This is a genomic window from Klebsiella sp. K5-306 (assembly GCF_051835185.1).
GTDB classification, from domain to species: Bacteria; Pseudomonadota; Gammaproteobacteria; order Enterobacterales; family Enterobacteriaceae; genus Klebsiella; species Klebsiella oxytoca.
This window is the reverse complement of record NZ_JAIFJY010000010.1, coordinates 1-115343: the sequence shown is the minus strand read 5'-3', so window position 1 is coordinate 115343 and position 115343 is coordinate 1. Positions and strand designations below refer to the sequence as shown.

Annotated in this window: 108 protein-coding genes, 1 pseudogene, 1 riboswitch and 1 other annotated feature (1 of these 111 running past the window's edge); of the genes and pseudogenes, 56 read left to right on the top strand and 53 right to left on the bottom strand. The window is 56.2% G+C overall.

Annotated features, from left to right (window positions below):
• Positions 1-76, bottom strand: partial view of an acid phosphatase PhoC gene (phoC, locus tag K2184_RS16480; RefSeq protein WP_004101298.1) — the beginning only. It extends 671 nt beyond the left edge of the window; only the first 76 of its 747 coding nucleotides appear in the window; the start codon lies at positions 74-76; its stop codon lies off the left edge, out of view.
• 227 nt (positions 77-303) lie between these two features.
• Between phoC and selD the strand changes: the two genes are divergently transcribed.
• Together selD and K2184_RS16470 are read left to right on the top strand one after the other, a co-directional pair.
• A complete protein-coding gene (gene selD, locus K2184_RS16475; protein WP_004101299.1) occupies positions 304-1347 on the top strand; it encodes a selenide, water dikinase SelD in 1044 nt (347 codons plus the stop codon).
• A gap of 4 nt (positions 1348-1351) precedes the next feature.
• Positions 1352-3284, top strand: a pseudogene (locus K2184_RS16470) (DNA topoisomerase III); the annotation flags it as partial.
• A 95-nt stretch (positions 3285-3379) separates the two neighbouring features.
• Here the strand turns inward: K2184_RS16470 and gdhA are convergent.
• Positions 3380-4723, bottom strand: a complete 1344-nt coding sequence (gdhA, locus tag K2184_RS16465) for an NADP-specific glutamate dehydrogenase (protein WP_004101304.1) — start codon at positions 4721-4723, stop codon at positions 3380-3382.
• A 182-nt stretch (positions 4724-4905) separates the two neighbouring features.
• Entirely contained in the window at positions 4906-5316 is a 411-nt protein-coding gene (locus tag K2184_RS16460; RefSeq protein WP_023320747.1) for a pyrimidine (deoxy)nucleoside triphosphate diphosphatase, read from the bottom strand.
• An 86-nt stretch (positions 5317-5402) separates the two neighbouring features.
• Between K2184_RS16460 and K2184_RS16455 the strand changes: the two genes are divergently transcribed.
• Positions 5403-6020: a CDP-alcohol phosphatidyltransferase family protein gene (locus K2184_RS16455; RefSeq protein ID WP_017146086.1), complete on the top strand. Its 618-nt coding sequence runs from the start codon at positions 5403-5405 to the stop codon at positions 6018-6020.
• Positions 6020-6196 carry a hypothetical protein gene (locus tag K2184_RS16450; RefSeq protein ID WP_158414350.1) on the top strand — a complete coding sequence of 59 codons (177 nt, stop codon included), beginning with the start codon at positions 6020-6022 and terminating at the stop codon, positions 6194-6196. The genes K2184_RS16455 and K2184_RS16450 overlap by 1 nt, the downstream gene beginning before the upstream one ends.
• Before the next feature lie 88 nt (positions 6197-6284).
• On the opposite strand, the gene K2184_RS16445 is transcribed toward K2184_RS16450, so the two are convergent.
• The 9 genes from K2184_RS16445 to xthA form a co-directional block, all read right to left on the bottom strand.
• The gene (locus K2184_RS16445; protein WP_017146085.1) at positions 6285-6512 is read right to left on the bottom strand and encodes a hypothetical protein; all 228 of its coding nucleotides are present in this window, start codon (positions 6510-6512) and stop codon (positions 6285-6287) included.
• 57 nt (positions 6513-6569) lie between these two features.
• Positions 6570-7865: a rhodanese-like domain-containing protein gene (locus tag K2184_RS16440; protein ID WP_004101308.1), complete on the bottom strand. Its 1296-nt coding sequence runs from the start codon at positions 7863-7865 to the stop codon at positions 6570-6572.
• A 78-nt stretch (positions 7866-7943) separates the two neighbouring features.
• Positions 7944-8576, bottom strand: a complete 633-nt coding sequence (locus tag K2184_RS16435) for an ATP-binding cassette domain-containing protein (RefSeq protein WP_163525077.1) — start codon at positions 8574-8576, stop codon at positions 7944-7946.
• Positions 8576-10111 carry a thiamine ABC transporter permease gene (locus K2184_RS16430; protein ID WP_163525075.1) on the bottom strand — a complete coding sequence of 512 codons (1536 nt, stop codon included), beginning with the start codon at positions 10109-10111 and terminating at the stop codon, positions 8576-8578. Before K2184_RS16430 ends, K2184_RS16435 begins: the two co-directional genes overlap by 1 nt.
• A complete protein-coding gene (locus K2184_RS16425) occupies positions 10084-11244 on the bottom strand; it encodes an ABC transporter substrate-binding protein (RefSeq protein ID WP_123829588.1) in 1161 nt (386 codons plus the stop codon). The genes K2184_RS16430 and K2184_RS16425 overlap by 28 nt, the downstream gene beginning before the upstream one ends.
• Positions 11245-11253: 9 nt before the next feature.
• Positions 11254-11805: a carboxymuconolactone decarboxylase family protein gene (locus K2184_RS16420; protein WP_004112333.1), complete on the bottom strand. Its 552-nt coding sequence runs from the start codon at positions 11803-11805 to the stop codon at positions 11254-11256.
• Positions 11802-12500: a TVP38/TMEM64 family protein gene (locus K2184_RS16415; RefSeq protein WP_032728110.1), complete on the bottom strand. Its 699-nt coding sequence runs from the start codon at positions 12498-12500 to the stop codon at positions 11802-11804. The genes K2184_RS16420 and K2184_RS16415 overlap by 4 nt, the downstream gene beginning before the upstream one ends.
• Positions 12490-13152 carry a TVP38/TMEM64 family protein gene (locus K2184_RS16410; protein ID WP_004101318.1) on the bottom strand — a complete coding sequence of 221 codons (663 nt, stop codon included), beginning with the start codon at positions 13150-13152 and terminating at the stop codon, positions 12490-12492. Before K2184_RS16410 ends, K2184_RS16415 begins: the two co-directional genes overlap by 11 nt.
• A 183-nt stretch (positions 13153-13335) precedes the next feature.
• Positions 13336-14142: an exodeoxyribonuclease III gene (gene xthA, locus K2184_RS16405; RefSeq protein ID WP_004101319.1), complete on the bottom strand. Its 807-nt coding sequence runs from the start codon at positions 14140-14142 to the stop codon at positions 13336-13338.
• Positions 14143-14586: 444 nt separating this feature from the next.
• On the opposite strand from xthA, the gene astC reads away from it, so the two are divergent.
• The 8 genes from astC to K2184_RS16365 all read left to right on the top strand — a co-directional run bounded on the left by astC (position 14587) and on the right by K2184_RS16365 (position 24248).
• Complete coding sequence (astC, locus tag K2184_RS16400) at positions 14587-15807, top strand: succinylornithine/acetylornithine transaminase (RefSeq protein ID WP_023320752.1); 1221 nt, start codon at positions 14587-14589, stop codon at positions 15805-15807.
• Positions 15804-16838: an arginine N-succinyltransferase gene (astA, locus tag K2184_RS16395; protein WP_004112343.1), complete on the top strand. Its 1035-nt coding sequence runs from the start codon at positions 15804-15806 to the stop codon at positions 16836-16838. The genes astC and astA overlap by 4 nt, the downstream gene beginning before the upstream one ends.
• Positions 16835-18313, top strand: coding sequence for a succinylglutamate-semialdehyde dehydrogenase (gene astD, locus K2184_RS16390; protein WP_023320753.1), 1479 nt, complete (start codon positions 16835-16837; stop codon positions 18311-18313). The genes astA and astD overlap by 4 nt, the downstream gene beginning before the upstream one ends.
• Positions 18310-19635: an N-succinylarginine dihydrolase gene (gene astB, locus K2184_RS16385; RefSeq protein ID WP_023320754.1), complete on the top strand. Its 1326-nt coding sequence runs from the start codon at positions 18310-18312 to the stop codon at positions 19633-19635. The genes astD and astB overlap by 4 nt, the downstream gene beginning before the upstream one ends.
• Positions 19636-19644: 9 nt before the next feature.
• Positions 19645-20607 (top strand): succinylglutamate desuccinylase, encoded by a 963-nt coding sequence (astE, locus tag K2184_RS16380; RefSeq protein WP_023320755.1) that lies wholly within the window; start codon positions 19645-19647, stop codon positions 20605-20607.
• Positions 20608-20959: 352 nt separating this feature from the next.
• A complete protein-coding gene (gene spy / locus K2184_RS16375) occupies positions 20960-21442 on the top strand; it encodes an ATP-independent periplasmic protein-refolding chaperone Spy (RefSeq protein WP_004101331.1) in 483 nt (160 codons plus the stop codon).
• Positions 21443-21658: 216 nt separating this feature from the next.
• Positions 21659-22201, top strand: coding sequence for a LemA family protein (locus tag K2184_RS16370; RefSeq protein ID WP_023320756.1), 543 nt, complete (start codon positions 21659-21661; stop codon positions 22199-22201).
• 4 nt (positions 22202-22205) lie between these two features.
• Positions 22206-24248, top strand: a complete 2043-nt coding sequence (locus tag K2184_RS16365; protein ID WP_023320757.1) for a DUF2207 domain-containing protein — start codon at positions 22206-22208, stop codon at positions 24246-24248.
• Between the two features lie 181 nt (positions 24249-24429).
• Here the strand turns inward: K2184_RS16365 and cho are convergent, their stop codons facing one another.
• Both cho and nadE read right to left on the bottom strand, forming a co-directional pair.
• Positions 24430-25290: an excinuclease Cho gene (gene cho / locus K2184_RS16360; protein ID WP_017146075.1), complete on the bottom strand. Its 861-nt coding sequence runs from the start codon at positions 25288-25290 to the stop codon at positions 24430-24432.
• Positions 25291-25393: 103 nt separating this feature from the next.
• Positions 25394-26221 (bottom strand): ammonia-dependent NAD(+) synthetase, encoded by an 828-nt coding sequence (gene nadE, locus K2184_RS16355; RefSeq protein WP_004112373.1) that lies wholly within the window; start codon positions 26219-26221, stop codon positions 25394-25396.
• Between the two features lie 230 nt (positions 26222-26451).
• Between nadE and osmE the strand changes: the two genes are divergently transcribed.
• The 7 genes from osmE (at position 26452) to chbG (ending at position 32398) form a co-directional block, all read left to right on the top strand.
• Entirely contained in the window at positions 26452-26790 is a 339-nt protein-coding gene (osmE, locus tag K2184_RS16350) for an osmotically-inducible lipoprotein OsmE (protein ID WP_004101339.1), read from the top strand.
• Positions 26791-27076: 286 nt separating this feature from the next.
• Positions 27077-27397, top strand: a complete 321-nt coding sequence (gene chbB, locus K2184_RS16345) for a PTS N,N'-diacetylchitobiose transporter subunit IIB (protein WP_004101340.1) — start codon at positions 27077-27079, stop codon at positions 27395-27397.
• 168 nt (positions 27398-27565) lie between these two features.
• Entirely contained in the window at positions 27566-28924 is a 1359-nt protein-coding gene (gene chbC / locus K2184_RS16340) for a PTS N,N'-diacetylchitobiose transporter subunit IIC (RefSeq protein WP_004112376.1), read from the top strand.
• 54 nt (positions 28925-28978) lie between these two features.
• Positions 28979-29326, top strand: coding sequence for a PTS N,N'-diacetylchitobiose transporter subunit IIA (gene chbA, locus K2184_RS16335; RefSeq protein ID WP_004101342.1), 348 nt, complete (start codon positions 28979-28981; stop codon positions 29324-29326).
• Between the two features lie 12 nt (positions 29327-29338).
• Entirely contained in the window at positions 29339-30178 is an 840-nt protein-coding gene (gene chbR / locus K2184_RS16330; protein ID WP_071530309.1) for a transcriptional regulator ChbR, read from the top strand.
• Positions 30179-30280: 102 nt separating this feature from the next.
• Complete coding sequence (locus K2184_RS16325; RefSeq protein ID WP_004101344.1) at positions 30281-31627, top strand: 6-phospho-beta-glucosidase; 1347 nt, start codon at positions 30281-30283, stop codon at positions 31625-31627.
• A gap of 12 nt (positions 31628-31639) precedes the next feature.
• Positions 31640-32398, top strand: coding sequence for a chitin disaccharide deacetylase (chbG, locus tag K2184_RS16320; RefSeq protein ID WP_064383264.1), 759 nt, complete (start codon positions 31640-31642; stop codon positions 32396-32398).
• A gap of 38 nt (positions 32399-32436) precedes the next feature.
• On the opposite strand, the gene katE is transcribed toward chbG, so the two are convergent.
• Positions 32437-34695: a catalase HPII gene (gene katE / locus K2184_RS16315; RefSeq protein WP_016808509.1), complete on the bottom strand. Its 2259-nt coding sequence runs from the start codon at positions 34693-34695 to the stop codon at positions 32437-32439.
• Between the two features lie 196 nt (positions 34696-34891).
• Between katE and cedA the strand changes: the two genes are divergently transcribed.
• Positions 34892-35131 (top strand): cell division activator CedA, encoded by a 240-nt coding sequence (gene cedA, locus K2184_RS16310; RefSeq protein WP_024274048.1) that lies wholly within the window; start codon positions 34892-34894, stop codon positions 35129-35131.
• Between the two features lie 74 nt (positions 35132-35205).
• Here the strand turns inward: cedA and K2184_RS16305 are convergent, their stop codons facing one another.
• The 4 genes from K2184_RS16305 to hxpB all read right to left on the bottom strand — a co-directional run bounded on the left by K2184_RS16305 (position 35206) and on the right by hxpB (position 38992).
• Complete coding sequence (locus K2184_RS16305) at positions 35206-36597, bottom strand: L-cystine transporter (protein WP_163525073.1); 1392 nt, start codon at positions 36595-36597, stop codon at positions 35206-35208.
• A 134-nt stretch (positions 36598-36731) separates the two neighbouring features.
• Positions 36732-37322, bottom strand: coding sequence for a metal-dependent hydrolase (locus K2184_RS16300; RefSeq protein ID WP_004101351.1), 591 nt, complete (start codon positions 37320-37322; stop codon positions 36732-36734).
• 91 nt (positions 37323-37413) lie between these two features.
• Positions 37414-38175, bottom strand: coding sequence for a 2-dehydro-3-deoxy-D-gluconate 5-dehydrogenase KduD (kduD, locus tag K2184_RS16295; RefSeq protein WP_016808512.1), 762 nt, complete (start codon positions 38173-38175; stop codon positions 37414-37416).
• Between the two features lie 148 nt (positions 38176-38323).
• The gene (hxpB, locus tag K2184_RS16290; RefSeq protein WP_004112390.1) at positions 38324-38992 is read right to left on the bottom strand and encodes a hexitol phosphatase HxpB; all 669 of its coding nucleotides are present in this window, start codon (positions 38990-38992) and stop codon (positions 38324-38326) included.
• Between the two features lie 129 nt (positions 38993-39121).
• On the opposite strand from hxpB, the gene K2184_RS16285 reads away from it, so the two are divergent.
• Positions 39122-39658 (top strand): YniB family protein, encoded by a 537-nt coding sequence (locus K2184_RS16285; protein WP_163525069.1) that lies wholly within the window; start codon positions 39122-39124, stop codon positions 39656-39658.
• Positions 39659-39690: 32 nt separating this feature from the next.
• Here K2184_RS16285 and yciA read toward each other — a convergent pair whose 3' ends face one another.
• The 5 genes from yciA to K2184_RS16260 all read right to left on the bottom strand — a co-directional run bounded on the left by yciA (position 39691) and on the right by K2184_RS16260 (position 45443).
• Entirely contained in the window at positions 39691-40089 is a 399-nt protein-coding gene (gene yciA / locus K2184_RS16280) for an acyl-CoA thioester hydrolase YciA (protein ID WP_004101357.1), read from the bottom strand.
• A gap of 101 nt (positions 40090-40190) precedes the next feature.
• Complete coding sequence (locus K2184_RS16275) at positions 40191-42374, bottom strand: TonB-dependent siderophore receptor (RefSeq protein ID WP_016808514.1); 2184 nt, start codon at positions 42372-42374, stop codon at positions 40191-40193.
• A 183-nt stretch (positions 42375-42557) separates the two neighbouring features.
• Entirely contained in the window at positions 42558-43874 is a 1317-nt protein-coding gene (locus K2184_RS16270) for a voltage-gated chloride channel family protein (protein ID WP_163525067.1), read from the bottom strand.
• A 79-nt stretch (positions 43875-43953) separates the two neighbouring features.
• Positions 43954-44015: riboswitch (Fluoride riboswitch) on the bottom strand.
• A 93-nt stretch (positions 44016-44108) separates the two neighbouring features.
• Positions 44109-44648 carry a septation protein A gene (locus tag K2184_RS16265; RefSeq protein ID WP_004101360.1) on the bottom strand — a complete coding sequence of 180 codons (540 nt, stop codon included), beginning with the start codon at positions 44646-44648 and terminating at the stop codon, positions 44109-44111.
• Between the two features lie 51 nt (positions 44649-44699).
• A complete protein-coding gene (locus tag K2184_RS16260) occupies positions 44700-45443 on the bottom strand; it encodes a YciC family protein (protein WP_004101361.1) in 744 nt (247 codons plus the stop codon).
• A gap of 312 nt (positions 45444-45755) precedes the next feature.
• Here K2184_RS16260 and ompW point away from each other — a divergent pair, with 312 nt between their 5' ends.
• Positions 45756-46394 carry an outer membrane protein OmpW gene (ompW, locus tag K2184_RS16255; protein WP_004101362.1) on the top strand — a complete coding sequence of 213 codons (639 nt, stop codon included), beginning with the start codon at positions 45756-45758 and terminating at the stop codon, positions 46392-46394.
• Positions 46395-46510: 116 nt separating this feature from the next.
• Here ompW and K2184_RS16250 read toward each other — a convergent pair whose 3' ends face one another.
• Complete coding sequence (locus K2184_RS16250) at positions 46511-46756, bottom strand: YmjA family protein (protein ID WP_004112403.1); 246 nt, start codon at positions 46754-46756, stop codon at positions 46511-46513.
• Positions 46757-46961: 205 nt separating this feature from the next.
• Positions 46962-47582, bottom strand: coding sequence for a helix-turn-helix transcriptional regulator (locus tag K2184_RS16245; RefSeq protein ID WP_004101364.1), 621 nt, complete (start codon positions 47580-47582; stop codon positions 46962-46964).
• 342 nt (positions 47583-47924) lie between these two features.
• Here K2184_RS16245 and K2184_RS16240 point away from each other — a divergent pair, with 342 nt between their 5' ends.
• Positions 47925-48779, top strand: coding sequence for a helix-turn-helix domain-containing protein (locus K2184_RS16240; protein WP_004101365.1), 855 nt, complete (start codon positions 47925-47927; stop codon positions 48777-48779).
• A 584-nt stretch (positions 48780-49363) separates the two neighbouring features.
• On the opposite strand, the gene trpA is transcribed toward K2184_RS16240, so the two are convergent.
• The 5 genes from trpA to K2184_RS16215 are packed head-to-tail and all read right to left on the bottom strand — an operon-like array spanning position 49364 to position 55895.
• The gene (trpA, locus tag K2184_RS16235; RefSeq protein WP_004101366.1) at positions 49364-50173 is read right to left on the bottom strand and encodes a tryptophan synthase subunit alpha; all 810 of its coding nucleotides are present in this window, start codon (positions 50171-50173) and stop codon (positions 49364-49366) included.
• The gene (gene trpB, locus K2184_RS16230) at positions 50173-51366 is read right to left on the bottom strand and encodes a tryptophan synthase subunit beta (RefSeq protein WP_004101367.1); all 1194 of its coding nucleotides are present in this window, start codon (positions 51364-51366) and stop codon (positions 50173-50175) included. Before trpB ends, trpA begins: the two co-directional genes overlap by 1 nt.
• Positions 51367-51375: 9 nt before the next feature.
• The gene (gene trpCF, locus K2184_RS16225) at positions 51376-52734 is read right to left on the bottom strand and encodes a bifunctional indole-3-glycerol-phosphate synthase TrpC/phosphoribosylanthranilate isomerase TrpF (protein WP_163525065.1); all 1359 of its coding nucleotides are present in this window, start codon (positions 52732-52734) and stop codon (positions 51376-51378) included.
• A gap of 3 nt (positions 52735-52737) precedes the next feature.
• Positions 52738-54333, bottom strand: a complete 1596-nt coding sequence (gene trpD / locus K2184_RS16220) for a bifunctional anthranilate synthase glutamate amidotransferase component TrpG/anthranilate phosphoribosyltransferase TrpD (protein WP_004101369.1) — start codon at positions 54331-54333, stop codon at positions 52738-52740.
• A complete protein-coding gene (locus K2184_RS16215) occupies positions 54333-55895 on the bottom strand; it encodes an anthranilate synthase component 1 (RefSeq protein WP_070557313.1) in 1563 nt (520 codons plus the stop codon). Before K2184_RS16215 ends, trpD begins: the two co-directional genes overlap by 1 nt.
• Positions 55896-55931: 36 nt before the next feature.
• Positions 55932-56027 (bottom strand) — a sequence feature (Trp leader region).
• Positions 56028-56254: 227 nt separating this feature from the next.
• Here K2184_RS16215 and rnm point away from each other — a divergent pair.
• The 6 genes from rnm (at position 56255) to K2184_RS16185 (ending at position 63929) form a co-directional block, all read left to right on the top strand.
• Complete coding sequence (gene rnm, locus K2184_RS16210; protein WP_004112415.1) at positions 56255-57124, top strand: RNase RNM; 870 nt, start codon at positions 56255-56257, stop codon at positions 57122-57124.
• 9 nt (positions 57125-57133) lie between these two features.
• Complete coding sequence (locus K2184_RS16205; protein WP_004101372.1) at positions 57134-57754, top strand: L-threonylcarbamoyladenylate synthase; 621 nt, start codon at positions 57134-57136, stop codon at positions 57752-57754.
• A gap of 392 nt (positions 57755-58146) precedes the next feature.
• Positions 58147-59034 (top strand): 23S rRNA pseudouridine(2605) synthase RluB, encoded by an 888-nt coding sequence (gene rluB / locus K2184_RS16200; RefSeq protein ID WP_004101377.1) that lies wholly within the window; start codon positions 58147-58149, stop codon positions 59032-59034.
• Positions 59035-59199: 165 nt separating this feature from the next.
• A complete protein-coding gene (locus K2184_RS16195; protein ID WP_004101378.1) occupies positions 59200-60561 on the top strand; it encodes an MFS transporter in 1362 nt (453 codons plus the stop codon).
• An 18-nt stretch (positions 60562-60579) separates the two neighbouring features.
• Entirely contained in the window at positions 60580-62928 is a 2349-nt protein-coding gene (locus tag K2184_RS16190; RefSeq protein WP_163525063.1) for a beta-glucosidase, read from the top strand.
• 26 nt (positions 62929-62954) lie between these two features.
• Complete coding sequence (locus K2184_RS16185; protein WP_004101380.1) at positions 62955-63929, top strand: helix-turn-helix transcriptional regulator; 975 nt, start codon at positions 62955-62957, stop codon at positions 63927-63929.
• Here the strand turns inward: K2184_RS16185 and cobO are convergent.
• On the bottom strand, positions 63901-64491 hold the full coding sequence (gene cobO, locus K2184_RS16180) for a cob(I)yrinic acid a,c-diamide adenosyltransferase (protein ID WP_004101381.1): 591 nt from the start codon (positions 64489-64491) through the stop codon (positions 63901-63903). The two genes, K2184_RS16185 and cobO, sit on opposite strands and share 29 nt — an antisense overlap.
• Positions 64488-65249 carry a YciK family oxidoreductase gene (locus tag K2184_RS16175; protein ID WP_004112423.1) on the bottom strand — a complete coding sequence of 254 codons (762 nt, stop codon included), beginning with the start codon at positions 65247-65249 and terminating at the stop codon, positions 64488-64490. The genes cobO and K2184_RS16175 overlap by 4 nt, the downstream gene beginning before the upstream one ends.
• Positions 65250-65503: 254 nt before the next feature.
• On the opposite strand from K2184_RS16175, the gene sohB reads away from it, so the two are divergent.
• Positions 65504-66550, top strand: coding sequence for a protease SohB (gene sohB / locus K2184_RS16170; protein WP_016808521.1), 1047 nt, complete (start codon positions 65504-65506; stop codon positions 66548-66550).
• Between the two features lie 54 nt (positions 66551-66604).
• Here sohB and K2184_RS16165 read toward each other — a convergent pair whose 3' ends face one another.
• Positions 66605-66856 carry a YciN family protein gene (locus tag K2184_RS16165; protein WP_004101388.1) on the bottom strand — a complete coding sequence of 84 codons (252 nt, stop codon included), beginning with the start codon at positions 66854-66856 and terminating at the stop codon, positions 66605-66607.
• A gap of 409 nt (positions 66857-67265) precedes the next feature.
• Between K2184_RS16165 and topA the strand changes: the two genes are divergently transcribed.
• The 4 genes from topA (at position 67266) to acnA (ending at position 74648) form a co-directional block, all read left to right on the top strand.
• A complete protein-coding gene (topA, locus tag K2184_RS16160) occupies positions 67266-69863 on the top strand; it encodes a type I DNA topoisomerase (protein WP_163525061.1) in 2598 nt (865 codons plus the stop codon).
• Positions 69864-70190: 327 nt separating this feature from the next.
• Positions 70191-71165: an HTH-type transcriptional regulator CysB gene (gene cysB / locus K2184_RS16155; protein ID WP_004101390.1), complete on the top strand. Its 975-nt coding sequence runs from the start codon at positions 70191-70193 to the stop codon at positions 71163-71165.
• A gap of 245 nt (positions 71166-71410) precedes the next feature.
• The gene (locus K2184_RS16150; protein ID WP_004101391.1) at positions 71411-71578 is read left to right on the top strand and encodes a YmiA family putative membrane protein; all 168 of its coding nucleotides are present in this window, start codon (positions 71411-71413) and stop codon (positions 71576-71578) included.
• A gap of 397 nt (positions 71579-71975) precedes the next feature.
• Positions 71976-74648: an aconitate hydratase AcnA gene (gene acnA, locus K2184_RS16145; RefSeq protein WP_016808523.1), complete on the top strand. Its 2673-nt coding sequence runs from the start codon at positions 71976-71978 to the stop codon at positions 74646-74648.
• Positions 74649-74711: 63 nt separating this feature from the next.
• Here acnA and ribA read toward each other — a convergent pair whose 3' ends face one another.
• Positions 74712-75302 carry a GTP cyclohydrolase II gene (gene ribA, locus K2184_RS16140; RefSeq protein ID WP_004101393.1) on the bottom strand — a complete coding sequence of 197 codons (591 nt, stop codon included), beginning with the start codon at positions 75300-75302 and terminating at the stop codon, positions 74712-74714.
• Positions 75303-75464: 162 nt separating this feature from the next.
• Between ribA and pgpB the strand changes: the two genes are divergently transcribed.
• The 5 genes from pgpB to yciH all read left to right on the top strand — a co-directional run bounded on the left by pgpB (position 75465) and on the right by yciH (position 79108).
• Positions 75465-76232, top strand: a complete 768-nt coding sequence (gene pgpB / locus K2184_RS16135) for a phosphatidylglycerophosphatase B (protein WP_004101394.1) — start codon at positions 75465-75467, stop codon at positions 76230-76232.
• A 135-nt stretch (positions 76233-76367) separates the two neighbouring features.
• Positions 76368-76676: a LapA family protein gene (locus K2184_RS16130; RefSeq protein ID WP_004101395.1), complete on the top strand. Its 309-nt coding sequence runs from the start codon at positions 76368-76370 to the stop codon at positions 76674-76676.
• 6 nt (positions 76677-76682) lie between these two features.
• On the top strand, positions 76683-77852 hold the full coding sequence (gene lapB / locus K2184_RS16125; RefSeq protein ID WP_163525059.1) for a lipopolysaccharide assembly protein LapB: 1170 nt from the start codon (positions 76683-76685) through the stop codon (positions 77850-77852).
• Positions 77853-78044: 192 nt separating this feature from the next.
• Positions 78045-78782: an orotidine-5'-phosphate decarboxylase gene (pyrF, locus tag K2184_RS16120; protein ID WP_163525057.1), complete on the top strand. Its 738-nt coding sequence runs from the start codon at positions 78045-78047 to the stop codon at positions 78780-78782.
• Positions 78782-79108 (top strand): stress response translation initiation inhibitor YciH, encoded by a 327-nt coding sequence (gene yciH / locus K2184_RS16115; RefSeq protein WP_004112434.1) that lies wholly within the window; start codon positions 78782-78784, stop codon positions 79106-79108. Before pyrF ends, yciH begins: the two co-directional genes overlap by 1 nt.
• A 96-nt stretch (positions 79109-79204) precedes the next feature.
• On the opposite strand, the gene osmB is transcribed toward yciH, so the two are convergent.
• From osmB to K2184_RS16045, 14 genes are all read right to left on the bottom strand, one after another.
• The gene (gene osmB, locus K2184_RS16110) at positions 79205-79423 is read right to left on the bottom strand and encodes an osmotically-inducible lipoprotein OsmB (RefSeq protein ID WP_004139496.1); all 219 of its coding nucleotides are present in this window, start codon (positions 79421-79423) and stop codon (positions 79205-79207) included.
• Between the two features lie 277 nt (positions 79424-79700).
• Positions 79701-80450 (bottom strand): DNA-binding transcriptional regulator YciT, encoded by a 750-nt coding sequence (yciT, locus tag K2184_RS16105; RefSeq protein WP_064372495.1) that lies wholly within the window; start codon positions 80448-80450, stop codon positions 79701-79703.
• Positions 80451-80522: 72 nt separating this feature from the next.
• Positions 80523-80705 carry a YciZ family protein gene (locus K2184_RS16100; protein WP_004101405.1) on the bottom strand — a complete coding sequence of 61 codons (183 nt, stop codon included), beginning with the start codon at positions 80703-80705 and terminating at the stop codon, positions 80523-80525.
• 177 nt (positions 80706-80882) lie between these two features.
• On the bottom strand, positions 80883-82817 hold the full coding sequence (locus K2184_RS16095; RefSeq protein ID WP_016808529.1) for an exoribonuclease II: 1935 nt from the start codon (positions 82815-82817) through the stop codon (positions 80883-80885).
• 81 nt (positions 82818-82898) lie between these two features.
• Positions 82899-84047, bottom strand: coding sequence for a carboxymuconolactone decarboxylase family protein (locus K2184_RS16090; protein WP_115239653.1), 1149 nt, complete (start codon positions 84045-84047; stop codon positions 82899-82901).
• Between the two features lie 183 nt (positions 84048-84230).
• A complete protein-coding gene (fabI, locus tag K2184_RS16085; protein ID WP_004101419.1) occupies positions 84231-85019 on the bottom strand; it encodes an enoyl-ACP reductase FabI in 789 nt (262 codons plus the stop codon).
• 210 nt (positions 85020-85229) lie between these two features.
• A complete protein-coding gene (locus K2184_RS16080; RefSeq protein WP_004112447.1) occupies positions 85230-85772 on the bottom strand; it encodes a HutD/Ves family protein in 543 nt (180 codons plus the stop codon).
• Between the two features lie 18 nt (positions 85773-85790).
• Positions 85791-86600: a putrescine export ABC transporter ATP-binding protein SapF gene (gene sapF, locus K2184_RS16075; RefSeq protein WP_004101423.1), complete on the bottom strand. Its 810-nt coding sequence runs from the start codon at positions 86598-86600 to the stop codon at positions 85791-85793.
• Between the two features lies 1 nt (position 86601).
• Positions 86602-87594, bottom strand: coding sequence for a putrescine export ABC transporter ATP-binding protein SapD (gene sapD, locus K2184_RS16070; RefSeq protein ID WP_004101425.1), 993 nt, complete (start codon positions 87592-87594; stop codon positions 86602-86604).
• Positions 87594-88484 carry a putrescine export ABC transporter permease SapC gene (gene sapC / locus K2184_RS16065; RefSeq protein ID WP_004101427.1) on the bottom strand — a complete coding sequence of 297 codons (891 nt, stop codon included), beginning with the start codon at positions 88482-88484 and terminating at the stop codon, positions 87594-87596. Before sapC ends, sapD begins: the two co-directional genes overlap by 1 nt.
• Positions 88471-89436 (bottom strand): putrescine export ABC transporter permease SapB, encoded by a 966-nt coding sequence (gene sapB / locus K2184_RS16060; protein ID WP_004101442.1) that lies wholly within the window; start codon positions 89434-89436, stop codon positions 88471-88473. Before sapB ends, sapC begins: the two co-directional genes overlap by 14 nt.
• Entirely contained in the window at positions 89433-91076 is a 1644-nt protein-coding gene (gene sapA / locus K2184_RS16055) for an ABC transporter substrate-binding protein SapA (protein ID WP_163525054.1), read from the bottom strand. The genes sapB and sapA overlap by 4 nt, the downstream gene beginning before the upstream one ends.
• 314 nt (positions 91077-91390) lie before the next feature.
• Positions 91391-91651, bottom strand: a complete 261-nt coding sequence (locus tag K2184_RS16050; protein WP_163525052.1) for a hypothetical protein — start codon at positions 91649-91651, stop codon at positions 91391-91393.
• A 165-nt stretch (positions 91652-91816) separates the two neighbouring features.
• Positions 91817-94129, bottom strand: a complete 2313-nt coding sequence (locus tag K2184_RS16045) for a helix-turn-helix domain-containing protein (RefSeq protein ID WP_163525050.1) — start codon at positions 94127-94129, stop codon at positions 91817-91819.
• A gap of 168 nt (positions 94130-94297) precedes the next feature.
• Between K2184_RS16045 and K2184_RS16040 the strand changes: the two genes are divergently transcribed.
• Both K2184_RS16040 and K2184_RS16035 read left to right on the top strand, forming a co-directional pair.
• Positions 94298-95467, top strand: a complete 1170-nt coding sequence (locus K2184_RS16040) for a M20 aminoacylase family protein (protein ID WP_163525048.1) — start codon at positions 94298-94300, stop codon at positions 95465-95467.
• Positions 95468-95492: 25 nt separating this feature from the next.
• Positions 95493-96884 (top strand): MFS transporter, encoded by a 1392-nt coding sequence (locus K2184_RS16035; RefSeq protein ID WP_004112458.1) that lies wholly within the window; start codon positions 95493-95495, stop codon positions 96882-96884.
• Here the strand turns inward: K2184_RS16035 and pspF are convergent.
• A complete protein-coding gene (gene pspF, locus K2184_RS16030; RefSeq protein ID WP_163525046.1) occupies positions 96875-97864 on the bottom strand; it encodes a phage shock protein operon transcriptional activator in 990 nt (329 codons plus the stop codon). The two genes, K2184_RS16035 and pspF, sit on opposite strands and share 10 nt — an antisense overlap.
• A 152-nt stretch (positions 97865-98016) precedes the next feature.
• Here pspF and pspA point away from each other — a divergent pair, with 152 nt between their 5' ends.
• The 9 genes from pspA to K2184_RS15985 all read left to right on the top strand — a co-directional run bounded on the left by pspA (position 98017) and on the right by K2184_RS15985 (position 105472).
• On the top strand, positions 98017-98685 hold the full coding sequence (pspA, locus tag K2184_RS16025) for a phage shock protein PspA (RefSeq protein ID WP_004101456.1): 669 nt from the start codon (positions 98017-98019) through the stop codon (positions 98683-98685).
• A 50-nt stretch (positions 98686-98735) separates the two neighbouring features.
• On the top strand, positions 98736-98960 hold the full coding sequence (gene pspB, locus K2184_RS16020; protein WP_004101459.1) for an envelope stress response membrane protein PspB: 225 nt from the start codon (positions 98736-98738) through the stop codon (positions 98958-98960).
• Complete coding sequence (gene pspC, locus K2184_RS16015; protein WP_004101461.1) at positions 98960-99319, top strand: envelope stress response membrane protein PspC; 360 nt, start codon at positions 98960-98962, stop codon at positions 99317-99319. Before pspB ends, pspC begins: the two co-directional genes overlap by 1 nt.
• Positions 99320-99338: 19 nt before the next feature.
• On the top strand, positions 99339-99569 hold the full coding sequence (gene pspD, locus K2184_RS16010) for a phage shock protein PspD (RefSeq protein ID WP_004101464.1): 231 nt from the start codon (positions 99339-99341) through the stop codon (positions 99567-99569).
• A 33-nt stretch (positions 99570-99602) separates the two neighbouring features.
• On the top strand, positions 99603-99917 hold the full coding sequence (gene pspE, locus K2184_RS16005; RefSeq protein ID WP_017146046.1) for a thiosulfate sulfurtransferase PspE: 315 nt from the start codon (positions 99603-99605) through the stop codon (positions 99915-99917).
• A gap of 89 nt (positions 99918-100006) precedes the next feature.
• Positions 100007-101404, top strand: coding sequence for a YcjX family protein (locus tag K2184_RS16000; RefSeq protein ID WP_024274060.1), 1398 nt, complete (start codon positions 100007-100009; stop codon positions 101402-101404).
• Positions 101401-102462: a YcjF family protein gene (locus K2184_RS15995; protein ID WP_004112463.1), complete on the top strand. Its 1062-nt coding sequence runs from the start codon at positions 101401-101403 to the stop codon at positions 102460-102462. Before K2184_RS16000 ends, K2184_RS15995 begins: the two co-directional genes overlap by 4 nt.
• Positions 102463-102747: 285 nt before the next feature.
• Positions 102748-104289, top strand: coding sequence for a transcriptional regulator TyrR (gene tyrR, locus K2184_RS15990; protein WP_004101475.1), 1542 nt, complete (start codon positions 102748-102750; stop codon positions 104287-104289).
• A 127-nt stretch (positions 104290-104416) separates the two neighbouring features.
• The gene (locus K2184_RS15985; protein ID WP_004101477.1) at positions 104417-105472 is read left to right on the top strand and encodes an AbrB family transcriptional regulator; all 1056 of its coding nucleotides are present in this window, start codon (positions 104417-104419) and stop codon (positions 105470-105472) included.
• A 45-nt stretch (positions 105473-105517) separates the two neighbouring features.
• Here K2184_RS15985 and tpx read toward each other — a convergent pair whose 3' ends face one another.
• Entirely contained in the window at positions 105518-106024 is a 507-nt protein-coding gene (tpx, locus tag K2184_RS15980) for a thiol peroxidase (protein ID WP_004101479.1), read from the bottom strand.
• A 101-nt stretch (positions 106025-106125) separates the two neighbouring features.
• On the opposite strand from tpx, the gene ycjG reads away from it, so the two are divergent.
• Positions 106126-107091 carry an L-Ala-D/L-Glu epimerase gene (gene ycjG, locus K2184_RS15975; RefSeq protein ID WP_064344781.1) on the top strand — a complete coding sequence of 322 codons (966 nt, stop codon included), beginning with the start codon at positions 106126-106128 and terminating at the stop codon, positions 107089-107091.
• Here the strand turns inward: ycjG and mpaA are convergent.
• Positions 107082-107795, bottom strand: a complete 714-nt coding sequence (gene mpaA / locus K2184_RS15970; protein ID WP_004101481.1) for a murein tripeptide amidase MpaA — start codon at positions 107793-107795, stop codon at positions 107082-107084. The genes ycjG and mpaA overlap by 10 nt on opposite strands.
• 189 nt (positions 107796-107984) lie before the next feature.
• Between mpaA and K2184_RS15965 the strand changes: the two genes are divergently transcribed.
• On the top strand, positions 107985-109601 hold the full coding sequence (locus K2184_RS15965) for a peptide ABC transporter substrate-binding protein (RefSeq protein ID WP_004101482.1): 1617 nt from the start codon (positions 107985-107987) through the stop codon (positions 109599-109601).
• A 196-nt stretch (positions 109602-109797) separates the two neighbouring features.
• Here the strand turns inward: K2184_RS15965 and K2184_RS15960 are convergent, their stop codons facing one another.
• A complete protein-coding gene (locus K2184_RS15960) occupies positions 109798-109929 on the bottom strand; it encodes a hypothetical protein (RefSeq protein WP_016808558.1) in 132 nt (43 codons plus the stop codon).
• Between the two features lie 1122 nt (positions 109930-111051).
• Between K2184_RS15960 and tssK the strand changes: the two genes are divergently transcribed.
• From tssK to K2184_RS15940, 4 genes are all read left to right on the top strand, one after another.
• Positions 111052-112395: a type VI secretion system baseplate subunit TssK gene (tssK, locus tag K2184_RS15955; RefSeq protein ID WP_049127451.1), complete on the top strand. Its 1344-nt coding sequence runs from the start codon at positions 111052-111054 to the stop codon at positions 112393-112395.
• On the top strand, positions 112392-113057 hold the full coding sequence (tssL, locus tag K2184_RS15950) for a type VI secretion system protein TssL, short form (RefSeq protein ID WP_004101485.1): 666 nt from the start codon (positions 112392-112394) through the stop codon (positions 113055-113057). Before tssK ends, tssL begins: the two co-directional genes overlap by 4 nt.
• A complete protein-coding gene (locus K2184_RS15945) occupies positions 113054-114760 on the top strand; it encodes an OmpA family protein (protein ID WP_049128609.1) in 1707 nt (568 codons plus the stop codon). Before tssL ends, K2184_RS15945 begins: the two co-directional genes overlap by 4 nt.
• 250 nt (positions 114761-115010) lie before the next feature.
• A complete protein-coding gene (locus tag K2184_RS15940) occupies positions 115011-115250 on the top strand; it encodes a hypothetical protein (RefSeq protein ID WP_163525042.1) in 240 nt (79 codons plus the stop codon).
• Positions 115251-115343: the final 93 nt, after the last annotated feature.

The window sequence follows — 115343 nt, the reverse complement described above, 5'->3', positions numbered from 1 at the left end:
TACCGGCGGGAACCAGGGCGAAAGCGTTGATGGAGAAGAAACTGGCCAGGCAAAGGGCGAGAACACGCTTTTTCATGAAAACTTCCTTACGTTGTTATATGTCCAGACAAAACAGAATTTTTTGTTGTTACATTTCTGTCATTTTTTAGTAAAGGGTAAAATGACGACGAAAAAGCGGGCCCGCATCGCAAAATCGGTTTTTTGTCTGCTTAATGAGCAACCATACGCGATTTCGGACTGTCGCACTTACCACTCCGCCATTTGGGCGCTACCATATCGGGATTGCAATGACAGGAGATGTCCATGAGCGAGCAAGCCATTCGTTTAACGCAATACAGCCACGGAGCCGGTTGCGGATGTAAAATTTCCCCTAAAGTGCTGGAAACCATCCTGCAGAGCGACCAGGCCAAATTTATTGACCCGAATCTGCTGGTGGGGAATGAAACCAGCGATGATGCCGCGGTCTACGATCTCGGCAACGGTACCTCGATTGTCAGTACTACCGACTTTTTTATGCCGATCGTCGATAATCCGTTCGACTTTGGGCGCATTGCCGCGACAAACGCCATCAGCGATATTTTCGCTATGGGCGGCAAGCCGATAATGGCCATCGCTATCCTCGGCTGGCCCATCAATACGCTGGCGCCGGAAATTGCCCGTCAGGTAGTTGATGGCGGGCGTTTTGCCTGCCAGCAGGCGGGGATCGCGCTGGCCGGGGGCCACTCGATTGATGCGCCTGAACCCATCTTCGGTCTTGCGGTGACCGGCGTGGTTCCGACCGAGCGGGTGAAGAAAAACAGTACCGCTCAGGCCGGATGCAAACTCTACCTCACGAAACCGCTGGGTATCGGCGTGCTGACCACTGCCGAGAAAAAGTCGCTGCTGAAGCCGGAACATCAGGGGCTGGCGACGGAAACCATGTGCCAGATGAACCTCGTCGGCTCGGCGTTCGCCAACATTGACGGCGTGAAGGCGATGACCGACGTCACCGGCTTCGGACTGCTGGGGCATCTGAGCGAAGTGTGCCGCGGCGCGGGCGTACAGGCGCAACTCACCTATGCCAGTATCCCGAAACTACCGGGCGTGGAAGAGTATATTGCGGCCGGTGCGGTGCCGGGCGGAACCGGGCGAAACTTTGCCAGCTACGGGCATCTGATGGGCGAAATGCCGCCTGAGTGGCGCGATCTGCTGTGCGATCCGCAAACCTCCGGCGGCCTGCTGCTGGCGGTAACGCCGGAAGCCGAGGACGAGGTGCTGGCAGCAGCCGCTGAATATGGCATCACGCTGACCGCTATCGGCGAGCTGGTGACCGCCCGCGGCGGACGCCCTATGATCGAGATTCGTTGATTTCATGCGGCTGTTTATTGCAGAAAAGCCGAGTCTCGGCCGCGCCATTGCCGATGTGCTGCCAAAACCGCATCGCAAAGGCGACGGCTATATTGAATGCGGCAACGGACAGGTGGTCACCTGGTGTATCGGCCACCTGCTGGAGCAGGCTCAGCCGGACGTCTATGATGAGCGCTATGCGCGCTGGAATCTGCTCGACCTGCCTATCGTTCCGGAAAAGTGGCAGCTCCAGCCCAAGCCCTCGGTGACCAAACAGCTTAACGTGATTAAGCGTTTGCTTGGCGATGCGCAGGAAGTGATCCACGCGGGTGACCCGGACAGAGAAGGTCAACTGCTGGTGGACGAGGTGCTCGACTACCTGCAGCTGGCGCCGGAAAAGCGCCAGCAGGTGCAGCGCTGCCTGATTAACGATCTCAACCCGCAGGCGGTGGAGCGGGCGATTAACCGCCTGCGCGCCAATAGCGAGTTCGTTCCGCTGTGCGTCTCGGCGCTGGCTCGCGCCCGCGCCGACTGGTTATATGGGATCAATATGACCCGCGCCTACACCATCCTTGGGCGTAACGCGGGTTATCAAGGGGTGCTATCGGTCGGACGCGTGCAAACGCCGGTGCTTGGCCTGGTTGTACGCCGCGATGAAGAGATTGAAAACTTCGTCGCCAAAGACTTCTTCGATGTGAAGGCGCATATCGTCACCCCGAAGGAGGAGCGTTTTGTCGCCACCTGGATCCCCAGCGAGGCCTGTGAACCCTACCAGGATGAAGAGGGACGGCTGCTGCATCGTTCGCTTGCCGAACATGTGGTCAAGCGCATTGAGGGCCAGCCGGCGACGGTGACCGCTTATAACGACAAGCGGGACTCCGAGCCAGCGCCGCTGCCGTTTTCCCTCTCGGCGCTGCAGATTGAAGCCGCGAAGCGCTTCGGATTTAGCGCGCAGAACGTGCTGGATATTTGCCAGAAGCTGTATGAAACCCATAAGCTGATTACCTATCCGCGTTCGGACAGCCGCTATCTGCCGGAAGAGCATTTTGCCGGAAGACATGCGGTGCTGAACGCCATCAGCGTACATGCGCCTGACCTGCTGCCGCAGCCGGTGGTGGACCCGGAGATCCGCAACCGCTGCTGGGACGATAAAAAGGTCGATGCCCACCACGCCATTATCCCCACCGCGCGCAGTTCGCAGGTGAAGCTCAGCGACAACGAAGAAAAGGTTTACTCCCTGATTGCCCGCCAGTATCTGATGCAGTTCTGCCCGGATGCGGTGTTCAGAAAGTGTCAGATCGATCTTGATATCGCCAACGGTAAGTTTGTGGCCAAGGCGCGTTTTCTGGCAGAAGCGGGCTGGCGAACCCTGTTAGGCAATAAAGAGCGCGATGAAGAAAACGACGGCATGCCGCTGCCGGTGGTCGCTAAAGATGATGAGCTCCTGTGCGAAAAAGGGGAAGTGGTGGAGCGCCAGACCCAGCCGCCGCGTCACTTTACCGACGCCACGCTGCTGTCGGCGATGACCGGTATTGCCCGCTTTGTGCAGGATAAAGACCTGAAGAAAATTTTGCGCGCCACGGACGGTCTCGGTACGGAGGCGACCCGCGCCGGAATTATCGAGCTATTGTTCAAACGCGGTTTTCTGACCAAGAAAGGGCGCTATATCCACTCTACCGATGCCGGCAAGGCGCTTTTCCATTCGTTGCCGGAGATGGCGACGCGTCCGGACATGACTGCCCACTGGGAGTCGATTCTGACGCAAATCAGCGAGAAACAGTGCCGTTATCAGGATTTCATGCAGCCGCTGGTCGGGACGCTGTTCCAGCTTATTGACCAGGCCCGTAGCACGCCGGTACGCCGCTTCCGCGGAATTGCGGCGCCGGGGGAGGGGAAGAAAAGCTTTAGCAAGGGGAAAGGCAGAGCCAAAGCGAAAGATAAAAAAAGCGCCGCCGGCCCTGCGGCGGAAAACCCGCAGTAAAAAACCCCGGGAAGCCGGGGTTTTTCAATTATGCACCGAATCCGCATGCAGGGGTTCATTCAGCGAGTGGGCTTAAATCACACCCTGAGCCAGCATAGCGTCAGCAACCTTCACGAAACCGGCGATATTGGCGCCGCGCACGTAGTTGGTCTGCTTCGCTTCGCCGCCGTACTGCACGCAGGCGTGGTGAATATCCAGCATGATGTGGTGCAGACGCGCATCCACTTTTTCCGCTTTCCAGCCCATGCGCGCGGCGTTCTGCGCCATTTCCAGGCCGGAGGTGGCGACGCCGCCGGCGTTCGCGGCTTTACCCGGCGCGAACAGTACGCCCGCTTCAAGGAACAGATCGGTGGCGGCGATGGTGGTTGGCATATTGGCGCCTTCCGCTACGGCCTTCACGCCGTTAGCGATCAACTGACGGGCGGCATCGACGTCCAGCTCGTTCTGCGTCGCGCACGGCAGCGCGATATCCACCGGTACGGACCACGGCTGTTTGCCTTCCAGATAGGTCAGGCCAAACTCGCGCGCGTAATCCGCTACGCGGCCATGGCAACGCTCTTTAATGTCGATCAGGCGCGCCAGTTTTTCTTTGGTGAAGCCTGCCTCGTCGACGACGGTGCCGTTAGAGTCGGACGCTGTAATCACCCGCGCGCCAAGCTCCATCGCTTTCTCGATGGCGTACTGCGCCACGTTGCCAGAGCCGGAAACCGCCACGCGAGCGCCTTCAAAGCCCAAACCGTGGCGCTTAAGCATCGCTTCGGTGAAGTAAATCAGGCCATAGCCGGTGGCTTCCGGACGAATCAGGCTGCCGCCGAAGGAGAGACCTTTGCCGGTAAATACGCAGGCGCTGTTGTTAGAGAGCTTACGCATCATCCCGGCCATAAAGCCGACTTCACGACCGCCTACGCCGATATCACCGGCAGGCACGTCGGTATCCGGCCCCAGATGACGATACAGTTCGGTCATCAGCGCCTGGCAGAAACGCATGACTTCGCCGTCGCTCTTGCCTTTAGGATCGAAATCGCTGCCGCCTTTACCGCCGCCCATAGGCAGGGTGGTCAGGGCGTTTTTGAAGGTTTGTTCAAAGCCAAGGAATTTCAGAATCGACAGGTTTACGGAGGGGTGAAAACGCATACCGCCCTTGTACGGGCCGATGGCGGAGTTGAACTGCACGCGCCATGCGCGGTTAACCTGAACCTGGTTACGGTCATCAACCCAAACGACGCGGAACTGGATAGCACGCTCCGGTTCAACCAGACGTTCCAGCAAATTCATCTGGCGATAGCGCGGATTTTCCTCAAGGAAGGGCCACAGGGTGGTCATCACCTCGCGGACGGCCTGAGCAAATTCAGTTTGATTTGGATCGCGCTGTTGAACGCGGGCGAGAAAACCTTCCAGAGTGCACGTCTGATCCATAGATATAATTTCCCCTTATGGTTGTGGTTGCGTCTATTTATTATGATTCGGCCCTTGAAAAAGCCGATTTTCCGACTATACCACCGGGAATCGTTAGGTAAGCAAGGAAAAATTGTTCGGAAAGCAAAATTTATAATCAGGCATGGGTCATAATCAAAAACGATGACCGCTGCCTGACAGAATTAGCGGGAGAGGAGATCGGCGCGCTGGGCGATAAAGGCTTCCAGCAGGGGGATGTCCGCTGGCGCAAGGTTGAAGCTAAAGGCCTCCTGCGGGGAACACCAGCGCAGCTGACTGTGATAGCGGGCGATGGGTTCGCCGCTAAAATGAGGGACCCACCAGGCGTGAAGATGAATCAGGCGAGCGGAAATTTCGCGCCGATGGCTGGCGATATAGCATCCCGGGCTGGCGTCGATCTCCAGCTCTTCCCGGAGCTCGCGGGCCAGCGCCTCGGCCTGGGTTTCGCCGGGTTCGACTTTACCGCCGGCAAATTCCCACATCCCCGGCTGATCCGCGTGGGGAGGGCGCTGCGCCAGCAAAATTTGCCCGTTGCGTTCGATAATGGCGGCAACAACATCAAAAGTTTTTAGCATGTGAATCATCGTTCTGTACGAAAGAAACGCCTATTATCACCGCCCTGGTACTCTGCAAACAACCCTGAATCCGCTGGAGAAACTTCGTGCTTGATCGTTATCTGCATCCGCGTTTGAAACCTGCCCTCAACGCCACCGCCGCTCTGCTGGATCGTCCAGCCGTTTCTCCCGACGGTCTGACCCTGCTTGGCTTTGCAATTGGCGTACTGGCGCTGCCGTTTTTAGCCCTGGGCTGGTATCAGGCGGCGCTGGCGGCGATAGTGCTTAACCGCCTGCTGGACGGCCTCGACGGCGCACTGGCCCGGCGACGCGGATTGACCGATGCGGGCGGTTTTCTCGATATTTCCCTCGATTTTCTGTTTTACGCCCTGGTGCCGTTTGGCTTTATTCTGGCCGACCCGGCGAGCAACGCGCTGGCGGGCGGCTGGCTGCTGTTCGCGTTTATCGGTACCGGCAGCAGCTTTCTCGCCTTTGCCGCGCTGGCGACAAAGCATCAGATCGCCAATCCGGGCTACGCCCACAAATCGTTTTACTATCTTGGCGGATTGACGGAAGGGACGGAAACCATCGCGCTGTTTGTGCTGAGCTGTCTGTTCCCGGCATGGTTTGCCTGGCTGGCGTGGATTTTTGGCGCGCTGTGCTGGCTGACGACCTTTACGCGGGTGTGGAGCGGATACCTGACCCTGAAACAGGTAAAAGAGTGATGAGCAGGTTTTATGCCGGGCGGCGGCTGACGCCTTGCCCGGCCTACGGGTTCGAAGCCGTCTGCGGGCCGGTAGCCCGGACAGATGCGCCGCACCGCCTCCGGGAAATTCACCCACTCTGCGCGATGCTCCCGGGGGCGGCGCTTAACGCGCCTTGCCCGGGCTACGGGTTCTGACGACCGTTACACAGGTGTCTGAGTCTAAAGGAAAATCAGCGCCAACAAGAAAATAACAGCGCTGGTGGTACGGCGAATCAGGAGTGAATTAGTTTGTAAGGCTGGCCAGAACCAGGCCAAAACCCACCCCAGCGCTGAGAATTAGTGTCAGGATCGCATTGCGCCATACGCGCCAGTGTTTGCCGAAAGTATCGGGATCGGATTTGTGTTTATGCCAGGTTTGCCATGCAACGGCGACAGTAGCCACGATGGGCAAACCCACCATAAATGTCAGAATAAGATTTTCGATATACTCGGTATTAATGGTCAATTTCATCGTCCTTTATCATTAACGTGCCGGGCAAATCCATCGCCCGGCATCAAAGCCGCGATATCACTCCGGCTTGCGATCGCCAGTCGCAATCGGATTTTTCGGATCGCTGCTCCACTCGTACCAGCCGCCGTCGTAGACCGAGACGTTGTTCCAGCCCATCGCCCTGGCGTACATAAACGTTTCTGAGGCGCGCCATCCGGTGCCGCAGTAAAAAGAGACCTGCTGGCTCGGCAGAATATTCCATGATTTCCACATCGCGGCGATATCATCAGCGCTACGCATGGTGCCGTCCGGATTATGGAAATCCTCCATATGGGTGGAATCGCTTCCGGCATGACCCCAGCGAGCCCCGGCAATTTCGCCCTTCGGCTTGATATAGCTGTAGCCGCTGGTGGTACCGATAAACTCCGGCCAGGAACGGATGCTGACCAGCGAAGCATCCTGACGATGCAGCAGGGCGCGAGCCTGCTCGGTATTGAGCATCAGCTGCGGCTGGCCCGGGATGGGGGCGCCAAAATCCGGTTCAGGTTTCTGTTCTGGCGGCGTTCCGCGCTCAACCGGCAGACCGGCATCGGACCAGGTCTTCCAGCCGCCGTCGAGCAGGCGCACATCCTTCACGCCGGCGTAGAGCATAATCTGCGCCACGCGGGCGGCGGCATACACGTCGCGACCGTACAAAATTACCGTGGTGTCATGGCGAATGCCGTGTTTTGCCAGCATCGCTTTTAGCTGCGCGTCGGACACTTTATTCCATAGCGGTTCGCTCTCCACCTCGTTAGTGTCGATATAACCGGCGCCCGGAATATGGCTCAGCAGATAAAACTTCGGCGCGCCCCAGGCGGCTTCAAAAACTTTCCATTCACCGGCAGGCGCGGCGGTAACCGGCTCGCCGCGCTGGAGGTCGTGCAGCCACTGCGGATATACCAGCTGTTCAAAATGCGGCAGCTTTTGCAGGCGACCTGCCTGGCTCAGGGCATCGCCGAGGGAGCTGAGATGAGTGAAACCAGCAGCCTGAAGGCGCGCCGCGACTTTCGCGTTGTCGTCGGCGTTGCCGTATAGCGCAATTGGCGTAGAGGTCTGCAGATTGTGCAGCTTAGCCCAGGCGCTCAGCTGTTCGTCGTTCATCGCGCCAAGCCAGCTGGCTGACAGGTTAAGCGCCTGCGGTTCATGACCCTGAGGCCCGTTAGCGCTTTGCGGCCAGCCGTTATAGAAAGCGCTGAGACGCGTATCAATAGCGACGCCGTTCTGCTGTTGCAGCGTGGAGAGCGTTAGCGTTGGCATGGATTCAGCGGCGGAGGTGGAAGCAGCAAGCCCCATCAGGAGGGCGAGTGCGGTCAATTGAGAAACACGTTTCATCGAAATGCCCGACAGTAGAAAATTGAGCGGCAATTCTCGGCGTTCTCAGCGGAAAAATCCTTGCGATAGCGCAGGCTTTCATTGCCACTGGCTCATATGTAAACAGCGCCCGCCGACGGGAGAGTCCTGGCGATCGTGCGTCACCAGCAGCGCCGGAATGGCCAGCCGCGCCAGTTCGTCGAATACCCAGCGGCGAAAATCGGCGCGCAGCTCAATGTCGAGGCGATTAAAGGGCTCATCAAGCAGCAGCGCCCGTGGTCGGGCCAGCAGGGCGCGCATCAGGCTGACCCGCGCCCGCTGGCCGCCGGAAAGGGTGGCCGGATCGCGGCTGTAGAAACCCTCCAGACCGGCGCGCTCCAGCGCCTGTTCTACCTGCGGTTTTCGCTGGGAACGCTGGACGTCAGCGGGCAGCGCCAGCCGCAGATTTTGTCCGACGCTGAAGTGGTCAAACAGCAGCGCGTCCTGGAACAGGATGCCGATACGCCGCCGCTCGGTGGGTAAACTGTCGCAGCGCTGGTTATCCAGCCACAGCTCCCCTGCGGCGCCGAAATCTTCCGCCAGCGCGCCCACCATCCAGGCGAACAACGTCGATTTTCCGCTGCCGGAGGGGCCCATCAACGTCAATATCTCGCCCGCTGCGACCGAAAAATCGACGTCGCGCAGCAGCGGCTGCCCGTTGAGTCTGAGAGTCAGGTTTTTGACGATCAACATTAGCGTAATCCTTGACGATAGCGGCCAATCGGCCAGGCCAGCAGAGCGGTGAGAGCAAAGAATACCGCCGGTAGCAGCAACTGCCACAGCGCCTGCGCGGCGAGGGTGGCGATATCGCCGCCGCTGCTCAGCGCCACGGCTTCGCTGGTCAGCGTTGGGATCCGCCCGCCTCCCAGCCATAACGTCGGTAGATATTGCGCAATGCTTACCGAAAAGCCCACCGCCAGCGCCGTCAGCAGCGGACGCGTCAGGGCAGGTAAGGTGACCAGCCAGAAGATACGCCCCTGATGCCAGCCGAGGGTTCGGGCAATCAGCTCCGCGCGCGGATCGGCCGCGCGACGCGCGGGATGCAGAATAAACAGCATCCATGGTACCACCCATAGCAGATGGCCCCATAAAACGGTAAGCCACTCGCCGTCCTGCCACGTATACAGCGCCAGCTGGTATTGCCCGTCCACCAGCGGCAGCGCCGGTAAAATTAGCGGCAGCCAGATCCAGCCGCCGAAGCGGGAAGGGCCAAGCTCCAGCCACAGCAGGCAAACGACCGCGCCGAGAAGCGCAGAGCAGAAACCGAGCCACAGACTGTTGCCGATGCTATCGCCGAGCGGAGCACGACTCTGCGCCGTCGCCGCCAGCAGCAGCGCGCAGAGCACGCCACACAGCGGCAGGAGAATCGCGAAGCTTTTCCCGACGAGCGCCCGCGGCTGCGGGCGGCGGATCCCCTGAACCGGTGGGATCCGCCGCCGCCAGACGCGCCAGGCTCCCCATGCCAGCAGCGCCATCATGACGAGCGTCAGCAGTAATACCAGGCTGGCAAGGGCCCCTTTGGCCTGCTGTTGTTCATCGCCCTGGCTCAACCATTGCCAGGCCAGCACCGCCAGCGTCGGCGGGTTGCCCGGCCCAATTACCAGCGCGACATCAACCGCCGAAAGGCTCCAGGCGGCGGTCGCCAGCAGCGCGATCGCCAGCGCTGGCAGCAGTGCAGGTAACACTAGCCACTTCAGGCACTGCCAGCGGCCATAGCCGAGGCTTTTTAATACTGTAGCCTGTCCCGCCAGCCGTTTCTCACCTAACAGGCCGTAAACCACCCACAACAGAAATGCGCTCTCTTTGACCGCCATCGTCAGACCCAGGCCAATGCCGTAGCGGTCAACTGGCGGAATGAAAAAGGGCAGCAGGCGAGAGAGCCAGCCGCCTTCAGCAAATAGCAGCAGGGCGGCGGTAGCGAAGGCGACATGGGGTACCGCCAGCAGCAGCGGCAGCCTGGCTGCCAGCCGGCGCCAACCGCTTGATGGCCAGAGTGCGGCAACAACCGAGAGCGTGATGATCAGCGCGCCGCCAACCGAGAGCAGGGTTGAGACGAGAGTCGCCGCCAGCGCCTGCCAGAACTGCGGATCGGCAACCAGCGACTGCCAAAGCGTCAGGCGCAGCGCCGGAAGCGTCATCAGAGAAACGGCCGGCAGCAGCGGGAGATAGATCAGCGCGACGGCGGCCCAGGCCAGCAGCCTTAGTGCGTGCCGTAGCGGCGCAGCCATTCCTGCTCCAGCGCTTCTACCCAGGCCGAGTGCGGTTCTCCCAGCATTGGCGGCAAATCCTGCGGCACAACGGCGTTGAAGGACTGGCGCTCATCTGCCGTTAACTTCGCCGGATCCAGCACGCTGGGGTCGCCCCACACCGCCGGGTCGGCCTTGCGCAGCTGCGCCTGCGGTGAGAGCAGGAAATTGGCGACAACTTTCGCCCCTGCCGTCGCGCGGGCGTTAACCGGGATCGCCACAAAGTGGACGTTGCCGAGCATCCCCTGGCTAAAACCGAAGCCGTAGCTGTCTTTCGGCAGCTCGCCGCTGGCCGCTTTTTGCTGCGCGTGCAGCGGGTTGAAGGTGATTGACAGCCTGAGGACACCGTTCGTCAGCATGGTATCCATACGGGCGGGCGAAGCCGGGAAGTCGCGGCCCTCGCGCCATAGCAGAGGGTGAAGCTGGTCAAGGTATTGCCACAGCGGCGCGGTCGCGGCGGCGAAGTTGGCCTCTTGCGGCGGCTGACGCAGGGCGTCAGGATTTGGGGTCAGCGTCAGCAGCAGCTGTTCGAGAAAGGCGGTACCGGTAAAATCCGGCGGCCGCGGATAGGTAACGCTACCGGGGTGCGCGGCGGCGAAAGCCAGCAGCGCCTGCGGATCGTTGGGCGCGTCGGGCGTTTGCGAACGGCGGGCGATAAAAGTGAGCTGCGCGCCGCCCCACGGCGACTCCGCCCCGTCGGTAGGAATGGAGAAATCTTCGCGCACCGACTTTTGCGTATCGACAAAGCGCCAGTTGGGCAGGGTTTCCGCCCACTGGGTTTGCAGCAGATTTGCGCTTTTCAGGGTGTGGAAATTCTCGCCGTTAACCCACAGCAGGTCGATAGAACCGCCTGAACTGCGCCCGGCGCGGGCTTCGCTTTGAATGCGCTTTACCGCGTCGGCGGCATCGGCAATATGCACGATGCGCAGGTCGATGGCATAGTCGCGCTTCACCTCTTCGCTGACCCAGTCGAGATAGCGGTTAACCGCCGGATCGCCGCCCCAGGCGTTAAACCACACCGTCTGGCCGCGAGCCTCTTGTTGCATGGATTGCCAGTTGGCGCTGGCGGACAGCGGAGAAAGCAACAGCAAAGCGAAGACCAACAAACTACGCATAACCACTCCTTATGGTTTCGAATCGGTGGGAAGCTGGCATAACCCCTGGGCGGGGATCGCCATCGCCGAATTAAAGCGCGCTGACAGGTTTTGTAACCCGATCAGCGCCGTGAGTTCGGTCAGCGCTTGAGCATCAAACTGTCCCGCCAGCTTATCGCGCAGCGCGTCGTCGACGGCCGGAGGCGTCATGCTGGCCGCTTCGGCATACTCCAGCGCCAGCCGCTCGCGTTCGCTGAATAGCGCGCTATCTCGCCATCCGGCTACAGCCAGGAGTTTATCGCTGCCGCCGCTGCGCTCCGCCAGCTTCATGCTGGTGATATCAATACAAAACTCGCACAAACACAGCTGCGCGATGCGGGCGCTGACCAGCGAACGCAGCACCGGCTCGAGGGGCGAGCGTTTGCGTTCCAGATAACCGACGAACATCGACACCAGATAAAAGACCAGCGGAATGCGGCCCCACCAGCGAATAGGGCTCAGCACCTCGCCGTAGTGGCGGCGATGCAGCCAGGCCTGCGGGCGCAGAATCAGGGGAATTGACTTCAGGGGGGGTAAGCTCATCGTGAACGCCTCTTTTGTTGTTCAAGATAGAGTGCTTTCGCGACGACCACCAGGATCGCCAGCGCAAACAGGATCGATAAACCGGTTACCAGCCAGAATGTACCGCCCGTCAGCAGGCTGCCGGTCCACGAGTAGACTATCGTGGCGGGCAACTGGCCCAGACCGGTAGCCAGCATAAAATGGCGAAAGCGTATTGAGGTCAGTCCGGCTGCGTAACTTACCGGATCAAAAGGTACAAAGGGCAGCAGGCGGCAAACCAGGATGGTGTGTTTACCGTAGCGGGTAAAAAAGCCATCCATACTCTGCAATACGCTTTTGCCGGTCAGCTTTTCCACCGCTTCGCGGCCAAATACTCTGGCGATGAAAAAACACAGCGCCGCCCCGGCCATGGCGCTCACCCACGATAGCGCGCCGCCCCAGAAGGCGCCGAACAGGGAAGCGTTAGCGAAGGTGATGAGAAAAGCGGGAAGCGGGGCGATAATCGCCTGCAGAATCATCAGCGCAAAGGAGACCAGGGCCGCCTGCGGCCCCCAGGAGTCAATAAACTGCTCAATAGCCAGCTGATCGAGCGTGGCAAAGGCGGCGAGGCTGCGCTGCATAAACCCATTAACGCCGGGGATCAGCCACCATGCCAGCAGCCCCGCCAGCAGCGTAGCGCCAATGATTATCCGGTAGATCGCCTGGCTATTTTTCATCGTTGATTCGCCACCGTTGCGTGTCGATCCGCCGATAGCGGGCATATCTTTTGGCTGCCTGAATCAGGACAAATAACACCAGCCCGGCAAGCGTTAGCTTTAGCACAAAAAGGGAAGTGATACCGTCGCGGATAAGTTCGCTGGCCATCAGCGTATAAATAAATATGCCGGGCAAGGTGGTTATGGCGGAAATAAAGGTAAACGACCAGAATGAAATAGCCGTGAGGCCATAGGCGTAATTCTGGATATTATAGGGAAACAGCGGGACTAACCGGGTCAGAATTAAAAAATCGCAGCCGCTACGCTCAATGCCTCTTTCAATTGCCTGGAATATCGCCGTCTCTCCGAAGTATTTAAGCAGCAGCTCGCGGCCCAGCCAACGGGCGAGCAGGAACGACAGGGAGGAGGCGACCGTCGCCGCCAGCAGCGATAGCAAGGTTCCCGTCAGCGGGCCAAAAAGTACACCGCCGGCAATGACCAGCGCACTGCCCGGAATCAAAAACAGGGTAGCGATAATAAACAGCAAGATATAGAGCGCATACCCGAAGCCACCGCTTTGGCGGATCATTTCGCGCAGATGGTGGAAATGAGTGACCAGCTCGGCAAAACCCGACTGCTGGATAATACAGGCGAAAATGCTCAGGATGACCACAACAGAAAGCAGCTTATACTCTGCTTTATGACGGCTTCTTTTGCATTGGGTTCTCCTGTCTTACGCGGGCGGTCAAAAGTGCGCGCGACAGTATAATAGTTTGCCGGCGTTCACAATCTATTACGGCGGCTTTTTTGATATGGCTCAGGCTCTCCGGGCGGGAGAGCCTGACAGAGGGCATCATCAGACTTTAAAGGTGGCCCATACCGGGGCATGGTCGGAGGGTTTTTCCATGCCGCGAATTTCGTAGTCGATGCCGGTCTCGATACAGCGCTGCGCCAGCGGGTGGCTGGCCAGCAGCAGGTCGATACGCAGCCCGCGGTTATCGTCAAAGCCCTTAGAGCGATAGTCGAACCATGAGAAATGTTCGTTGTCCTGCGGGTTCGCATGGCGGTACGTATCCACCAGGCCCCAGCCCAGCAGGCGCTCCATCCATTCGCGCTCTTCCGGCAGGAATGAACATTTGCCAGTACGCAGCCAGCGCTTGCGATTCTCTTCGCCGATGCCGATATCAAGATCGGTAGGGCTGATGTTCATATCGCCCATAATCAGCACCGGATTCTCTTTATTCAGTTCGGTATCAAGGTAGTTCTGCAGATTCTGATAAAAGGCCGCTTTCGCCGGGAATTTGGTTTCATGATCCCGGCTTTCGCCCTGCGGGAAATAGCCGTTGATTACCGTCACGTTGCCAAACGGGGACGGGATTTCCGCCATGATAATGCGGCGCTGGGCCTCTTCACCATCGTTGGGGAAGCCGCGGCGCACCGAGATCGGCGTCTCTTTGGTCAGCAGCGCGACGCCGTAATGGCCTTTCTGTCCGTGATAAAAGACGTTATAGCCTAGCTTCGCGACCTCTTCGAGGGGAAACATATCATCGTGAACCTTGGTTTCCTGGAGGCCGATGACGTCGGGCTGGTGTTTATCGATGATGGCGGCCAGCTGATGCGGGCGGGCACGCAGGCCGTTGATATTAAAAGAGACAAATTTCATAGTCGCTGCCACTGTGCAAGGTGAATAGTGCAGGGATGGTAGCAGAAATTCGCCGGGCTGGCTGCGCAAAGGCGCTTTATTCTGCCGATTGCAGCGGTTGGTCGCCTGTTTGCACAAAGTGTGCACCATTCTGGAACGCGCTGCGCCAAAAAAGGGCGATTATTGCCGATAAATTTCGTCAAGGATCACAATTACAGAATTATATCTTACCCCTGCATAATCTTTCTTTTTATTCCACTGCCAAAGCCTCTTTTAGTATTTTTATTCACTTTTTATGCATTTTATGTGAATAGCGGTCTTTCGTAACTTGTTGATATTTCGTTGACGACCTCGATTTATGCATTTTTACCTCTGGCTGGCACGAACCGTGCAATCTACATTTACAGCGTAATAACCATATTCATTAACATTATTTAAACTTTTTGTTTACCGGAAGAGGTCGATATGTCTCAGTCAATTACGCGTAGCAACTTTGATGAATGGATGATGCCTGTATACGCGCCAGCGGCTTTTATTCCGGTACGCGGCGAAGGGTCACGCCTGTGGGATCAGCAGGGGAAGGAGTATATCGATTTTGCCGGCGGCATTGCGGTTAATGCCCTCGGCCATGCGCACCCGCAGCTGGTTAAGGCGCTGACCGAACAGGCGGAGAAATTCTGGCATACCGGCAACGGCTATACCAATGAGCCGGTACTACGTCTGGCTAAGCAGCTCATTGACGCCACTTTTGCCGACCGGGTCTTTTTCTGTAACTCGGGGGCTGAAGCCAACGAAGCGGCGCTAAAACTGGCGCGCAAATATGCCCACGATCGTTTCGGCAGTGAGAAAAGCGGCATCGTGGCATTCAAGAATGCCTTCCATGGCCGCACGCTGTTTACCGTTTCTGCGGGCGGTCAGCCGGCCTATTCACAGGATTTTGCGCCGCTGCCGCCGCAGATTCAGCACGCTATCTTTAACGACCTCGACTCGGCAAAGGCGCTGATCGACGACAATACCTGCGCGGTGATCGTTGAACCGATGCAGGGGGAAGGCGGCGTCGTACCAGCGGATGTGGAATTCCTGCGCGGCCTGCGTGAGCTGTGCGATGCGCACAATGCGCTGCTGATTTTCGATGAAGTCCAGACCGGCGTCGGCCGTACCGGGGAGCTGTACGCCTATATGCACTATGGCGTGACGCCGGACGTGCTTTCCACCGCGAAAGCGCTGGGCGGCGGTTTCCCGATCGGCGCGCTGCTGGCAACGGAACGCTGCGCCAGCGTAATGACCGTGGGTACTCATGGCACCACCTACGGCGGCAACCCGCTGGCCTGCGCGGTGGCGGGGGAAGTCTTTGCCATCGTCAACACGCGTGAGGTTCTCAACGGCGTTAAGCAGCGCCATCAGTGGTTTAGCGAACGGCTCAACGCCATCAACGCCCGGTACGGCCTGTTTAAAGAGGTTCGCGGTCTGGGGCTGCTTATTGGCTGCGTGCTGAAAGATGAATATGCCGGCAAGGCGAAAAACATCAGCAACCTGGCGGCGGAGGACGGGCTAATGATGCTGATTGCCGGCGCCAACGTGTTGCGCTTCGCACCGGCACTGATTATCAGCGAAGACGAAGTCAATAGCGGCCTGGATCGCTTCGAGCTGGCCTGCAAACGCTTTCTCTCGGGGGTCTCATCATGATGGTGATCCGTCCAGTCGAAAAAGGTGACCTGCCGGGGTTAATGACGCTGGCAGGCGAAACCGGCGGCGGCCTGACATCGCTGCCGGCCGATGAGGCCACGCTGGCCGCGCGCATTGAACGTTCACAGATGACCTGGCGCGGCGAGCTGCCGAAAAGCGAACAGGGGTATGTATTCGTTCTGGAGGATTGCACCAGCGGCGCGGTGGCGGGAATTTGCGCCATTGAGGTGGCCGTAGGGCTTAACGACCCCTGGTACAACTATCGCGTTGGTACGCAGGTCCACGCATCGAAAGAGCTAAACGTCTATAACGCCCTGCCGACGCTGTTTCTCAGTAACGACCATACCGGCAGCAGCGAACTGTGTACCCTGTTCCTTGATCCAAAATGGCGAAAAGAGGGCAACGGCTATCTGCTGTCGAAGTCGCGTTTTCTGTTTATGGCCGCCTTTCGTGAACGCTTCAACGATAAGGTCGTGGCGGAAATGCGCGGCGTAATTGATGAGCACGGCTACTCGCCATTCTGGGAGAGCCTCGGGAAACGCTTCTTCGCGATGGAGTTTTCCCGCGCCGACTATCTGTGCGGCACCGGGCAAAAAGCGTTTATCGCCGCGCTGATGCCGAAGCACCCGCTGTATATCGACTTCTTAAGCGATGAAGCGCGGGCGGTTATCGGCGAGGTTCATCCGCAAACCGCCCCGGCCCGCGCGGTGCTGGAAAAAGAGGGATTCCGCTATCTCAACTACGTCGATATTTTCGACGGCGGTCCGACGCTGGAATGCGAAATTGACAGGGTGCGGGCCATCCGCAAAAGTCGGCTGGTTACCGTCGTTGAAGGCGAACCCGAGGCGGGAGAGTGGCCGCCATGCCTGATCGCCAATGAACAGTACCATCACTTTCGCGCCATGCTCGTTCACGCGGACCCGGATAGCGACCGCCTGGTGCTAAGCGCGCGTGAGCTGGATGCCCTGAAATGCCATTCCGGTGAACAAATTCGCCTGGTTCGCCTGTGCCCTGAGGAGAAAAAATCATGAGTTTATGGATCAATGGCGACTGGCAAAGCGGTCGCGGCCCGGCCCGACAAAAACATAACCCGGTAAGCCAGGCGCTACTGTGGCAGGGACAGGATGCCGATGCTGAGCAGGTTGCGCTGGCGGTCAGCGCGGCGCGGCGGGCATTCCCCGCGTGGGCGCGCCAGCCGTTTGCCGCCCGCAAAGCGATAGCAGAAAAGTTTGCTGCTTTACTTGACGCGAACAAAGCTGAATTAACCGCCATTATTGCTCAGGAGACCGGCAAACCGCGCTGGGAAGCGGCGACGGAAATCACCGCGATGATCAACAAAATCGCGATTTCAGTAAACGCTTACCATAGTCGTACGGGGGAAGCGCAAACCGCACTGGCCGACGGCGCAGCCACTCTGCGTCACCGGCCGCACGGCGTACTGGCGGTGTTTGGTCCCTACAATTTTCCCGGACATTTACCAAACGGACATATTGTTCCGGCGCTGCTGGCGGGCAATACCGTGGTGTTCAAACCCAGCGAGCTGACCCCACAGAGCGGCGAAGCGGTGGTAAGGCTTTGGGCAGAAGCCGGCCTGCCGCCCGGGGTGCTTAACCTGCTTCAGGGCGGTCGCGAGACCGGCGAAGCGCTGAGCGGTCAGTCAGATATCGACGGTCTGCTGTTTACCGGCAGCTCTGCCACCGGCTTTCAGCTCCATCGCCAGCTTGCCGGCCAGCCGGAAAAAATACTCGCTCTTGAGATGGGCGGCAACAATCCGCTGATCGTCGATGAGCCGCAAGATATCGATGCCGCCGTTCATCTCACCATTCAGTCGGCATTTATTACTGCAGGCCAGCGCTGTACCTGCGCGCGTCGGCTGTTGGTGAAGCGCGGTGAGGCTGGCGATGCGTTTCTTCGTCGTCTGGTGACAGTGTCACAAAAATTGATCCCTGACGCCTGGGATGCAGAGCCGCAGCCTTTCCTCGGGGGACTGATTTCAGCACAGGCGGCGCAGAAAGTGCATCAGGCCTGGCTGACACACGTCTCCAACGGCGGCCAAACGCTGCTGGAGCCGCGTCTGCTACAGGCCGAAACGTCGCTGCTGACGCCGGGTATTATCGACATGAGCGAGGTCGCGCAGGTGGCCGATGAAGAGGTTTTTGGCCCACTGCTCTGCGTCTGGCGTTACGACCATTTCGATGAGGCGATTGCGCTTGCTAACTCGACCCGCTTCGGGCTTTCCTGCGGGCTGATCTCCGCTGAACGCGAGAAGTTCGACCAGCTGCTGCTGGAGGCGCGCGCCGGTATCGTGAACTGGAATAAACCGCTCACCGGCGCCGCCAGCACCGCGCCGTTTGGCGGGACCGGTGCTTCCGGTAACCATCGGCCGGGGGCCTGGTACGCCGCGGATTATTGCGCCTGGCCGATGGCCAGCCTGGAATCGCCGGAGCTGTCGCTCCCGGTCGCGCTCAGCCCGGGTCTGGATTTTGGCCAGGAGAGCTCACAATGAACGCCTGGGAAGTGAACTTTGACGGGCTGCCGGGCCTGACCCATCACTATGCGGGATTATCTTTCGGCAACGAGGCTTCGACCAAACACCGCTATCGGGTGTCAAATCCGCAGCTGGCGGCAAAGCAGGGGCTGAAAAAAATGAAAGCCCTGGCGGATGCGGGCTATCCGCAGGGGATCATCCCGCCGCAGGAGCGGCCAAACATCCCCCTGTTGCGCCAGATTGGCTTTAGCGGTAGCGATGAGCAGGTGCTGGAAAAAGCGTCGCGTCAGGCGCCCGAGCTCCTCTCGGCGGCCAGTTCAGCCTCATCAATGTGGGTGGCCAACGCCGCTACGGTCTCGCCATCAGCGGATTCGCTGGACGGCCGGGTGCATCTGACCGTCGCCAACCTCAATGATAAATTCCACCGCGCCAGCGAAGCGCCTACCACCGAGGCTTTGCTGAAGGCGATTTTCCCCGATGAGCAGCGGTTTGCCGTACACGGCGCGCTGCCCCAGGCCTCGCTGTTCGGTGATGAAGGGGCGGCAAACCATAACCGTCTCGGCGGCGACTACGGCGCCCCTGGCGTGCAGCTGTTTATTTACGGTCGTCAGCAGGGTGGGGAAGAGAGCCCGCAGCGCTACCCGGCGCGGCAGACGCTGGAGGCCAGCCAGGCCGTTGCCCGCCTCAACCTGGTCAACCCCCGGCAAGTGATTTTCGCCCGTCAAAACCCGGCGGTGATTGATAAGGGCGTATTTCATAACGATGTGATTGCGGTAAGCAATCAGCAGGTGCTGTTTTGTCATGAGCAGGCGTTTGTCGATCAGCCGCAGCTCCTGCAGCAACTGACGGAGCGGGTTGCTGGTTTTACGCCGCTTGTGGTGCCGACGGGTCAGGTATCGGTAGAAGAGGCGGTGGCGACCTATCTGTTCAACAGCCAGCTGCTGAGCAAACGCGAGGGCGGAATGCGGCTGATTCTGCCGCTGGAAGCGCAGGAGCATCCGGGCGTCTGGCGTTATCTGAACCGACTGGTGGAGGGCGATAACCCGATTGATGAGCTTCAGGTTTACGACCTGCGCGAGAGCATGGCCAACGGCGGCGGCCCGGCCTGCCTGCGTCTTCGGGTGGTGCTGACTGAGAACGAGCGACGAGCGGTGAATCCGGCGGTCATGATCGACGACGCGCTGTTCGCCACTTTGAATGATTGGGTAGACCGCTACTATCGCGATCGCCTGACCCAGGCCGACCTTGCGGATCCGCAGCTGCTGCGCGAAGGTCGCGAAGCGCTCGACCGCCTGACGCAAATCCTGCGCCTCGGCTCCGTATATCCGTTTCAGCAATAAGGAGATGTCGTGGACGACTTTCTGGCATTAACGCTGGCTGGGCGTTTGCCCCACCATTTTCATGGCCAAACGGCGCACTTCCGCTGGCACTGGATTGACTGCGGTATACTGCAGCTCATTCCCCATGAGCCCTGCGAGCGCTCGCTGGTATTGTCCGCCGGGATCCACGGTAACGAAACCGCGCCGGTCGAAATCACGGATTTACTGCTGCGTCAGTTGTTCAGCGGGGAGTTGCCGTTACGCTGGCGGTTGCTGGTGGTCTTCGGCAATCCTTCGGCGCTGAGGGCCAATAAACGCTATCTGCACAGCGATATTAATCGGATGTTTGGTGAGCGCTGGCGGGCTTTCAGCGTCAGCGATGAAACCGCTCGCGCCCGGCAACTGGAGCATGCGCTGGCGCGCTTTTATGCGCCGGGTAGCGGTGAGCGCTGGCACCTGGATTTACATACCGCTATTCGCGGATCGCTGCATACGCGCTTTGGCGTCCTGCCAGCGCGCGATAAGCCGTGGGATGAAGCATTCCTGGGCTGGTTGGGGTCGGCTGGCCTGGAAGCGCTGGTCTTTCATCAGCAGCCGGGCGGCACCTTTACCCATTTCAGTAGCGAACGTTTCGGCGCACTCTCCTGCACGCTGGAACTGGGAAAAGCGCTTCCTTTTGGCGACAACGATCTCAGCCTGTTTGCCGCGACGCAGCGCGCGCTGGCGCGTCTGCTGGCCGGCGAGAGGGCGTTGGCTGCCGGTGATTCGCCGCTGCGCTACAGAGTGGTGCAGCAAATTACCCGCAGCAGCGACAAATTTCAGCTGCATATGTCGGCGCAGACGCTAAACTTCACCCCCTTTTCTGCCGGGACGCTGCTGGCTGAAGATGGCGAAACCCGCTATGTCGCGGCTAAGGAGCCAGAATATGTGCTGTTTCCCAACCCCGACGTAGCTTTTGGCCAGCGAGCCGGGCTGATGCTCGAACGCTTCTGAATATGCTGTCGCCCCGGTGGGCGATGGCATTTATTTTGCCGGCTGTTTTTTCCTTTAGATCTTAATTTTTTGTGCGCTATCGGCTGATTGCGGATTATTCCTGGATAAATGCTTTGTTTTTAATCTGCGCTGGTTTATAGTCTTCTTAATTTCTCGATAAAACAGCCTGTTAATTATTTTTTCTTGCAATTATCTCCCCATAATCCTTATTTTCTCCATAATTGCTCAGAAACTGTTTTTTATACTTTCAATGTTTTACGCTTGCTCTGACTAATTGACGATAAACGTCGTAAAGTTAATCTCGTCAACACGGCAACGCGCCGTAAGAATAACGCAAAGTAAGGATTGAACGATGAAAAAGATTACAGCTCTGTTTGTTGCCTCTACTCTGGCTCTTGGCGCGGCTAACCTGGCTCACGCGGCTGATACTACGGCAACCTCAGGCGAGACCGCGCCGATGATGCATCATAAGCGCGGTCCGGCGGGCCCACATGAAATGATGTTTAAAGGTCTGAACCTGACCGACGCGCAGAAAACGCAAATTCGCGACATCATGAAGAGCCAGCGCGACAATATGAAGCGTCCGTCCCTGGATGAGCGCCGCGCGATGCATGAACTGGTTGCCAGCGATACCTTCGATAAGGCAAAAGCGGAAGCGCAGATTGATAAAATGGAAGCCCAGCATAAAGAAATGGCGCTGGCTCGACTGGAAACTCAGAACAAGATTTACAACATTCTGACCCCGGAACAGAAAAAACAGTTCAATGCTAATTTTGAGAAGCATCTGACAGATCGTAAAGCGCCGGAAGGTAAAATGCCTGCACCAGCTGAATAATTCAGCGCGCTGACTTAAGACCGCCGGTCTTGCCCAATAATGCCAACAGGCTTTGGGCAGGGCCGGCGGTTTTTTTATCTGCGGCGGGGCAACGGCAAAACGCCGGTGAAACCTGATTTACCCGACAGGGGCGAATATGCGAGGATGAGGCTTCAACCGTTATCATGGGCGCAGTCACCCTGACTCTGCTGCCCGCTATCGCTTCGGATTTTGCATATGGAAATGTATATCGGCCTCGCCGTCCTCGTTGTCGTCCTCGTCTGGGTTATCATGACCTATAACCGCTTTATCTCCCTGCGTCGTTTCAAAGACGAGGCCTGGAGCGGTGTCGCTGTGCAGCTTAAGCGCCGCCACGATCTGGCGCCCAATCTACTGAGTCTGGTGAAACGCTATGCGCTGCACGAAAAGGAATTGCTGGAAGAACTGGGCCGCCAGCGTAGCGTACTGGTCGGCAGCACCAAACAGATAGCCGACAGCGAACGCCACTATTCCGCTACGCTGGGACGTATTTTCGCGCTCGGCGAAGCCTGGCCGGAACTCAAAGCCAGCGACAACTTCCTCTCATTACAGCAATCGCTTAATGAAATAGAAGAGCAGCTGCAGATGGCTCGCCGCTACTTCAACGGTACGGTGCGCGATTTGAATATTCTGGTCGAGTCTTTCCCCAGCCTGCTGCTGGCGCGACTATTTAAATTTAAAGCAGAAGCTTTCTTTGAACTGGACTCACCGGAAGAAGCTCAATCTCCACGGATGGAGTGATTAAATGCTCTGTATAACTCTGCGGGTAGTGCGCGCGTTCGTATTGTTGTTGCTGTTGCCTGCCAGCGCAGCATTCTCCGCAAACAACCCGATTATTATTAAAGATGCTTCTCAACTCCCCGCTGGCGCTATCCTGGCGTATGAACATATCCTCTCTTTTGATTCCCGGGCGCGCTTTAGCCCGAACGGCAGCATGGCGATTGAGGAGAATATCAAGGTACTTGCCCTGGGGAAGGAGATTCGGCGAGGGATTTTGCGCACGCTTCCCCTCACGTGGAACCGCCAGGATGGCAAAATCTTCCGTGTTGACTATACGATCGAATCGGTGTCGCGCGATGGCATCTCTGAGCCATTTAGCCTTGATGAGGCAGCAAAAAGCCTGACGGTACGTATCGGCAGCGGCGAAAAGATATTAAAACCAGGGATCTATCACTATCGGATTCGCTATCAAATCAGCAACCATTTCAGCCGATTTCCCCTGTGGGATGAACTGTACTGGAACGTGACGGGCAATGACTGGGCCTGGCCAATTAGCAAGGCCAGCTTTAGCCTGACGCTACCGGATAGCGCCGCAAATCTCAACGCTGACGCCAAAGATGCCAGGCTGCGCTCAATTGATGTTTATACCGGGATCGCTGGCGCCAAAGAGCACAACGCAACGATTCTGCCCGACGGTAGCGTGCGCACTCTGCGTCCGCTGGCAAAGGGGGAGGGGCTGACGGTTGTTTATACCTGGCCGCGGGAGATACTTGCCCGCGCTCCGGCGCCGGAGGCCGCTTCGCCGCTGGTGCATTTACTTTTCCCCAACCTGAAAACCTGGGTGATATGGCTGCCGCTGCTGTTCATGCTCGTTTATTATCTGCTCTGGTGGCGGAAGAACGTCACCCAGGCCGGGTTGAGAATGCCGCCTGTTGTGCCGCTCTTTTCGCTGCCTGCCTCCATGTCGCCAGGCCACCTGCGTTTTATTACCCGGCGTAAATATGACGATGTGGCTTTTAGCAGCGATTTATTAGCGCTGGTCGCGAAACGCGGGATGACGCTGACGAGCGACAAAAATCCATCCCGCAGCCCGTGGCGATTAAATTCCGGCATCAAACAACGGCTGACCCGCCTCCCCGTTGAGGGAAACAGACGGTTAAACAGAGACGATCTCCAGCTATTAAGCACCCTATTTAAAGGCAAACAGAAAAATATCGATCTCAGTAAGGCCCATCAGCGGTCAGTGCAGAGTGCGCGTAAACGTCAGGAGACGCGTTGTGAAGAACAGCGGGCTAAACTCTTTCGTAAATGGGGGCAACCGCTGCGGCGCTGCATCTACATTGCGCTGCTTGTTCCGGTAGCGTGCGGTCTTTGGGTTAATGCGGAGGCCGCGCTGCTGACGATACCGGCCGCAGTTTTTATGCTGATCGGCGGTTCGCTGCTGGCTTTTTTCTTGCGGTTTCTTTGTCATCCTCGGGAGATGTGGCGCGACTGGGGCCCCGCCCCGGTACTGTTTTGTGCCTCTTTTGGTATTTTAGCGATGCTCGGCGGAAGCAATTTTCTGTTGGGAATGTTGCCCATAACCCAACTTCCCGCCGGATATATTGGCGCGCTGCTGATGGCGTTCGCCCTGTGCGTTTTTGTTGGCTGGAAAACGCCTCGTTATACGCAGCGCGGGTTGGATGAGCTGGCCGTCGCCAAAGGACTGAAGCTGTATCTTGGCACCGCTGAAAAGAACCGCTATCAGATTATTTACCCGCCTGCGCAGATGATCTCCCATTTTGAAGAACTACTGCCCGTAGCGTTGGCGCTTGGCGTGGGGAAAACCTGGGCGAACACCTTTGCCCACTATCTGAGTAGTACTGGCGCTCTGTCGGAAGCGTTTGCCGGTGCTGGCTGGGAAAGCGTGCATCATTTCAGCGAGTCCTGTCGAACCTCCTCTATATCCTCGCCGACCAGCGGTTCAGGGGGCGGTTCATCATCGGGTTCAGGCTATAGCGGTTCCGGCTCTTCCGGTGGCGGTTCATCCGGCGGCGGCTCAGGCGGAGGCGGCGGCGGAGGCTGGTAATTAAGGGAGACGCCCCGATAACCTACTGCGGGATCTGATGCTGGCATCGTGCGTTTCCCGGCAGGTCTTACCGGACTGACGGGAAACGCGTATGGCAGCAGTTTTTAAACCGGGCAAGGCCATATCACCACGGAATGCGATATGAGCTGTTCGTCAGGACAGGCATGGCCCACGGTCAGTTTTACAGCGGATGCAGCTTATAGCGGCCGCTAAGCAGCGGTTTACACAGTATTTTATAACCATCATGGTCAAATTTTGCCGCCAGACGCGTGAGCGATGAGGCCTGCGACAGGGATTCTACGGCGCCCAGCCATAGCCAGTTTTGAATAATATGGTACTGCGTCATATCCTCGCTGCGCTCTTCCAGCGCGATCGCCCCGGCCCATGGCCAGCATACCAGCTGCATTTTTTGCATATTTTCCACCAAACGCTGCTGGTGCGCTTCAACGCTCTCCTTCCCGCAGCAGGCTCCTGCGCAGCGGCCCAGCGCCGAACGAAAGCAGGCGCGCCCGCGGTTGAGCGGCTCGAGTCCCATTAATCCATAACAAAGGCGATGCTCGTCGGCAATTTTTTGCAGCGCCTGCAGCGCGGCGCGGCGATTGGCAAAAAGGCCATAGAGATCGCTTTGTCGCGAGAAATCCAGCTCGCTGGCGTAAACCACCTGCGGTCGGGCGTCAGCCAGGCGCAATGAGCACAGCTGCCGGTTTTGCCGCAGACGTTTATTAAACAGAGGCTGCTGTTCCTTAATGAGCTGCGCTTCTAACAGGAGTGCGCCGAGCTCGCCCGCCGTCCGTTGCCAGGTGATGCGTCGTGACTGGCGCAGCATAGCCGCTTCGTCGGGGGTGCGCAGATGCGACAATACCCGGCTGCGGATATTAACGCTTTTGCCGATATAGAGCGGCAGGGTATCGCTTTCGCCGTGAAACAGATATACCCCCGGCTGCCTGGGCAGAGCCTCAAGCCACGGACGCAGATGTTCGGGATACTCATAGATTGCCGCCGCTTCAAATTCGAGACGCGGGGCGGATTGCCTTCTTGCCACTATTGCTCCTGGTGCTGTTTATTTATCCAGTATAGCAGGGGAAGAGCGGAGCGAAAAGGACAATAAATCACCCCAACCTGAGTCGGGGCGAGGGAAAGAGGGGTTATTTTTTCCAGAAATCGTCGAAGACGGTGATTGGCGGGCGGCGTTTGTGCTCGGTTTTCAGATACCAGCCTTCGATCGTTTTAGCGACTTTCTCGTCCAGCGTTTTACCTTCCAGATAGTCGTCGATGTTCTCGTAGGTCACGCCCAGCGCCACTTCGTCCGGCAGGGAGGGGCGGTCGTCCTCAAGATCGGCAGTCGGCAGTTTTTTATACAGGTGCTCCGGACACCCCAGATGGGCCAAAAGCTGTTTGCCCTGACGTTTGTTGAGGCGGAAAAGAGGGTTGATGTCCGTGCCGCCGTCGCCGTATTTAGTGAAAAAACCAGTAATAGCCTCCGCCGCATGATCGGTACCTACCACCACGCCGTGGGTCATCCCGGCGATGCTGTACTGCGCTTTCATGCGTTCGCGGGCTTTTTCGTTGCCGCGAACAAAGTCGCTAAGCTCAATGCCGGCTTCGCGCAGCGCCTGTTCACTGGCCAGCACAGCACCCTTAATATTGACCGTTAATACACGGTCCGGCTGAATAAAAGCGATGGCGTCCTGACAGTCCTGCTCGTCTGCCTGCACGCCGTACGGCAAGCGAACGGCGATAAACTGCAGGCTGTCGTCACCGGTTTCGGCGCGTAGCTCATTGATTGCCTGCTGGCAGAGCTTACCGGCAAGCGTGGAGTCCTGGCCGCCGCTGATGCCGAGGACCAGCGATTTAATAAAAGGGTATTTCTGCAGATAGGACTTCAAAAAGTCTACGCTGCAGCGTATTTCGGCTTCGACATCGATCTGGGGTTTAGCGCCCAGCGCCTGAATAATCTCTTGTTGTAGCGTCATCGCGCCCTCCGGAAAGTGAATCTGTATGGCAATCAGCAGAGGTTTAACCTACCTCTTTGACGGTAAAACGACAAGGATCACAATTTTGAGTGTAGCAAAAGCAGGCAACCTCAACGGAACGGGCTTTATTATTGGAAAGATCTTAATTTCGCTTCATTTCCACCTTCGGCTTGAAAAATAACGATATTTATTCCAGGCTTATTTACACGCCAAAAAAAAGAGGATGGAATATGAACAAGCATTTTGCAGGATTTCTGGGCGCAGCAGCTGTATTAACCATGCTGGCAGGGTGTACGGCCTATGACCGTACTAAAGATCAGTTCACCCAACCGGTGGTTAAAGACGTTAAAAAAGGCATGACCCGCGCGCAGGTTGCGCAAATTGCTGGTAAACCTTCATCAGAAGTGACGATGATCCACGCACGCGGTACCTGTCAGACATACATCCTGGGTCAACGCGATGGTAAAATTGAAACCTACTTCGTCGCGCTGGATGAAACCGGCCGTGTGATGAATTCTGGTTATCAGACCTGCGCTGAATACGATACCGACCCGCGCAACAGTAAGTAACATCCCGCCATAGTGCTGATTCCTACGAAAGCCCGACCATTGGTCGGGCTTTTTTATGAGCGCTGATGCTTATTTAATTGCGCGAATTATTTGAGGGAAATGTGAGGGCAGTCAAAACGCGAGGTCAATGAGAGACAATTCTGTTCAAGGAGGAATTATCCTGCCGATGAACGATGCCGTATACTCAATGCATAAACAATACTAATTCAAAGAAACATCTCTTACCGCCTCTCCGGCATCAACGATGCGCTCAGGAGACCCGGTCACACAAATTGAGGAAGCGTTCATGGAAAAGAAACATATCTACCTGTTCTGTTCTGCTGGGATGTCTACATCACTGCTGGTCTCGAAAATGCGTGCTCAGGCCGAGAAGTATGAAGTGCCGGTTATTATTGAAGCATTTCCCGAGACTCTGGCCGGTGAAAAAGGACCTGATGCTGATGTCGTATTATTAGGCCCACAGATTTCCTATATGCTGCCGGACATTCAACGTTTACTACCAAATAAACCCGTAGAAGTTATTGATTCCGTGCTGTACGGTAAGATCGATGGTTTAGGTGTTCTGAAAGCGGCCGTTGCGGCCATTAAGAAAGCTGCTGCGCAATAATTTATATTTTAAAACTCGACATATTTCGGATGGCAATGGTTAAAATTTCGTGAGGGTGTGTTTTAACTGTTTGCTGTCCGAAATACCCTGAGTTTATTTTCCCGTCAAAGAGTAATTTCATCTATCATTGCCGCAATAATTACATTGCGGCCTTAAAGGGTATTTATTATGAGTAAAGTGATTGATTCGCTTGAAAAGGTACTCCTTCCGTTTGCGGTCAGAATAGGAAGGCAACCTCACGTCAATGCAATTAAAAACGGCTTTATTAAGTTAATGCCATTGACGTTAGCCGGGGCCATGTTTGTTTTAATTAATAACGTATTTTTGAGCTTTGGCGACGGTTCATTCTTTTATTCAATGGGCATCCGTCTGGATGCCTCGACAATCGAAACACTGAACGGTTTTAAAGCTATCGGCGGCAACGTTTATAACGGTACGCTAGGTATTATGTCGCTGATGGCGCCTTTCTTTATTGGTTCGGCTCTAGCTGAAGAGCGTAAAGTTGACCCAATGGCGGCCGGGTTGCTGGCGGTTGCGGCATTTATGACCGTTACGCCTTATAGCGTCGGGGAAGCCTACGCCGTTGGCGCGAATTGGTTAGGCGGTGCCAACATTATTTCTGGTATCGTAATCGGTCTGGTCGTTGCCGAGATGTTCACCTTTATCGTTCATCGCAACTGGGTGATTACGCTGCCGTCCAGCGTGCCGGCTTCGGTCTCCCGTTCATTCTCAGCGGTTATCCCGGCCTTTATTATCCTGTCTATTATGGGGATTATCTCCTGGGCGCTGACCCACTGGGGAACGAACTTCCACCAGATCATCATGGACACTATCTCCACGCCGCTGGCCTCAATGGGTGCCGTGGTAGGCTGGGCATACGTTATTTTCACCTCGCTGCTGTGGTTCTTCGGCGTACACGGGTCGCTGGCGCTGTCGGCGCTCGATAGCGGCATTATGACGCCATGGGCACTGGAAAACATCGCAACCTATCAGCAGTACGGCTCCGTTGAAGCCGCGCTGGCGGCGGGTAAGAGCTTCCATATGTGGGCCAAGCCGATGCTTGATTCCTACATTTTCCTCGGTGGTACCGGCGCGACGCTGGGCTTGATCATCGCCATCTTTATCGCTTCCCGCCGCGAGGATCATCGTCAGGTGGCGAAACTGGCGCTGCCGTCCGGCATCTTCCAGATTAACGAGCCTATCCTTTTCGGTCTGCCGATTATCATGAACCCGGTGATGTTTATTCCATTCATTCTGATTCAGCCTCTGCTGGCGGCCATCACCATGACGGCGTATACCCTGGGCATCATCCCGCCGATTACCAACATCGCTCCGTGGACTATGCCGACCGGTTTAGGCGCCTTCTTTAACACTAACGGTAGCGTCGCAGCTCTGCTGCTGGCCCTGTTCAACCTTGCCGTATCGACCCTGGTCTACCTGCCGTTTGTGGTTATTTCCAACAAAGCGCAGGGCGTCATTGAGCAGGAAGAGAGCGAAGAAGATATCGCTAACGCACTGAAATTCTAATATCGAGCGGTACGGGAAGTTTCCCGTACCGTCTGGCAAATTAAGGGAGTCATTATGTTTGATCTGGATAACATCGCAGCAGAAGAGACCGCGGTAAACGACCTCGAAGAGGTGGTGATGGGGCTGATTATCAACTCCGGACAAGCGCGTAGTCTGGCTTATGCCGCGCTGAAGCAGGCAAAGCAGGGAGATTTTGCGGCGGCTAAAACCATGATGGAACAGTCGCGCATGGCGCTGAGCGAAGCGCATCTGGTGCAGACCCAGCTGATTGAGAGCGATGAGGGAGAAGGCAAAATGAAGGTGAGCCTGGTGCTGGTGCATGCGCAGGATCATCTGATGACCTCAATGCTGGCACGTGAGCTGGTTGCCGAATTGATTGAGCTGCACGAGAAGGTACAATAGGTCATCGACACGATGAGGCAACCAAAGATGATGACCACTGAAATCAGTACCGCCCGGGAGCAACAACTCTTTAACGGCAAAAACTTTCATGTGGTCATCTATAACAAAACGGAGAGCGTAAGCGGGCTTCACCAGCATGATTATTACGAGTACACCATCGTTTTAACCGGGCGCTATTATCAGGTTATTAATGGCAAGCGGGTGCTGCTGGAGCGCGGGGATTTCGTTTTTATCCCAATGGGGTCGCACCACCAAAGCTTTTATGAATTTGGCGCGACGCGCATTCTGAACGTCGGTATCAGCAAAAGTTTCTTTGAAAAACACTATCTGCCGCTGCTGCCGTTTGGTCTGGTTGCTTCTCAGGTCTATGCCGTTAAAAGTACTTTTCTCAGTTATATTGAGTCGGTTATTGCATCACTGAATTTTCGCGAAACTGAATTTGACGAATTTATCGAGCTGGTCTCCTTTTATACTCTGAATCGGCTCCGACATTATCGTGAAGAGCCTGCGGAAGACGTCATTCCGCAATGGCTGAAAAATACCGTGGAGGGGATGCACGATAAGCTTAAGTTTGGCGAGGGGGCGCTGGAGAATATGGTTGAACTTTCCGGGAAAACCCAGGAGTACTTAACTCGGGCAACCCAGCGTTATTACGCCAAAACGCCGATGCAGATGATTAACGATATTCGCATCAACTTCGCTAAAAAACAGTTAGAGATAACCAACTACTCGGTGACCGATATTGCCTATGAGTCGGGGTACAGTAGCCCAAGTTTGTTTATTAAAACATTCAAGAAGCTGACTTCTTTTACCCCCAGCAGCTATCGGAAACACCTCACCAGTATTAATTAACCGGGCGCGGAATAGTCCGCGCGGTCTAAATATTCAAATTAACTGTCCGTATTTACACGGAGAGCGGGTGTCGCATACGCGTTATCCGCAAGGGAGAAAAAGATGAGCCAGAAATTGAAGGTAGTGACTATCGGCGGCGGCAGCAGCTATACCCCGGAATTACTGGAAGGGTTCCTGAAGCGTTATCATGAACTGCCGATTAGCGAACTGTGGCTGGTGGACGTCGCGGAAGGGCAGGAAAAGCTCGATATTATCCATGCGCTGTGCCAGCGCATGGTGGAAAAAGCCGGCGTGCCGATGAAAGTCTACAAGACCCTCGATCGCCGCGCGGCGCTGGAAGGCGCAGATTTCGTAACGACCCAGCTGCGCGTTGGCCAGCTCAAGGCCCGCGAGAAGGACGAGCGTATCCCGCTGAGCCACGGCTATTTAGGCCAGGAAACCAACGGCGCGGGCGGACTGTTTAAAGGTTTGCGCACTATTCCGGTCATTTTTGACATTGTGAAAGATGTGCAGGAAGTCTGTCCGAATGCCTGGGTCATTAACTTTACCAATCCGGCGGGGATGGTCACCGAAGCGGTTTATCGTCATACCGGCTTCAAGCGTTTTATCGGCGTGTGCAATATTCCGATTGGCATGAAGATGTTTATCACCGACGTTCTGCAGCTGAGCCCGAGCGATGAGCTCAATATCGATCTGTTTGGCCTGAACCATCTGGTATTTGTGCGCGATGTACTGGTTAACGGCGTTTCACGCTTTGACGAGCTGCTGGACGGCGTGGCATCGGGTCGATTGAGCGCTAACTCGGTGAAAAATATTTTTGATTTACCCTTTAGCGAAGGACTGCTTCGTTCGCTGCGCCTGATCCCTTGTTCCTATCTGCTCTACTACTTTAAGCCAAAAGAGATGCTGGCGATTGAAATGGGCGAATACTACAAAGGCGGCGCGCGCGCGCAGGTGGTGCAGAAGGTTGAGAAACAGCTATTTGAGCTGTACAAAGATCCGGATCTGAACGTTAAGCCGAAAGAACTGGAACAGCGCGGTGGGGCGTATTATTCCGACGCGGCCTGTGAAGTGATTAACGCCATTTATAATGACAAGCAGGCCGAGCATTACGTGAACGTGCCGCATCATGGTCACGTTGATAACATCCCGGCAGACTGGGCGGTCGAGATGACCTGTACGCTGGGCCGCGACGGCGCGAAACCAACGCCGCGCATCACGCATTTCGATGAGAAAGTGTTGGGGCTGATTTACACCATTAAAGGTTTTGAAGTTGCGGCCAGCGAAGCGGCTATCAGCGGTAAACTGGACGATGTGCTGCTGGCGCTTAATCTGAGCCCGCTGATCCACTCCGATCGCGATGCTGAAAAGCTGGCGCGGGAGATGATCCTCGCGCACGAGCAGTGGCTGCCAAACTTTGCGGCGACTATCGAAAAACTGAAACAGTAACGGGAGCGGCTAATGGAACGCGTGTTAATCGTCAATGCCGATGATTTTGGCCTCAGCAGGGGGCAAAACTACGGCATTATCGAAGCTTGCAAGAACGGTGTGGTTACCTCCACGACGGCGCTGGTCAACGGCGCGGCGATTAGCCACGCTGCCCAGCTTAGCCGCTGCGTCCCGGAGCTGGCGGTTGGGATGCACTTTGTCCTGACGCTGGGCGAGCCGCTGGCGGCGATGCCGAGGCTAACCCGCGAAGGGCGCTTTGGAAAGTGGATTTGGCAGATGGCGGAAGAGGGCAGCCTGCCGCTGGACGACATCGCCCACGAACTGGAGCGTCAGTATCAGCGTTTTATCGAGCTGTTTGGCCATGAACCGACGCATATCGACAGCCATCATCATGTCCATATGATCGCGCAGATCTACCCCATCGTCGCGGCGTTTGCCCGCGAGAAGGGCGTGGCGCTGCGGATCGACCGCCAGCTAGCGACGCTGTCAGGCCTGGCGCAGGATGCCGCGCGCAGTAGTGATGGATTTGCCAGCGAGTTCTACGGGGAAGGGGTTTCGGAAGCGCTGTTTCTGCAAACCCTGGATGCCTCTGTCCAGCGTGAGGAAAAATCGCTGGAGGTGATGTGTCACCCGGCGTTCGTGGATAACACGATAATGGGCAGCGCCTACTGCTATCCGCGACTGACCGAACTGGATGTGCTGACCGCCGGGTCGCTGAAGTATGCGATTGCCGAGCGCGGCTACCGGCTCGGAACCTACCGCGATGTATAAAGGGAAGTGAGAAGCCCGGCATCTCTGCCGGGCTTTTTTTACGCCGGGATCGCGGCGATTTTGGCGCTTCTCGACCACACCCGATGCGCCGCCATCAGGGTGATCAGTTCATCCATTGATTGGCTATCAATGGCATCGGTCTCAACAATGCCTTCTTCGCCCTGAGCGGCAACCTGCAGCGGCGCTTTGCACTGCCGTGCATCGCCTGCCAGCAGAATCGGCTTCAGGTGTTTGTATGCTTCCAGCAGGTAATAGTTGAAATCACCGTTGCTGCTCAGACTTTGCAGATCGCCGCCGGGAACGATGACTGCATCCACGGTCAGCGATGGCGACCCGGCAAAGGTTCCGGCTACCGGCAGCTCGGTGCCATCATCGGCCTGCACTTTCCCCATTCGTGAATAGAGTAATTTGGCATGTACCCCGTGCGCTTTCAGCGACTTGAGCAAAGTCAGCAGCTCTTTGGCAACCGGACGATCGTTAAGCAGTACCGCCACCACCCGGCCTTTCACGTCGCCGCTGGGAATGGCGTACAAGCTTAGCGTCGGATCCTTTTTCAGGCCGTTGACATCCGGCGGCGGCGTAATGCTGCGCTGTTCGTCCGTGAGCTCAATACCCAGGTTTTTACCTACGGCCTGAGCCAGCTGCAGGTCGATATGCGCCAGCTGATCGACCACCCGCTCGCGGATCCACTCTCTGACAACCTTGCTCAGCTCGAAGCTGAATCCGTCGATAATATGCTGCTGCTCAATTGGCGTCTGGCTACGCCAGAATAGCAGGGGTTGAGAGTAATACTCGCCAAAGGAAGGGCTACGCTGGCGAATTTTTTCTCCGTCAATCCGCTCGGCATAAGATTCGAAGCCGCCGCGTTTAGCGGCCGGCGGCGTCTCCCGCGGCCAGTTGTTATTGATGGAGTTAGGTTCATAGTTTGCCGGGTTGGTATCAATATCCATCCGGTGCATGCCGTCGCGCTGGAAATTATGATACGGGCAGGTGGGTTTATTAATCGGAATTTCATGGAAATTCGGCCCGCCGAGGCGGCTAATCTGCGTATCGGTATAGGAGAAGAGTCGGCCCTGCAGCAGCGGGTCGTTGCTGAAGTCTATTCCTGGAACGATATGCCCGGGATGGAAGGCCGCCTGTTCGTTTTCGGCAAAGAAGTTATCCGGGTTGCGATTAAGGACCATCTTACCGACGCGCTGCACCGGAACCAACGCTTCCGGGATGAGCTTGGTGGGATCCAGCAGATCGAAATCAAAAGCAAATTCATCCTCTTCCGGGATCAGCTGTAATCCCAGCTCGTACTCAGGATAATCTCCGGCTTCAATCGATTCCCATAAGTCACGACGATGGAAATCGGGGTCGCGGCCGGTCAGCTTTTGCGACTCATCCCACACCAGGGAGGCCTTACCCGCGACCGGCTTCCAGTGGAAGCGCACGAAGGTCGCTTTACCTTCCGCGTTAATCAGGCGGAAGGTGTGGATGCCAAACCCTTCCATGGTACGGTAGCTGCGGGGTAGCCCGCGGTCCGACATCGCCCACATGACGTTATGCAGCGTTTCAGGCTGCAGCGAGACGTAATCCCAGAAGGTATCGTGCGCGCTTTGCCCCTGTGGGACGGCCCAGTGCGGTTCCGGTTTCACCGCATGGACAAAATCAGGAAACTTGATCGCATCCTGGATAAAAAAGATCGGCGTGTTGTTGCCGACCAGGTCAAAGATGCCCTCGTCGGTATAAAACTTGGTGGCAAAACCGCGGATGTCGCGCACCGTATCGGCGGAGCCAGCGCCGCCCTGAACGGTGGAAAAACGGACGAATACCGGCGTTTTTTTCTGCGGGTCGCAGAGGAAAGCCGCTTTGGTGATGTCGCTTAAATCGCTGTACGCCTGGAAATAGCCGTGCGCAGCGGAGCCGCGGGCATGAACGATGCGCTCGGGAATACGTTCATGGTCAAAATGGGTTATTTTTTCACGCAGGATAAAATCTTCCAGCAGCGTGGGGCCGCGTTGACCCGCGCGCAGCGAGTTCTGGTCGTCAGCGATGCGTAGACCCTGATTGGTTGTAAGCGCAGCATTCTCACCGCCTTTACGCTGTTTCTCGAGGGCATCGAGCTTTTCGCTGGTCGTATCCGGGGCCTTCATGCTACCCGGCGCCGTCGGCTCTTCGCCCGGCGCGGTCGGGTGCGGTGTGGGCTGCCAATCCTGATCTTCTGGCGCTAATGCGCCCAGGCCAGGTTTTGCCGCCCGGTCATCATGCACCGGTGATTGATGGGATTTCGGGTTATGGGGTTTATCAGACATTGCACGCTCCTGCTTTCATTACTGAAAATGGTCTTTGCTAAACCAAAACCCTTCTAATTGTAGAACATCATTTCAAGAATATATTTTTATAAGAGTTTTGCTACTAAAGGACCGCAAGCAGGGGGCGACGAAAGCGGGCGTTTTCGGCTATGATAGGGGTTTCTGTTTACCGCCGTATTTAGTGAATTTATTTGTCATGAAACCACTTCGCCAACAAAATCGTCAGGTCATTAGCTACGTGCCTCGAGTGGAGCCTGCGCCGCCGGAACACGCCGTCAAAATGGATGGTTTTCGCGACGTTTGGGTTCTGCGGGGTAAATACGTCGCCTTTGTGCTGATCGACGAACGTTTCCGTCGCTCCCCGCCGTTTAACGTGCCGGAAGCGGCGCAGCGCTGGGCGACGCAAATGAGGCAGGAAGGTGAAATCGACGCCTGAATGAGCCGGAACAATAAAAAACCGCTGAAAATTCAGCGGTTTTTAGTTTCTGACTACGCGAAGGGCGTATCGACTTAGCGGTGTGCCAGCTCCGCATCGTCATCGCTATCGAGAATAGCTTTATCGGTTTGGCGCAGCCACTGGCTGGTCAGGGTACCGGCGGTCATTGAGCCGCTAACGTTCAGCGCCGTACGGCCCATATCAATCAGCGGTTCAACCGAGATTAACAGCGCCACCAGCGTGACCGGCAGCCCCATCGCCGGTAAGACGATCAGCGCGGCAAACGTCGCGCCTCCGCCCACGCCTGCGACGCCGGCGGAACTGACGGTGACGATGCCAACCAGGGTAGCAATCCACAGCGGATCGAGCGGGTTAATACCGACCGTCGGTGCGACCATCACCGCCAGCATCGCCGGATAGAGTCCCGCACAGCCGTTCTGTCCGATGGTAGCGCCGAACGATGCTGAGAAGCTGGCAATGGATTCCGGCACGCCCAGACGACGGGTTTGCGCTTCCACGTTCAGCGGAATAGACGCCGCGCTGGAGCGGCTGGTGAAGGCGAAGGTCAGAACCGGCCAGACTTTGCGGAAGTATTTCAGAGGGCTCACGCCGTTGACCGCCAGCAGCAGGCCGTGCACCACGAACATGATGCCCAGACCAATATAGGAGGCGATAACGAAGCTGCCGAGCTTGATAATGTCCTGCAGGTTAGAACCCGCAACCACTTTGGTCATCAGCGCCAGTACGCCGTACGGCGTTAACTGCATGACCAGACGCACCAGCTTCATCACCCAGCTCTGCAGCGTATCGATAGCGGTCAGCACGCGCTGGCCTTTGGCGACATCGTCTTTCAGCAGCTTCAGCGCCGCGACGCCGAGGAATGCAGCGAAGATTACCACGCTGATAATCGACGTCGGGTTCGCGCCGGTCAGATCGGTGAACGGATTTTTTGGCACAAAGGAGAGGATCAGCTGCGGGACGCTCAGGTCGGCGACTTTACCGGCATAATTACTCTGAATGGCGTTGAGGCGGGCGGTTTCCGCGCTGCCCTGGACCAGGCCTTCGGCTGTCAGGCCAAACATGTTAGTCACCAGCACCCCGACCAGCGCCGCAATCAGCGTAGTAAACAGCAGGGTACCGATACTGAGGAAGCTGATTTTACCCAGCTGCGAAGCGTTATGCAGGCGGGCCACCGCGCTCAGAATCGAGGCGAAAACCAGCGGCATGACGATCATTTGCAGCAGCTGAACGTAGCCGTTACCGACGATATTAAACCACTGGATAGAGTCCTTCAGCACCGGGCTGTCGGAGCCATAGATTAGCTGTAACGCCAGGCCAAAAATAACGCCGATAACCAGACCGACCAGCACTTTTTTAGCGAGGCTCCACTGTTTATGGCGGGTTTGGGCCAGCGCCAACAGTAAAACCGCGAACACAACTACGTTCGCTATTAATGGAAAGTTCATCCCCGTTCTCCTGATATCTTTTATCGCCAGGTTGGTCAATAACCAACTCTTATGACGGCAAGGGTAGCAGAAGGCGTAATCCGTTCCTTATATTCAAATGGAATTGATTATAACTATTTGAATAATTCGCTGCTTTATCGTCCAGTCTGGTGACTAATAAAGCGATGAAAGGTAGTTTGCAGTGAATTTATCATCTCAGATGACCAGCGAACGGCGCTGTTTTCGGCAACGTTTTGCGGCATCCACACGGCGTAGATGAACAGCGCCATGCACAGCGCGCGCTCCAGTTGATTACCTTTGCGCGGCGCAAGAATAGGGAAGCGAAAGCGCCAGCGGCAGGGCCAGAGCAGCGGAACCCCGGCAGGGGTAAGCATGTCGGCAAGAATATGGCTGAGGTAGCCCAGCACCAGGCCCTGAACCGCATCCGCCGGGACGATCCAGCTATCCGGAACCTTCAACGAGAAAATCGCCACCGCGCCAAAGACCACCAGCAGGCTATGGGTGAAGCCGCGATGGCCGAAGGCGCGGGCAATCGGTTTTGATATCCAGCTTAATCGTTGCCCGAGAAACGACTTGGGGTGATCGATATCCGGCAGCAGACAGGTCAGGATGGCGGACGGAACGATATGCCACCAGTCACCCTGGGCCAGCACGGGGGTTAATTCCGCATTTTTCGCAAATACCGCACAGGCAATAGAAAAGAGGAGGTGGCCTTCCGCCGTCATGATAAACACCCTAAACTGTCAATTCATACAGTATAGGGTTTTTATACAGTGTGCGGAAGAGGTGACGGTGTAACTCTTTGTCACAAGACCATCAGCGTGCCAGCCAGCCGCCGTCCACCGCCAGGGTATAGCCGTTAATGTAATCCGCCGCCTGGGAAGCAAGAAAGACCACCGGTCCCTGCAGGTCTTCCGGAACACCCCAGCGTGCGGCCGGGATACGGTCGAGGATCTCTTTGCTGCGTTCGGCATCGTCGCGCAGCTGCTGGGTATTATTGGTAGCCATATAGCCCGGCGCGATGGCGTTAACGTTAATACGATGTTCCGCCCATTCGTTGGCCATCAGGCGGGTAATGCCCAGCACGCCGCTTTTGGAGGCGGTGTATGACGGGACCCGAATACCGCCCTGAAATGAGAGCATTGAGGCGATATTAATAATTTTTCCGCCGTCGCCCTGCGAGATGAACTGTCTGGCGACCGCCTGAGACAGAAAGAAAACGGATTTCAGATTCAGGTTAAGCACGTCGTCCCAGTCCTTTTCGCTAAAGGTTAGCGCATCGGCGCGGCGTATGGTTCCGGCATTATTCACCAGAATGTCAACCCGGCCCATGGCGGCCACGGCCTGAGTAACAATGGCTGCGATCTGATCCTGACGGCTCAGATCGGCCTGAATAGCGGTAAAGCGTCGGCCCAGCGCCTGAACCTTCTCTGCGGTTTCGTGGGGGATCCGGCGATTCACGCCGACGATATCGCACCCGGCCTGCGCAAGGCCCAACGTCATTCCCTGGCCCAGTCCGGTATCACAACCCGTCACGATAGCGACCTTGCCCGTAAGGTCAAAGGCGTTCAGTACCATATGCACCCCTGTATGCTGATTTTATGCGTCAAATAACGCCGTTGGGACAAGCATAGAGGGCGGGAGAAGAAAAGACAAATAAAAATGAAACGCTGTTTTAATTTTGTGATGATGGGGCGATGCCGCAACCCCATCATCAGCGATGCCTTTAGCCGAGCAGGTCGCTCAGGGTCAAAGATTCAAGGGTGGCAAGCTTGACGTCGGCCAGCACGAAGCGCGGGTCATGGCTATTTTCCGCTTCCGGTACGACGACAGAGCGCATCCGCGCCGCTTTGCTGGCAATCATCCCGTTGACCGAGTCTTCCAGCGCCACGCAGTTCATCGGGCTGACGCCGAGACTGGCGGCGCAGTTCAGATAGACCTGCGGGTGCGGTTTGCTGTAGGGCAGCATTTCGGCGGAAGCGAGGGCGTCAAACTGGTCGCGTAGTTCAAACATGGCGAGGACTTTTTCCAGCATTCGCAGCGGCGATGCCGACGCCAGGCCAATTTTCAGTCCCTGTGCTTTACACATCGCCACCGCTTCCCGCGCCCCCGGCAGCAGCGGACGCGCCTCTTCCACCAGTTGGATAGCGCGATTGATGATCCGCGTGGTGACCTCCGCGCGGTCCGGGCCCTGCCACGGCTGTTGGGCAAACCACAGGTCGACGACTAAATCGATGCGCAGCCCGAGAATATCCGGCATTTCATTGCGGCGACGAATATCCACCCCAAGGCTGGCCATTACCTCCAGCTCTGCTTTGTCCCATAGCGGCTCGGAGTCAATCAGTAATCCATCCATATCAAAAATCGCGGCGTGAATCTGGCGCCTGGCTGACATAAGTCCCTCTCCTGTAGCGTAAGTAGATAACGAATCGGCACTCATGGTATATCATACCGCGCATTATTGGGCGAAATTCGCCGACGAAGGTAGACTAAGAGTGGATAGGCGTCTTAACAAGGGGAATCCATGACGTATCAACAAGCTGGACGCATTGCAGTACTTAAACGAATTCTGGGATGGGTGGTATTTATCCCGGCGGTTATCTCGACGCTGATCTCCGTGCTGAAGTTTATGTACGAGCACAGCGAGAAAAAACCGGGCATCGACGCGGTGATGATGGACTTTGCTCATGTGATGATCGAGATGATGCGCTTTAACACGCCGTTCCTCAATTTCTTCTGGTACAACTCGCCGCTGCCGGATTTTAAGCACAGCATGAATATCGGTTTCTGGATCATCTATATTCTGGTGTTCGTCGGCATGGCGCTACAGGCTTCCGGGGCGCGGATGGGGCGCCAGGCGAAGTTTCTGCGCGAAGGCGTTGAGGATCAGCTGATTCTGGAACAGGCTAAAGGAACGGAAGGGCTGACGCGCGAACAAATTTCCGCACGGGTTGTGGTGCCGCGCCACACCATCCTGGTGCAGTATTTTCCGCTGTACGTCCTGCCGGTAATTATTATTGTGCTGGGCTACTTCTTCTTTTCTTTACTCGGTTTTCTGTAAACAATCGGCCCGGATGCCCCGGGCCGGCTGAATCACAGAGTCGGCAGAGCGCGCGGTTTTCCCTGATTATCCACCGCGACGTAGATAAACAGCGCTTCGGTGGCTTTGTAGCGCTGGCCGATGGGCTCAGACGACACTTTCTTGACCCACACTTCCATATTGATAGTTATCGACGTATTGCCGCGCTTCACGCAGTTGGCGTAGCAGCACACGACGTCACCGACCGCCACCGGGCGCAAAAAGGTCATGCCGTCGACGCGCACGGTCACGACGCGACCGTGGGCAATTTCTTTGGCCATAATGGCCCCGCCAATATCCATTTGCGACATCAGCCAGCCGCCGAAAATATCGCCGTTTGCGTTGGTGTCCGCCGGCATCGCCAGGGTGCGTAAAACCAATTCGCCCTTCGGCGCAAGATCTGTTGTTGTCATTCTCTACTCTGTACTGGTCAAAGACGATCAGGCGGATGCTACTATGAAAATGAGGTTGAGAGAATAGGGGAATACGCCCGCTATAGCGGGCGTGAGGGGGGTTAGAAAGAGAGCGTGACGCCAGCGTAATAGGCGCGACCCGGTTCGTTATAGGTCGAAGCGCCTTCGTTTTCCCGATAAATTTGCTTATCGAAGAGGTTACTAATCCCGGCATTCAGCCGCAGGTCTTTGGTTAGCTGATAGTTGCCGCCGACGCCGACGACAGAATACGCGCCGACTTCATTGGTGGCCAGAACGCCATCTTCTTTGCGGATTTCTGCGTATTGGCGCGGTTTCTGCCGACCATACATCGTCCAGTTGACGTTCGTCGAGAACTTGCTGGTCACCTGCCAGTCGAGCGAAGTGTTGATGGTATATTTCGGAATAACGGACAGCGGGTTGCCGGTATCTTTGTTTTCCGATTTGATCATATAAGTGGCATTGGTGCGCCAGCTTAGCGTATCGGCAATGAGGGGAACCAGCAGCGTGCCTTCAAGGCCTTCGACGACCGCTTTTCCGCCGTTCTCCCACTGCAGGATATTATATCCGCCTGAAGTGGAGCCCAATACGTCGGTACCGGAGACGATCTTGTTTTTGTAGTCGTTGCGGAACCAGGTGATGCCGGCGTTATAACCGTTGAGGTTAAACTCAAGGCCGAGCTCTTTGTTGACGCTGATTTCCGGGTCAAGATCCGGGTTTCCCAAAAGATAACAACTAGTATTCCCGGCGATGTTGATTGGGCAGCCGTTACCGCGCGTAGAGAGCAGGTAGCCTTCGCTCGACTGATACAGGTTCGGCGCCTTAAACACGCGGGCAATGCCCGCCTTAACCTTAAACATATCGCCCAGATCCTGCGACAGGTTCAGGCTCGGGCTCCAGTTGCTGCCGAAGTCGTTATGATAGTCGAAACGCAGGCCGGGGATAATATTGGTTCCCGGCGTCGCTTCGATATTGTCTTCCAGATAAATACCGGTCAGCGTGGCGCTGTTTTTAGGGCTGCGTTGCGAAGGATCGCCGGACATCCCCGGCAGCGTTTCCGTCGTCGTAGTGGCCTGCATCGAAGCCGGATCGTTCAGTTCATCGCGGTTCCACTCCATCCCCACAGTCAGGGTCTGTTCTGCGAGCCAGTTAAAGGGAAGATTCACTTCAGCGGTTGAGCGCCAAGACTCCAGGCGGCTGGTGTCGTAGACATCGCTATTGATCATCCCTTCTACGCGACCGGTGGTGCCCTCCTGCAGACGGGTATTGTTGGTTTTTTCGTAGTAGACGCCCGCTTTCGACTGGCCCCAGTCCCAGATCCCGTTGTAGGTCAGGCCCCAGGTCTGCCGGTAAAGCCGGTTGGTTTCCTGACCGTACAGCGTATCCACCAGGCCATTTGGGCTCATATTACTGTTGCTGTATTGCGTATCGCCGGCATAGATATTGCCCTGACGGCTGTAGGCGTAGCTGAAGTCGAGGATCTGCTGCGGGGTGACTTTCCACGACAGCAGGGCGTTAATATCTTTGTTGCGCACGCCTTCGCGGCCCGCCGCATAAGAGCCATTTTGCGCGCGGTTAATATCCCAGGCATCGGGTTCCGTTTTGTTAATGTTGCCATACAAACGCATGGTCAGGGCATCCCCGGCCAGCGGTCCGTTGAGGCTGAAGTTAGCACGGTTAGTGGCGCCTTCTTTGTTATTTTCCGGCTGATTGGTATAGAGCGAGAGCGATCCGTGCCAGTCGTTGGTGGGGCGTTTGGTGATAATATTGACGACCCCACCCGCAGCGCCAGAACCGTAGCGCGCAGCGGCGGGTCCGCGTAGAACTTCAATGCGTTCCACCATTTCCGGCGGTACCCAATTGCTGTCGCCTCGGGTATCACGCTCGCCGCGCCAGCTATAGCGTACGGAGTTGCGGGAAGTGACGGGCACGCCGTCAATAAGAATCAACGTGTTTTCCGGCCCCATCCCGCGAATGTCGATCTGCCGGTTGTTGCCGCGGCTGCCGCTGGCGCTGTTGCCGGTCAGGTTTACGCCGGGCATTTTACGGATGATTTCTGACAGATCGTTAACCGGAGGGTCCTTAGCAATATCTTCAGCGGTAATGATCGAGACGCCCGGCTGCTGCTTCAGCGCCTCTTCGGCGGTTCCGTGAACCACCATGGTCTCCGTATCCTGTTCCACCTCTTCGGCGAAGACCCCTGGGCTGAGTAAGCCTGCAATGGCCAGGGCCAGGGGCGTTGCTATGTGATTTTTCTGCGTTCTCATTATAAATATCCATATCAAATCATGAAAAATTGAGATCGAGAATATCAATGATAATTATTATCATTTCAATAAAGTGAAGATAATCTCCATCAAATCCTCACAATTGCCGCAACTTTCCGGTATGTGACAGACATCATGGAGAAACCGGCGGGGCTTACCCTCACCGGCTTCCAGGTGCGATTGTCAGGAGGCGGGCGTCTCTTTGTCGGCCTTTTGTCGGCTTTTTTGAGACTGGTACCACTCCGGGAATTCTGACAGCCTGATGCCAGTTGGCACATCGCTCTGTTTTCGGGAGGCTATACGCTGCGAACGATAAATACCGCTATAGCCTGAGACCAGCCAGGCCACCACGCAGGCCAGCGCGGCGTAAATACCGATTTCAGAACCAAACAGCTCAATCGCCATCAGCGTTGAGGCAACAGGCGTATTCGCCGCCCCGGCAAAGACGGCGACAAAACCTATTCCGGCCAGAAAGCCGAGCGGCATATGCAGCAGCGGCGCCAGCGCATTGCCCAGCGTCGCACCGACATAAAACAGCGGAGTGACTTCACCACCTTTAAATCCGCTACCTAAAGAGACGGCGGTGAAGAGCAGTTTGCCTAAGCTATCCCACGGTGCCAGCGGTTGCTGGAAAGCGTCCACTATCACCGATATGCCCAGGCCAATATAGCGCTCTCCGTGCAGCAGCCAGACCGCGCAGGCAATCGCCAGTCCGCCAATAAACGGCCGCAGCGGCGCGTAGTGAATCCGTTTTTTCATCAACGCGCCGATTGCCTGCGTGCTGTCGGCAAAAATGCGCGCCGCGAGGCCAAAGCAGCAGCCGGCGATAATGATTGCCAGCAGCGTCCAGAGCGTTAGCGTGGGAAAGCTGGCAATAAAGTAGTGCGTATGCTGCACGCCCCACATGATGCCGACTCGATCGGCAATAATTGCGGCAAACAGGCAAGGAAGAATGGCGTTGTAGTTTATCCGTCCGATAGCCAGAACTTCGAGCCCGAAGAGCGCTCCGGCGAGCGGGGTACCGAAAACCGAAGAGAAACCGGCGCTGATCCCGGCCATCAGCACCATTGACCGTGCATCGTGGTTAAGACGGAAAATGGCCGTGAAGCGATCGGCGATCGAGGCCCCCATCTGTACCGCCGTGCCTTCACGCCCGACGGAGGCGCCAAACAGATGAGAAACAACGGTGCCGAAAAATACCAGCGGCGCCATCCGTAGGGGAATGATGCATTTAGGGTCATGGATCTCTTCCAGAATCAGGTTGTTGCCTGCCTCCACGCAGGTACCGTAGCGCAGATAGATCCAGCCGACGGCAAATCCGGCAAACGGCAGGAGCCAGATAAGCCAGCGGTGAGCTTCCCGCGTTGCCGTAGCCCACTCCAGTGAGAAAAGAAAAAATGCCGAGGCCGTGCCCGCCAGCACCGCAATGATAAAAGCGAGGAGCAGCCATTTCCCGAGGAATAAAAGCAAAGAGAGTGATGAAAAGCGGTATGCGCGCATCGTCGGATCCTTAGAAGATGAATCTTCCCGGACGCGGTGCCAGCCATTCAGATAGGCCTGCCCATTCCCGGTCCGGGAATAAAAAGCAGGCATCATTAGCCACATGGCGGTTCAAGGAGGAATGCCATCTCCTGTGAGAAATATCTTACATTACGAATCGATTCAGCTGAAGTGGTTTATACAAGGGGAAAACGAATAACACGGCGCGTCGGGCGGCGCACCGTGGGGGAAAGGTTAATGGTTGTCGTCCTGCGGCATATGGCGATAAATATACACACCGCTCAGCAGGGTGAATACCAGCGTCAGAGCGGTCAGGCCGAAGACCTTGAAGTTGACCCAGATGTTCTGCGGCAGCCAGAAAGCGATATAGATATTTGCCAGCCCGCAAAGGATGAAAAACACCGCCCAGGCCAGATTGAGACGTGACCACACCTGCTGCGGCAGCGTCAGCTCTTTACCCAGCATACGCTGGATCAATGGCTTCTTCATCACCCACTGGCTGAACAGCAGGGCGCTGGCGAACAGGACGTAGATAACCGTCACTTTCCACTTAATAAATTCGTCGTTGTGGAAAAAGATGGTTAAGCCGCCGAATACGGCGACCAGCACGAAGGTAATTAACGCCATTTTTTCGACTTTGCGATAGCGTACCCAGCTGTAAATCAGCACGATAGCGGTGGCGATAATCAGCGCGGTCGTCGCGGCGTAGATATCATAAAGCTTGTAGAATGCGAAGAAGACTACCAGCGGTAAAAAATCCAGAAACTGCTTCATACATCGATTCCGTCGTTCAGGTAGGGGCAGGTTGCGCCGCCCCGGGTCAAGTTAGTTACGAATGAGCATATACAAGCGGAATAAATAGATCAGCAACAATGCGGAGATCAGATTGCTGAGGGTATTTATTACCACCGCGCCAACGTTTGGCGTCAGGACCGCGAAGCTGGATGCAAACAGCAGAAGCAGCGTTTTCGCCAGCAGCCAGCCGATAATTGCCGGCGCCACCAGGCGTACGTTGGCCCAGGCCAGGCGCATACTGCTACGCATGGCGCTGAAAATACCAACTTTATCCTGTACCAGCATGATCGGCGCGAAAGAGAGCACAATGGCGAGCAGGACGCCCGGCACCACCACCAGCATCATCCCCATCTGCACAACAAACGTCGTCAGCAGGATCAGCAGCAGCAGCTTTGGCAGCACCGGCGCGGAAGCGCCGATCGCACGCAGGGCGCTGACTCTCTGGCCGGCGGAGACCATCTGGATCATCAGCAGAACGCCGCCGGCAAGAATGGCGTTGCCAACCAGCCCGGAGAAGGTCGAGGCTGCGGACGCGCGCAGCAGAATTTGCTGCTGCTCCGGCGTCATGCTCTGAACCAGTTCGAACAGCCCGCCGCTGCCCGCCAGGCTATCGCCCTGACTCAGAATCGACAGCTGCTCTTCACTGGGTGAAAAGGCATGGCCAAGTACTACCGTAATGAACGCGCATAACAGCGCAATCAGCAGGATAGTAACGAACTGATTGCGGAAAAAGTTCCCGGTGTCACGGTAGACGGACTTCGCCGTGATAGACATGCATTCTCCTTGAGTATTGCAGGTATTAACTAGCCGGCGATTGTACCGCAAATCGCGGCTGGGTAGCAGTCTCTGCTCCTGCGCGCTAAGTATATCTTTGTAAATAGGAGGGGAAATCGGCGATGACCTCTGTTGAGAAGCGACAAGGGAGAACTTGATACATCTCGTTTATCACTGATTGCATTGAGAAAGTGAAAATTAATCTGGATCAATAAATGTTAAATTTGCCCACTTAATGTGATCTATGTTGGATCAAACATAATTCATTATGGGTATATTCTTGCGCTGAATAACCATAATGAGGAAGTGGGTATGAAAAAGTTAGCAGCGGCGGTTGTTATTCTGGGCACGCTTTCCACCGGTAGCGTCTGGGCGCATGAAGCTGGGGAATTCTTTATCCGTGCGGGTTCGGCTACGGTCAGACCATCAGAAGGCGCGGGCGGAACGTTAGGCAGTCTGGGGGGCTTTAACGTTAGCAATAATACTCAACTGGGCCTGACGTTCACCTATATGGCGACGGACAACATCGGCGTAGAGCTGCTGGCCGCCACGCCGTTCCGCCACAAAGTCGGAACGGCGGCAACCGGCAATATTGCGACCGTTCATCATTTACCACCGACGCTAATGGCACAGTGGTACTTTGGCGACGCCAGCAGCAAGCTGCGTCCGTATATTGGCGCAGGTATCAACTACACGACTTTCTTTGACGAAAGCGTAAACGATACGGGTAAAAAGACGGGCATTTCTGACCTGAGCCTGAAAGACTCCTGGGGAGCCGCGGGGCAGGTGGGGATGGACTATCTGATTAACCGCGACTGGCTGATTAACATGTCGGTGTGGTACATGGATATCGACACCACCGCCAACTATAAGCTGGCGGGCGCGCAGCAGCACGACAGTATTCGTCTGGATCCGTGGGTGTTTATGTTCTCTGCGGGTTATCGGTTCTAAACTCTTGCTCAAAGCTGGTCGTCATGACCAGCTTTGTTTCTCGTTCGCGCAAAGCGTTGTCGCCAACGATGATGTGGTATTTGTTTTTGCTCTTTGCAAAACGGCTTGACCGGCCGCTACTCATTACCCCATTTATTCAGGAATACCGCTATATCATCGATCCGCTGTTCATCAATCCCCGCCTGTATGGCCATCTCTCCCTGCGCCTCCTCGCTGATTTCCTCGTTATTCATCAGCCGCGTAATCAGCAGTTGAAAATAGCGCGCCAGGGGCTCACGTTCTGACTCGCTGACGGGCTCGGCGGACTCCGTCGAATACTCATCCGCAATGTCGTAATATTTCAGTGGTACTTCTTCGTGCATAAATCGCTCCCGGGATAGAGGTTGTGCCTGCGTTTACTGCATTGAATACTATCATTCCTGTAGGGCTTTATCTCGGGAGCGCGCTGAAAAAAGACTGTATAGCCGGCACCGGGCCTGGCCGGCCTGTGACGGCAGGCGTAGCGGTATTGACGATCTCTTATTAGTGGCTACAGGTTTTGCAAAGATCCCTCAGATGAGTGGATAGCTAAGAAATAAATTGTTTTCTTTTATTCAATACATGCATGAATTTATTAAGATCCTGAGTGCCTTTTATTTTAAAATCATGCATAACGTTTTTTTTATGCGAGTACACGGTTTTATAGTTGACTTTTAACTCACGGGCTATTTGCATTTGGTTCAATCCAAGACTGAGAGCATGTATTACTTTTGACTGCGCATGGGTTATTGATTTACATGGGCAGTTGATACAAAGATTTACCTTTGGTGCAATATCTTCATATCCTCTTAATAAAAATAAATTTATATGAATGTATATTTTCCCCGTAATCACAGGAATTGAATCGGATTTGTATAAAAATAAACAATCTTTTGTGCAGTTAGGAATTTCACTTTTGGAAGATACGCTTTTTTTCTCTTGAAGAATAAATAGCAAGCTTTTTTCTTTTTTATATTTCAACTCATCATGGCACAAAAAGATCTCTCCAGGTTCCATTTCGGTGAATATGATATGTGCTTGTGCAATGTTGCTTTGAGTGTACTTATCTTCAAAGATAACGTTTTCGTCTGTGGTGATGGACTCCATAACCATTTGTTTTATAGCGTGTTTTGAGTAGACGTTTTTGGTATTGATCAAAATATTAAGCATACATAGATTCACATAGTTATTAATATATGCACTCTGATTTAAAAGAATGCCGGTAAAAATATAGCTGTTAAAAAAGTGAGCTTAATAGTCGCGATCTGCTTTTAAAGTTTAAAATAAGATATTGTAGGTCTGCAAAAAAAGCAACATTTGTCTGCAAAATGAGATTTGAGATATTTTTTCTAAGAAAAATCTTATTTTTCATATAGCTGGGGTTTACAGGCTCCATTTTTGTGAATGTGCTCCGCGATAAATTTTTATTATGCACAAAAAGCTTAGTGTCAATACTTAATTACTGGTAAAATACCAACGGGCTAAAATTTGATATGGATGTCATTTACCGCAATGAAAGAAAATGTTTTTAATGAAATAGTTGAATGGATTGAGTCTCGCCTGACAATAAATCCATCGGTCGAAGATATCGCCCGTGGCGTGGGATATTCGCGGCGTTCAGTTTATAATATATTCCATGAATATGCCGGACTGCCTGTCGGCAAGTATATCAGAATGCGCCGCATGACGCTTGCTGCCGGTAAACTCAGGCTGACTCACCAACCTATTTCATCTATTGCCTGCTCACTGCATTTTGACTCTCATCAAACCTTTTCTCGCGAGTTTAAAAAAGCCTTTGGTCGCTGCCCCAGCCAGTATCGACATTCAGCATACTGGGATATGTCGGCGCTCTATCAGAAGGTGGGGCCGCAGGGCGACAGACTGCCTGTACCCTGGCTTTGTTTTCTCGAAGAGCAAACCTTTTCTGGATACGGCTTCACCTATACGCTCTCCCTGGCCGAGGGTATCTGCGCCAGGAAAAATGTCACCAGGCGGAAAATCGCGGCGGAAATGCCGGGCGGCGAGCGAGACATCTATATCCTCTCTGAATTCTCACCTGCCGCCGATAATCTCTATAAAGTGACCATCGGCAGTTTTATTGGTGCACCAGTAAGCTCACGGGAACGCCCTTTCCGCGAGATAAGGGTCGCTAAGCGGGGTTTATACCTGGGCATGGAATTTAGCGGTAGCTGGGAGGATTATGTTTTACTGTCAAATAATGTTTATATGAAACATCTTCCTGAGCTCGGGCTGTATCGCCGCGAGGGCTACGATATCGAACGTTTTGTTCAGCCGCAAAACGTGACGTCAGGAAACGATCGGCCTTATTACACCATCCAGTATTTTGTCCCGGTGGCCTATCTTTAGCGATTGGCTCACGCTCTCTGCCGCCACTAGTGGTGCCCGCAAGGTATGACCCAGTCAGACCCTGCATTGACACGAGAGACCACAGCTATCCACATTCGTACAGAGTTGGAGGGTAGGCTGACAGCTTTCCTGGTAATAGGTGTTTCGGATCGCGGCTGGAGGCCGCGTCCGGCGCGCCATCGGGAGGGACATACTGGATGTCGGCCATAAAAAAAGCCCGCACAAGTGCGGGCAAAAATACTGGAAGCAATGTGAGCAATGTCGTACCGAATACCTGAGTTGTTTACTCAACTATTCGGTAATGAGAAAGATAATATTTCTCATTTAAGATATCAACCCCAATTTTTGTGCGGCAGCGATCTTTTTACATTGAGGTGTTCATCGGGCATTTACAGGCTGCTATCCCCCTTGAAGCCGTCCCGTTCATAAAAGGATGTCTCTCGGGCGCAAAAACGGCCGATAGCTATGATGTTGGCCGGATGGCCGCAAAAAGAGGTGATGGCGCGGTTTCGTCTGACGCGTAAATACGCCGACAGCTTACCGCTGAAATAACCGCCCGGCCCAGGGCCGGACGGCATGCATCATCAGGCGGCTTTAGTGGCGGCTTTCAGACTGCGGGCGAAGGTCTTTAATTCTGCCAGCATGGCCTGCGGGTCGTTCACGTTGCGCTCGATAATTTTGACGATGGCAGAGCCGGAAATCGCCCCGGCCGCGCCTGCGTCAATCGCGGCGGTAACCTGCTCCGGCGCCGAGATGCCAAATCCTTGCAGCGGCGGGGCGGCGTTGTACTCGGCCAGCTTTTCAATCAGATGATGCAGCGGCAGCGCGGCGCGGTTTTCCGCACCGGTTACGCCCGCCCGCGACAGCAGGTAGGTATAGCCGCGCCCGTAAGAGGCGATCTGGCGCAGCAGGTCGTCATCGGCATTCGGCGGGCAGATGAAAATCGGCGCGATGTTGTGGCGCAGCGCGGCCTGGCGGAACGGCGCGGACTCTTCAACCGGCACATCGGCCACCAGCACTGAATCGACGCCAGCGCGTTCGCACGCGGCGTAGAATTCATCGATACCGGGGCTGAACACCAGGTTGGCGTACATCAGCAGCCCGACTGGAATCGTCGGGTGCTTCTGGCGAATCGCCGTCAGCATCTCGAAGCATTGCGCGGGCGTCACCCCGGCGGCAAAAGCGCGCAGGGTGGCGTCCTGGATCGTCGGGCCATCCGCCAGCGGGTCGGAGAAAGGAATGCCCAGCTCCAGCGCGTCGGCACCGGCTTCAATGAGCGTATCGATAATTTTCAGCGACAGCTCAGGATTAGGGTCGCCGAGGGTGACGAAGGGAACAAACGCGCCTTCCCGGCGAGCTTTCAGTTGTGCAAACAGCGTCTCATAACGTTCCATCAGATTTCCCCTCGCGCTTTTAAAATATCGTGTACGGTGAAGATGTCTTTATCGCCGCGGCCGGAGAGGTTAACCACCAGCAGCTGCTCTTTTTCCGGGTTTTCGCGCATCATTTTAAGCGCGTGCGCCAGGGCATGGGAGGATTCCAGCGCCGGAATAATCCCTTCATGGCGGGAGAGCGCTTTAAAAGCATCCAGCGCTTCATCATCGGTAATCGACACGTAATCGGCGCGACCAATGCTGTTTAAATAAGCATGCTGCGGGCCAACGGACGGGAAATCCAGACCGGCGGAGAGGGAGTAGGACTCCTCAATCTGCCCCTCATCGGTCTGCATCATCGGCGATTTCATACCGAAGTAGATGCCCACGCGGCCGTGCTTAAGCGGCGCCCCGTGTTCGCCGGTTTCGATCCCATGTCCGGCGGGCTCCACGCCAATCAGGCCAACGGCGGTGTCGTCGATAAAGTCAGCGAACATGCCGATAGCGTTGGAGCCGCCGCCAACGCAGGCGATAACCGCATCCGGCAGGCGTCCTTCTTTCTCCAGGATCTGCGCTTTAGTCTCTTCGCCAATCATCCGCTGGAATTCACGCACGATGGTCGGGAACGGATGCGGGCCAGCGGCGGTGCCGAGCATGTAGTGGGCTTTTTCATAGCTGCCTGACCAGTCGCGCAAAGCCTCGTTACAGGCATCTTTCAGGGTGGATGAGCCGCTATGTACCGGGATCACTTCCGCACCCATCAGGCGCATGCGGAAGACGTTCGGCGACTGGCGTTCGATATCTTTGGCGCCCATATAGATGCGGCACTTCAGGCCGAGCAGGGCGCTGGCAAGGGCTGAGGCAACGCCGTGCTGACCGGCGCCGGTTTCGGCGATAATTTCCGTTTTGCCCATGCGTTTTGCCAGCAGCGCCTGGCCGAGCACCTGGTTAGTTTTGTGTGCGCCGCCGTGCAGCAGATCTTCCCGCTTCAGATACAGGGTCGTGCGCGTACCTTCGGTGAGGTTACGGCATTGGGTCAGCGCCGTCGGGCGACCGGCGTAGTTTTTAAGCAGGTCGCTAAATTCGGCCTGGAATGCCGGGTCTTTCTGCGCGCTGACGAAGGCTTCTTCCAGCTGGCGCAGGGCAGGCATCAGAATCTGCGGAACGTACATCCCGCCGAATTCGCCGAAATAGGGATTCAGTAAAGTACTCATTGTTGCTCCTTAATATGCGCGCAGCGTTTGAAACACCGAGGCCAGCTTGCTGGCATCTTTAATACCCGGCTGTGACTCTACGCCTGAATTAAAATCGAGTCCGGCACAGCCGCTTTTCGCGGCTTCCACACAGTTATCGGCGCCGAGGCCGCCAGCCAACAGAACGTTACGCAGATCCTGGCCTTGCAGCAGAGACCAGTCGAAACGCTGGCCGGTGCCGCCCTGACCATTGTCGAGAACGTATTTGTCGACATGATTCAGATTGCGCGGCGGTAGCGTTTCGCCAACGCTGAGGGCTTTCCAGATTTGTACCTTGCCCGGTAATTCGGCGCGCAGGGCGTCGATATAGGCCTGGTCTTCGCTACCGTGGAGTTGCACAGCGGCTAAGCTCAGATTTTTCGCGCGGGCAAACACTTCCGCCACCGGCGAATTGCGGAACACGCCGACATAGCTCAGAGGCGCGCTGGCAATTACCGCTTGCGCCTGAGCCTCGTTCACCGCTCGTGGCGACGTCGGAACGAAAATCAATCCGCCATAGATCGCGCCGGATTCATATGCCACCTGGGCATCCTGGGGGCGGGTCAGGCCGCAGACCTTATTCTCACCGAGCAGCACGCGTTTTACGGCGGCGTTCAGATCGTCATGCTCCATCAGGGCAGAACCAATCAGGAAGCCGTTGGCAAAGTGGCTTAATTCGCGCACTTCAGCATAAGTATGGATGCCGGACTCGCTGATGACCGTGACGCCATGACCGAGGCGGGGTGCCAGGGTGCGGGTGCGGTTGAGGTCAATCGACATATCGCGCAGATCGCGATTGTTGATGCCGACCACTTTAGCCTTCAGCGCAATTGCGCGCTCCAGTTCCTCTTCATTGCTCACTTCGGTCAACACGCCCATGTTCAGGCTATGCGCGACGGCGGAGAGCTGACGATACTGCTCATCGTCCAGCACCGAAAGCATCAGCAGACAGGCATCAGCCTGGTAGTAGCGCGCCAGGTAGATTTGATAAGGATCGATAGTAAAGTCCTTACACAGAATCGGCTGCGGCGCGACCTTGCTGACCATCGGCAGAAAATCGAAGCTGCCCTGGAAATACTTCTCATCGCAAAGCACTGAGATAGCCGAGGCATAGTGCTTGTAGACGCCGGCGATGGCCGCCGGGTCAAAATCTTCGCGAATCAGGCCTTTCGATGGCGAGGCCTTTTTGCACTCAAGAATAAATGCGGTGCGGGTGCCGGCGAGGGCATCGTAAAAATTGCGCTGCGTCGGTACCACTTCATTTTGAAAACTGGCTAACGGTTGTTGTTGTTTGCGGGCTTCTACCCAAATCGCTTTGTCGGCCACGATTTTTGCTAAAACGGTCTGCATTATTTACCCTCTTGCCGCTAATGCGGTCACTCTGTCATAGGCCGCTCCGCTGTGCAGCACATCGATGACTTGCTGCGCGTTGGCCTTCAGGTCTTCGTGTCCATGTAAACGCATCAACATGGCGACGTTGGCGGCAACGGCGGCTTCGTGAGCGGCTTCACCTTTACCTTGTAGTAAGCGCGTAAGAATGTCACGGTTTTCTTCCGGCGTGCCGCCTGCCAGCTGCTCCTGATGATACGGCGTCAGGCCGAAGTCGGCGGCGGTCAACTGGTAGCTCTTGATCTCACCGTTGCTGAGCTCCGCGACCACCGTCGGCGCGTGCAGCGATACTTCATCCATACCGCCGCTATGTACCACGGCGGCTCGCTGGTAGCCCAGCACGCGCAGGGTTTCCGCAATCGGCAGCACCAGTTCCGGACTGTAGACGCCAATCAGCGCCAGCGGCGGATGCGCCGGGTTGATCAGCGGCCCGAGCACGTTGAACAGGGTACGGGTTTTGAGCTGCTGGCGTACCGGCATCGCGTGACGGAAACCGGTGTGGTACTTCGGCGCAAACAGGAAGCAAACGCCCAGTTCATCCAGCGCCTGGCGAGATTTATCGGCATTCATATCGAGATTGATACCGAATGCTGCCAGCAGGTCGGAAGAACCGGACTTGCTCGACACGCTGCGGTTGCCGTGTTTGGCGACCTTCAGGCCGCAGGCGGCAGCCACAAACGCGCTGGCGGTTGAAATATTGATACTATTGCTGCCGTCGCCGCCGGTACCGACGATATCGGCAAACGGATAATCCGGACGCGGGAACGGCGCGGCGTTTTCCAGCAGCGCGGTAGCGGCGCCGGCGATCTCCTGCGGATGCTCGCCGCGTACCTTCATGCTGACCAGCGCGGCGGCCAGCTGCTCAGGCTTCACTTCGCCGCGCACCACTGCGGAAAACAGCTGGTGGCTCTCCTGCTGGCTCAGGGTTTCTGCCTGATACAGTTTTTCCAGAATCGGCTGGAGGGTATTCGTCTGTTCCAGCTTCTGCAGCGCCCAGGCCAGAGTCTGTTCCAGCAGACGCGCCCCCTGGGTGGTCAGAATCGATTCAGGATGGAACTGGAAGCCGCAGACGCGATCCGCGTCGTGACGCACCGCCATGACCATGCCGTTAAAGTGGGCGTTGATCGTTAGTCCGGCCGGGATATTGCTGCCCACCAGCGAGTGGTAGCGGGCGACCGGCAGAGGATTACTCAGACCGGCAAACATCGCCTGGCCGTCGTGTTCAATGCTTGAAGCCTTGCCGTGAAGGATTTCACCGGCCTGGCCGACGTAGCCGCCGTAGGCTTCAACAATCGCCTGGTGACCGAGGCAGATGCCGATAATCGGCAGCTTACCGCGCATGCGGGTCAGCAGCTCCGGCATACAGCCCGCTTCGCTCGGGGTTCCCGGGCCCGGGGAGAGCATCAATACTGGATTGTCCATGGTGCCGATGCGCTCAATCAGCGCCTGCGCCGGGACGGAATTGCGATAAATCACCACGTTATGGCCGTTCGAACGCAGCTGGTCTGCCAGGTTATAGGTGAAAGAATCGATATTATCGAGCAGCAGAATGTCGGCCATTAGAAAATCTCCTTCGCGTGGTGGGCCTGGGCGATAGCGCGCAGCACCGCGCGAGCTTTATTGCGGGTTTCATCCGCTTCTGACTGGGGAACAGAGTCGAGCACGATACCGGCGCCGGCCTGCACCGTGGCGACGCCATCCTGCACATAGGCAGAACGAATGACGATGCAGGTATCGAGGTCGCCATGGGCGGTGAAGTAGCCCACCGCGCCGCCGTAGCTGCCCCGGCGCTTGCCTTCGGCAGCGGCAATGAGCTGCATGGCACGCACTTTCGGCGCTCCGCTGAGGGTGCCCATATTCATACAGGCGCGATAAGCATGCAGAACGTCGAGATCGCTGCGCAGCTCGCCAACCACGCGGGAGACAAGGTGCATCACGAAGGAGTAACGGTCGACTTTGGTTAAGTCGGCAACGTAGCGGCTTCCCGGCGTGCAGATGCGCGCGAGGTCGTTACGCGCAAGGTCAACCAGCATCAGATGCTCGGAAAGCTCTTTATGGTCGGTGCGCATCTCCAGCTCAATACGGCTGTCGAGATCGCGATCCAGCGAACCATCGGCGCGGCGGCCGCGCGGACGGGTACCGGCTATCGGGTAGATTTCAATCTGACGATTGCTGGCATCGTACTTGAGCGAGCTTTCCGGCGAAGCGCCGAACAGGGTGAAGTCGTTGTCCTGCATAAAGAACATGTACGGACTGGGGTTGCTCTTTTTCAGCACATCATAAGCGGCCAGCGGCGACGGACAGGGCAGCGAGAAGCGGCGCGAAGGTACCACCTGGAAAATCTCGCCCGCGCGGATGGCGCGCTGCATTTTACGCACCACGGCGCCGTACTCTTCGTCGCTCTGGTCGCAATCGCAGCGCATCTCGGCTACCGTCGTCACCGGCAGCGGCGCCGGCGGCTCGTTCAGCTGTTGACGAAGCTGAGCGATGCGCTGCAGCAGACGCTGCTTTTCGCTTTCCAGCGGGGTGAACAGGCTCGCCTGAATGCGCGTGTTTTTAGTCTGATGGTCGATAACCAGCAGCGTTTCCGCCAGGTAGAAGCAGTAATCCGGGCAGGCGGTGTCACTTTCCAGCGGCGGTAGGTTTTCAAAGCCGGCGACGAGGTCATAGGCGAACAGACCGCCGAAGAACATGGCTTCGCGTTCGTCCTGCGGTACGGTAATCAGTTCCTGCAGCAGGCGAAAGGCGTCGAATACCGACAGTGAACACAGACGGGCATCTTCATCTAACAGCGCGCTGACCGGCGGGAAAGTTAATACCCGACCGTTTGGCTGACGCTGGTTATTAATGCCTGAAGGCAGAGCGCTGTCCAACAGCTCAAGCAGCGCTCTGCCGTTGGCGGAAAATGCGTGAATAGTGACAGTGTCACCTAGTGCGGTAATACGCAGCGCGCTATCCACCAGCAGCAGGCTTTTCAAATCATCCTTACTGTCGATATCCGCGGATTCCAGCAGCAGGGTGGCGGGACGCGCGCCGCATAGCTGGTGGAATAGCGCCGTCGGGTTTTCCCGATAGATGGCGTCGCTGGTGAGAAGCTCGAGTGCCGGTTTTGATGTTTGCATTGTTTGTTGTCGCCTGTTCGCTGTAATAATTTGTCCAATAAAAAGCCCGCTCATTGGCGGGCCGGGTATCTGTATGCTGAGTGCAAAACGCGATCACGCCGCCCGATAACAGGAGGTGCGCCACCAGCCGTGCAGAGTGATGAGTTGCGTTTTCATTGATGATACCCCTTCATGTGAACTTGCGTACTAGTTAACTAGTCCGAGAGATTAAAGTCAACCCCCGTTTGCAGATTTTCTCTATCAGTCGGTATGATGATGCGCTTATTACTATCCTTAATCCCTTAAGCTGCAGAACATCAGTCAATCTGCTTGTGACTTAAAGTATGACGGGTACAGGTTCATGTCCAGCAGGAGTCATCTTGAGCAACACCAACTACGCAGTAATTTACGACCTGCACAGCCATACCATCGCCTCTGACGGGCGACTGACTCCAGAAGAACTTGTCCATCGCGCGCATCAGATGCGCGTCGGCACCCTGGCGATAACCGATCACGATACCGTGGCGGCGATCCCCGCGGCCCGGGCGGAGATTGAACGCGCCGGTTTACCGTTGACGCTGATATCCGGAGTGGAAATCTCCACGCTGTGGGAAAACCATGAAATCCATATTGTCGGGCTGAATATTGATATCGCCCATCCGGCGATGACCGCGCTGCTCGATGAGCAGAAAGCGCGCCGCCAGATGCGGGGACAGCAGATTGCAGAGCGGCTGGAAAAAGCGCGGATCCCTGGCGCCTGGGAAGGGGCGCTGAAGCTGGCTGACGGCGGCGCGGTAACCCGCGGCCACTTCGCCCGCTTTCTGGTGGAGGCCGGCTATGCCAACAATATGGCTGACGTTTTTAAGAAGTATCTGGCGCGCGGGAAAACCGGTTACGTTCCGCCTCAGTGGTGTACAATAAAACAAGCGATTGATGTCATTCATCATTCCGGCGGTAAAGCGGTCATTGCCCATCCCGGACGCTACGACCTCTCTGCCAAGTGGCTGAAACGACTGTTGGCCCACTTTAGCGAGCAGGGAGGCGATGCGATGGAAGTCGCCCAGTGTCAGCAGGCGCCGCACGAGCGGGCTCAGCTTGCCGCTTACGCCGTGCAGTATGGCCTTCATGCCTCGCAGGGGTCTGATTTTCATCAGCCCTGTCCGTGGATCGAGCTGGGCCGCAAACTTTGGCTACCCGCTGGCGTAGAAGGGATCTGGCGCAGTTGGGAAGTGGCCGTAGAACAAAATTGAGAGGGAAGTATGAGCCAGTTTTTTTATATCCATCCGGAAAACCCACAGGCGCGGTTGATTAACCAGGCGGTGGACATCGTGCGTAAAGGCGGGGTGATCGTCTATCCGACCGACTCCGGCTACGCCTTAGGCTGCAAAATTGAAGATAAAGGCGCGATGGAGCGGATTTGCCGAATTCGTAATCTGCCAAACGGCCACAACTTTACCCTGATGTGCCGCGATCTGTCCGAGTTGTCGACCTATTCATTCGTCGATAACGTCGCCTTCCGTCTGATTAAAAATAATACGCCGGGTAATTACACCTTTATCCTTAAGGGCACCAAAGAAGTCCCGCGCCGTCTGCTGCAGGATAAGCGTAAAACCATCGGTATGCGCGTACCGTCAAATCCGATTGCCCAGATGCTGCTGGAAACGCTCGGCGAGCCGATGCTTTCCACCTCGTTGATGCTGCCGGGCAGTGATTTTACCGAATCCGACCCGGAAGAGATCAAGGATCGTCTGGAGAAGCAGGTAGACCTGATTATTCACGGCGGCTATCTGGGACAACAGCCGACCACGGTTATCGATCTTACTGAAGACGTACCGGTGGTGGTGCGTGAAGGCGTGGGTGACGTGACGCCGTTCCTGTAATGTCCCTGTTTCCAGGGAAGGAAGGGGATACAGCGAACACCATCTTGCCGTTTGCTTTATACTGACATTCAGCGCTGCCTGATGTTTTATCCACTTTAAAAGAAGCTATGATGCCGCCTGGCATCTGTCTGCTTGCCATGCGCCTGCACCGAGGCGCGTGGTAAGTTGTGCTATGTGCGTAATGCAAAGAAGCATTCATCCTCAAGTTCGTGTACCATGTTCGGCCACGCGAGAGGCGTGTCTCTGTTATGTCTGCTGCGGTGACATAAAAAAACGACACGAGCCGATGCATCATTTATTTACAGAACAGGGTGTTAGGTTGAATTCTATCCGACTCCCTGTTTTTCGAAGTATACCAGACGCCTGGGAAGGCGACACCTTAAGGAAGCTCAATGAGCGAGAAATTACAAAAAGTGCTGGCCCGCGCTGGCCACGGCTCCCGCCGTGAAATCGAAGCCAAAATCGAAGCTGGCCGCGTCAGCGTCGATGGCAAAATCGCCACCCTTGGCGATCGCGTTGAAATTGTCCCGGGTTTAAAAATTCGCATCGACGGTCACCTGATTTCGGTGAAAGAGTCTGCGGAACAGATTTGTCGCGTGCTGGCTTACTATAAGCCGGAAGGCGAACTCTGTACCCGTAATGACCCGGAAGGACGTCCGACGGTGTTCGATCGCCTGCCAAAGCTGCGCGGCGCGCGCTGGATTGCCGTCGGCCGACTGGACGTTAATACCTGCGGTCTGCTGCTGTTTACCACCGACGGTGAGCTGGCGAATCGCCTGATGCACCCGAGCCGCGAAGTGGAACGTGAGTACGCGGTGCGCGTGTTCGGGCAGATCGATGATGACAAGCTGCGCCAGCTGGCTCGCGGCGTGCAGCTTGAAGACGGCCCGGCGGCGTTTAAAACTATCAAGTTTACCGGCGGCGAGGGGATCAACCAGTGGTACAACGTCACCCTTACGGAAGGCCGTAATCGCGAAGTTCGCCGCCTGTGGGAAGCCGTTGGTGTGCAGGTCAGCCGCCTGATCCGCGTGCGCTATGGCGATATTCTGCTGCCGAAAGGCCTGCCGCGCGGCGGCTATACCGAGCTGGACCTGGCGCAGACCAACTACCTGCGCGAGCTGGTCGAACTTGCGCCGGAAACCAGCTCTAAGGTTGCGGTTGAAAAAGACCGTCGCCGTATGAAAGCGAACCAGATTCGCCGTGCGGTTAAGCGCCACAGTCAGATGGGCAATAATAATAACAACCGTCGCTCCAGCAGCCGTAATAACGGTAACGGTTAATAATTTCAGTTCCGGCGGTTACCGCCGGAATTCTTCCTCCTGTGACTCCTTTCACACTTCTGCATAAAGACAAAAAACAGGAAATCCCCGGACAAATAACGCAAAGCGGTGCGCCAGGCAACGCCATATACTGAGGCCACTGATTACAAAAACAGGTAGCCTAAAATGGATACAGCAGGAAAACTATCGGCAAGCTATGTGGTTATCGGCGTTAAAGAAAAAATAGGTTATGGCTTTGGTGATTTTGCCTCTAATTTATCGTTCGGTTTTGTTTCTCTGTTCTTACTCTTTTTCTATACCAACATTTACGGCATCAGCGCCGTACAGGCGAGCCTGATTTTTGTTATTGCGCGCGTTGTTGATGCCGCTTTTAATATTCTGATTGGCTTTGCCATCGATAAAACCCACAGCCGTTACGGTAAACTACGCCCGTGGTTGTTATATGGCTCAATTCCGCTCGGCTTTTTAACGGTGCTCTGCTTTGTGCCATTCGGCGGTGAGGCAAAATTCTATTTTGCGCTGATCTCCTATACCATTTATTGCCTGGCGTATACGGCGGTGAATACGCCTTATTCGGCGCTGACTAATCGTCTGACCCAGCATGAAGCCTCCCGCTCATCGCTATCGGTATACCGGTTTGTGCTGGCGATTGTTGGCTATCTGATTGTTTCCACTACTGCCGATATGCTGATTTCCCCGTTTAGCGATAAGCAACTGGGCTACGTCTTTGCGGTCTCTTGCTTTGCGCTGCTGGCGACCTTTTTGTTCCTTGCCTGTTTCGGAATGACCAAAGAGCGCGTTGGCGAGGAAGAGGAAACTCCCGCGCCGACGCTGCGGGAAATGTTGAAGGCGGTGGCAGGCAATGCGCCGCTTATTAACCTCTCGATGTTTACCGTCTTTTTTTATATTGCCTATACCGTGTGGATGGCGATTGCTATTTACTTCATTAAATACATTATTGGCAGCGAAGGTTTTACGTCGACCTTCTTTATGATTCAGTCCGCAGCGTATATTGTCGGAACCGTTATTTCGGAAAAAATCATTGCGCTGATAGGTAAAAAGAAAATGACTCTGGTGGCGCTGTTGATCGGCATTGTCGGCGTACTTATGCAATATTTTATCGCTGGCGACAATATCTGGCTGATTATGACTGGGGTATGCTTGTACAGCATTACGCTGGGGATGGGCTTTGTTTCCATGTGGTCAATGATTGCCGATACCGTGGAATATGCCGAGTGGCACCATGGGGTGCGTACCGAAGGCGCCATCTACGGCTTCTTTAATTTCATCACCAAAATAGCAATGGCTATCGGCGGCGGCTGTGCGGGATGGATGCTGGACTATTATCACTATGACGCGGGTAACATTACTGCCAGCGCAATTAACGGTATTAACGTACTGATGACGCTATTCCCCGGCGCGATGTTTGCTCTCAGCGCCATATTTGTCGCGTGCTATTCGCTGGATGAAAAAACCTATCGCGATATTGTGCAAAAAATCAGCCTGCGTAAACAGAACGCGCTTTAACCTCAGGGAGCCAGAGAGATGAATAACGATTTTAATACCACCCTCGCCGCGATGAGCATCGAAGATAAAGTGGCGCTACTGACCGGCAGCGGCCTGTGGCGTACCGCGTCGCTGCCGCAGCACGGTATCGAAGATATCATTATGACCGACGGTACCTATGGCGTTCGCTACAGCAGCGCGCAGATTGATGGCCGGGAAAAGTGGAGCATGGATGATTTTATTTCGGTCATCACCCAAACAGCAGACCAGGCCAGCGCGGAAGAACCTACCGCGAAAGGGGGAAGCGAGGCGCTCTTCAGCACGTCGCTCCCGGCGACCTGCTTTCCTAACGGTTCCAGCCTGGCCTGCAGTTGGGACGTGGAACTGGTGCATCAGATGGGGCAGGCGCTGGGAAGAGAGTGCCAGCATATGGGGGTTGGGATTCTGCTCGGACCGGGCATTAACATCCGCCGTACGCCGCTGGCTGGTCGAGGCTATGAATATTATGCCGAAGACCCGGTGGTCAGCGGCGACATTGCTGCTGCGCTGATCAACGGTCTGCAGCAGGAGGGCGTCGGCGCCAGCCTGAAACACTTTGCGGCGAACAACTCCGAGTACCGCCGTACGGAAATGGATTCGATCATTGAAGAACGGGCGCTGCGGGAAATCTACCTGGCGGGTTTCCAGCGGGCGATTACAAAATCCCAGCCGTGGACGGTCATGTCTTCGTACAATCGTCTTAACGGTGTACAAACTTCGCAGGATCCGTTTTTACTCACTCAGGTATTGCGCGATGAGTGGGGATATGACGGCCTGGTCATGTCCGACTGGTACGGTATTAAAGATCGCCCGGCATCGCTGATGGCGGGTAACGATCTGGCGATGCCGGAAACCCGCCGCGATAAACAAACTCTGCTGGCGGCTATTGAATCCGCAGAGGTGCCGATGGCGGTGGTAGACCGCGCCTGTCTACGCATGCTGAAACTGCTCGACAAGGTTCAGCGCCATCGCCGCCCGGAAACGCGAGCCGATTTCCCGGCGCACCACGCGCTGGCGCAGCGCCTGGCCGGCGAATCCATTGTCTTGCTGAAAAACGAAGATAGTCTGCTGCCGCTGCATCCGGAGAAAACACCGCGTATTGCGGTGCTGGGTAAACCAGCCCAGGAGCCGGTGATCCAGGGGTCCGGATGCGCGACAACGGTGCCGTATCTGCTCGACCGCCCGCTGGATGAAATTTTCGATCTCGCCGGGGACGATTTTAGCGTCTCATGGGCCGTAGGCGCGCCGGACGATCTGCGCAGCGATGAACAGGCGCTGGCGCAGGCCTGCCGGGTCGCTCAGGAAGCTGACGTGGCGGTGATTTTCGTCAGTACCGCCGTGGGTGAAGATGGTGAAAATGGCGATCGTCAGGATCTGAATATTCTGCCGGTGCATGAACGGTTGATTCGCGAAGTGGCGGCAGTCCAGCCGAATATCGTAGTGGTGCTGGCAAATAGCGATGCGGTGGTGATGCCGTGGCTTGGCGAGTGCAAGGCGCTGCTGGAAACGTTTTTTGCCGGACAAGGAATGGGGCGCGCGGTTGCGGAAATCCTCTTCGGCCAGCGCAACCCTTGCGGTAAATTGACGGTGACGGTGCCCAATACGCTGGAGGAAACGCCGGCCTGGCTGCACTATCCGGGCGAAAACCTGCGCCATCATTACGGAGAAGGGCTTTTTGTCGGCTATCGCTATTACGACAAGCGTTGTCTGACGCCGCAGTTTCCCTTCGGTTTTGGCTTAAGCTATACCCGGTTTGCTTACGATAATATTGCGCTCTCAGCCTCCCGTGTAGGCGCAAGCGAGACGCTTACCGTTTCGTTCGATCTGACCAACTGCGGAGAGTATGCAGGCAAGGAGATAGTTCAGCTGTACGTGAGCGCGCCTCAGGGAGAGCTGATTCGCGAAGTGCAGTCATTAAAAGCCTTCAGTAAAGTGGCGCTGGCCGCAGGGGAGTGCCGCCGGGTCAGCCTGCAGCTGCCTATCGGCGACCTGGCCTGCTATCATCCTGGCCTCGGCGACTGGGTCGTGACGCCGGGGCTCTGGCAGATCCGAGTCGGCGGCTCATCGCGGGATCTGCCGCTGACGGCGGAAATCGAAGTGGACTGCCCGCAGCGGTACGTCCCGCTTCGCGATGATAATTCGCTGCAGCAGCTGATTCAGCAGCCGGAAGCTTTTGCCCGGGTAGTCAAGTTGATTGCCGATAAGAGCCAGATGCCTGCGGAACTGGTCCGTGAAAAACTGATCCGCCTGGCGCCGGATTTGTTCTGCGGGCTGCTGATTGCGCTGACCGAGTTTCTGGCGCTGGATATTGAGCGCGACGAACTTAACGCCGTGCTGACAGGGCGCTGAGCGTTGCCAATGACAGGAGAGTGCGCATGTTTCCTTTTTCAGTGACTCACCCCGGTTCGCTCACGCAGAGCGGACGACAGACGGCGAACAGCGGCTACGAGCTGATTGCCTTCGATGCCGAGAAGCTGAACGTGTTTGCCGCGGAGGTTCGCTACTGCGAGCCGCACTGGCATCCGGCTCCTGAGCTGATTACCGTACTGGCAGGGCGGTTTACGCTCGCCGTCGGCCAGCAGAGCCTGGAGCTGGCGCAGGGGGACATGCTGTACATCAATGCGGAAGAGGTTCATTCCCTCAACGCGGAGGCGGCGGGCAGCCAACTGGTCACCGTTCAGTTTTCGCCCGGCCTGTTTGACGAACTTCACCCCTCGCCGCAGCTGGAATGGAGTACCTGCGGACGATCTTACACTGCGGCGGACAGTGAAGTACATCAGCGGCTGGCGGGGTTACTGAAACAGCTGATCGACAACCCTGCGCCGTTTCAGCGTATCGCCGCCATTTATCTGTTACTGGATGCGTTAGTCTCCGCTGGCAAGCCGACGCAGCGCGGCGAAAGTTCGCTGCGCGACGAGGCGATGATCAAAAAAGGCATAGATTTTATCAATCAACACTTTGACCAGCCGCTGACGCTGAGCGAGGTCGCCTGCCATAGCGGGATGAGCTACTCCTGGTTTTCGCGGCTGTTTAAAAAGGTGAGTCGCTATAATTTTAAAGAGTATCTGACGCTGGTGCGGCTAAACAAAGCCCGCACGCTGTTGCGCGATACCCGTACGCCGATTACCGAGATTAGCCACAGCTGCGGATTTCAGGAGCATAAATACCTGATTGCCGCCTTTAATAAATACTGCGGCGTTACGCCGACCGAATATCGCAAGCGCTTCGTTTCACGGCAAAATATTGTCGAAAGCGAACTGGCGCCGGGGGAGGATTGCCTGTGTCTGCCGCTCAACCATGCGCTGCTTGAGCGGCTGGTGGCTAGTAGTCGATCCCCATCTGCGCTTTGATACCGGCATCAAACGCGTGTTTCACCGGACGTAGTTCGCTGACGGTATCGGCCAGTTCGGTAATTTCACGGTGGCAGCCGCGTCCGGTAATAATCACCGTCTGCTGCGCCGGACGGTTGCGTAACGCGGTAAGCACCTCTTCCAGCGGCAGATAGTCGTAGGCCACCATATAGGTGAGCTCGTCCAGTAAAACGAGATCGAGGCTTTCATCGGCCAGCATGCGGCGCCCGTGCTCCCAGACCGCGAGGCAGGCGGCGGTATCGCTTTCGCGATCCTGCGTATTCCAGGTAAAACCGGTCGCCATCACCTGAAACTCGACGCCGTGGGGTTCGAGCAGATTGCGCTCGCCGTTCGGCCAGGTGCCTTTAATAAACTGCACGACGCCAGCTTTCTTACCGTGCCCGACGGCGCGGGTGACGGTACCGAAGGCGGCAGTCGTTTTACCCTTACCGTTGCCGGTAAAAACGATCACGATACCGCGCTCTTCCTGCGCGGCGGCGACGCGAGCGTCAACTTTGTCTTTTACCCGCTGCTGGCGTTCGCGGTGGCGTTCATCACTCATTGTGCGATTCCTGGTTTGCGGCCCGGCTGGGCGTCAAAAGTCATTCCCGTCTTACGACGACTGTCGTCGCCCATCAGCCACAGGTATACCGGCATGATATCAGCGGGGGTTTTCAATTTTTGCGGATCTTCCGTCGGGAACGCATTGGCGCGCATTTTGGTGCGGGTGCCGCCTGGGTTAATGCAGTTGACCCGCAGATGGCGGTTCTGATACTCCTCGGCCAGCACCTGCATCATGCCTTCGGTAGCAAATTTCGACGCGGCGTAAGCGCCCCAGTTCGCACGTCCCTGGCGGCCGACGCTGGAGGAGGTAAAGACCAGCGAACCCGATTCGGATTTGAGTAATAAAGGAAGCAGGGCCTGGGTGAGCATAAAGGTGCCGTTCACGTTCACCTGCATCACCTGCTGCCACACTTCCGGCTTTTGTTGATCCATCGGGCAAACGTCGCCCAGCAGACCCGCGTTATGTAGCACTCCGTCGAGGCGCGGGTAGTGGATGGCTATTTTCTGCGCCAGCTGCTGGCACTCCTGCGGCGTGCAGGTTAACAGGTCGAGAGTAAACCAGCGGGCGGGAATGCCGCCAGCCTGCTCAATCTCTTGCGCGACGCCGCGCAGTTTCTCTTCATTGCGTCCGACCAGAATAACGCTGGCGCTATAGCGGGAATAGGTCAGGGCGGCTTCACGGCCAATGCCGTCGCTGGCGCCAGTAACCAGGATGATGCGGTCCTGTAACAGGTGACGTTGCGGTTGATAGTGCACGGCGACTCCTCGGGCGATCTGCTGACGATCGCGCTTGCTGTTCGGTATCTCACTTTTGCGCTTTATGCCTGAAAGCGCCCGCTAATGCAATCGGCGAAGCGGAAACTCTTCGCGGAATTAATATCTTGCAACGATTTCATCGTCGCTGAAAAAAACAGGAAGGCGCCTCGCACGCGACACAAAGCACAAAGACTTCTCGCCGACGGCTGATGTACACTGTGCGCCAACGTCAGTGGTTTACACAAGGTGAAAACGTGGAATTAGTTGCTCAATATGGCCTGTTTTTGGCCAAAATCGCGACCATCGTTGTCGCAATTGCGGTTATCGTCGCCATTATTGTTAACCTGACTCAGCGCAAAAAACAGCGCGGCGAGCTGCGGGTAACCAATCTTAGCGAGCAATATAAGGAGATGAAGGAAGAGCTGGCGGTTTCGTTGCTCGATGCGCCGCAGCAGAAGCTGTGGCATAAAGCGCAAAAGAAAAAGCTTAAGCAGGAAGCTAAGGCGTCTAAGGCGCGGGCGAAGCTGGGAACGCCTGAGCCGGACGCCAAACCGCGCGTCTGGGTGATCGATTTTAAAGGCAGCATGGATGCGCATGAAGTCAGCAGTCTGCGCGAAGAGATCACCGCGGTCCTGGCGGCGGCAAAGGCGCGCGATCAGGTGGTCATTCGCCTCGAAAGCCCCGGCGGCGTGGTTCACGGCTATGGTCTTGCCGCTTCACAGCTGCAGCGTCTGCGCGACAAACAGATCCCGCTAACGGTGGCGGTAGATAAAGTCGCGGCCAGCGGAGGTTATATGATGGCCTGCGTGGCGAACAGAATCGTCTGTGCGCCGTTTGCTATCCTTGGCTCTATTGGCGTCGTCGCGCAAATCCCGAACCTTCATCGCTTCCTGAAGAATAAAGATATCGATATTGAGCTGCATACGGCAGGCCAGTACAAACGTACCCTGACGATGCTGGGCGAAAATACCGAAGAAGGGCGACAGAAGTTCCGCGAAGACCTCAACGATACCCATCGACTGTTCAAAGATTTTGTTCACCAGATGCGTCCCGAACTCGATATTGAACAGGTAGCCACTGGCGAACACTGGTACGGCGTTCAGGCGCTGGAGAAGGGGCTTGTGGATGCGGTGGAAACCAGCGATGAGCTACTGTTGGGGCTGATGGATAAACACGAGGTGATCGGCGTGCGCTATCAGCAGCGTAAGAAAATGCTCGATCGTTTTACCGGTAGCGCCGCGGAAAGCGCTGATAAACTCCTGCTGCGCTGGTGGCAGCGCGGGCAAAAACCGCTGATGTAATCCAGACAACGCGAGGCTTCGGCCTCGCGTTTTCGTCAGGGTCGGGCAGAAGTGTTAATCCGCCAGGTGATACTTATCAGACAGTTCGTGCGCGAGGTATTTAAACATATTAAATACCGCCGTACTTTTCGCCGTGGGCAGTCCTTGCTCATCAAGATAAAACTCGCCGCTGAACACCAGCACGCCGTTACGCTGCACGACGTCGGTGGCCTCGATCCCGGCTAACGTATCTTCATGTTCGCGAATGAGTTTGTTGGCTTTTTCCAGAAGCGTCTGGCGATCGATGGGTTGGGTTGTACCTTGCATAAATGCCTCCTGTGATTCTTCGCGGGTAGTCTACGCCGCACGACGGCGAGGGGCAAATTTTCCATTGATCTTACAGGGGTAATTGCAGGCGCCGAATAAACATCAGTTAGTGGCGGGATTTGCTTTTGCATGCTAATAAAGTTGCGTAACGAATTTTATCAGGTACAGTGTGACGCTTTCAGCGATCTGGCAACAGATTTGCTTGACATTCGGCCAAAAATTATTCGTGCTATGTCGCCTGGCAAGAAAAAGCCAGCAAACTCAGCTATCTGGTTTTATGGATGTGAAACCGGTGCAAAGGGTTGATATCCATCGACAACGACGCAACATAGGTTGTGACGTGTCGCCAGTGGATGGTGAATCAATGTGCGATGTATTCCTGGATGAATCAAATTAGGTAAAGGTGAATATGGGTAAAGCTCTCGTTATCGTTGAGTCCCCGGCAAAAGCCAAAACGATCAATAAGTATCTGGGTAATGACTACGTGGTTAAGTCCAGCGTCGGTCATATCCGCGATTTGCCGACCAGTGGCTCAGCATCTAAAAAGAGCGCCGACTCTACCTCCACCAAAGGGGCTAAAAAGCCTAAGAAGGATGAACGCGGCGCTCTGGTCAACCGTATGGGCGTGGACCCATGGCATGACTGGAATGCGCACTATGAAATACTCCCGGGTAAAGAAAAGGTCGTTTCTGAACTCAAACAGTTGGCGGAAAAAGCCGACCACATCTATCTCGCAACCGACCTTGACCGCGAAGGGGAGGCCATTGCATGGCACCTGCGGGAAGTTATCGGTGGTGATGAACAGCGCTATAGCCGCGTGGTGTTCAACGAGATTACCAAGAATGCTATCCGTCAGGCTTTCGAAAAGCCGGGCGAACTGAATATTGACCGTGTTAACGCTCAGCAGGCGCGTCGCTTTATGGACCGCGTGGTGGGCTATATGGTTTCTCCGCTGCTGTGGAAAAAAATTGCCCGCGGTCTGTCCGCAGGCCGCGTCCAGTCGGTTGCGGTACGTCTGGTGGTCGAGCGCGAGCGCGAAATTAAAGCGTTCGTTCCGGAAGAGTACTGGGAAGTTGACGCCAGCACCACCACCCCAGGCGGCGATGCATTGCCGCTGCAGGTAACGCACAACGACGATAAGCCGTTCCGTCCGGTAAGCCGTGATGAAACCATGGCGGCCGTCGCGCTGCTTGAAAAAGCCAGCTACAGCGTGCTGGAGCGTGAAGACAAACCGACCAGCAGCAAGCCGGGCGCGCCGTTTATCACCTCCACGCTGCAGCAGGCCGCCAGCACGCGTCTTGGCTTCGGCGTGAAGAAAACCATGATGATGGCCCAGCGACTCTATGAAGCGGGACACATTACCTATATGCGTACCGACTCGACGAACCTGAGCCAGGATGCGCTGAGCATGGTGCGCGGCTACATTGGCGATAACTTCGGCAAGAAGTATCTGCCGGAGAGCGCGAATCAGTACGCCAGCAAAGAAAACTCGCAGGAGGCGCACGAAGCTATTCGTCCTTCCGACGTCAACGTGCTGGCCGAAACCTTAAAAGATATGGAATCTGATGCGCAGAAACTGTATCAGCTGATCTGGCGCCAGTTTGTCGCCTGTCAGATGACTCCTGCGCAGTACGACTCCACCACGCTGACGGTAAAAGCCGGCGATTTCAAACTGAAAGCCCGCGGCCGTACGCTGCGCTTTGACGGTTGGACTAAGGTGATGCCAGCCCTGCGTAAAGGCGATGAAGATCGTACTTTACCGCTGGTCAATAAGGGCGACAGCCTGAGCCTGGTCGAACTGACGCCAGCGCAGCACTTTACCAAGCCGCCGGCGCGTTTTAGCGAAGCCTCGCTGGTTAAAGAGCTCGAAAAACGCGGCATCGGCCGTCCGTCTACCTACGCGTCAATCATTTCGACCATTCAGGATCGCGGCTACGTACGAGTGGAAAACCGCCGTTTCTATGCGGAAAAAATGGGCGAAATCGTCACCGATCGACTGGAAGAGAACTTCCGCGATCTGATGAACTACGACTTCACCGCGCAGATGGAAGACCGTCTTGACCAGGTGGCGAACCATCAGGCCGAGTGGAAGCAGGTGCTCGACAGCTTCTTCGGGGACTTCACTTCGCAGCTGCAAACGGCAGAGAAAGATCCGCAAGAGGGCGGCATGCAGCCGAACCCTATGGTGCTGACCAGCATTGACTGCCCAACCTGCGGGCGCAAGATGGGGATCAGGACCGCCAGCACCGGCGTGTTCCTTGGCTGCTCGGGCTATGCGCTGTCGCCGAAAGAGCGCTGCAAAACCACCATTAACCTGGTGCCGGAAAACGAAGTCCTCAACGTGCTGGAAGGCGATGACGCCGAAACCAATGCATTGCGGGCCAAACGTCGCTGTAAAAAATGCGGCACGGCAATGGACAGCTACCTTATCGATCCGAAGCGCAAGCTGCACGTCTGCGGTAATAACCCGACCTGCGATGGTTACGAGATTGAAGAGGGCGAATTCCGCATCAAGGGCTATGACGGTCCGATCGTTGAGTGTGAGAAATGTGGCTCCGAAATGCACCTGAAAATGGGGCGTTTTGGTAAGTACATGGCCTGCACCAACGACGAGTGTAAAAACACCCGTAAGATCCTGCGTAATGGTGAAGTGGCTCCGCCGAAAGAAGATCCGGTTCCGCTGCCGGAACTGCCGTGCGAGAAGTCAGACGCCTATTTCGTCCTGCGCGATGGCGCGGCGGGCGTATTCCTTGCCGCCAATACTTTCCCGAAATCCCGCGAAACTCGCGCGCCGCTTGTGGAAGAGCTGTTCCGCTTCCGCGATCGTCTGCCTGAGAAGCTGCGCTATCTGGCCGATGCGCCGCAGCAGGATCCGGAAGGCAACAAAACGCTGGTGCGCTTTAGCCGCAAAACTAAACAGCAGTATGTTGCTTCTGAGAAAGAGGGTAAAGCGACCGGCTGGTCAGCCTTCTATATCGACGGTAAATGGACCGAAGCGAAGAAATAACCTCTCCTGAGGGCCGCGTTGCGGCCCTTCATTCATTTCCCAGGTGACTGATCTCCCACGTTAATCAGCTTTTTTATCTCCCGCCTTATAACTGTCTTATTATTTTTTGTTAGTATCTATACATAGTAGATATAAATGATATAGTGGTTATAGCTAATCTCTTTTTTATTATCAAATCGTCTTATACATCATCGTCTTCAGGATACGTTGTGGCGTCTAAATGGCGAGTCGCAGAGAGGCAGAGCCAGACTGGATTGCCAGCCGGATCGTCGCCTGAACGTAAAATGTATTAAGCGGGTTCATTTTACGCGCTATCGGATATCAGCCATGAAACTACAGCAGCTCCGCTATATCGTTGAGGTTGTTAACCATAATCTGAACGTCTCCTCTACTGCCGAAGGTCTGTATACCTCACAGCCGGGCATCAGCAAGCAGGTTCGCATGCTGGAAGATGAGCTGGGAATTCAGATTTTCGCCCGCAGCGGCAAACATCTGACCCAGGTTACTCCTGCGGGCCAGGAGATCATCCGCATCGCTCGCGAAGTACTGTCGAAGGTGGATGCGATTAAATCGGTGGCCGGAGAGCACACCTGGCCTGACAAAGGTTCGCTGTACGTGGCGACCACGCATACCCAGGCGCGCTATGCGCTGCCGGGGGTTATCAAAGGTTTTATCGAACGCTATCCCCGCGTCTCGCTGCACATGCATCAGGGCTCGCCAACGCAAATCGCCGAGGCGGTGTCGAAAGGTAATGCCGACTTCGCTATCGCTACGGAAGCGCTTCATCTCTATGATGATTTGGTCATGCTGCCGTGCTATCACTGGAACCGTTCCGTGGTCGTGACGCCTGAACATCCGCTGGCGTCGCGAGAGTCGGTATCGATTGAAGAGCTGGCGCAGTACCCATTGGTGACCTACACCTTCGGTTTCACCGGTCGTTCTGAACTGGATACCGCCTTTAATCGCGCCGGTTTAACCCCGCGCATCGTGTTTACCGCGACTGACGCCGATGTGATTAAAACCTATGTCCGCCTGGGACTTGGGGTAGGGGTAATAGCCAGTATGGCGGTCGACCCGGTTTCCGATCCGGACCTGGTCAAGCTGGACGCCAACGATATATTCAGCCACAGCACCACCAAAATAGGCTTCCGGCGCAGCACCTTCTTACGAAGCTATATGTATGATTTTATTCAACGATTTGCACCGCATCTGACCCGAGACGTGGTCGATACCGCGGTCGCTCTGCGCTCAAATGAAGATATTGAGGCCATGTTCAAAGATATTAAGTTACCGGAAAAATAACCGCAGAAAAAATGATGGCATCCTCACGGGGATGCCAAAACCTATAATGACCTGAATTTGAATATCTAAACGTTGTCTGAATCACAATTTTCGTTAACTCCTCATACCAGATTTGCAAATATACCTGTCGCGATCAAAATAATGATTAAAGATATCTGCCGGGAAGCGAATTCGCTGGATTAATAGCGCATCCATAATTAAGATTTATCTGTGGTTAGCAATTCTTAGCGATTGGTGGTGAAAAAATGATTAGTGATATCGATTATATGAAGTTTACGATGTCACAGGAACGTGACAAGACTGAGATAGATCCGGTTTTGAGAAGTAAGGCCTGGAGCGCCGTTATCCTTGGGCTTGCGATGTTCTGGAGCGTCATTGCTCTGGTTATCTGCAACGTTTGGTTTCTAAGCTAGAGCACCTGCCAGTCAAAATGGTTGTGTCAGTTTTATGACAAGTGAAATATTGAGAATAATTTCCATCTGATAAAAATAGCGGCAATAAGGAGGATATAATCTTTCTCTTTTTAGATTCGCTCAATAAATTTTCTCTATTGGACTAATCGGCAAAATAATGACGATTAGTCCTTCTTTGTACTCGCGTACTAATACACCTTGGTTGTTGAAGTAAACGCACCTTCTTCAATGCTTCTCAATATTACCACCCTCTATTATTCAAATTTCCTGTCTTAATCCGCTTAACCTATTTTAGCAATTTGAGTTGTTATCAAAGTGTTACATCAAAGATGTGTTATCTTTAATAATGACCCTGAGGAGGATCAGGGGATGCTATCCCTAAGGTAAAGGAGGAGCTATGTCGTCAACCCTACGAGCAGCCAGCAAGGATACGCTTCAGGTTAAAGATAAAACCTGGCATTACTACAGCTTACCGCTGGCCGCCAAAGAACTGGGCGATCTCTCGCGCTTGCCCAAATCACTTAAAGTGCTACTGGAAAACCTGCTGCGCTGGCAGGACGGTGATTCCGTCACCGCCGAAGATATTCATGCCCTTGCCGGATGGCTGCAGCATGCCCATGCCGACCGGGAAATTGCCTACCGTCCAGCGCGCGTTCTGATGCAGGACTTCACCGGTGTTCCCGCCGTCGTCGATCTGGCGGCGATGCGCGAAGCGGTAAAACGCCTGGGAGGCGACACCGCCAAAGTGAACCCGCTTTCTCCTGTCGACCTGGTCATTGACCATTCGGTTACGGTAGACCGTTTCGGTGATGATGATGCCTTTGAAGAAAACGTCCGGCTTGAGATGGAGCGTAACCATGAGCGCTATGTCTTCTTACGCTGGGGACAACAGGCTTTCAGCCGCTTCAGCGTGGTGCCGCCGGGCACCGGAATTTGCCACCAGGTTAACCTGGAATATCTCGGTCGGGCGGTATGGGGCGAACAGCAAAACGGCGAGTGGGTAGCCTTCCCGGACACGCTGGTCGGTACCGATTCACATACCACAATGATTAACGGTTTAGGCGTACTCGGCTGGGGCGTGGGCGGTATCGAAGCGGAAGCCGCCATGCTTGGACAGCCGGTATCCATGCTGATACCGGACGTTGTCGGCTTTAAGCTGACCGGCAAGCTACGTGAAGGCATCACCGCGACGGACCTGGTCCTGACGGTCACTCAGATGCTGCGTAAACATGGCGTAGTAGGTAAGTTTGTTGAATTCTACGGCGATGGCCTCGATTCCCTGCCGCTGGCGGACCGTGCGACTATCGCTAATATGTCGCCGGAGTATGGCGCAACCTGCGGCTTCTTCCCGATTGATGCGGTCACGCTTGACTATATGCGCCTGACCGGGCGCAGTGAAGAGCAGGTGGCGCTGGTGGAAGCCTATGCGAAAGCCCAGGGGATGTGGCGTCAGCCCGGAGATGAACCGGTCTTCACCAGTACGCTGGCGCTGGATATGGGTAGCGTCGAAGCCAGTCTGGCAGGGCCGAAGCGTCCCCAGGATCGCGTGGCTCTCGGCGATGTGCCTCATGCCTTTGCTGCCAGCACCGAACTGGAGGTGAACCACGCGCAGAAAGATAAGCGACCAATCGACTATACCTTAAACGGGCAGCAGTACTCGCTACCGGACGGGGCGGTGGTGATTGCCGCGATCACCTCCTGTACGAATACTTCCAACCCCAGCGTGCTAATGGCCGCTGGCTTGCTGGCGAGGAAAGCTGTCGAGCTGGGCCTCAAACCGCAGCCGTGGGTTAAAGCATCGCTGGCGCCGGGATCGAAGGTGGTTTCCGACTATCTGGCCCATGCAAAGCTGACGCCCTATCTGGATGAGCTGGGATTTAACCTGGTCGGTTACGGCTGTACCACCTGTATCGGTAACTCTGGGCCGCTGCCGGATCCCATTGAGCGGGCAATCAAGCAGGGCGATCTGACCGTCGGGGCCGTGCTTTCCGGCAACCGCAACTTTGAAGGACGTATTCATCCGCTGGTAAAAACTAACTGGCTGGCTTCACCGCCGCTGGTGGTCGCCTACGCTCTGGCGGGTAATATGAATCTTGACCTGACGCGTGAACCATTAGGGACCGGTAAAGAGGGTCAGCCGGTGTATCTGAAAGATATCTGGCCGAGCGGCAGCGAAGTGGCCCAGGCGGTTGAGCAGGTCTCAACGGAGATGTTCCGCAAAGAGTACGCTGAAGTATTTGAAGGGACCGCCGAGTGGAAGGCGATTAAAGTGGATCGCTCTGATACCTACGACTGGCAGGATGATTCGACCTATATTCGTCTGTCGCCCTTCTTTGATGAAATGGGCGTTGAACCTGAACCGGTGGAGGATATTCATGGCGCGCGCATTCTGGCCATGCTGGGCGACTCGGTTACCACCGACCACATCTCACCGGCGGGCAGCATTAAAGCCGACAGTCCTGCGGGGCGTTATCTGCAGAATCACGGCGTCGAACGCATCGACTTTAACTCCTACGGCTCACGTCGCGGCAACCATGAGGTGATGATGCGCGGCACCTTTGCCAACATCCGTATACGTAACGAAATGGTGCCCGGCGTGGAAGGGGGAATGACCCGCCATCTTCCGGATAGCCAGCCTATTGCTATCTACGATGCTGCAATGCTCTATAAAGCGGAGGGCACGCCGCTGGCGGTCATTGCCGGCAAAGAGTACGGTTCCGGCTCCAGCCGCGACTGGGCGGCTAAAGGCCCGCGTTTGCTGGGCGTCAGGGTGGTGATTGCCGAGTCATTCGAGCGTATCCACCGCTCCAACCTGATTGGTATGGGGATTCTGCCGCTGGAGTTTCCGCAAGGGGTAACGCGCAAAACGCTGGGGCTGAACGGCGAGGAGCGGATTGATATCAGCAACCTGCAGGCTCTACAGCCAGGTATGACGGTACCGGTCAAGCTCACCCGCGCGGACGGTAGTCAGGAGGTCATTGAGTGCCGCTGCCGTATCGATACCGCGACTGAGCTGACCTACTATCAGAACGACGGTATTTTGCACTATGTGATCCGCAATATGCTCTAAACCTGCGTCTGATATAAAAAGGGCCAGCATATGCTCTGGCCCTTTTCTTATTAATGCGGCGGATTATTTACTCAGCAGGTGGCCCATTTTCGCCGCCTTGGTATCGAGATAGTGGGCATTTTTCGGGTTGCGGCCCACGATCAGCGGCACGCGTTCGACAATGTTGATTCCGGCTTCGGTAAGGATCTCAACCTTCTTCGGATTGTTGGTCAACAGACGCACCTGTTCAACGTTGAGCAGCTTAAACATATCCGCGCACAGGGTAAAATCACGCTCATCGGCGGCAAAGCCCAGCTGATGATTAGCCTCGACGGTGTCATAGCCTTGATCCTGTAAAGCGTAAGCGCGAATTTTATTCAGCAGGCCGATATTGCGCCCTTCCTGCCGGTGATACAGCAGGATACCGCGCCCCTCTTCGGCAATATGCGACAGCGCCGCTTCCAGCTGAAATCCGCAATCACAGCGCAGGCTAAAAAGGGCATCGCCCGTGAGACACTCAGAGTGTACGCGGGCCAGCACCGGGGATTGCCCCGAAATATCGCCGAAAACCAGCGCGACGTGATCCTGCCCGGTTGCCAGTTCTTCAAAACCCACCATGAGAAAATCGCCCCATGGGGTTGGCAGTTTGGCTTCTGCCACACGTTTAAGCTGCATGTGATTCTCCAGATTCTATCAGCACCTGACTGTGCTTCTGTTTGCCGCTATTTTGCCACAACGGCGCGACGTTCTCCTAATTGCGTACGGTTACCTGCGCGCAAAGCGCACAAACGAACTACTTTCCGTTATGATATTGAGGTCAAAGAATAAGGAGATGAAATGCTGTTGATTGCCAGACGAACCGCCGTTGGCGCGGCCCTGCTATTGATTATGCCTGCTGTGGTGTGGATTTCCGGCTGGAAATGGCATCCGGAACTGTCGGCAGGCATGATGAAGCTGCTGTACTGGGTGACCGAGACGGTGACGCAACCCTGGGGCATCATCACGCACGTTATTTTATGCGCCTGGTTCCTGTGGTGCCTGCGATTTCGTCTGCGCGCCGCGGTAGTCCTGTTCCTGATTCTGGGCGCCGCGATCCTGCTGGGCCAGGGTATGAAGTCGTGGATTAAAGACCGCGTTCAGGAGCCTCGCCCCTTTGTCATCTGGCTGGAACAGGCCCGGCAGGTGCCGGTCACCCAATTCTACACCTTGAAACGCAAAGAACGCGCTAAACTGGTGCATGAGCAGCTGGCCCAGGAGCAGCAAATTCCGCACTTTTTGCGTAAGCACTGGCAAAAAGAGACCGGCTTCGCTTTCCCTTCTGGTCACACCATGTTTGCTGCCAGCTGGGCGCTGCTTGGCGTAGGTCTGCTGTGGCCCCGGCGTCGTTGGGTAACCATGGCGCTGCTGCTGACGTGGGCCGTAGCGGTGATGGGGAGCCGCCTGGCGCTGGGCATGCACTGGCCGCAGGACCTGATCGTCGCGACGCTCATTTCCTGGCTGCTGGTGACCCTGGCGACCTGGCTTGCCCAGCGGTTCTGCGGTCCGCTATCGCCGCCGGGTGAAGAGGCGCAGGATATTAAAAAAAGGGCGGCAGCGCCGGAATAGTGTTGATATTGCCAGCTTCAGGCCGCATATCCTGTACTGGCGTCATGCATTTCCATTTCACCGCTGCGGCGAAAATGATACTTTATAGGGCTGAACGCGGGATTCTTACGCGCAACCCACATAACGGGAAGTCATGTGAAATATTTTCTAATTTTCTTATTGGTGTTAGCAATCTTCGTCATTTCAGTGACGCTGGGAGCGCAGAATGACCAGGTGGTCACGTTCAACTATTTGCTCGCGCAGGGTGAATTCCGTATCTCAACGCTGCTGGCCGTGCTTTTTGCTGCCGGTTTTGCCATCGGTTGGTTGATTTGCGGCCTTTTCTGGCTGCGCGTCCGCGTCTCTCTGGCGCGTGCCGAGCGCAAAATTAAGCGTCTGGAGCATCAGATTGCGCCAGCCGGCGCTGCGCCCGCTGAAGCCGGTGTTCCTGCGGTGAAGGAATAATCATTTATGCTGGAGTTGTTGTTTCTGCTTTTGCCCGTTGCCGCAGCATATGGCTGGTATATGGGGCGCAGAAGTGCACAACAGTCCAAACAGGACGATGCGAGCCGTCTGTCGCGTGACTACGTTACAGGGGTTAACTTCCTGCTGAGCAATCAGCAGGATAAAGCCGTCGATCTGTTCCTCGATATGCTGAAAGAGGATACCGGCACCGTCGAAGCCCACCTTACGCTGGGCAATCTGTTTCGCTCGCGCGGCGAAGTTGACCGCGCTATCCGCATTCACCAGAGCTTAATGGAAAGCGCCTCGTTAACTTACGATCAGCGCCTGCTGGCGGTTCAGCAGCTGGGGCGCGATTATATGGCAGCCGGGCTGTATGACCGGGCGGAGGGGATGTTTAAACAGCTGGTGGATGAAACGGATTTTCGCCTTGGTGCATTACAGCAGCTGCTGCAGATTTATCAGTCAACCAGCGACTGGCAGTCGGCGATTGAAGTGGCGGAACGCCTGGTTAAGCTCGGTAAAGAGAAGCACCGCGGCGAAATCGCCAACTTCTGGTGCGAGCTGGCGCTGCAGCAAATGGTGGGCAATGACCTGGATAAGGCCATGGCGCTACTGAAAAAAGGCGCCGCTGCGGACAAGAACAGCGCTCGCGTCTCCATCATGATGGGCCGGGTGTGGATGGAGAAGGGCGACTACGCCAAAGCCGTCGAGAGCCTGGAGCGGGTAATTGAGCAAGACAAAGAACTGGTCGGTGAAACCCTGGAGATGCTGCAAACCTGTTACCAGCAGCTGGGGAAAATCGACGAGTGGGAAGCGTTTTTACGCCGCTGCGCGGATGAAAACACCGGGGCGACGGCCGACCTCATGCTGGCACAAATCCTTGAGCAGCGAGAAGGAATTGAGTCCGCGCAAAACTATGTGACGCGCCAGCTGGAGCGCCACCCGACGATGCGCGTATTCCATAAACTGATCGATTACCATATTAATGAAGCCGAAGAGGGGCGGGCGAAGCAGAGCCTGGGTGTTCTGCGCCAGATGGTGGGCGAACAGGTCCGTAGCAAGCCGCGTTACCGCTGTCAAAAATGTGGTTTCACCGCGCATACGCTGTACTGGCACTGCCCGTCGTGCCGCTCGTGGTCCACCATTAAGCCAATTCGCGGCCTGGATGGGCAGTAAATTTAAAAAAACGCGCGCTTTAGTTACAACATACTAATAGATTTATCTTCATCATCTCCTCCGGCTACGGTAGCCGAATCGTCCGGCAGACAGGGAAATGCAGCCTGTTATTTTTGCCTTATCGCAGGTAGAATGCTGCCCGTTTACCTTTTTTGCGCCGAACCGGCGCTCATCAACAATTAAGGTCCGGTCATGACGTCTACTGCTACATCTTCTTCCCACGTTGTCACATCTTCTCCCGTCGTCGTTGCTCTTGATTATGATAACCGTGATAAAGCGCTGGCGTTTGTCGACCGTATCGACCCGCGCGACTGTCGCCTGAAGGTGGGTAAAGAGATGTTTACTCTACTGGGGCCGCAGTTTGTTCGCGACCTGCATCAGCGCGGTTTCGAGGTCTTTCTCGATCTAAAATTTCACGATATTCCGAATACCACCGCCCGCGCGGTCGCCGCAGCGGCTGAGCTCGGCGTCTGGATGGTCAACGTTCACGCTTCCGGGGGGGCGCGTATGATGACCGCCGCACGTGAAGCCTTGCAACCTTTCGGCAAAGACGCCCCGCTGTTAATTGCCGTCACCGTGCTAACCAGCATGGAAGCCAGCGATCTACAGGATCTGGGGATTACGCTTTCTCCAGCCGACTACGCCGCGAAGCTGGCGGAGCTGACCCAGCGCTGCGGTCTGGATGGCGTGGTCTGCTCGGCGCAGGAAGCGGTTCGCTTTAAACAAGAACGGGGCCAGGCGTTCAGGCTGGTGACGCCGGGCATTCGTCCACAAGGCAGCGACGCCGGCGACCAGCGGCGAATTATGACGCCGGAGCAGGCGCAGGCAGCTGGCGTGGATTATATGGTCATTGGTCGCCCGGTCACTCAGTCTGCCGATCCTGCCGCTACGCTGCGCAGCATCAACGCATCGTTGAATAAGGAGGCATGATGAGCGATTCCAATAGCCGACTGGTGTACTCAACGGACAGCGGTCGTATTGATGAACCTAAACCGGTACAAGCGCGCCCGAAAGGGGACGGTATCGTGCGCATCCAGCGGCAGACAAGCGGTCGTAAGGGTAAGGGCGTCTGCCTGATTAGTGGGATTGATGAAAATGATGAAGCGCTGGCTAAACTTGCCGCCGAGCTGAAAAAGAAATGCGGCTGCGGTGGGTCGGTAAAGGACGGTGTGATTGAGATTCAGGGCGATAAGCGCGAGCTGCTAAAAACGCTTCTTGAAGCCAAAGGAATGAAGGTTAAGCTGGCTGGCGGTTAATCAATAATAAGGCCACGATAATTATCGTGGCCTGCAATTTTTTGCTGGTGTACTGGTCAGCTAATATAAACTTTAATTTAATTGCTTGCGTTTAAATTATTTACCTACCTGGTGGCCAATAATACCGCCGACTGCCGCGCCGCCCAGGGTACCCAGGGTGCTGCCATCGGTAAGCACCGCGCCACCGAGCGCACCGGCGCCTGCGCCGATAGCGGTATTACGATCGCGTTTAGACCAGTTCGAACAAGCGCTCAGAGACATTGCAACAGTGACGGCCAGAACCACAGCGGCCATTTTTTTGTTCATTGAAGTCATCATTTTTTTTCTCCTGAATAATCTATTCATGGATACAACTTCCCTTAAGCATAGCTTGTTACGCCAGCTCGGGGAGTATTCCATGAAGCTTTAGTTGTGCAGGTGTTGCTCTATTCACGCAGGTGATAGTTACTTCCTGTTATATCGCTAACATTAATTCTACTTTCAATAAATTTTTCAGGCAGGTAAAAAGTCTGAATTCAGCGGTCAGATAAGTCTCAGACGAGAGCTATGCCGGGTACGGCCCGGCATACTGAAGGCAAAGCAGGGAGAACGATCAGGGATGGTTGACGATATTTACGGTTAAGCCGCACTGCGTTAACTGGTTATGCACGGCATCGTTTAGATTGTCATCGGTAATAATGCGGTTGAATCGGCCGATCGGCCCGAGCGGATATGGGTGCACAACGTTGAACTTCGAGCTATCGCTCAGCACAATCGCCTCACAGCCCTTTTCAAGCACCGCGTTCACCACATCGGCGCGCATCATATCTCGTCCGGTAAATCCGGTTTCGGCCTGCCAGCCGTCGATGCCGATAAAGGCCTTGCTGAAGTGAACCTGCTGAATAAACTGCCGCGTGAGAGGACCAACCATGCTTTCGCTGCGCTTCTGGTAGATTCCACCCAGTAGGATCACTTCTCCGGGCGTCTCTTTCAGTAGGTGAGCGATATAGCTGCTGACGGTGATGATAGTGATATCGCCGCGCTCGGCGAGCGTACGGGCGAGCAGGGCGTTGCAGCTGCCGTTTTCGATAAATACCGTTTCCCCGGTGGAGACGAGCGTAGCGGCCCGCGCAGCCAGCTCTCGCTTAATGGCGAAATGGGTCATCATGCGAGTTTCCACATCTTCGCTGTCCAGCGGAACGGCGAAGCCGTGGGTACGTCGCAGGTAGCTCTGCTTTTCTAATGAGTTTAAATCCTGGCGAATGGTGACTTCAGAGACACCGGTCATTTTCGCGAGATCGGCCACGCTCATACGGCCTTTATCGATGACCATTTGCAAAATACTTTGTTGTCGGGCGTTCATAGCAACTTCGCAGTTAAGGGCTGTTTGGGCGAGCGATCGGGCCAGGATGCCCGATTGCGGCGGTGTAGATTATCAAATTTCCCACGGGGCCTTAGGCTGGCCGGGTTTGTTTTCCTGTTCGTCGTTCGAAAGCGCCTGGAGTTCAGCTTTCAGAATTTCGAGGTTATGGATCGCGGAGTGATAATCCCCGGCAACCAGAATATCCAGCACGGTATCGATACGTTGGGCGAGCAGGCGAGCATTCAGATCTGACATGGCGTTATCCTGGTTACAAATGTGAATAAAATCAATGATGCTAAAAACGGATGAAAAAGAGAAGCGAAATAAACGCACAACTTTACTCATCGACGATAATTAGCGGACAACGCGCGGAACACCTACGGGAAGGGCTAAAACGCGGCTCCGGGTAAGGGAGCCGCATTGAACAGTCTATCAGGCGGCAGGGCGCGCAATCACGCTACGGGTTTCCATGCGGACTTCGGCAATCGTGACATCGATAACATCCGTCACCTTATATACGACCTCGCCTTTAATTTGCACGGTACCGCTTTCCTGGCTGCAAACCAGCTCATCGCGTACGGCGTGGAGGAATGGGGCCGGGATAAAGGCAACCGCGCCGTTATCAACCAGTCGAACACGCATACCGCCGCGGCTGACATCGATAATTTCAGCAGCAAAGCGAGTATTAGTGCCGGCCTGCGGCTTCAGATAGCGGGCGTACAGCCAGTCGCCGACGTCGCGCTCCGCCATGCGGTTGAGGCGGCGACGTTCCGCCATTTGCACCGCAACGTCATCCTGCGGACGAGAGATGGTTTCCCCTTTGATAATCGCTTTCAGCAGACGATGGTTGATCATATCGCCGTACTTACGGATTGGGGAGGTCCAGGTTGCATAGGCTTCCAGACCCAGGCCAAAGTGCGGGCCCGGCTCGGTGCTGATTTCGGCAAAGGACTGGAAACGGCGAATACGGCTGTCGAGGAAACCGGACGGCTGCGCGTCCAGTTCGCGACGCAGTTTGCAGAAGCCCTCCAGCGTCAGTACTTCCACCGGATCAACGTGAACATCGTGGGTTTTCAGCAAGGCCGCGAGCTGCTCGGTATTGGCCGGATCGAATCCGGTATGGACGTTATACACGCCGAAACCGAGCTTATCGCGCAGCACGCGGGCGGCGCAGATGTTGGCGGCAATCATCGACTCTTCAACGATGCGATTAGCGATACGACGCGGTTCGGCAACGATATCCAGCACTTCGCCTTTTTCGCCCAGCACAAAGCGATAATCCGGACGGTCCTTGAACACCAGCGCGTGGTTTTTGCGCCATTCGCTACGGCGCAGGCAGGCATCGTGCAGCAGGTTAATTTGCTGCGCGATTATCTCGCTCTCCGGCTGCCAGCCGCCGTTATTTTCCAGCCAGTCGGACACATCATCGTAGGCCAGCTTCGCTTTCGATTCGATGGTCGCCGCGAAGAACTGAATATCGTCTTCGATGGCCCCGTCAGCAGCCAGGATCATACGGCAGGCCAGAACCGGACGAACTTCGTTGGGGCGCAGGGAGCAGAGGTCATCAGAGAGTTCGCGCGGCAGCATCGGAATGTTGAAGCCCGGTAGATAGTTGGTAAAGGCGCGAATTTTTGCCGTATTGTCCAGCTTGCTGCCTTCGGCAATCCAGGCGGTTGGATCGGCGATGGCGACAGTCAGGTGCAGCTTACCGTCAGCGGCCAGCTCGGCGTACAGCGCATCGTCCATATCTTCGGTGCTGGCGCTGTCGATGGTCACGAAAGTCAGCGCCGTTAAATCGCGGCGTTCCAGACCCTCATCAAGCATCTCGGTCGCTACCCCATCCGGCGCTTCTTTTTCCAGATTATGGCGCGCCAGGGTGACCCACCATGGTGCGAAATGATCGTCGCCGAAGGTAATGTACTGGGTGAGCTCAGCGTAGAAACCGCGGTCACCTTTCAGCGGATGACGGCGCATTTCGGCAACGGCCCAGTCACCCTCTTTAAAATCATGCTCTACGCCGCGAGCAGCGCGGCAGGGGATGGCATCTTTCAGCAGCGGATGGTCAGGAACGATGGAAAGACGGTCGTCTTTCTTATGAACTTTGCCGACAAAACGCGTCAGGAACGGCTCAACCAGTTCTTCCGGCTCAGCGCTTTCGCGTTCTTTTTCAGTATTGACCACGGCAATAATACGATCGCCATGCATGACTTTTTTCATTTGCGGCGGCGGAATGAAATAGCTTTTCTGAGAGTCGACTTCGAGGAAGCCAAACCCTTTTTCCGTCCCTTTAACGACCCCTTCAACGCGCGGAGTCTGGGAATGCAGTTGCTGTTTAAGCTGCGCTAGCAGCGGGTTGTCCTGAAACATAATTTCTTATTTTCGTGGCTAAAAGAGCGGCTGACATTTTTACGCGAATATGCCTGCCGCAGCAAGCGCTGTTTCAGCATTTTACGTCTGCTGACATCCATTGCCGAGGGCGATTTTCAGACGATTCATCCAACCGCATAGCCCGCACCAGGCGAGAAGATCGATGGCGGCGGTGCGGGAAAGCCCGCATTCCGTCAATGGGCTTAGGTGGGCGGCGCTAAAACGGTCAGGGGAGCGGGTTAAAAGCTGTACGGACTGTAAAAGCCGGTGCTCGATGACATGCTCTTCTCTGCGCGACTGCGCATCAGGAACGATAACGCGTAAAGCATCGGCAAAATCCGGACATCGCGAGGCCCAGGCGTTGAAGCAGCTGATGCTGCCGTTAATCCGCGCAGCGATCAGCGCCACCTGAGCGGCGAACGGCGGCTGATCGCTGAGGTGGCTCAGGAGCAGTTCCTGCAGATCCAGCGGCGGTTCCTGGGTCGCCAGCAGCGGTGCCAGTTCAAACAGGCCGGGATACTTTTGCCATTTTGCCAGCAGCGACTGACGCTCATCATCGGCATAGCGTAAATCTGAGTCGTCGAGTCCGGGCCGCCAGTCGCTCTCTCGGGCAACGAAAAGCGCCTCTGGCGCATCTTCCTGCTGCGGCATCCCGGGGATCCAGCGCACCGGGTAACCCAGCGCGGCGTGAAAGGCGGCGATAGCGCGCGCCTGGAAGCCGATAAAGCCAATAATCTGATTGATAAGAATAATGTCGCGACTGGTCAGGCCGACTTCGTCAAGCTGGCTGCGGGAGAGCGCGTTGATCAGTGAAGGAGAGCTCGCCAGCTGGCGGGCGTATTGGGTAATTTGCGCCAGGCGTCGATTGCTTTCACGCGAGGAGTCCGGGCCGGGAAGCGGCGCCAGGCGGGCTGCGTAGTGATTGCATAGCCGCTGAACGCCATAAACCTGGGCGACGGTCAGCGCCGTGCTAAGCCGGTCATAGGCGCTAAATGTCTGTAGACGATTTACGCTCACAGAAGCGGGGAACAGGGCATCAGCCAGCCGTCTGGCGGGGGCCAGCCAGCACGCATGCGCCTTAAGCAGATCTTCAGGTAGCGTGAGATCGAGGAGAAAACGATCTTCGACATGGGCGGCTTCAGGGACGAGCGGCAATACATCCACCGGGCAGATTGTTGACTGGGTCTCATGATACCAGTGGTTTTTGCCGTAAACGCGGCGTTGCTCCATGGGCGTTCCTTGTTCGGTATGTGGCAAACCGCCGTTTCGCGGTCATGCTATGCGGAACTATCCTGGCTTAACCCTGGTGCAGGAGAAAATATTGATACGTGCTAACAAATAGCGGATTGGAATAACAGAAGGGTAAATATGCAGAAAAGACCCCTCCTCACGGACGCGAGGAGGGTGAACAACTTATTTGATTTCCAGCTCGTTCATGGCGGCGATGTTGAAGCCGCCGTCAACGTGAACGACTTCGCCGGAGATGCCGGCAGACAGGTCGGAGCACAGGAATGCTGCGCTGTTACCCACGTCTTCAGTGGTGACGGTGCGACGGATCGGAGTGACCGCTTCGCAGTGCGCCAGCATTTTACGGAAATCTTTGATACCGGAAGCCGCCAGGGTACGGATTGGACCGGCAGAGATGGCGTTAACGCGCACGCCTTCCGGACCCATGGCGTTAGCCATGTAGCGGACGTTAGCTTCGAGGGAGGCTTTCGCCAGACCCATCACGTTGTAGTTCGGGATGGCGCGCTCTGCGCCCAGGTAGGAGAGCGTCAGCAGGGCGGAGCCCGGGTTCAGCATACCGCGGCAGGCTTTCGCCATCGCCACAAAGCTGTAGGCGCTGATATCGTGAGCGATTTTGAAACCGTCGCGGGTAACCGCATTAACGTAGTCGCCGTCCAGCTGATCTGCCGGAGCATAGCCGATAGAGTGTACGAAACCGTCAAACTTAGGCCATACTTTTGCCAGCTCGGTGAACAGAGACTCGATGCTCTCGTCTTCCGCCACATCGCACGGCAGGACAATGTTAGAACCCAGCGCGGCGGCAAATTCTTCCACACGACCTTTCAGTTTTTCGTTCTGATAGGTGAACGCCAGTTCAGCCCCTTCACGGTGCATTGCTTGCGCGATGCCCCAGGCGATGGACAGTTTGCTGGCAAGGCCAGTCAACAGAATGCGCTTACCGGAAAGAAAACCCATAGCTTTTAATCCTTATCGTTATTGCGTATTTTTACTTTAACAATCATCTGGTTAGCGTTGTTATTTCAAAATAACTCAAATTTAGCCGGGAATTATATCCCACTGACGACCCCTTGTGTCACGATATTTTTCTGCCATTTGCCACGGTCTGGCGCGCTTTGGCTACCGTGCGTACAAGAGTATACCATCTGATATTGCGGCGATCTGGGGTTAGCGGCGCTCGATTTCCGCCAGTAAAAGCCGGGCGTCCTCAGAGTGCGGGATCAGCTCGCCAGGCGGTTGATTCTGCCACCAGATCCCCGAGCCGGCCTGGTAAATCGTATCCGCCATCCGCCAGTGGCCCCGCAGAACCCATGCGATACCCTCCGCGCCGGGCCGCCGCGGCTCAGCGACGACGCTTACCCGCGAGGCGGCACGCGCGCGCTGGGTCATAATATTGAAATCGAGACCGCGTCCGCTAATGCCTTCGCTGGCAAGAGGCCATTCGCCGGCAAAAGCCCATGGCTGCCAGAGCATCAGGCGCTGAGCAATATTGTCGCCCCGTAGCCACAGCGGCTGGCCCTCAAGAAGGGTGATGACCCGGTCAACGCCGGGAAAAGGAGAAAACGGGCCATCCTTTTCCAGCGTAGCGATACTGGCGCGCCAGAGAAACGGCGCATCTGGCGAGGCAACGCTGACAATTTCACGCGTTTCCCCACCGCCGTTTTTCCACGGCGTGACCGGCAGGGTAGAAAACTGAACCGGAACAATCATCGCAATTTTCGCCTCGGATTATTTACCGTCTTTACGCCAGGCATCGGCGGTCAGCGCCTCGCCGAAATGGCCGGCAATCAGACGTTTTGTCAGATCGTGCAGCGGAGAGGCCAGTACGTCGGCGGTGCTGCCGCGTTCGACCACTTCACCCTGGTGCATCACCAGCACCTGATCGCTGATGTGCTTCATCATGCCCAAATGCTGGGTAACGTAAATGTAGGAGATACCCTGTTTTTCCTGCAGCTCCAGCATCAGGTTAATCAGTTGAGAGCGCATTGACATATCCAGCGACGCCAGCGCTTCATCGCAGACGATCACTTTCGGGCGCAGGATTAGCGCCCGCGCCAGGCCCAGACGCTGTTTTTGGCCCGGTGCCAGCATATGCGGATAATAGCTGACGTGGTCCGGCAGCAGACCAACCATGCGTAACGTTTCGATAATCTGCTTCTGCCGCGCCTCGGGTTCGAGGTCGGTATTGAGACGCAGAGGGAAATCGAGGATTTGCGAAATTCGCTGCCGTGGATTGAGCGAGGTCGACGGATCCTGAAAAATCATGCGAATCTTCTGGCTGCGGAAAGAGAAATCTCCAAACGCCAGCGGATGGTCATCAATCAGCAGTTCGCCTGTGCTGGGTTCGACCATCCCGGCTAGCATTTTCGCCAGCGTCGATTTGCCGGAGCCGTTTTCGCCGATAATCGCCAGAGTCTGGCGCTCGCGCAGGGTAAAGCTTAACGGCTTAACCGCCTCTACCGTTTGCCGGTGAAACCAGCCGGTGCGGTAGCGAAAGGTCTTACTCAGATTGCGTACTTCAAGCAATGTTTCGACCATTTCACTCTTTCTCCATGTTCAGCGGGAAGTGACAGGCATAGAGGTGGTTGCGCGCGCCCACCAGCCGGGGCGTTTCAATACATTCACGCTGGGCGTAAGGGCAGCGCGGCCCGAGCCGGCAGCCGATAGGCAGCTGTTCGAGCAGCGGAATAGCGCCCGGCAAGGTATTGAGCCGACTTTTGTGCGGCATGGCGCTGCCGAAATCGGGAATCGCCCGAATCAGCGCCTGGGTATAGGGATGATGAGGAATCGTCACCAGCTCCTCGCTCGGCGCGGTTTCCACCGTCTGCCCGCAGTACATGACGTTAATTTTGTCCGCCCATTTACTGAGCATCTGCATATCGTGACTGATCAACAAAATCGTGGTGTTGTTGTTTTGGTTCAGCCGCGTCAGCAGGCGGATGATTTGCGCCTGTGTTGTCGGCTCCATGGCGTTAGTCGGTTCATCGGCGATCAGCAGCCGCGGCTGGTTAGCCAGTGCGATGGCGATCATGACCTTCTGACACTCACCATCCGTCAGCTCGTAGGGGAAGCTGCGCATCGCATCTTTATGGTCTTTAATCCCCACGCGGTGCAAGAGCTCAATGGCGCGCCGCTTGCGCCAGCCAAAACGTTGCCACCAGCGGCCTTTAAAGGTCCAGCCGGGGATATTCTGCGTGAGTTGTTCGCCGATACGTTCGGAAGGATCGAGACAGGATTGCGGCTCCTGAAAAATCATCGAGACGTTGTGGCCCACCAGTTTACGCCGTTCGCGCACTGAGAGACGCAGCAGATCGATATCGTCGAAACGCATACGGTCGGCGGTCACCCGCCAGTTGTCTTTGGTGACGCCGCAAATCGCTTTGGCAATTAAGCTTTTACCCGAGCCGGATTCTCCGACCAGGCCGCGAATTTCCCCCTCAGCGAGGGTCAGGCTGACGCGATCGACGGCTTTCACCCAACCTTCGTTGGTTTTGAATTCAATGGTTAAATTTCGGATATCGAGTAACGGCATTATTCCACCCCGGCGATAATTGCGCGGCGGATCCCGTCGCCCAGCAGGTTAACCAGCAGGACGCTAATCATAATGGCCGCGCCCGGCAGCATCACCGTCCACGGCGCAACGTAAATCAGCTCCAGCGCGTCGCCGAGCATCGCTCCCCACTCCGGGGAAGGTAGCTGAGCGCCGAGGTCGAGGAAACCCAGCGCGGCGATATCCAGAATCGCCATCGATAGCGCTCGGGTGATCTCCGTAACCAGCCCAGAGGTAATATTTGGCAGTACCGCGAACCATAAAATATTCAGGGTTGACGCTCCGTCAAGGCGGGCGGCGATAACATACTCTTTTTCCAGCTCGTCGTGCACCATGCTGTAAACCGAGCGTACCATGCGCGGCAGAAGCGCCAGCCAGACGGCGAACATCGCGTGGCTGAGGTGAGGTCCGGCGAAGGCGACCACGATGATGGCCAGCAGCAGTGACGGGATCGACAGCAGGGTATCGAGAATATGGTTCATTACCGCCGAGCGCAGGCCGTGGGTCGCACCGGCAATCACGCCAAGCACCAGACCCAGTAGGGTAGCGCCCAGCGTCACCACAAACGCGCCGCCGACCGTTGGCGCCGCGCCGCTCAGCAGGCGGCTAAGAACGTCGCGGCCCAGATCGTCGGTACCAAGAAAGAACGAGACTTCGCCGTAGCGCGACCATGACGGCGGCAGCAGTTGATAGCCAAGGAACTGCTGATCGATACCGTAAGGCGCGAACCAGCTGCCGAAAACGCACAGTAGCACCAGCGCCGCGCAGCCGTACAGGCCGATCATAGCGGTAGTATCGCCATAGAATTTTCGCCAAACGGTGCGCAGCGCACCCGGCGGGCGCTTCTCCAGATAGACGCTATCGTAGGGCATACCATTCCTTATGTTTCAGTGGGTTAGCCATAGCCCCCAAAATATCGGATATCACGTTCACAATAATCACCAGCGCGCCGATGACCATCACGCCCGCTGAGATTGCGGCGTAGTCCTGTTGGCGAATGGCGTTAATGAGCCAGCGGCCCAGTCCCGGCCAGCTAAAGACCATTTCGGTAATCATCGCCAGCGTTAGCATGGTGGAAAACTGCAGACCCAGGCGCGGGATCACCGGCGGCAGGGCGTTATGCAGTACGTGACGGTGTAAAATCGTCCGCCGCGATACGCCACGGGTGGCCGCAGCTTTGACATAGTTGGTGTCGTACACTTCGCTGGTGCTGATGCGCATCAGACGGATCACTTCCGTTGTCGGCGCCACTGCGAGGGTCAGCACCGGCAGCACCATATGGCGCGCCGCGCTGACGATCATTTCATGACGCCACGGCGAATCGGAAAGCCACGCGTCGATCAGCGCAAAGCCGGTGACCGATTTCACTTCGTACAGCAGGTCGAAGCGCCCGGAGACCGGGAACCAGCCCAGGGTGAGGGAGAAAAACAGGGTCAACAGCAACGCCAGCCAGAATACGGGGATCGAGAAGCCCAGCAGCGCCAGGGCGCTAATCAGGGTATCTTGCCATTTGTTGCGCATAATCCCCGCCAGCATGCCGACGGGGATTCCGATTACCAGCGCGAAGCCGAAGGCGAGGATACACAGCTCCATCGTGGCAGGGAATACCTCTTTAAGCTGCTCGGAGATTGGCTGCCCGTTGATGCTGGAGACGCCAAAATCCCAGTGCAGCACGCCCTCAAACCAGAACCACCAGGCGTTCCACAGCGAGGCGCCCTGCAGCGGCGCGTGAGGCGTAAAATAGCTCAGGCTAAAACCGACAAACGTCAGCAGAAAGAGCGTAATCAGCAGCAGCAGCAGGCGACGCAGGGTAAAAATAATCATGGTTTTTGCACCTCGTCTTCTTTTTCCCGCGAGACCCCGGCAAAAGAGGCGTTGCCAAACGGACTCAGCACCAGGCCTTTCATGTCGTAACGATAGGCCTGAAGACGCAGGGAGGAAGCCAGCGGCAGTACCGGCAGTTCATCAGCAAGAATGCGTTGGGCCTCTTTATAAGCTTCAATGCGCGAAGCCAGCTGCTGGGATGTCAGCGCTTTTTGCAGCACGTCGTCGAATTCACGATGACACCAGTGAGCATAGTTGGTTTGTGAGGCAATCGCCGCGCAGCTCAATAGCGGACGGAAGAAGCTGTCCGGATCGTTACTGTCCGTTGCCCAGCCGGAAAGCGTCAGATCATGACTCATATCCATTAATCTGGCTTCCTGAAAACGCCCTTCGACCGGCACAATGATCACCTTCACGCCAATTTGCGCCATATCCGCCTGGATAAGCTCGGCGGTTTTCAGGGGGCTGGGGTTCCAGGCCTGCGAACTGGTCGGGACCCATAGTTTAAGCGTCAGCTGTTCCAGCCCCAGCGCTTTAAGCCTGGCGCGAGCTTCCGCAGGATTATATTCGGTGATTCTGGCGTCGTTATCATAGGCCCAAGAGGCGCGAGGCAGCATTGAAGCTGCGGTTTCCGCCGTTCCGTAATAGATTGACTGCATCAGACGCTGATTATTGATGGCCAACGCCAGCGCGTGACGGACCTCCGGATTATCGAGCGGCGGCTTAGCGGTATTGAACGCCAGCCAGGCGATGTTCATTCCCGGGCGCAGGGTCAGGCGAAGGCGCGGGTCGTCGCGCAGAATAGAGAGCTGGCTCGCAGCCGGCCAGGCCAGCACATCACACTCGCCGGTCAGCAGTTTTGACAGTCGTCCGGTACCGCCGGAGCCCAGATCGACCACCACCTGCGGCATCAGCGGTTTACCTCGCCAGTAGGCCGGGTGGCGCTGCAGACGAATATATTGCCCGCTGCGGTATTCCTCAAGCTGGAACGGGCCGGTGCCAACAGGTTGACGATCGATCAGCTCCTGACGATCGCTCTGGGCCAGCTTTGCGGCATACTCCGCCGACATCACCGAGGCGTAGTGGGTAGCCAGGTGCCACAGGAAGGAAGCATCCGGTCGTTTGAGGCGAAATTCAACGGTGTGGTTATCCAGCTTACGCACGCTTTCGACGCTGTCGGCGAACTGTAAGCTATCGAAATAGGGGAAGCTGCTGCCGTTCACGTTGTGCCACGGATGGTCGCGGTTAAAAATCCGGCCAAAGGTAAAAATCACGTCGTCAGCGTTGAAATTGCGGGTCGGCTTAAACCAGGTGGTGGTCTGGAACGGCACGTTGTTTCGCAGGTGGAAGCGGTAGGTGGCGCCGTTATCCAGCACCTCCCAGCTTTCTGCCAGTTCCGGGACCAGGCGGTAGGTATAGGGGTCAACATCAAGCAGTCGGTCGTACAGCTGGGCGGCAAGAGTATCGACAATCAGACCGCTGCTGACCTTTTGTGGGTTGAAGGTGTTAACCTGGCCGCTTACGCAATAAACAAAACCGCTATCGCGAATATCCGTGTTAGCAGGCAGGGCGGGCGCGGCAAAAGCTTGCCCGTACAGCATAGACACCGCTGCCAGGAGAGAAGACAATTTCAGGCGCATAGTTTCTTATTGATTATAGAGCAAGGCTCTATCTTATTAATATTAAATAACATTTACCACCACCTTATTGCTTATGGAGATAATGTAAGCGATGGTTGCGTCGGTTATTTGACCAACTAATTCAAATTCATACCGCTTATTAACTTCGAGTATACCTCTTAATTCACCCTGCGTTTGGCAACAGGCGAAGAGACGGGAAGCGCAAATATGAATTTCATCGATTCAAATGCAGAACGGCTCGCGGGCACGTATTGTCGTAAGCATAGCGCTTCTCTGCGCCGCAGACGCCCAGACGTTTGCCACATGGTAGCTTTTTATTTGCGGATTCTCCAGCGAGCCGTGCCGGCACGACCGCCATCAGGATGGTTCGCGACATACGTACGCAGCACCAGGCCGCTTTTTTGCGGCGTGATTTCCCAGCCTTGCAGACGATAGGAATCTTCGGTTGAACGAATAAGCAGGTCTGAAAAGATCATCATGACCGTGAGCGCCGGGGCTTTGTGGCTTTTCATGGTATGAACCAGGCTGACGTGCGCGGCATAGCGGCCAAGCGTTGAGGAATTAACCGGAATCATCTGTATTTTCAGTCCATTGAGTCATCATGCGCCGATGATAGTTCACATCAGTATATCTTACCAGTTACAAATGTTTAACCATGATGACGGCCCGGGCGCATCCAAAACCCTTAACTTTGTCCCTGTCTGCCGCCGCAGGTCATGGTAACCATCCGCGTGACACTGTCACTTCATGTCATTAAGTGGCGTAAATTCATACAGCGCCAGCGCGTTGCTCTCCAGCGAATCGACGAGCTGCCAGCGATCGCTTGCGGGCGTTTCTTCGCTCACGCGCAGGGCCGGGCGCGCCTGGTGCATCAGCCAGCGATACTCTTCTTCATCCGGGCCGCTCTGGCTGCGAAAAGCCTCGAAAAGCGGAAAGAGCGCGCCATGATGCCGATCGAAGAGATGATGTTTGATGCGCCAGCGTCCATCAAGGCCGAGCAGGCGCACGCTCCATGGCTGACTAAAGCGCTGGATAAACGCCTCCTCGCTGGAAAGCCAGGGATTGAAAACCACCGTATTGCGCAGCAGCAACTGGTAATGGCCGTTATCGCGCAGCAGCAGCAAATTTTTTTCGTTAATCACCACTTCGCCCCGCAGCCTGCGCCACAGCCACAAGACCCAATACACCGGTCGCGGCAAACCGTGGAGATAGTGCAGCGCCAGGCTGGAGGTATCAAGCTTGCCGTTAGCGCCGGCTTCCCCTTGCAGCCCGGAATTCAGCCAGAACCCCGCCAGCCACACCTGGTCTGCCAGTCCCAGCAGATTATCCATCAGTAGCGCGCCGCGAAAGAAACGGCCGTTGGTGTCGCGAGTATCGCCGGTCAGGGTATTCCACGACAGTAGCCAAAGCGGTAACAGCAGCTGCCGCTGGCGCAGCGCGCTGTGGAGCTTGCGCATTTTAAGCACCGGGTAATTCTCGCTGGCGGCCAGCCTCTGGCTATCAATCTGCGCCAGATCCAGCAGTTCATTCGCATCTGCCTGGCAGGCAAGAAAATCCGCCTCGGCCAGCAGCGGTGAACAGAAGAGGGGATCGTCCTCCACGTTTTGTGAAAAACGGTGCCAGATCCCCAGCGCCGACTGCGGCGAAAGCGCCTGGAGGATCGTTTTTTGTTGCCGCCAGGCATGCTGGCGCGCCTCATCGCTGGCCTGCGGGGACCAGTGCCAGACAAAACGCCAGCTGGCGAGGGTTGCCGGTGGAAAATGGTTGGCGGACAGGCGCAGAAAACGCTGTAGCAGATCGCCGCGGGTGGTGATACCGGCATGCAGTATTACCGCCCAGCCCATCGACGCCAGCCAGCTAAAAATGCGCTGCAGGTTATACCAGCACGCATACCCGGCCAGCTGCGCATCGTCCCAGCCGGTACCGAACAGGCGGCTACTGAGAAACGGATCGTGAACGTCGATGGCGAATATCGGCAGCGAGTTGTGCAGTTCTTCGAGCTCCTGGCGGACATCCTCGCGCAGCAGGTCATCCAGTTCCCGAACGGTAACGACGATGCGCGTGTGCCGCAGCGGCGTACCGCGCGACGGTAGCTGGCGCACATCAAGATGACGGGTTTGCTGGGGATTGAGCCGCAGCGGTGGGCTATCCAACCCATTGATCTGCGGCGCATTGAGCCGGGAATATAGCCTGTCTATAGACACCGGTTGCCATAGTTCAGCCCGTTGAACGCGTGGACGAGGGGATTCAACCGCCGTTTGCGGATGCTGATGGCGAAACTGGCGCGGCGTCAGACCGTGTTCACGTTTAAACAGGTCGCTCATCACCCGACTGCTGGCAAAGCCCTGTTGCTGAGCGATTTGCTGTATCGATTTACGCGTCATCGTCAACTGCTCAGTAGCTTTACGCAGGCGAAGCCCGGTGATGTATTGCATAAAGCTGACGCCCACCTCTTTGCGGAACAGACGCGATAGCCAGGCCTCAGAAACAAATTCGGCGGCGGCTATCTCCTGCAGCGACAGGCGCCGTTGATAGTTGGCGTCGATTCGCGCCACTACCCGATTTATTCGCTGGCTCCAGCGTTCGGCTCCGCGAGGCGCCTGGGCGGTGAGGGGACGGCTGAAACGTGACGCCAGCAGGAGAGCAATTTCGCTAAGCCAGCGGTTGGCCTCCAGCCGGTAGTGGGCCTGCGGATTGACCAGACCTAGGACCAGCAGCTGGCGCATCAGGTAGCGCAGGGTATCTTCGGCATCGCGGGTTTCGTTGCTGCTCTGGTAGGCAGAGGCAAAAAAATCGCCGTCGAGGCGGGTCAGCCATCCAGCGTTCAGCGACAGCGCCATCACGACGTTCGCCGTCTTGCTGTGCAGGCTCCAGCGGCGATGCCGATTCACTATCGCCAGTTCATCAGCCTGCAGGTTCCGGCCCGACTCGCCATCGCGGAGTTCGACGCTGCCCTCAAGCAGCCATATTAGCGTCAGCGTCTCGTTTTCCTGCTGGCTCAACTCGCGGATATCGCGAACCGTAACCTGAAAGTCGCCTGAATGATGATCCACACCGCCTCCTGAAGACAAAAAACAGCGTGTTGTTTTTTGTCATAACCGTTTTGTATGAAAAACACTCATTAATAATCCGTCACTATAAAACAAAAAAGCGCATTTTAAAGCCGCCATAGATGCATAAACTCGAAAGTGTCGTGCAAACACAACACAGGAATAATAAAAATGACACACCCGATTATTGAGGCATTACAGGTTAATGAGGCGCAGTTTGTCGCTCTTCGTCGCCGTTTCCACCAGCAGCCGGAAATCGGTTTTGAAGAGCATAAAACCAGCGAAGAGGTGGCCCGACTGCTCGGCGAGTGGGGCTATCAGGTCCATCGTGGTCTGGCGGGAACCGGCGTGGTCGGTACCTTACGCGCAGGCGACGGTCAAAAACGGTTGGGACTTCGGGCGGATATGGACGCGCTGCCGATGCAGGAGATGAGCGGCAAAGCGTGGGCCAGCCAGATAGAGGGACGTTTTCATGGCTGCGGCCACGACGGTCATACCACCACCTTACTTTACGCCGCGGAATATCTGGCGCGCACGCGGCAGTTTAACGGCACGCTGCAGCTTATTTTTCAGCCGGCTGAGGAACTGCTCTACGGCGGCCGGGTTATGCTCGAAGACGGCCTGTTCGACCAGTTTCCCTGCGATGCCATTTTTGGCCTGCATAATATGCCGGGACAACCGTTAGGCAAAATAGGTCTGCGCGACGGGGCGATGATGGCCTCATCCGACACTCTCCATATTGAAGTCAAAGGGGTTGGTGGACACGGCGCGCTGCCGGAGCAAACCGTCGACGCTACGCTGGTGGCCTGCCATATCACCCTGGCGCTGCAATCCATTGTCTCCCGCAATATCACGCCGTTTGAACCGGCTGTCGTGACCGTGGGCAGCATCCAGGCCGGGCATGCGCCAAATATTATCAATGACAAGGCCTTAATGAAGCTCACTGTGCGCACCTTAAACGAACAGGTTCGCGAGACCGTACTGCAGCGCATTCACGATATTGCCGTCGCTCAGGCCGAGAGCTTTAACGCCAGCGCCACCATTACCCACGTTAACGGCAGCCCGGTTTTAAGAAACGATCCGGCAGCCAATGAGATGGTTCGGAAGGTGGCGGCTTCGCTATTTGGCGAGGACCTGGTCGGCGAAGTGAAGCCGTTTATGGGCAGCGAAGATTTTGCTTTTATGCTCGAGCGTAATCCGAACGGCTGCTATTTCACCATCGGAGCCGGGGATGAAGCGGATCGCTGTATGGTGCATAACCCGGGATATGACTTCAACGATGCCCTGTTGCTAAAAGGCGCCGCGCTGTGGTGCGCCCTGACGGAACACTATTTGCGTTAATTTCCGCAACGAAGAGGACCCTGCTATGAGTTCTGTATCGCTAAGCGAAGCGCAGTTCGTCGGCACCGATCGCCTGCTGGCGGGTATTGTATTGAGCGTTCTGACCTTCTGGCTGTTTGCCCAGTCGGTGATTAACGTGGTTCCGGCAATGAAAAGCAGCCTCGATATTTCGCTGGAAACCCTGACCCTGGCGGTGAGCCTGAGCGCCTTGTTCAGCGGCTGCTTTGTGGTCGCCAGCGGCGGGCTGGCGGATAAATTCGGCCGCATGCGCATGACCACCCTGGGCCTGATTCTCAGCATAGCCGGCAGCGCAATGCTGGTGCTCTCCCAGGGACCCGCGCTGTTCCTGGCCGGACGCGTTTTACAGGGGCTATCGGCCGCCTGCATCATGCCGGCGACGCTGGCATTAATAAAAACCTGGTATGAAGGTAAAGCGCGCCAGCGGGCGGTCAGCTTCTGGGTCATCGGCTCCTGGGGCGGCAGCGGGCTGTGCTCGTTTGTCGGCGGGGCGATTGCTACCGGACTGGGCTGGCGCTGGATCTTTGTTTTCTCCATCGCGGTAGCGCTGGCGGCGCTGTTTTTACTGCGCGGTACGCCGGAGAGCCGCAGCGCCAGCGCGCAGCAGCATAAGCTGGACATTAGCGGCCTGCTCAGCCTGATCCTTGCGCTGGTGCTGTTAAATCTGTTTATCAGCAAAGGCCACGGCTGGGGCTGGAGCAGCGGAACCTCGCTGACGATGCTGGGCGGCGCGGTGGCGGCGGGGTTATTTTTTATCCGCAGCGGTAGGCGTAAGGGCGACGCGGCGTTGATTGATTTTGCGCTGTTTCGTAACCGGGCCTACAGCGCCGCGGTGCTGTCGAATTTTCTGCTCAACGGCGCCATCGGTACCATGATGATTGCCAGCATCTGGCTCCAGCAGGGGCACCATCTAAGCCCGCTGGAGAGCGGAATGATGACGCTCGGCTACCTGGTCACCGTGCTGGCGATGATCCGGGTGGGCGAAAAGCTGCTGCAACGCTACGGCGCGCGCTTGCCGATGATCGCCGGCCCGGTTTTTACCGCGCTTGGCATCCTGCTTATTTCCTGCACCTTTCTCGATAAATCGACCTATATCGTCACGGTCTTTTTCAGCAACGTGCTGTTTGGCTTTGGACTGGGCTGCTACGCTACTCCGTCAACGGACACCGCGGTGGTCAACGCTCCCGAGAATAAGGTCGGGGTGGCGTCGGGAATTTATAAGATGGGTAGTTCGCTCGGCGGGGCGATGGGTATAGCGGTGACAGCGTCACTTTTTGCGCTGTTTTTACCGCTGGGAATGGCCAGCGCGGCGCAGTATGCGCTGTGGTTTAACGCCGCGCTCTGTCTCGGTTCAATGACGCTGAGCGCGCTGCTGCTGCCGCGCATAGCTCAAAGCTGATGCTTTTTCAGCAGCGCCCGCAGTTGGTGATAGGTTAGCCCCAGTAGCTCGGCCGCCTGCTTTTGATTGTACTTTGCCTGTTCGAGACTTCTCTCGAGCAGGCTTTTTTCTTGCTCCTGCTGGAAAGCGCGCAAATCGAGCGGCAACATGGGGCCGGGCGCCTTTTCTGCTGCAGCGGGCGGGGCAGTTTGCTGCTGGCGGAAGGGGTTAATAATAATATTATCCAGCTCGCGTTCACTGCTGCCGTGACGGTAAACCGACCGTTCCACCACGTTTTTTAATTCACGGATATTCCCCGGCCAGCGGTAGTTCTGCAGCGTCACGGCGGCGCGTTCGCTAAAGCCGGGAAACAACGGCAGTCCGAGTTCGCGGCACATCTGGATAGCAAACTGGGTGGCGAGCAGCATAATATCGCTCTGGCGTTCGCGCAGCGGCGGCAACTGCACCACATCGAAAGCCAACCTGTCGAGTAGGTCAGCGCGAAAGAGCCCATCTTCCACCATTTGTGGCAGATCGGCGTTGGTCGCGCACACCAGGCGGACGTTAACCTGCAGCGGCTGGCTGCCGCCGACGCGCTCGAGTTCGCCATACTCAATCACGCGCAGCAGCTTTTCCTGCACCAGCATCGGCGCGGTGGCCAGCTCATCAAGAAACAGGGTACCGCCGTCGGCGCGCTCGAAGCGCCCCGGATGGCGTTTACTGGCCCCCGTAAATGCCCCGGCTTCATGACCGAATAACTCGGAATCGAGCAGGTTTTCATTCAGCGCAGCGCAGTTCAGCGAGATAAACGGCCCCTGCCAGCGGGAAGAGAGGAAGTGCAGGCGGCTGGCGATCAGCTCCTTACCGGTTCCGCGTTCGCCAATCACCAGCACCGGTTTATCGAGCGGCGCCAGTCTTGAGACCTGTTCCAGCACTTCCAGGAAGCTGTTGGCCTCGCCGAGCAGGTTGTCCTTGTATTCCGCCATGATGAATTTCGCCATTAAGTAGTGTGATTCACCAGGTCACTTTAGCAATGCGTTGGCCAGATAACAACCACTTCTATTAAAATCAATAAGATAAAAAGTTGGCACGGCATTTGTATTAGTGATGGCACAGGCCGGTGCCTGATACCAGAACTATGAGGATTGAAATTATGGGTATTTTTTCTCGTTTTGCCGACATCGTGAACGCCAACATTAACTCTCTGCTGGAGAAAGCGGAAGATCCGCAGAAGCTGGTTCGACTGATGATCCAGGAGATGGAAGACACGTTGGTTGAAGTGCGTTCGACCTCGGCGCGGGCGTTGGCTGAAAAGAAACAGCTGACCCGTCGTATTGAACAGGCCGTTGCGCAGCAGGCGGAATGGCAGGAGAAAGCCGAACTGGCGTTGCGTAAAGAGAAAGAGGATCTGGCTCGTGCGGCGCTGATCGAGAAGCAGAAGCTGACCGACCTGATCGCTAGCCTGGAAAATGAAGCGCAGCTGGTTGATGAAACGCTGGCGCGGATGAAAAAAGAGATTGGCGAGCTGGAGAATAAACTGAGCGAAACGCGCGCCCGTCAGCAGGCGTTGATGCTGCGCCATCAGGCCGCAAGTTCCTCCCGCGACGTTCGTCGTCAGCTGGACAGCGGCAAGATTGATGAGGCGATGGCGCGCTTTGAATCGTTTGAACGCCGTATCGATCATATGGAAGCCGAAGCCGAAAGCCACCGCTTCGGTAAAGATAAATCGCTGGATCAGCAGTTCGCCGATCTGAAAGCGGACGATGAAATCAGCGAGCAGCTGGCGGCGTTGAAAGCCAAAATGAATCAAAATAACCAGTAATGTATTCGGGCGGCACCGAGACGTGCCGCCGCCATCTGCAAGGAGTTCACATGAGCATGCTTTTTCTCGCCATCCCTTTGACGTTGTTTGTGCTGTTTGTTTTGCCGGTCTGGCTTTGGCTGCATTACAACAACCGCACCGCCAGCGGCAGTTTATCGCAAAACGAGCAGCAGCGCCTGCTGCAGCTGACCGATGACGCAAAGCGCATGCGCGAGCGTATTCAGGCGCTGGAAGCCATTCTTGACGCTGAGCATCCGAACTGGAGAGAAAAATAATGGGCGGACTGGATCTGAGTAAAAAACTGTGGCGCATTCCACAGCAGGGCATGGTCAAAGGCGTTTGCGCCGGTATCGCGCAGTACCTGGACGTGCCGGTTAAGCTGGTGCGCCTGATTACCGTACTGGCAATGATTTTTGGCCTGTTCCTGTTTGTGGTGGTGGCCTACATCATTCTCTCGTTTGCGCTGGATCCTATGCCGGAAAGCGAGCTGTATGGTGAAAAAACGCCGAGCAGCGGAGAACTGCTGGCTGCTGCGGATAAGGAGCTGGCTGCAGGGGAGCGCCGTCTGCGTGAAATGGAACGCTACGTCACCTCTGACACCTTTTCGCTACGCAGTCGTTTTCGCCAGCTATAACTGAAAGTTGAGGTTAATAATGAACATGAAATGGCAGCAGGCCGGGCAAAAAGTTAAACCGGGTCTGAAAATCGCAGGCAAGCTGGTGTTGCTCACCGCGCTGCGCTACGGCCCGGCGGGCGTCGCTGGCTGGGCGGTAAAATCCGTCGCGCGTCGGCCGCTGAAAATGCTGCTGATGCTTGTTCTGGAACCGATGCTCAGCCGGGCGGCGCAGCGGTTTTCTAAACGTCGTGGATGGCGTATGTTATGAGTGCCTAAAAACTCACTCTATCAGGATGATAAAATGCGAAAATTGTTTCTGGGTTTAGCGCTGGCGATGGCTTTACCCGCCTTCGCGGCGGAGCACTGGATTGACGTCCGCGTTCCGCAGCAGTATCAAAAAGAACACGTTAACGGCGCGGTGAACATACCGCTGGCGGATTTAAAATCGCGGATTGCGGCTGAAGTGCCGGATAAAAACGATACCATTCACGTCTATTGTAACGTTGGCCGACAGTCGGGCCAGGCTCAGCAGCTGCTGAGCGAAATGGGCTACACGCAGGTGGTGAATGCCGGCGGCCTCAGTCAAATAGCGATGCCGAAAAGCGCCAGCCACTAACCGTCAGCCCCGCCGAAGCGGGGCTATTGCACTTTATTGATTAGCCCTCATGTCTATTTCCCTCGTTCTTCAGGCTCAACAGGATGGCGATGAAGCGACTCAAAACAGAATTTAATGCGCTGGTGAATCGTGGGGTTGACCGGCATCTCCGTCTGGCCGTCACCGGTCTTAGCCGCAGCGGCAAGACCGCGTTTATCACCGCACTGGTCAATCAGCTACTGAATATCCACGCCGGGGCACGGCTGCCGCTGCTTAGCGCGGCCAGAGAAGAACGCCTGCTGGGCGTCAAGCGCGTCCCGCAGCGGGATTTTGGCATTCCGCGTTTTACCTATGACGAAGGGCTGGCCCAGCTCTATGGACAACCTCCGGTCTGGCCGACGCCCACCCGCGGCGTCAGCGAAATCCGCCTCGCTCTGCGCTATCGCTCTAACGATTCGCTGCTGCGCCATTTTAAAGAGACTTCGACGCTCTACCTGGAGATTGTCGATTATCCCGGCGAGTGGCTACTGGATCTGCCGATGCTGGCCCAGGATTACCTGACCTGGTCACGACAGATGACCGGACTGCTGCAGGGGCAGAGGGCGGCGTGGTCGGCGCGCTGGCGGCAGCTTTGCGAAGGGCTGGATCCGCTTGCGCCCGCCGATGAAACCCGTCTGGCGGAGATCGCCGCGGCGTGGACCGATTATCTGCACAGCTGTAAGCGCGAAGGGATGCATTTTATTCAGCCCGGGCGCTTTGTGCTGCCCGGCGAAATGGCTGGCGCGCCGGCGCTGCAGTTCTTCCCCTGGCCGGACGTTGATGCCGCCGGTGAGGCTAAGCTGGCGCAGGCGGACAAACCGACCAATGCCGGAATGCTGCGCGAGCGTTTTAAATACTACTGCGAGAAAGTGGTGAAAGGCTTCTACAAAGATCATTTTCTCCGCTTCGACCGGCAGATTGTGCTGGTGGACTGCCTGCAGCCGCTTAACAGCGGGCCTCAGGCGTTTAACGACATGCGTCTCGCGCTGACGCAGCTGATGCAAAGCTTCCACTATGGCCAGCGCACGCTGTTTCGTCGTCTGTTCTCACCGGTTATCGATAAGCTGCTGTTCGCCGCGACCAAAGCCGATCACGTCACCGTCGATCAGCACAGCAATATGGTATCGCTGCTGCAGCAGCTGATTCAGGATGCCTGGCAGAACGCGGCGTTTGAAGGCATCAGCATGGATTGCCTGGGTCTGGCGTCGATTCAGGCGACGCAGAGCGGGCTTATTGAGGTGAACGGGGAGAAGATCCCTGCGCTGCGGGGGCATCGGCTAAGCGACGGACAGCCGCTGACCGTCTATCCCGGGGAAGTGCCCGCGCGCCTGCCGGGTCAGGCCTTCTGGGAGCAGCAGGGCTTTCAGTTTGAAAACTTCCGCCCGCAAGTGATGGATGTTGATAAACCGCTGCCGCATATTCGCCTCGACGCGGCGCTGGAATTTTTGATCGGAGATAAATTGCGATGACCGAACCCTTAAAACCGCGTATTGATTTCGACGGCCCGCTGGAGGTGGAAAAGGCGCAAATTCTGAAATCCGCTCGCGCTTTTGACGGCGCGGATGCGGAGAAGTTCGCCCCTGCGCGCCTTGACGCGCCGGAAGAAGAAGAGGGGGCGGCGGAAGCGGTAGTGGAGTCGGTGCTGCGGCCTAAGCGCAGCCTGTGGCGAAAGATGGTCAGCGCCGGGCTGGCTATTTTTGGCGTCAGCGTCGTAGCGCAGGGCGTGCAGTGGACGATGACCGCCTGGCAAACGCAAGACTGGATCGCCCTCGGCGGCTGCGCAGCCGGCGCGCTGATTGTCGGGGCGGGCGTCGGCTCGGTAGCAACCGAATGGCGCCGTCTGTGGCGGTTACGCCAGCGCGCGCACGAGCGCGATGAGGCGCGGGACCTGATGCATAGTCATGCGGTCGGCAAAGGGCGTGCCTTTTGCGAAAAGCTGGCCCGGCAGGCGGGTCTCGATCAATCGCATCCGGCGCTGCAGCGCTGGTATGCAGCGATCCACGAAACGCAAAACGATCGTGAAGTGGTAAGCCTGTACGCGCAGATCGTGCAGCCGGTGCTGGATGCGCAGGCGCGGCGTGAGATTAGCCGCTCGGCGGCGGAATCGACGCTGATGATTGCCGTCAGTCCCCTGGCGCTGGTGGATATGGCGTTTATCGCCTGGCGTAATTTACGCCTCATCAACCGCATCGCCACTCTGTACGGTATTGAGCTCGGCTACTACAGCCGCCTGCGCCTGTTCCGTCTGGTGCTGCTGAATATCGCTTTTGCCGGCGCCAGCGAGCTGGTGCGGGAAGTCGGGATGGACTGGATGTCGCAGGATCTGGCAGCCAGGCTATCGGCGCGCGCGGCGCAGGGGATTGGCGCCGGGCTGTTGACCGCGCGGCTGGGTATCAAGGCGATGGAGCTCTGCCGCCCGCTGCCGTGGATCGCCGATGATAAACCGCGGCTGGGGGACTTCCGCCGCGAGCTGATCGGCCAGCTAAAAGAGACGTTGCAGAAGAGCAAAAGCGGCGCGGAAAAATAAGTCGCTTAAGCATTCCCGGCTTGCGGCGTGAGCGCCTTAGCCGGGCTACCGCTCCACAGAAGGCTGTCACTTGTCTCACGGCGATGCGCAGCGCAATCCGGGGAGAAAAGCAGCGGCGATGACGACCGGTTCTTTATTGCCATTTTCCTCTCTGAGCGCATAACTTTACGGCAGAAAGGCCATTTTTCCGCCATACTGTCAATAATTGTTGACAGCTATCTTCACGCCAGCAAATAACTGTCCTATTATTCATCCGTTATTGGCCTCTTTAGGGTGAAAACTCCTATGCGTCTTGAAGTCTTTTGTGAAGACCGTCTTGGTCTGACTCGTGAATTGCTCGATTTACTGGTGCTGCGCGGTATCGACCTGCGGGGTATCGACATTGACCCTATTGGCCGAATTTATCTCAATTTCGCCGAGCTGGAGTTCGCTAGCTTCAGCAGTCTGATGGCGGAAATTCGTCGTATCGCCGGCGTCACCGACGTGCGCACCGTGGCGTGGATGCCGTCAGAACGTGAACATCTGGCGCTCAGCGCGCTGCTGGTAGCGATGCCGGAGCCTGTGCTCTCTCTCGACACCAAAGGAAAAGTCGAACTGGCTAACCCGGCCAGCTGCCAGCTGTTTGGCCAGAGCCAGGAGAAGCTGCGCAGCCATCCGGTCGCACAGCTGATTACCGATTTTAACGTCCAGCGCTGGCTGGAAAATAGTCCGCAGGAGTCCCACGCCGAGCACGTGGTGGTTAACGGGCAGAACTTCCTGCTGGAGATCACCCCGGTTTATCTCGAAGGCGAACACGGCGAGAAGGTGCTGACCGGCGCGGTAGCGATGCTGCGTTCAACGGTCCGTATGGGGCGTCAGCTGCAAACGATGACCATTCAGGATACCAGCGCCTTCAGCCAGATCCTCGCTGTAGGCCCGAAAATGCGCCACGTCGTCGAGCAGGCTCGCAAGCTGGCTATGCTCAGCGCGCCGCTGCTGATCGTCGGCGATACCGGTACCGGTAAAGATTTGCTCGCTCACGCCTGCCACCTCGCCAGCCCGCGAGCGGGGAAACCTTACCTGGCCCTGAACTGCGGCTCCATTCCGGAGGACGCGGTGGAGAGCGAGCTGTTTGGCGACGCTATCCAGGGCAAAAAGGGGTTCTTCGAGCAGGCTAACGGCGGTTCGGTTCTGCTGGATGAAATTGGCGAAATGTCGCCGCGAATGCAGACTAAGCTGCTGCGCTTCCTCAACGATGGAACCTTCCGCCGGGTCGGGGAAGATCATGAAGTCCACGTAGATGTACGAGTGATCTGCGCGACGCAGAAAAACCTGGTGGAACTGGTGCAAAAAGGGCTGTTCCGCGAAGATCTCTATTATCGTCTTAACGTGCTGACGCTCTATTTACCACCGCTGCGCGATTGTCCGCAGGATATCATGCCGCTGACCGAACTGTTTGTGGCGCGTTTCGCCGATGAGCAGGGTATCCCGCGGCCGAAACTTTCTGCCGATTTAAACAGCGTATTGACGCGCTATAGCTGGCCAGGCAACGTGCGCCAGCTCAAAAACGCGATTTACCGTGCCCTGACTCAGCTGGACGGTTTTGAACTGCGCCCTCAGGATATCCTGCTGCCGGATCACGACGTCTCGTCATTAGCGGTTGGCGAAGAAGCGATGGAAGGCTCGCTGGATGATATCACGCGCCGTTTCGAGCGCTCGGTGCTTACCCAGCTTTATCGTAGCTTCCCCAGCACGCGTAAACTGGCCAGGCGGCTTGGCGTCTCGCATACCGCCATCGCCAATAAACTTCGCGAGTACGGCCTGAGCCAGAAAAAAGGCGACGAGTAATTCCCGCCGACCGGCTGCCTGCGCCGTCGGTCGGCATTTCCAGAACATTTCCAGAAAAAGGAGGGGGCCTGGCGGCGAATGAATCTGTATATACTGCGTTTTTACCCTCTTTTTTGCAGGAATACGCATGTGGATCTGGCGTAGTCGTTTTTTTCAGTGGATGAAACTGCTGGTGCTCTCCAGCGCGATCTCTTTTGCGCTGTTCTGGTTTCACCTCCCGGCCGCGCTGCTGCTAGGGCCGATGATTGCCGGCATTTGCCTGAGCCTTCGCGGCGCGGAAATCCGCGTTCCCCGACCCTTTTTTATTGCCGCTCAGATGATTATCGGCTGCATGATCGCCCGTAGCCTGACGCCCTCGATTTTCGGTGTTCTGCTGGCAAACTGGGCGCTGGTGCTGCTGATTCTCTTCTCCACGCTCGCCATCAGCGCGCTGGCGGGATGGCTGCTGGTGCGCTATAGCGCGCTACCCGGCGCCACCGGGGCGTGGGGAAGTTCGCCGGGCGGCGCTTCGGCGATGGTTATTATGGCCCAGGAGTACGGCGCCGACGTTCGACTGGTGGCGCTGATGCAGTATTTGCGCGTACTTTTTGTTGCCGGTGCCGCGGCGCTGGTGGTTCGCGTTGCGCTCGGCGGCGAAGCCCAGGAGATGACTCAGCAGGTCGCCTGGTTTCCCCCGATAAGCTGGCAGCTACCGCTTACGCTGCTGGTGACGGCGGCCGCGGGATGGCTGGGGCTGCGTCTGCGCTTTCCGTCCGGTGCGATGCTTTTCCCGATGCTGATCGGCGCGCTGGTGCAGGGAGAAGGCTGGCTGCAGCTTGAACTCCCTGAGTGGCTGCTGGCGCTGGCTTATGCCGCCGTTGGCTGGAGCGTTGGTCTAAAGTTTAATAAACAGATCTTCCTGCTGGCGTTAAAAACCCTGCCGCAGATCCTGGCATCGATTATCGGCCTGATTCTGCTATGTGCGCTGATGGCTTATGGACTGACGCAGGTTTTACCGCTGGACTTTATGACCGCCTATCTGGCGACCAGCCCGGGCGGGCTGGACACGGTAGCGATTATCGCTGCCGGCACGCGGGCGGATATGTCGTTTATTATGGCGATGCAAACGTTGCGCCTGTTCACTATCTTGCTGACCGGCCCGGCGATTGCGCGCTTTATCTCCCGCTATGCGACGCGGGAATAAAAAAAGCCCCCGTTTAACGAGGACTTACGTTACCTGATGGGGATATTACGCTTTCAGCGCGGCCAGGGCTGCGTCGTAGTCCGGCTCTTCGGTGATTTCATTCACCAACTGGCTGTATACCACCTGGTCGTTTTCATCAATCACGACCACAGCACGCGCTGCCAGACCGGCCAGCGGGCCCGCGGAGATCGCTACGCCGTAGTCGGCCAGGAACTGCGCACCGCGCAGAGTGGACAGAGTCACGACGTTGTTCAGGCCTTCAGCGCCGCAGAAGCGTGACTGGGCGAACGGCAGGTCGGCGGAAATGCACAGCACTACGGTGTTGTTCAATTCTGACGCCAGTTGGTTGAATTTACGTACCGATGCCGCGCAAACGCCGGTATCGATGCTTGGGAAAATGTTCAGCACTTTACGGGAGCCCGCAAACTGGCTCAGCGCGACGTCAGAGAGATCTTTGGCCACCAGCGTAAACGGCTGCGCTTTAGCGCCTGCCTGCGGAATGGTGCCTTGAACAGAAACGGGGTTGCCCTGGAAATGCACGGTTTGTGACATGGTTATCTTCCTGTTTACATATAGTTAACGTCGCGGCTAGTGTATGACATCCGTCATCGGCACGGCAAATCCTTTTAATACTTACCTGCGAGGTTCAGGGAATGCGAAATCTGCGAGTCTATGAAGAAGCCTGGCCGCTACATAGCCCTTTTGTGATCGCCCGCGGCAGCCGCAGCGAGGCAAAAGTCGTGGTGGTGGAAATTGAAGAGAATGGCGTCAAGGGCACGGGGGAATGCACGCCTTATCCTCGCTATGGAGAGAGTATCGCCTCGGTGATGGCGCAGATTATGGCGATCGGCGAACAGATTGAGCGGGGCGTCACTCGAGAGCAGATTCAACGCCTGCTGCCGCCAGGGGCCGCGCGTAATGCAGTGGACTGCGCGCTCTGGGACTGGCAGGCGCGCAGCGCGGGTAAAAGCATCTCGCAGCTGTTAGGCGTGACGCTGCCCAAGCGGGTGGTTACGGCGCAAACGGTGGTGATCGGCACCCCCGACCAGATGGCGGCCAGCGCGTCGGCCCTGTGGGAGAAAGGTGCCACGCTGCTGAAAGTGAAGCTTGATGACCATCTGATTAGCGAGCGGTTAATTGCCATTCGCGAGGCGGTTCCGCAGGCAACGCTCATCGTCGATGCCAATGAAGCCTGGCGCAGCGACGGTCTGGCCGAGCGCTGTCAGCTGCTGGCGGACGTCGGCGTCGCGATGCTGGAGCAACCCCTTCCGGCTGGGGCCGATGAAGCGCTGGCGAATTTTATCCATCCGCTGCCTATTTGCGCTGATGAGAGCTGCCATACTCGCGATAGCCTGGCGGCGCTGCGCGGCCGCTATGAAATGGTTAATATCAAGCTGGATAAGACCGGTGGTCTGACTGAAGCGCTGCTGCTGGCGGAGGAGGCAGAACGCCTGGGGTTTGCGCGGATGCTGGGCTGTATGCTGTGTACGTCGAGAGCGATTAGCGCGGCGCTACCGCTGGCGCCGCTGGCCCGTTTTGCCGATCTTGATGGTCCAACATGGCTGGCCGTGGATGTCGAGCCGGCGCTGCACTTCAGCACCGGGGTGCTTCATCTCTGAGAGTGCCAGTGCAGCAGCTCCGTCATGGCCTGCAGATATTTCTCCGTTGCTTCGTCGGCGGATATTGCCGGGAATTCGGCGGTGATACAGGGCAGGCCGATATCGGCGCACCAGCTGCCAAAAGAACCGGGCGTTTCATAGCCGACGCTACCCACCAGCGGCAGGCTAAACGCATCGGCCAGCCAGTGCCCCAGTTCGCTCTGGCCGGGGTCTTCAATGCAGGCCAGGGGATCGTGAAATGAGATTACCCATGCCGGGTGGATCTGATGGATCAACTGGCACAGCGCCCGGGTCTCGGGTTCCGAACCTGGCTTTTCGCCGGTGAGTAGAACGACATCGCGCTGCTCTGCCGCGCTGTTCCAGCGGTAGACGGTTTCTCCTTCCTTCCAGTTCGCCGCTGGAAAATTCCGGTTCAGGTCGATACCGCGTGCGTTAGCCCGCAGCCCCAGCTGACAGCCGTCAGGGTTGACCGCCAGCACTACGTGATGACGGCGCAGCTCTGGCTTGAGGGTTCGTAGCGCACAGGAGAGGGTGACGATGGAGGCGTTTTCATCGCCGTGAGTACCGGCAAGGATCAGGCCGCTACGGCTATCGGCCAGCGGCGCCGGAAACCACAGCAGCGGCGCGCCCAGGTAAGACTGGCCGTAGCGTTGAGTTCCAGGCGGAAAATCACCGCGCTGGGGGCGAGGACGAGAAACGGGCATAGGGCATCCTGTTATCAGGTTATTTTTCAGCAGTGTTGTGTAAAACCGTCCCGGAATCAAATAGTTTCCAGCAATGTTGAAATCAGCATATATGTCAACTTTCTTTCACAAGCTGTTTGCAATTTCAGGTGATGAAACAAATAATTATCGCACTGCCAGCTCTGGTTTTTTTATTTTAAAGGGGATCTTATGAAGTATCCTGTCAAATTGACATGCGGCGCGCTGTGGTTAGCCAGCGTCTCTTCTCTTGCCTGGGCGGCGGATGTCCCGCCCGGCACCGTATTAGCCGAAAAACAGGTGCTGGTGCGGCACATAAAAGATGAGCCCGCCACCTTAGATCCCGCGAAAGCCGTAGGCCTGCCTGAAATTCAGGTTATCCGCGATCTTTTTGAAGGTTTAGTCAATCAGGATGAGAAAGGCAACCTAATACCAGGCGTGGCGACTCGCTGGCAGAGCAATGATAACCGCGTCTGGACGTTTACCCTGCGCGATAATGCCCGCTGGTCCGATGGAACGCCGGTGACGGCAGAAGATTTTGTCTATAGCTGGCGGCGGCTGGTTGACCCCAAAACCACTTCACCCTTTGCCTGGTTTGCGGCGCTGGCCGGTATCGCCAATGCGCAAAATATCATTGATGGTAAAGCCGCGCCGGATACCCTTGGCGTCACCGCCGTAGACGCGAGAACGCTGCGCGTTCAGCTGGATAAACCGCTGCCGTGGTTCAGCAATCTGACCGCCAGCTTTGCGTTTTATCCGGTCCAGAAGGCGAATGTTGAGAGCGGCGACAGCTGGACCCGTCCGGGAAGCCTGATTGGCAACGGCGCGTACGTTTTAAAGGATCGCGTGGTGAATGAAAAACTGGTGGTGGTTCCCAATACGCACTACTGGGACAACGGCAAAACGGTGATCCAGCAGGTCACGTTTACGCCCATTAATCAGGAGTCAGCGGCAACTAAGCGCTATCTGGCCGGTGATATCGATATTACCGAGTCGTTCCCGAAAAATATGTATCAGAAGCTGATGAAGGATATTCCGGGGCAGGTTTACACTCCGCCACAGCTGGGCACCTATTATTACGCATTTAACACACAGAAAGGGCCAACCGCCGATGAGCGCGTCCGCCTGGCGTTGAGTATGACTATCGACCGCCGTCTGATGGCGGAAAAAATTCTGGGTACTGGTGAGAAACCGGCCTGGCGTTTTACTCCGGATGTCACTGCCGGCTTCACTCCCCAGCCGTCGCAAATCGAGAGCATGAGCCAGGCTGAGCTGAATGCCCAGGCCAAAGCGCTGCTGCAGGCGGCGGGCTACGGCCCGGGTCGCCCGCTGAAGCTCAGCCTGTTGTATAACACCTCGGAGAATCATCAGAAAATCGCCATTGCGGTAGCGTCTATGTGGAAGAAGAATCTTGGCGTCGACGTGAAGCTGCAAAATCAGGAGTGGAAGACCTATATCGACAGCCGTAATACCGGCAACTTCGATGTGATTCGCGCTTCGTGGGTGGGGGATTACAATGAACCTTCAACGTTCCTGTCGCTGCTAACCTCGACGCACAGCGGTAATATCTCCCGCTTCAACGATCCGGCCTACGACAAAATTCTCACTCAGGCGGCGCTGGAAACGTCGGAAAAGGCGCGCAATGACGATTACAACGCGGCGGAAAAAATCATTATGGCGAAAGCGCCTATCGCGCCGATTTACCAGTATACCAACGGGCGACTGATTAAACCGTGGCTGAAAGGGTATCCGATTGCCAATCCGGAAGACGTCGCCTATAGCCGCACGATGTATATCGTGAAGCACTGATGAGCACCGGTTGCCTGCGGGCGTCAGGCAACCATCACATCTCTCCAGAGCGCGGCCCGCAGCGCCAGCTAACCTGTATTCTATTTCCCGACGCAGCGGCAAACCTCACTTTCGCCAGCTCTCACTCTCCTGGTCAATGAACAGCGTAGAGGCCATCAGATATCATTTTTAAAATCTATATTTATCCTATCTGAAATTATTGATATCTATATTTATCGTCGGGGTTGGGCTGGCTGATGGCTTGCGAGCGGTCAAACGTACTCAACATATCTTTTTGGATACGCGCAATCTTTTCCGCCTCGGGAATGGCCTGATTGCCTTCGCTCATTGATTAGCATCAATAAACTCCGTTTGTTTATATGTGAATTTAATATTTATTCATTTGTGAGATGTGAATTCTTTATTTATCGCAGTCAGATGATGAATGTTTTTGTTGATTTTGTGCGCATGATGCTTATTATTTTTTGTATTTTCATTTAAATGCTTAAGCAAAGTCTTATATTTGGCCTGAATACGGATGAGTTGCTCTATTCTGATGTCTGGCCCTGCGATGATTGTGCAAAGAAAATCGTTATGTTTGACCCATACGCCTCCAGGGAAGGAAGCGCTATGGCCAGGATATTGCGAGTGCGGCTGTAAGGCGGCCTCTGATTTAAGCTGAGGCTGCACGTCAGAGGGGCGCGAATAGCGGCGTCGCATTTCTGCTTATGCGCTGCATCGTTACTGGCTTAAGTAATGGCAAAGCGGGGCGTCTTTTATCTGGAAGATAAAAAAATTCAACGCCAATGGGAGCTCTTTTTAGCTGCGCGTTTTCATAATGTCGTGCAGAAGAGCGTTTATCTGGGCTGAGCAGGCGCTAAAAGAACGGGCGGGAAATAATCTGCGTCAGAGTGTCTAAGTTTTTAAAGGCCTTGAGTACGAGCAGGATGCATGCGTGAAACTTTAACTTCATGCCATTCTGGCGATACATCAATTATCCCGCGCCCTCAAATACAGACTTTGATATCGCTATATTCAGAAAGGCGTTTGAATAAATTCTAAAAGACGCTGCGTTGACTCAGAAATTATGTGCCGAAATGAACACGCTGGCCCCTGAATTAATCGGGTGCGTTGTTTAATCAATTATCCGGAAATGGCTGATGTTGGTAAATATCAACACCGCTTCGCGAAAGGCAAGCCGCAGTACTGGAAACAGAGAGTACTCGTTGTTTTCTGTTTAAACAACAACCTGATCCGGGCGTGCTGTTGGGGTGAGATGAATCCCTTTCTGGATATGGAGGCGCTTTCTGTCGCCCCGTCAGGCGAGGGTCTGTAAGCGTTATAGAAAAGTTTAAGGGTGAGGGCCGTCAATCGGAAAATAGCGCGGAGCAGCCCGACAAAGCCCTGGAAGACACGGACGTGACCCTGTCGCAGGTGGGTCTGATATCAAAAGCGTAATACAGGAGCAGGGATGAAAACAGTACGACCGTTATGGGGACGGGGGCAGATGATCTCTCCCCAACATTTTCAGCAGGAAACCGCGCAATCGGCCTGGCAGACAGAGTATGTCGCCCGGCTGGGGGCGATTCATCCCTGGGGAGTGGCGCGGGCGGAGTTTAATACCGCGCTGCTGAAGCAGGGGAAACTGAAAGCCGACCACCTGTGTGTGCGTTTCGCCGACGGCACGCTCATTGATAGCGATAACGCCGATGCGTTGCCGCCGGTGATGAACCTGCCGGAAACAGAACATCACGAACTGACGGTGGTTCTGGCGCTGCCCCATGAGCATGAGAACGGTGGCAACTGTCTGCAACCGGAGCAGAGAGCGGAGCGTCCCGTGCGCTGGCGTCTGGCCTGGCGGGAGGTGCGAAACCGCTATGGGGAGGACTGCCGCCAGATTGCGGTAATGCAGCCGGAGCTGACGCTGCGTGCGGCCGATAGCGACAACGCTGATTACCAGACCGTCGCCGCGATCCGTCTTACGCGCGATAGCCAGGGACACTGGTCGCAGGACGAGTCTTTTCTGCCGCCGCTGCTTAACGTACAGGCCAGCCGTTGGTTGAGGGAACAGACCGAACAGTTGACGGGTCAGCTCCGTGCGCGCCTGCAGCGCCTGATGTCTATGCGTCGGGAAAGCAACGAGCGAATGGCCGACTTCGCGGTAGCGGACGTGTCGCTGTTCTGGCTGCTGAGTGCGCTCAACAGCGCTGAGCCGTTGCTCGGCCATTTTGTTCGTCATCCGCAGGTGCATCCGGAACGTCTGTATACAGCGTTGGCCGGTCTGGCAGGTAGCCTGCTGACCTTTTCTCTTGAACACACTACAGCCGATATTCCGGCCTATCGTCATGAGCAGTTAACGGCGGTCTTTCCTCCATTGTTTGACTTGCTGGGGGTACTGCTGGAAGCCAGTCTGCCATCGAGGGTGGTGGCGATTGACATGGTTCATGATGAACGACGCAAGCGCTGGCATGCCCGTCTGCACGATCCACGACTGCGTGAAGAGGCGGATTTTTATCTCTCGGTACGATCGGCACTGCCGGTAGCGCAGCTGCTGGAGCAGTTTCCGCTTCAGTGCAAAGCGGGCAGCCCGGATGAAGTCGACCGGGTCGTTAACGGTTCGCAACCCGGCATCCCTCTGCGCGCGATGAGCCACGTTCCGGCGGCCATCCCGCTGCGCCTGGAGAACCAGTATTTCACCCTTGATATGGCCCATCCGGCGGCGCGAGCGATGCTGTTGGAAGGCAGTTGTGTCTTTTACGTCCCCGGTCTGCTGGGCGCCCCTGAACTCGAACTCTATGCGGTACTGCGCTCATGAAACAGGATACGAATATCGACGCCCTGATGGCTGACGCCTGGTTGACGGTGACGGAACTGCGGTGCGGGGCGAGACTGGCCGACGGGGAGGGCGAACGCCTCTGGCGACATTGCGTAGAGCATATTGAAAAGGTCATGGCGGAACTGGAGACCGCGGGCCTCAGCGAGGCGAGCCGTCGGCATATTCTCTACGCCTGGTGTGCGCTGCTGGATGAGACAGCTAAAGGACGTGAAGGTGAGGATGATGCCTGCATCGTCTGGTATGACCGTCCGCTGCAGGCGAAATACTTCGGTGCCCTGGACGCCGGCGATGCGCTGTATGAGCGGATGCGACAGGTTCTGCATGAGCCCGCGCCGGATGTGGCGGTACTGACCTGCTTCCATCGCGTGTTGATGCTGGGCTTTAAGGGATGTTATGCCCTGGATGAGCCGGTTCGCGACCAGCTTATCACCAGACTGGCGGAGCGCGTTTCGCCGTTTGAAACCGACCAGAGCCAGCCTGTACTGGCGGGTATATCCGGGCGTAGCGGCCTGGCGGACGGGTTGCGACGCTGGCCGGTTTGCCTCGGGCTGTCGCTGGTTGCGATCGCCGCGCTGTGGCTGGGGCTAAATCATTGGCTTGATTCCCTGATTACAACCCTGCTGCCCGGGGCGGAAAAATGAGCGTGAGCCATTTGCGCCTGTTATGGCTCTGGGCCGGGATCCTTGCGGTACTGCTCTGTTTGCTGTTTCTGCCGCTGGCTACCAGCGGGCGGATTCTGGCTATTGCGCTGATCCTGACCGCAGTCATCGTTGCCCTGATTGTCGCCGGGCGCAAGGGGGAATGGGGACTTACAGAGGATGCCTGGCTGGATGACATTCCGGACGCGCCGTACCGCCTGCCGGTGGTGCTGGTCTGCGGTGATATCGCCAGGTGGCCGGAGTGCGGGGTGGTTTTGCGTACGACTCAGGGCTGCTGGTTAAATGTTCCTACCGCCGAACTGCAGCAGACGGTACGTACTCTTCTGTGCAAACGCCCGGATCTGATATCGCAGCTGGCGGTGATGGTCTGCGTTTGCCCGCAGTTGCACGGTGATGAGGCGGCGCTGGCGGTCGGGCTTAATGAGCTGCGCTGGCAGCTGAACCAGGCGCGGAGCGACTGCCGCCGCTCGGTGCCTTTACTACTGAGCAGTCACGTGGCAGGGGCGTCTGTTCCTCACTCGCTATGGCAGACAGCGCAGACCGGGGAAGCCATGCAGGTGTGGCAGGCGAATGACGCGCCTTGCTGCACCGGGACCTGGCTGGCGCAAAAGAACGGAAGGGAGCGTCTGGCCACACAGGTGAGGATGAATGCGCTGGTTCGCCTGACGCACGAGACGGCGCTGGCTATGCTGACGGCGCCCTCTGTTGATACGCCCCCGGTGATACCCGCTATGATGCTGTATCACATGACGCCGTCGGGGGCACCGGTTCTGCCTCAGAATCTGTGGCAGCGCTGGTTGTCTCATCATACCGCTCTGGGCTCACTACCTGGCTGGCAGCCCGATACCTCATCAGCGGATGTCCTGTTACCGGATTTTATTCTGCCACTGTTGCCATTGGGCGTCAGCGAGACGCCACGCGCCAGGATTTTACGCCGGGCGTTCTGTCTGTTCACCCTTGCCATTCTCATCGCACTGTGCGCCAGCGCGTGGAACAACCGCCAGCTACTGCAGCGGGTGGGGTTCGATATTCAGCACTATGAGCAGATTGCGATGGTTGACTACGCCTCGAAAGCCCGCGCCCTGCAAATCCTGAGTGGGGATGCGGTTCAACTGGATCAGTGGGCGCGCCGCGGTGAGCCGCTGAACCTGAGTCTCGGTCTGTATCACGGGGCCTATTTACGCATACCGGTGTTGGCCGCGATTCGTTCCTGGGAACCCCCACCTCCGCCACAAAAACCAGCACAAAAAACCGTGCCGAAAACCATCCGCCTCGACAGCATGTCGCTGTTCGATACCGGGAGGTGGGCGCTTAAGCCCGGATCGACAAAGCTGCTGGTGCACTCGTTGGTTGGCATCAAAGCAAAACCCGGCTGGCTGATTGTCGTTGCGGGCCATACCGACAGTACCGGTGAGGAAAAAGCCAACCAGATACTTTCGCTGAAGCGTGCCGAATCGGTGCGCGACTGGATGCGTGACACCGGAGATGTACCGGAGAGCTGTTTTGCGGTGCAGGGCTTCGGCGAGAACCGTCCTGTAGCCACCAATGAAACGGTTGAAGGGCGTGCGCTGAACCGCCGTGTCGAAATCAGTCTGGTACCGCAGGTGAATGCCTGCCAGCCACCGGGCATGCCTTCGGCCTTATCGCGGGAGAGCGGCGCGTCAATCAATGAAACGGAGAAGTAGCATGGCAACTCCGGTCTGCCTGTTGCTGAAGAGCAACGGCGGAGCGGATATCACAGACTCCCATTCGCCAAACGTAGGTGTCACTACTTGAGCCTGAAACGGGCAGGTTTTCCTGTCCGCAGTTATTTTGCTGAGCAGCCGCGGGGCAAGTGTTCAACAACGACAAAAATTGGTCTGCTGGCCTGATGCGCTTTGGTAAGTGAACAGCGACGGGCGGTAGCGTACCTGAAATGATTGAAGAGAAACTCTCATGGAAAATCCCGCCATTTTGTTACGTCGTCTTCACCCAAACTGCGCCCGCGCAACAGAAGGTCTCTTCTGCCTGCCGCCTGACGCCGGAAAAAGCCTGCTCTGCCAGCAGATATTACCGGCGGTAAGCCAGCTGCGCTTAAGCCCTGTGGCTGCAGGACAGTTGCCTCAGCGTCCTTCTCCGGGTCGGGACGATAAGAAAATGATTGCGATGACGTTTGAGAAAGAGGTGAGCGAATGAGTGATATCCCGGCACAGCAGTTCAGCCACAACCATCCTCTGTTAACGGTGCGCGGCTGCCGCGCCCTCCTGGACGTGCTGGCCTTTGAAGGCG

Excerpts from the sequence above, each read along its gene's own strand:
- selD (WP_004101299.1), top strand. The coding sequence starts at position 304 with ATGAGCGAGCAAGCCATTCGTTTAACGCAATACAGCCACGGAGCCGGT.
- gdhA (WP_004101304.1), bottom strand. The coding sequence starts at position 4,723 with ATGGATCAGACGTGCACTCTGGAAGGTTTTCTCGCCCGCGTTCAACAG.
- K2184_RS16460 (WP_023320747.1), bottom strand. The coding sequence starts at position 5,316 with ATGCTAAAAACTTTTGATGTTGTTGCCGCCATTATCGAACGCAACGGG.
- K2184_RS16450 (WP_158414350.1), top strand. The coding sequence starts at position 6,020 with ATGAGCAGGTTTTATGCCGGGCGGCGGCTGACGCCTTGCCCGGCCTAC.
- K2184_RS16445 (WP_017146085.1), bottom strand. The coding sequence starts at position 6,512 with ATGAAATTGACCATTAATACCGAGTATATCGAAAATCTTATTCTGACA.
- K2184_RS16440 (WP_004101308.1), bottom strand. The coding sequence starts at position 7,865 with ATGAAACGTGTTTCTCAATTGACCGCACTCGCCCTCCTGATGGGGCTT.
- K2184_RS16435 (WP_163525077.1), bottom strand. The coding sequence starts at position 8,576 with ATGTTGATCGTCAAAAACCTGACTCTCAGACTCAACGGGCAGCCGCTG.
- K2184_RS16430 (WP_163525075.1), bottom strand. The coding sequence starts at position 10,111 with ATGGCTGCGCCGCTACGGCACGCACTAAGGCTGCTGGCCTGGGCCGCC.
- K2184_RS16425 (WP_123829588.1), bottom strand. The coding sequence starts at position 11,244 with ATGCGTAGTTTGTTGGTCTTCGCTTTGCTGTTGCTTTCTCCGCTGTCC.
- K2184_RS16420 (WP_004112333.1), bottom strand. The coding sequence starts at position 11,805 with ATGAGCTTACCCCCCCTGAAGTCAATTCCCCTGATTCTGCGCCCGCAG.
- K2184_RS16415 (WP_032728110.1), bottom strand. The coding sequence starts at position 12,500 with ATGAAAAATAGCCAGGCGATCTACCGGATAATCATTGGCGCTACGCTG.
- xthA (WP_004101319.1), bottom strand. The coding sequence starts at position 14,142 with ATGAAATTTGTCTCTTTTAATATCAACGGCCTGCGTGCCCGCCCGCAT.
- astC (WP_023320752.1), top strand. The coding sequence starts at position 14,587 with ATGTCTCAGTCAATTACGCGTAGCAACTTTGATGAATGGATGATGCCT.
- astA (WP_004112343.1), top strand. The coding sequence starts at position 15,804 with ATGATGGTGATCCGTCCAGTCGAAAAAGGTGACCTGCCGGGGTTAATG.
- astD (WP_023320753.1), top strand. The coding sequence starts at position 16,835 with ATGAGTTTATGGATCAATGGCGACTGGCAAAGCGGTCGCGGCCCGGCC.
- astB (WP_023320754.1), top strand. The coding sequence starts at position 18,310 with ATGAACGCCTGGGAAGTGAACTTTGACGGGCTGCCGGGCCTGACCCAT.
- spy (WP_004101331.1), top strand. The coding sequence starts at position 20,960 with ATGAAAAAGATTACAGCTCTGTTTGTTGCCTCTACTCTGGCTCTTGGC.
- K2184_RS16370 (WP_023320756.1), top strand. The coding sequence starts at position 21,659 with ATGGAAATGTATATCGGCCTCGCCGTCCTCGTTGTCGTCCTCGTCTGG.
- K2184_RS16365 (WP_023320757.1), top strand. The coding sequence starts at position 22,206 with ATGCTCTGTATAACTCTGCGGGTAGTGCGCGCGTTCGTATTGTTGTTG.
- nadE (WP_004112373.1), bottom strand. The coding sequence starts at position 26,221 with ATGACGCTACAACAAGAGATTATTCAGGCGCTGGGCGCTAAACCCCAG.
- osmE (WP_004101339.1), top strand. The coding sequence starts at position 26,452 with ATGAACAAGCATTTTGCAGGATTTCTGGGCGCAGCAGCTGTATTAACC.
- chbB (WP_004101340.1), top strand. The coding sequence starts at position 27,077 with ATGGAAAAGAAACATATCTACCTGTTCTGTTCTGCTGGGATGTCTACA.
- chbC (WP_004112376.1), top strand. The coding sequence starts at position 27,566 with ATGAGTAAAGTGATTGATTCGCTTGAAAAGGTACTCCTTCCGTTTGCG.
- chbA (WP_004101342.1), top strand. The coding sequence starts at position 28,979 with ATGTTTGATCTGGATAACATCGCAGCAGAAGAGACCGCGGTAAACGAC.
- chbR (WP_071530309.1), top strand. The coding sequence starts at position 29,339 with ATGAGGCAACCAAAGATGATGACCACTGAAATCAGTACCGCCCGGGAG.
- K2184_RS16325 (WP_004101344.1), top strand. The coding sequence starts at position 30,281 with ATGAGCCAGAAATTGAAGGTAGTGACTATCGGCGGCGGCAGCAGCTAT.
- chbG (WP_064383264.1), top strand. The coding sequence starts at position 31,640 with ATGGAACGCGTGTTAATCGTCAATGCCGATGATTTTGGCCTCAGCAGG.
- katE (WP_016808509.1), bottom strand. The coding sequence starts at position 34,695 with ATGTCTGATAAACCCCATAACCCGAAATCCCATCAATCACCGGTGCAT.
- cedA (WP_024274048.1), top strand. The coding sequence starts at position 34,892 with ATGAAACCACTTCGCCAACAAAATCGTCAGGTCATTAGCTACGTGCCT.
- K2184_RS16305 (WP_163525073.1), bottom strand. The coding sequence starts at position 36,597 with ATGAACTTTCCATTAATAGCGAACGTAGTTGTGTTCGCGGTTTTACTG.
- K2184_RS16300 (WP_004101351.1), bottom strand. The coding sequence starts at position 37,322 with ATGACGGCGGAAGGCCACCTCCTCTTTTCTATTGCCTGTGCGGTATTT.
- kduD (WP_016808512.1), bottom strand. The coding sequence starts at position 38,175 with ATGGTACTGAACGCCTTTGACCTTACGGGCAAGGTCGCTATCGTGACG.
- hxpB (WP_004112390.1), bottom strand. The coding sequence starts at position 38,992 with ATGTCAGCCAGGCGCCAGATTCACGCCGCGATTTTTGATATGGATGGA.
- K2184_RS16285 (WP_163525069.1), top strand. The coding sequence starts at position 39,122 with ATGACGTATCAACAAGCTGGACGCATTGCAGTACTTAAACGAATTCTG.
- yciA (WP_004101357.1), bottom strand. The coding sequence starts at position 40,089 with ATGACAACAACAGATCTTGCGCCGAAGGGCGAATTGGTTTTACGCACC.
- K2184_RS16275 (WP_016808514.1), bottom strand. The coding sequence starts at position 42,374 with ATGAGAACGCAGAAAAATCACATAGCAACGCCCCTGGCCCTGGCCATT.
- K2184_RS16270 (WP_163525067.1), bottom strand. The coding sequence starts at position 43,874 with ATGCGCGCATACCGCTTTTCATCACTCTCTTTGCTTTTATTCCTCGGG.
- K2184_RS16265 (WP_004101360.1), bottom strand. The coding sequence starts at position 44,648 with ATGAAGCAGTTTCTGGATTTTTTACCGCTGGTAGTCTTCTTCGCATTC.
- K2184_RS16260 (WP_004101361.1), bottom strand. The coding sequence starts at position 45,443 with ATGTCTATCACGGCGAAGTCCGTCTACCGTGACACCGGGAACTTTTTC.
- ompW (WP_004101362.1), top strand. The coding sequence starts at position 45,756 with ATGAAAAAGTTAGCAGCGGCGGTTGTTATTCTGGGCACGCTTTCCACC.
- K2184_RS16250 (WP_004112403.1), bottom strand. The coding sequence starts at position 46,756 with ATGCACGAAGAAGTACCACTGAAATATTACGACATTGCGGATGAGTAT.
- K2184_RS16245 (WP_004101364.1), bottom strand. The coding sequence starts at position 47,582 with ATGCTTAATATTTTGATCAATACCAAAAACGTCTACTCAAAACACGCT.
- K2184_RS16240 (WP_004101365.1), top strand. The coding sequence starts at position 47,925 with ATGAAAGAAAATGTTTTTAATGAAATAGTTGAATGGATTGAGTCTCGC.
- trpA (WP_004101366.1), bottom strand. The coding sequence starts at position 50,173 with ATGGAACGTTATGAGACGCTGTTTGCACAACTGAAAGCTCGCCGGGAA.
- trpB (WP_004101367.1), bottom strand. The coding sequence starts at position 51,366 with ATGAGTACTTTACTGAATCCCTATTTCGGCGAATTCGGCGGGATGTAC.
- trpCF (WP_163525065.1), bottom strand. The coding sequence starts at position 52,734 with ATGCAGACCGTTTTAGCAAAAATCGTGGCCGACAAAGCGATTTGGGTA.
- trpD (WP_004101369.1), bottom strand. The coding sequence starts at position 54,333 with ATGGCCGACATTCTGCTGCTCGATAATATCGATTCTTTCACCTATAAC.
- K2184_RS16215 (WP_070557313.1), bottom strand. The coding sequence starts at position 55,895 with ATGCAAACATCAAAACCGGCACTCGAGCTTCTCACCAGCGACGCCATC.
- K2184_RS16205 (WP_004101372.1), top strand. The coding sequence starts at position 57,134 with ATGAGCCAGTTTTTTTATATCCATCCGGAAAACCCACAGGCGCGGTTG.
- rluB (WP_004101377.1), top strand. The coding sequence starts at position 58,147 with ATGAGCGAGAAATTACAAAAAGTGCTGGCCCGCGCTGGCCACGGCTCC.
- K2184_RS16195 (WP_004101378.1), top strand. The coding sequence starts at position 59,200 with ATGGATACAGCAGGAAAACTATCGGCAAGCTATGTGGTTATCGGCGTT.
- K2184_RS16190 (WP_163525063.1), top strand. The coding sequence starts at position 60,580 with ATGAATAACGATTTTAATACCACCCTCGCCGCGATGAGCATCGAAGAT.
- K2184_RS16185 (WP_004101380.1), top strand. The coding sequence starts at position 62,955 with ATGTTTCCTTTTTCAGTGACTCACCCCGGTTCGCTCACGCAGAGCGGA.
- cobO (WP_004101381.1), bottom strand. The coding sequence starts at position 64,491 with ATGAGTGATGAACGCCACCGCGAACGCCAGCAGCGGGTAAAAGACAAA.
- K2184_RS16165 (WP_004101388.1), bottom strand. The coding sequence starts at position 66,856 with ATGCAAGGTACAACCCAACCCATCGATCGCCAGACGCTTCTGGAAAAA.
- topA (WP_163525061.1), top strand. The coding sequence starts at position 67,266 with ATGGGTAAAGCTCTCGTTATCGTTGAGTCCCCGGCAAAAGCCAAAACG.
- cysB (WP_004101390.1), top strand. The coding sequence starts at position 70,191 with ATGAAACTACAGCAGCTCCGCTATATCGTTGAGGTTGTTAACCATAAT.
- K2184_RS16150 (WP_004101391.1), top strand. The coding sequence starts at position 71,411 with ATGATTAGTGATATCGATTATATGAAGTTTACGATGTCACAGGAACGT.
- acnA (WP_016808523.1), top strand. The coding sequence starts at position 71,976 with ATGTCGTCAACCCTACGAGCAGCCAGCAAGGATACGCTTCAGGTTAAA.
- ribA (WP_004101393.1), bottom strand. The coding sequence starts at position 75,302 with ATGCAGCTTAAACGTGTGGCAGAAGCCAAACTGCCAACCCCATGGGGC.
- pgpB (WP_004101394.1), top strand. The coding sequence starts at position 75,465 with ATGCTGTTGATTGCCAGACGAACCGCCGTTGGCGCGGCCCTGCTATTG.
- lapB (WP_163525059.1), top strand. The coding sequence starts at position 76,683 with ATGCTGGAGTTGTTGTTTCTGCTTTTGCCCGTTGCCGCAGCATATGGC.
- pyrF (WP_163525057.1), top strand. The coding sequence starts at position 78,045 with ATGACGTCTACTGCTACATCTTCTTCCCACGTTGTCACATCTTCTCCC.
- yciH (WP_004112434.1), top strand. The coding sequence starts at position 78,782 with ATGAGCGATTCCAATAGCCGACTGGTGTACTCAACGGACAGCGGTCGT.
- osmB (WP_004139496.1), bottom strand. The coding sequence starts at position 79,423 with ATGACTTCAATGAACAAAAAAATGGCCGCTGTGGTTCTGGCCGTCACT.
- yciT (WP_064372495.1), bottom strand. The coding sequence starts at position 80,450 with ATGAACGCCCGACAACAAAGTATTTTGCAAATGGTCATCGATAAAGGC.
- K2184_RS16100 (WP_004101405.1), bottom strand. The coding sequence starts at position 80,705 with ATGTCAGATCTGAATGCTCGCCTGCTCGCCCAACGTATCGATACCGTG.
- K2184_RS16095 (WP_016808529.1), bottom strand. The coding sequence starts at position 82,817 with ATGTTTCAGGACAACCCGCTGCTAGCGCAGCTTAAACAGCAACTGCAT.
- K2184_RS16090 (WP_115239653.1), bottom strand. The coding sequence starts at position 84,047 with ATGGAGCAACGCCGCGTTTACGGCAAAAACCACTGGTATCATGAGACC.
- fabI (WP_004101419.1), bottom strand. The coding sequence starts at position 85,019 with ATGGGTTTTCTTTCCGGTAAGCGCATTCTGTTGACTGGCCTTGCCAGC.
- K2184_RS16080 (WP_004112447.1), bottom strand. The coding sequence starts at position 85,772 with ATGATTGTTCCGGTTCAGTTTTCTACCCTGCCGGTCACGCCGTGGAAA.
- sapF (WP_004101423.1), bottom strand. The coding sequence starts at position 86,600 with ATGGTCGAAACATTGCTTGAAGTACGCAATCTGAGTAAGACCTTTCGC.
- sapD (WP_004101425.1), bottom strand. The coding sequence starts at position 87,594 with ATGCCGTTACTCGATATCCGAAATTTAACCATTGAATTCAAAACCAAC.
- sapC (WP_004101427.1), bottom strand. The coding sequence starts at position 88,484 with ATGCCCTACGATAGCGTCTATCTGGAGAAGCGCCCGCCGGGTGCGCTG.
- sapB (WP_004101442.1), bottom strand. The coding sequence starts at position 89,436 with ATGATTATTTTTACCCTGCGTCGCCTGCTGCTGCTGCTGATTACGCTC.
- sapA (WP_163525054.1), bottom strand. The coding sequence starts at position 91,076 with ATGCGCCTGAAATTGTCTTCTCTCCTGGCAGCGGTGTCTATGCTGTAC.
- K2184_RS16050 (WP_163525052.1), bottom strand. The coding sequence starts at position 91,651 with ATGATTCCGGTTAATTCCTCAACGCTTGGCCGCTATGCCGCGCACGTC.
- K2184_RS16040 (WP_163525048.1), top strand. The coding sequence starts at position 94,298 with ATGACACACCCGATTATTGAGGCATTACAGGTTAATGAGGCGCAGTTT.
- K2184_RS16035 (WP_004112458.1), top strand. The coding sequence starts at position 95,493 with ATGAGTTCTGTATCGCTAAGCGAAGCGCAGTTCGTCGGCACCGATCGC.
- pspF (WP_163525046.1), bottom strand. The coding sequence starts at position 97,864 with ATGGCGAAATTCATCATGGCGGAATACAAGGACAACCTGCTCGGCGAG.
- pspA (WP_004101456.1), top strand. The coding sequence starts at position 98,017 with ATGGGTATTTTTTCTCGTTTTGCCGACATCGTGAACGCCAACATTAAC.
- pspB (WP_004101459.1), top strand. The coding sequence starts at position 98,736 with ATGAGCATGCTTTTTCTCGCCATCCCTTTGACGTTGTTTGTGCTGTTT.
- pspC (WP_004101461.1), top strand. The coding sequence starts at position 98,960 with ATGGGCGGACTGGATCTGAGTAAAAAACTGTGGCGCATTCCACAGCAG.
- pspD (WP_004101464.1), top strand. The coding sequence starts at position 99,339 with ATGAACATGAAATGGCAGCAGGCCGGGCAAAAAGTTAAACCGGGTCTG.
- pspE (WP_017146046.1), top strand. The coding sequence starts at position 99,603 with ATGCGAAAATTGTTTCTGGGTTTAGCGCTGGCGATGGCTTTACCCGCC.
- K2184_RS16000 (WP_024274060.1), top strand. The coding sequence starts at position 100,007 with ATGAAGCGACTCAAAACAGAATTTAATGCGCTGGTGAATCGTGGGGTT.
- K2184_RS15995 (WP_004112463.1), top strand. The coding sequence starts at position 101,401 with ATGACCGAACCCTTAAAACCGCGTATTGATTTCGACGGCCCGCTGGAG.
- tyrR (WP_004101475.1), top strand. The coding sequence starts at position 102,748 with ATGCGTCTTGAAGTCTTTTGTGAAGACCGTCTTGGTCTGACTCGTGAA.
- K2184_RS15985 (WP_004101477.1), top strand. The coding sequence starts at position 104,417 with ATGTGGATCTGGCGTAGTCGTTTTTTTCAGTGGATGAAACTGCTGGTG.
- tpx (WP_004101479.1), bottom strand. The coding sequence starts at position 106,024 with ATGTCACAAACCGTGCATTTCCAGGGCAACCCCGTTTCTGTTCAAGGC.
- ycjG (WP_064344781.1), top strand. The coding sequence starts at position 106,126 with ATGCGAAATCTGCGAGTCTATGAAGAAGCCTGGCCGCTACATAGCCCT.
- mpaA (WP_004101481.1), bottom strand. The coding sequence starts at position 107,795 with ATGCCCGTTTCTCGTCCTCGCCCCCAGCGCGGTGATTTTCCGCCTGGA.
- K2184_RS15965 (WP_004101482.1), top strand. The coding sequence starts at position 107,985 with ATGAAGTATCCTGTCAAATTGACATGCGGCGCGCTGTGGTTAGCCAGC.
- K2184_RS15960 (WP_016808558.1), bottom strand. The coding sequence starts at position 109,929 with ATGAGCGAAGGCAATCAGGCCATTCCCGAGGCGGAAAAGATTGCGCGT.
- tssK (WP_049127451.1), top strand. The coding sequence starts at position 111,052 with ATGAAAACAGTACGACCGTTATGGGGACGGGGGCAGATGATCTCTCCC.
- tssL (WP_004101485.1), top strand. The coding sequence starts at position 112,392 with ATGAAACAGGATACGAATATCGACGCCCTGATGGCTGACGCCTGGTTG.
- K2184_RS15945 (WP_049128609.1), top strand. The coding sequence starts at position 113,054 with ATGAGCGTGAGCCATTTGCGCCTGTTATGGCTCTGGGCCGGGATCCTT.
- K2184_RS15940 (WP_163525042.1), top strand. The coding sequence starts at position 115,011 with ATGGAAAATCCCGCCATTTTGTTACGTCGTCTTCACCCAAACTGCGCC.